The sequence below is a fragment of the Ensifer sp. MJa1 genome (genome assembly GCF_037026475.1).
Classification (GTDB): Bacteria; Pseudomonadota; Alphaproteobacteria; order Rhizobiales; family Rhizobiaceae; genus Ensifer.
Genome location: NZ_JAKUMO010000024.1, coordinates 1 through 99,258, shown reverse-complemented (window position 1 = coordinate 99,258; position 99,258 = coordinate 1). Strand labels below are relative to the sequence as shown.

At 62.0% G+C, this 99,258-nt stretch carries 84 protein-coding genes and 3 pseudogenes; 68 read left to right on the top strand and 19 right to left on the bottom strand.

The window, feature by feature from the left end:
- Positions 1 to 216, top strand: a pseudogene (locus tag MKZ91_RS26045) (S-(hydroxymethyl)glutathione dehydrogenase); the annotation flags it as partial.
- A gap of 116 nt (positions 217 to 332) precedes the next feature.
- Complete coding sequence (gfa, locus tag MKZ91_RS26040; RefSeq protein ID WP_336173936.1) at positions 333 to 905, top strand: S-(hydroxymethyl)glutathione synthase; 573 nt, start codon at positions 333 to 335, stop codon at positions 903 to 905.
- Between the two features lie 47 nt (positions 906 to 952).
- Here the strand turns inward: gfa and MKZ91_RS26035 are convergent, their stop codons facing one another.
- Both MKZ91_RS26035 and MKZ91_RS26030 read right to left on the bottom strand, forming a co-directional pair.
- Positions 953 to 2,038: an FAD-binding oxidoreductase gene (locus MKZ91_RS26035; protein ID WP_336173935.1), complete on the bottom strand. Its 1,086-nt coding sequence runs from the start codon at positions 2,036 to 2,038 to the stop codon at positions 953 to 955.
- A complete protein-coding gene (locus MKZ91_RS26030; RefSeq protein ID WP_336173934.1) occupies positions 2,028 to 3,281 on the bottom strand; it encodes an aromatic ring-hydroxylating oxygenase subunit alpha in 1,254 nt (417 codons plus the stop codon). The genes MKZ91_RS26035 and MKZ91_RS26030 overlap by 11 nt, the downstream gene beginning before the upstream one ends.
- A 121-nt stretch (positions 3,282 to 3,402) precedes the next feature.
- Here MKZ91_RS26030 and MKZ91_RS26025 point away from each other — a divergent pair, with 121 nt between their 5' ends.
- From MKZ91_RS26025 to MKZ91_RS26015, 3 genes are all read left to right on the top strand, one after another.
- The gene (locus tag MKZ91_RS26025) at positions 3,403 to 4,314 is read left to right on the top strand and encodes a LysR substrate-binding domain-containing protein (RefSeq protein WP_336173933.1); all 912 of its coding nucleotides are present in this window, start codon (positions 3,403 to 3,405) and stop codon (positions 4,312 to 4,314) included.
- 463 nt (positions 4,315 to 4,777) lie between these two features.
- Positions 4,778 to 5,692, top strand: a complete 915-nt coding sequence (locus MKZ91_RS26020) for a DUF6929 family protein (RefSeq protein ID WP_336173932.1) — start codon at positions 4,778 to 4,780, stop codon at positions 5,690 to 5,692.
- Between the two features lie 481 nt (positions 5,693 to 6,173).
- Positions 6,174 to 7,568, top strand: coding sequence for a sulfite oxidase (locus MKZ91_RS26015; protein WP_336173931.1), 1,395 nt, complete (start codon positions 6,174 to 6,176; stop codon positions 7,566 to 7,568).
- An 85-nt stretch (positions 7,569 to 7,653) separates the two neighbouring features.
- On the opposite strand, the gene MKZ91_RS26010 is transcribed toward MKZ91_RS26015, so the two are convergent.
- Positions 7,654 to 8,373 (bottom strand): GntR family transcriptional regulator, encoded by a 720-nt coding sequence (locus tag MKZ91_RS26010; RefSeq protein WP_336173930.1) that lies wholly within the window; start codon positions 8,371 to 8,373, stop codon positions 7,654 to 7,656.
- 199 nt (positions 8,374 to 8,572) lie between these two features.
- On the opposite strand from MKZ91_RS26010, the gene MKZ91_RS26005 reads away from it, so the two are divergent.
- The 10 genes from MKZ91_RS26005 (at position 8,573) to MKZ91_RS25960 (ending at position 17,855) form a co-directional block, all read left to right on the top strand.
- Positions 8,573 to 9,403, top strand: coding sequence for a substrate-binding periplasmic protein (locus MKZ91_RS26005; RefSeq protein WP_336173929.1), 831 nt, complete (start codon positions 8,573 to 8,575; stop codon positions 9,401 to 9,403).
- A 74-nt stretch (positions 9,404 to 9,477) separates the two neighbouring features.
- Positions 9,478 to 10,248: an amino acid ABC transporter ATP-binding protein gene (locus tag MKZ91_RS26000; protein ID WP_336173928.1), complete on the top strand. Its 771-nt coding sequence runs from the start codon at positions 9,478 to 9,480 to the stop codon at positions 10,246 to 10,248.
- Positions 10,249 to 10,259: 11 nt separating this feature from the next.
- Positions 10,260 to 10,928, top strand: coding sequence for an amino acid ABC transporter permease (locus tag MKZ91_RS25995; protein WP_336173927.1), 669 nt, complete (start codon positions 10,260 to 10,262; stop codon positions 10,926 to 10,928).
- A gap of 10 nt (positions 10,929 to 10,938) precedes the next feature.
- The gene (locus tag MKZ91_RS25990; RefSeq protein ID WP_336173926.1) at positions 10,939 to 11,604 is read left to right on the top strand and encodes an amino acid ABC transporter permease; all 666 of its coding nucleotides are present in this window, start codon (positions 10,939 to 10,941) and stop codon (positions 11,602 to 11,604) included.
- A gap of 35 nt (positions 11,605 to 11,639) precedes the next feature.
- On the top strand, positions 11,640 to 12,518 hold the full coding sequence (locus MKZ91_RS25985; protein ID WP_336173925.1) for a dihydrodipicolinate synthase family protein: 879 nt from the start codon (positions 11,640 to 11,642) through the stop codon (positions 12,516 to 12,518).
- Positions 12,519 to 12,581: 63 nt separating this feature from the next.
- Positions 12,582 to 13,814 carry an NAD(P)/FAD-dependent oxidoreductase gene (locus MKZ91_RS25980; RefSeq protein WP_336173924.1) on the top strand — a complete coding sequence of 411 codons (1,233 nt, stop codon included), beginning with the start codon at positions 12,582 to 12,584 and terminating at the stop codon, positions 13,812 to 13,814.
- Between the two features lie 36 nt (positions 13,815 to 13,850).
- Positions 13,851 to 15,320 (top strand): aldehyde dehydrogenase family protein, encoded by a 1,470-nt coding sequence (locus MKZ91_RS25975; protein WP_336173923.1) that lies wholly within the window; start codon positions 13,851 to 13,853, stop codon positions 15,318 to 15,320.
- Complete coding sequence (locus MKZ91_RS25970) at positions 15,317 to 16,348, top strand: proline racemase family protein (protein ID WP_336173922.1); 1,032 nt, start codon at positions 15,317 to 15,319, stop codon at positions 16,346 to 16,348. Before MKZ91_RS25975 ends, MKZ91_RS25970 begins: the two co-directional genes overlap by 4 nt.
- Positions 16,345 to 17,097 (top strand): SDR family NAD(P)-dependent oxidoreductase, encoded by a 753-nt coding sequence (locus MKZ91_RS25965; protein ID WP_336173921.1) that lies wholly within the window; start codon positions 16,345 to 16,347, stop codon positions 17,095 to 17,097. Before MKZ91_RS25970 ends, MKZ91_RS25965 begins: the two co-directional genes overlap by 4 nt.
- A 5-nt stretch (positions 17,098 to 17,102) precedes the next feature.
- Complete coding sequence (locus MKZ91_RS25960) at positions 17,103 to 17,855, top strand: SDR family NAD(P)-dependent oxidoreductase (RefSeq protein ID WP_336173920.1); 753 nt, start codon at positions 17,103 to 17,105, stop codon at positions 17,853 to 17,855.
- Between the two features lie 155 nt (positions 17,856 to 18,010).
- Here the strand turns inward: MKZ91_RS25960 and MKZ91_RS25955 are convergent, their stop codons facing one another.
- The gene (locus MKZ91_RS25955) at positions 18,011 to 18,814 is read right to left on the bottom strand and encodes a L,D-transpeptidase (RefSeq protein ID WP_336173919.1); all 804 of its coding nucleotides are present in this window, start codon (positions 18,812 to 18,814) and stop codon (positions 18,011 to 18,013) included.
- A 570-nt stretch (positions 18,815 to 19,384) separates the two neighbouring features.
- Here MKZ91_RS25955 and MKZ91_RS25950 point away from each other — a divergent pair.
- From MKZ91_RS25950 to MKZ91_RS25875, 16 genes are all read left to right on the top strand, one after another.
- Positions 19,385 to 19,972 carry a helix-turn-helix domain-containing protein gene (locus MKZ91_RS25950; protein ID WP_336173918.1) on the top strand — a complete coding sequence of 196 codons (588 nt, stop codon included), beginning with the start codon at positions 19,385 to 19,387 and terminating at the stop codon, positions 19,970 to 19,972.
- A 184-nt stretch (positions 19,973 to 20,156) separates the two neighbouring features.
- Positions 20,157 to 20,495: an antibiotic biosynthesis monooxygenase family protein gene (locus MKZ91_RS25945; protein ID WP_336173917.1), complete on the top strand. Its 339-nt coding sequence runs from the start codon at positions 20,157 to 20,159 to the stop codon at positions 20,493 to 20,495.
- 58 nt (positions 20,496 to 20,553) lie between these two features.
- A complete protein-coding gene (locus tag MKZ91_RS25940) occupies positions 20,554 to 22,566 on the top strand; it encodes a hydantoinase/oxoprolinase family protein (RefSeq protein WP_336173916.1) in 2,013 nt (670 codons plus the stop codon).
- Positions 22,563 to 24,143 carry a hydantoinase B/oxoprolinase family protein gene (locus MKZ91_RS25935; protein WP_336173915.1) on the top strand — a complete coding sequence of 527 codons (1,581 nt, stop codon included), beginning with the start codon at positions 22,563 to 22,565 and terminating at the stop codon, positions 24,141 to 24,143. The genes MKZ91_RS25940 and MKZ91_RS25935 overlap by 4 nt, the downstream gene beginning before the upstream one ends.
- A gap of 48 nt (positions 24,144 to 24,191) precedes the next feature.
- On the top strand, positions 24,192 to 25,673 hold the full coding sequence (locus tag MKZ91_RS25930; protein WP_336173914.1) for an APC family permease: 1,482 nt from the start codon (positions 24,192 to 24,194) through the stop codon (positions 25,671 to 25,673).
- Positions 25,674 to 26,028: 355 nt separating this feature from the next.
- Positions 26,029 to 28,404, top strand: a complete 2,376-nt coding sequence (locus MKZ91_RS25925; protein WP_336173913.1) for a penicillin acylase family protein — start codon at positions 26,029 to 26,031, stop codon at positions 28,402 to 28,404.
- Between the two features lie 186 nt (positions 28,405 to 28,590).
- Positions 28,591 to 29,481: a phenylacetic acid degradation operon negative regulatory protein PaaX gene (gene paaX / locus MKZ91_RS25920; RefSeq protein ID WP_336173912.1), complete on the top strand. Its 891-nt coding sequence runs from the start codon at positions 28,591 to 28,593 to the stop codon at positions 29,479 to 29,481.
- 181 nt (positions 29,482 to 29,662) lie between these two features.
- A complete protein-coding gene (gene pcaF / locus MKZ91_RS25915; protein ID WP_336173911.1) occupies positions 29,663 to 30,868 on the top strand; it encodes a 3-oxoadipyl-CoA thiolase in 1,206 nt (401 codons plus the stop codon).
- Positions 30,869 to 30,891: 23 nt separating this feature from the next.
- Complete coding sequence (paaA, locus tag MKZ91_RS25910) at positions 30,892 to 31,890, top strand: 1,2-phenylacetyl-CoA epoxidase subunit PaaA (protein ID WP_336173910.1); 999 nt, start codon at positions 30,892 to 30,894, stop codon at positions 31,888 to 31,890.
- Between the two features lie 106 nt (positions 31,891 to 31,996).
- Positions 31,997 to 32,281 carry a 1,2-phenylacetyl-CoA epoxidase subunit PaaB gene (paaB, locus tag MKZ91_RS25905; RefSeq protein WP_327513036.1) on the top strand — a complete coding sequence of 95 codons (285 nt, stop codon included), beginning with the start codon at positions 31,997 to 31,999 and terminating at the stop codon, positions 32,279 to 32,281.
- Positions 32,281 to 33,063 carry a 1,2-phenylacetyl-CoA epoxidase subunit PaaC gene (gene paaC, locus MKZ91_RS25900; RefSeq protein WP_336173909.1) on the top strand — a complete coding sequence of 261 codons (783 nt, stop codon included), beginning with the start codon at positions 32,281 to 32,283 and terminating at the stop codon, positions 33,061 to 33,063. Before paaB ends, paaC begins: the two co-directional genes overlap by 1 nt.
- Positions 33,064 to 33,072: 9 nt before the next feature.
- Positions 33,073 to 33,597, top strand: a complete 525-nt coding sequence (gene paaD, locus MKZ91_RS25895) for a 1,2-phenylacetyl-CoA epoxidase subunit PaaD (protein ID WP_336173908.1) — start codon at positions 33,073 to 33,075, stop codon at positions 33,595 to 33,597.
- A gap of 25 nt (positions 33,598 to 33,622) precedes the next feature.
- Complete coding sequence (paaE, locus tag MKZ91_RS25890) at positions 33,623 to 34,699, top strand: 1,2-phenylacetyl-CoA epoxidase subunit PaaE (protein WP_336173907.1); 1,077 nt, start codon at positions 33,623 to 33,625, stop codon at positions 34,697 to 34,699.
- Between the two features lie 120 nt (positions 34,700 to 34,819).
- Positions 34,820 to 35,581, top strand: coding sequence for a Phenylacetic acid catabolic protein (locus tag MKZ91_RS25885; protein ID WP_336173906.1), 762 nt, complete (start codon positions 34,820 to 34,822; stop codon positions 35,579 to 35,581).
- A gap of 12 nt (positions 35,582 to 35,593) precedes the next feature.
- A complete protein-coding gene (gene paaZ, locus MKZ91_RS25880) occupies positions 35,594 to 37,651 on the top strand; it encodes a phenylacetic acid degradation bifunctional protein PaaZ (RefSeq protein ID WP_336173905.1) in 2,058 nt (685 codons plus the stop codon).
- A gap of 13 nt (positions 37,652 to 37,664) precedes the next feature.
- Positions 37,665 to 38,279: a phenylacetic acid degradation protein PaaY gene (locus tag MKZ91_RS25875; RefSeq protein ID WP_336173904.1), complete on the top strand. Its 615-nt coding sequence runs from the start codon at positions 37,665 to 37,667 to the stop codon at positions 38,277 to 38,279.
- A gap of 9 nt (positions 38,280 to 38,288) precedes the next feature.
- Here MKZ91_RS25875 and MKZ91_RS25870 read toward each other — a convergent pair whose 3' ends face one another.
- From MKZ91_RS25870 to paaG, 4 genes are all read right to left on the bottom strand, one after another.
- The gene (locus MKZ91_RS25870; protein ID WP_336173902.1) at positions 38,289 to 38,885 is read right to left on the bottom strand and encodes a TetR/AcrR family transcriptional regulator; all 597 of its coding nucleotides are present in this window, start codon (positions 38,883 to 38,885) and stop codon (positions 38,289 to 38,291) included.
- A gap of 119 nt (positions 38,886 to 39,004) precedes the next feature.
- On the bottom strand, positions 39,005 to 40,315 hold the full coding sequence (gene paaK, locus MKZ91_RS25865) for a phenylacetate--CoA ligase PaaK (protein WP_336173901.1): 1,311 nt from the start codon (positions 40,313 to 40,315) through the stop codon (positions 39,005 to 39,007).
- Positions 40,316 to 40,349: 34 nt separating this feature from the next.
- Positions 40,350 to 40,790: a hydroxyphenylacetyl-CoA thioesterase PaaI gene (gene paaI, locus MKZ91_RS25860; RefSeq protein WP_336173900.1), complete on the bottom strand. Its 441-nt coding sequence runs from the start codon at positions 40,788 to 40,790 to the stop codon at positions 40,350 to 40,352.
- Positions 40,787 to 41,575 carry a 2-(1,2-epoxy-1,2-dihydrophenyl)acetyl-CoA isomerase PaaG gene (gene paaG, locus MKZ91_RS25855; RefSeq protein WP_336173899.1) on the bottom strand — a complete coding sequence of 263 codons (789 nt, stop codon included), beginning with the start codon at positions 41,573 to 41,575 and terminating at the stop codon, positions 40,787 to 40,789. The genes paaI and paaG overlap by 4 nt, the downstream gene beginning before the upstream one ends.
- 103 nt (positions 41,576 to 41,678) lie before the next feature.
- On the opposite strand from paaG, the gene paaN reads away from it, so the two are divergent.
- From paaN to MKZ91_RS25805, 10 genes are all read left to right on the top strand, one after another.
- Positions 41,679 to 43,340, top strand: coding sequence for a phenylacetic acid degradation protein PaaN (gene paaN / locus MKZ91_RS25850; RefSeq protein WP_336173898.1), 1,662 nt, complete (start codon positions 41,679 to 41,681; stop codon positions 43,338 to 43,340).
- Positions 43,341 to 43,387: 47 nt separating this feature from the next.
- The gene (locus MKZ91_RS25845; protein ID WP_336173897.1) at positions 43,388 to 44,527 is read left to right on the top strand and encodes an ABC transporter substrate-binding protein; all 1,140 of its coding nucleotides are present in this window, start codon (positions 43,388 to 43,390) and stop codon (positions 44,525 to 44,527) included.
- Positions 44,528 to 44,598: 71 nt separating this feature from the next.
- Positions 44,599 to 45,471: a branched-chain amino acid ABC transporter permease gene (locus tag MKZ91_RS25840; protein ID WP_336173896.1), complete on the top strand. Its 873-nt coding sequence runs from the start codon at positions 44,599 to 44,601 to the stop codon at positions 45,469 to 45,471.
- A 2-nt stretch (positions 45,472 to 45,473) separates the two neighbouring features.
- Positions 45,474 to 46,430: a branched-chain amino acid ABC transporter permease gene (locus tag MKZ91_RS25835; protein WP_336173895.1), complete on the top strand. Its 957-nt coding sequence runs from the start codon at positions 45,474 to 45,476 to the stop codon at positions 46,428 to 46,430.
- Positions 46,427 to 47,212: an ABC transporter ATP-binding protein gene (locus tag MKZ91_RS25830; protein ID WP_336173894.1), complete on the top strand. Its 786-nt coding sequence runs from the start codon at positions 46,427 to 46,429 to the stop codon at positions 47,210 to 47,212. The genes MKZ91_RS25835 and MKZ91_RS25830 overlap by 4 nt, the downstream gene beginning before the upstream one ends.
- Positions 47,199 to 47,900, top strand: a complete 702-nt coding sequence (locus MKZ91_RS25825) for an ABC transporter ATP-binding protein (RefSeq protein WP_336173893.1) — start codon at positions 47,199 to 47,201, stop codon at positions 47,898 to 47,900. The genes MKZ91_RS25830 and MKZ91_RS25825 overlap by 14 nt, the downstream gene beginning before the upstream one ends.
- 5 nt (positions 47,901 to 47,905) lie before the next feature.
- On the top strand, positions 47,906 to 49,966 hold the full coding sequence (locus MKZ91_RS25820) for a 3-hydroxyacyl-CoA dehydrogenase NAD-binding domain-containing protein (RefSeq protein ID WP_336173892.1): 2,061 nt from the start codon (positions 47,906 to 47,908) through the stop codon (positions 49,964 to 49,966).
- A 78-nt stretch (positions 49,967 to 50,044) separates the two neighbouring features.
- Positions 50,045 to 50,965, top strand: a complete 921-nt coding sequence (locus MKZ91_RS25815) for a helix-turn-helix domain-containing protein (RefSeq protein WP_336173891.1) — start codon at positions 50,045 to 50,047, stop codon at positions 50,963 to 50,965.
- Between the two features lie 116 nt (positions 50,966 to 51,081).
- Entirely contained in the window at positions 51,082 to 52,488 is a 1,407-nt protein-coding gene (locus MKZ91_RS25810; RefSeq protein WP_336173890.1) for an aldehyde dehydrogenase family protein, read from the top strand.
- Between the two features lie 26 nt (positions 52,489 to 52,514).
- Positions 52,515 to 54,494 (top strand): copper amine oxidase, encoded by a 1,980-nt coding sequence (locus MKZ91_RS25805; RefSeq protein ID WP_336173889.1) that lies wholly within the window; start codon positions 52,515 to 52,517, stop codon positions 54,492 to 54,494.
- A gap of 155 nt (positions 54,495 to 54,649) precedes the next feature.
- On the opposite strand, the gene MKZ91_RS25800 is transcribed toward MKZ91_RS25805, so the two are convergent.
- Positions 54,650 to 55,540 (bottom strand): alpha/beta hydrolase, encoded by an 891-nt coding sequence (locus tag MKZ91_RS25800; protein WP_336173888.1) that lies wholly within the window; start codon positions 55,538 to 55,540, stop codon positions 54,650 to 54,652.
- A gap of 413 nt (positions 55,541 to 55,953) precedes the next feature.
- Between MKZ91_RS25800 and MKZ91_RS25795 the strand changes: the two genes are divergently transcribed.
- Positions 55,954 to 57,072, top strand: coding sequence for an MFS transporter (locus MKZ91_RS25795; protein ID WP_442892352.1), 1,119 nt, complete (start codon positions 55,954 to 55,956; stop codon positions 57,070 to 57,072).
- Between the two features lie 40 nt (positions 57,073 to 57,112).
- Here the strand turns inward: MKZ91_RS25795 and MKZ91_RS25790 are convergent, their stop codons facing one another.
- Both MKZ91_RS25790 and MKZ91_RS25785 read right to left on the bottom strand, forming a co-directional pair.
- Positions 57,113 to 57,994, bottom strand: a complete 882-nt coding sequence (locus MKZ91_RS25790) for a sugar phosphate isomerase/epimerase family protein (RefSeq protein ID WP_336173886.1) — start codon at positions 57,992 to 57,994, stop codon at positions 57,113 to 57,115.
- Positions 57,995 to 58,025: 31 nt separating this feature from the next.
- A complete protein-coding gene (locus MKZ91_RS25785; RefSeq protein WP_336173885.1) occupies positions 58,026 to 58,991 on the bottom strand; it encodes a Gfo/Idh/MocA family protein in 966 nt (321 codons plus the stop codon).
- 168 nt (positions 58,992 to 59,159) lie between these two features.
- Here MKZ91_RS25785 and MKZ91_RS25780 point away from each other — a divergent pair, with 168 nt between their 5' ends.
- Entirely contained in the window at positions 59,160 to 59,984 is an 825-nt protein-coding gene (locus tag MKZ91_RS25780) for a helix-turn-helix domain-containing protein (protein WP_110880022.1), read from the top strand.
- A gap of 36 nt (positions 59,985 to 60,020) precedes the next feature.
- Here the strand turns inward: MKZ91_RS25780 and MKZ91_RS25775 are convergent, their stop codons facing one another.
- The gene (locus MKZ91_RS25775; protein ID WP_336173884.1) at positions 60,021 to 60,710 is read right to left on the bottom strand and encodes a hypothetical protein; all 690 of its coding nucleotides are present in this window, start codon (positions 60,708 to 60,710) and stop codon (positions 60,021 to 60,023) included.
- Positions 60,711 to 61,107: 397 nt separating this feature from the next.
- Here MKZ91_RS25775 and MKZ91_RS25770 point away from each other — a divergent pair, with 397 nt between their 5' ends.
- From MKZ91_RS25770 to MKZ91_RS25715, 12 genes are all read left to right on the top strand, one after another.
- Positions 61,108 to 62,910, top strand: coding sequence for a thiamine pyrophosphate-binding protein (locus tag MKZ91_RS25770; RefSeq protein ID WP_336173883.1), 1,803 nt, complete (start codon positions 61,108 to 61,110; stop codon positions 62,908 to 62,910).
- Positions 62,911 to 63,014: 104 nt separating this feature from the next.
- A complete protein-coding gene (gene hisD / locus MKZ91_RS25765; RefSeq protein WP_336173882.1) occupies positions 63,015 to 64,325 on the top strand; it encodes a histidinol dehydrogenase in 1,311 nt (436 codons plus the stop codon).
- 63 nt (positions 64,326 to 64,388) lie between these two features.
- Positions 64,389 to 65,636: an ABC transporter substrate-binding protein gene (locus tag MKZ91_RS25760; protein ID WP_336173881.1), complete on the top strand. Its 1,248-nt coding sequence runs from the start codon at positions 64,389 to 64,391 to the stop codon at positions 65,634 to 65,636.
- Positions 65,637 to 65,711: 75 nt separating this feature from the next.
- Positions 65,712 to 66,605 (top strand): carbohydrate ABC transporter permease, encoded by an 894-nt coding sequence (locus MKZ91_RS25755; RefSeq protein ID WP_442892351.1) that lies wholly within the window; start codon positions 65,712 to 65,714, stop codon positions 66,603 to 66,605.
- Positions 66,598 to 67,473 (top strand): carbohydrate ABC transporter permease, encoded by an 876-nt coding sequence (locus tag MKZ91_RS25750; protein ID WP_336173880.1) that lies wholly within the window; start codon positions 66,598 to 66,600, stop codon positions 67,471 to 67,473. Before MKZ91_RS25755 ends, MKZ91_RS25750 begins: the two co-directional genes overlap by 8 nt.
- 4 nt (positions 67,474 to 67,477) lie before the next feature.
- Positions 67,478 to 68,578, top strand: coding sequence for an ABC transporter ATP-binding protein (locus tag MKZ91_RS25745; RefSeq protein WP_336173879.1), 1,101 nt, complete (start codon positions 67,478 to 67,480; stop codon positions 68,576 to 68,578).
- A 9-nt stretch (positions 68,579 to 68,587) separates the two neighbouring features.
- Complete coding sequence (locus tag MKZ91_RS25740) at positions 68,588 to 70,084, top strand: GMC family oxidoreductase (RefSeq protein WP_336173878.1); 1,497 nt, start codon at positions 68,588 to 68,590, stop codon at positions 70,082 to 70,084.
- 5 nt (positions 70,085 to 70,089) lie between these two features.
- Positions 70,090 to 71,736 (top strand): GMC family oxidoreductase, encoded by a 1,647-nt coding sequence (locus MKZ91_RS25735; RefSeq protein ID WP_336173877.1) that lies wholly within the window; start codon positions 70,090 to 70,092, stop codon positions 71,734 to 71,736.
- A gap of 339 nt (positions 71,737 to 72,075) precedes the next feature.
- On the top strand, positions 72,076 to 72,792 hold the full coding sequence (locus MKZ91_RS25730; RefSeq protein ID WP_336173876.1) for an HAD family hydrolase: 717 nt from the start codon (positions 72,076 to 72,078) through the stop codon (positions 72,790 to 72,792).
- A complete protein-coding gene (locus MKZ91_RS25725) occupies positions 72,789 to 73,571 on the top strand; it encodes a DeoR/GlpR family DNA-binding transcription regulator (protein WP_336173875.1) in 783 nt (260 codons plus the stop codon). Before MKZ91_RS25730 ends, MKZ91_RS25725 begins: the two co-directional genes overlap by 4 nt.
- A 26-nt stretch (positions 73,572 to 73,597) precedes the next feature.
- Positions 73,598 to 74,602 carry a glycoside hydrolase family 3 N-terminal domain-containing protein gene (locus MKZ91_RS25720; protein WP_336173874.1) on the top strand — a complete coding sequence of 335 codons (1,005 nt, stop codon included), beginning with the start codon at positions 73,598 to 73,600 and terminating at the stop codon, positions 74,600 to 74,602.
- A gap of 276 nt (positions 74,603 to 74,878) precedes the next feature.
- Positions 74,879 to 76,318, top strand: a complete 1,440-nt coding sequence (locus MKZ91_RS25715) for an aspartate ammonia-lyase (RefSeq protein ID WP_336173939.1) — start codon at positions 74,879 to 74,881, stop codon at positions 76,316 to 76,318.
- A gap of 496 nt (positions 76,319 to 76,814) precedes the next feature.
- Here the strand turns inward: MKZ91_RS25715 and MKZ91_RS25710 are convergent.
- Positions 76,815 to 76,913: pseudogene (locus MKZ91_RS25710) on the bottom strand (IS6 family transposase); the annotation flags it as partial.
- A 257-nt stretch (positions 76,914 to 77,170) separates the two neighbouring features.
- Here MKZ91_RS25710 and MKZ91_RS25705 point away from each other — a divergent pair.
- Together MKZ91_RS25705 and MKZ91_RS25700 are read left to right on the top strand one after the other, a co-directional pair.
- Positions 77,171 to 78,757 carry a Re/Si-specific NAD(P)(+) transhydrogenase subunit alpha gene (locus tag MKZ91_RS25705; RefSeq protein ID WP_336173938.1) on the top strand — a complete coding sequence of 529 codons (1,587 nt, stop codon included), beginning with the start codon at positions 77,171 to 77,173 and terminating at the stop codon, positions 78,755 to 78,757.
- Positions 78,758 to 78,776: 19 nt separating this feature from the next.
- Complete coding sequence (locus tag MKZ91_RS25700) at positions 78,777 to 80,210, top strand: NAD(P)(+) transhydrogenase (Re/Si-specific) subunit beta (protein ID WP_336173873.1); 1,434 nt, start codon at positions 78,777 to 78,779, stop codon at positions 80,208 to 80,210.
- Between the two features lie 103 nt (positions 80,211 to 80,313).
- On the opposite strand, the gene MKZ91_RS25695 is transcribed toward MKZ91_RS25700, so the two are convergent.
- The 4 genes from MKZ91_RS25695 to MKZ91_RS25680 form a co-directional block, all read right to left on the bottom strand.
- Positions 80,314 to 81,096: a FadR/GntR family transcriptional regulator gene (locus MKZ91_RS25695; protein WP_336173937.1), complete on the bottom strand. Its 783-nt coding sequence runs from the start codon at positions 81,094 to 81,096 to the stop codon at positions 80,314 to 80,316.
- Between the two features lie 40 nt (positions 81,097 to 81,136).
- Positions 81,137 to 82,033 (bottom strand): NAD-dependent epimerase/dehydratase family protein, encoded by an 897-nt coding sequence (locus MKZ91_RS25690; protein ID WP_336173872.1) that lies wholly within the window; start codon positions 82,031 to 82,033, stop codon positions 81,137 to 81,139.
- 182 nt (positions 82,034 to 82,215) lie between these two features.
- Positions 82,216 to 83,208 (bottom strand): sugar-binding protein, encoded by a 993-nt coding sequence (locus tag MKZ91_RS25685; protein ID WP_336173871.1) that lies wholly within the window; start codon positions 83,206 to 83,208, stop codon positions 82,216 to 82,218.
- 47 nt (positions 83,209 to 83,255) lie between these two features.
- On the bottom strand, positions 83,256 to 84,236 hold the full coding sequence (locus MKZ91_RS25680; RefSeq protein ID WP_336173870.1) for an NAD-dependent epimerase/dehydratase family protein: 981 nt from the start codon (positions 84,234 to 84,236) through the stop codon (positions 83,256 to 83,258).
- A gap of 136 nt (positions 84,237 to 84,372) precedes the next feature.
- Here MKZ91_RS25680 and MKZ91_RS25675 point away from each other — a divergent pair, with 136 nt between their 5' ends.
- The 8 genes from MKZ91_RS25675 to MKZ91_RS25640 all read left to right on the top strand — a co-directional run bounded on the left by MKZ91_RS25675 (position 84,373) and on the right by MKZ91_RS25640 (position 94,198).
- Positions 84,373 to 85,173, top strand: coding sequence for an ATP-binding cassette domain-containing protein (locus tag MKZ91_RS25675; protein ID WP_336173869.1), 801 nt, complete (start codon positions 84,373 to 84,375; stop codon positions 85,171 to 85,173).
- Positions 85,174 to 85,219: 46 nt separating this feature from the next.
- On the top strand, positions 85,220 to 86,215 hold the full coding sequence (locus MKZ91_RS25670) for an ABC transporter permease (RefSeq protein ID WP_336173868.1): 996 nt from the start codon (positions 85,220 to 85,222) through the stop codon (positions 86,213 to 86,215).
- 729 nt (positions 86,216 to 86,944) lie between these two features.
- Entirely contained in the window at positions 86,945 to 87,886 is a 942-nt protein-coding gene (locus tag MKZ91_RS25665) for an ABC transporter permease (RefSeq protein WP_336173867.1), read from the top strand.
- Positions 87,886 to 88,758 (top strand): ABC transporter permease, encoded by an 873-nt coding sequence (locus MKZ91_RS25660; RefSeq protein WP_336173866.1) that lies wholly within the window; start codon positions 87,886 to 87,888, stop codon positions 88,756 to 88,758. Before MKZ91_RS25665 ends, MKZ91_RS25660 begins: the two co-directional genes overlap by 1 nt.
- 5 nt (positions 88,759 to 88,763) lie before the next feature.
- Entirely contained in the window at positions 88,764 to 90,365 is a 1,602-nt protein-coding gene (locus MKZ91_RS25655) for an ABC transporter ATP-binding protein (protein ID WP_336173865.1), read from the top strand.
- Positions 90,366 to 90,394: 29 nt separating this feature from the next.
- Positions 90,395 to 91,984: an ABC transporter substrate-binding protein gene (locus MKZ91_RS25650; protein WP_336173864.1), complete on the top strand. Its 1,590-nt coding sequence runs from the start codon at positions 90,395 to 90,397 to the stop codon at positions 91,982 to 91,984.
- A 67-nt stretch (positions 91,985 to 92,051) separates the two neighbouring features.
- Positions 92,052 to 93,206, top strand: a complete 1,155-nt coding sequence (locus tag MKZ91_RS25645; RefSeq protein WP_336173863.1) for a M24 family metallopeptidase — start codon at positions 92,052 to 92,054, stop codon at positions 93,204 to 93,206.
- 275 nt (positions 93,207 to 93,481) lie between these two features.
- Positions 93,482 to 94,198 (top strand): GntR family transcriptional regulator, encoded by a 717-nt coding sequence (locus tag MKZ91_RS25640; RefSeq protein ID WP_336173862.1) that lies wholly within the window; start codon positions 93,482 to 93,484, stop codon positions 94,196 to 94,198.
- A 153-nt stretch (positions 94,199 to 94,351) separates the two neighbouring features.
- Here the strand turns inward: MKZ91_RS25640 and MKZ91_RS25635 are convergent, their stop codons facing one another.
- Positions 94,352 to 95,251 carry a LysR family transcriptional regulator gene (locus MKZ91_RS25635; RefSeq protein WP_336173861.1) on the bottom strand — a complete coding sequence of 300 codons (900 nt, stop codon included), beginning with the start codon at positions 95,249 to 95,251 and terminating at the stop codon, positions 94,352 to 94,354.
- Between the two features lie 117 nt (positions 95,252 to 95,368).
- Between MKZ91_RS25635 and MKZ91_RS25630 the strand changes: the two genes are divergently transcribed.
- From MKZ91_RS25630 to MKZ91_RS25620, 3 genes are all read left to right on the top strand, one after another.
- On the top strand, positions 95,369 to 96,301 hold the full coding sequence (locus MKZ91_RS25630) for a VOC family protein (protein WP_336173860.1): 933 nt from the start codon (positions 95,369 to 95,371) through the stop codon (positions 96,299 to 96,301).
- Positions 96,302 to 96,437: 136 nt separating this feature from the next.
- The gene (locus tag MKZ91_RS25625) at positions 96,438 to 96,725 is read left to right on the top strand and encodes a XapX domain-containing protein (RefSeq protein ID WP_336173859.1); all 288 of its coding nucleotides are present in this window, start codon (positions 96,438 to 96,440) and stop codon (positions 96,723 to 96,725) included.
- Between the two features lie 525 nt (positions 96,726 to 97,250).
- Positions 97,251 to 98,354: an NADH:flavin oxidoreductase/NADH oxidase gene (locus MKZ91_RS25620; protein ID WP_336173858.1), complete on the top strand. Its 1,104-nt coding sequence runs from the start codon at positions 97,251 to 97,253 to the stop codon at positions 98,352 to 98,354.
- Positions 98,355 to 98,656: 302 nt separating this feature from the next.
- Here MKZ91_RS25620 and MKZ91_RS25615 read toward each other — a convergent pair.
- A pseudogene (locus MKZ91_RS25615) lies at positions 98,657 to 99,047 on the bottom strand (DoxX family protein).
- Positions 99,048 to 99,258 lie beyond the last annotated feature (211 nt).

The window sequence follows — 99,258 nt, the reverse complement described above, 5'->3', positions numbered from 1 at the left end:
CGTCCGTTCCAGCTCGTCACCGGCCGCACCTGGATGGGAACGGCCTTTGGCGGCGCGCGCGGCCGCACCGACGTGCCTGACATCGTCGACTGGTACATGGAGGGCAAGATCGAGATCGATCCGATGATCACCCACACGATGCCGCTCGAGGACATCAACAAGGGCTTCGAACTGATGCATTCCGGCGAAAGCATCCGCTCGGTCGTGTTATACTGAGCGCGGGTTCAAGACCGCATCACGAATGCAATCCGTCCATCGCGTCGTCGGCCGCCTGCCGACGGCGCCAAAGATCGGCCGCGCATCAAGCTCCGGCCACGAAGGAGGAGAAGCCCATGCCAAGCATTGCCATCCATCCATCCCTCGACAATGGGTTCAAGGCTACGAATGCCGCCTTTTCGGGCGGCACACTCGTCTGCAACTGTGCGAGCAACCCCGTAAAGGTCCGCATCAAGGGCGATATCGCTCACAACCACGCCTGCGGCTGCACCAAATGCTGGAAGCCCGAGGGGGCCGTGTTCTCCGTCGTTGCCGTCGCACCGACCGCCAATGTCGAGGTGCTGGAGAACGGCGACAAGCTTGCAGTCGTGGATCCGAACGCGCTGATCCAGCGCCATGCCTGCAAGGACTGCGGCGTCCACATGTACGGCCCGGTCGAACGCGATCATGCGTTCAAGGGACTTTCCTTCCTGCACCCCGAACGGTTCCAGGAAAGCGGCTGGGCAAAGCCGGGCTTTGCCGCCTTCGTCTCCTCGATCATCGAGAGCGGCTACGATCCGGCAAAAATGGATGGCGTGCGCGCTCGGCTGCGCGAGCTGGGAGTTGAACCCTATGATTGCCTCAACCCCGTCCTGATGGACGTGATCGCCACATGGACGGCGAAGAAGAGCGGCGCTCTTCCCGCATGACATATGCCTGCCCAGCCTTGGCGGGCAGGGACCACGCGATTGGCGACCTAGCGGTCGATGACGAGATCGCTCAACGGCTTCGAGCAGCAGGGCAGGAAAAGCCCGGCATCGATCTCGCGTTGCCGTATGCCGCCATTGTGGCTCATCTCGACCGAGCCGGATACGAGCTTGGACTTGCATGTGCCGCAAACACCGTTCGAACAGGATGATGGCAGCTTCACTCCGGCCTTCTTTGCGCAGGACAGAACGGTCTGCTCTCCGGCAACTTCGATCCTTCGGGCCTGCTTGGAGAACTCGACCTGGAATGTTCGGGTGGCAGGCTCTTCGACAACGGCAACATCAGCGTCGTCGATCGCGGCCGCATCAAAGCTTTCCTCGATGTAGTTCGGCGGGGGAACGCCCAGTTCGCCAGTGATCGCGCGCGCTGCCGTCATGAACGGCGCGGGCCCGCAACACATCACGACGCGCTCGGCAATATCGGGCACCGCAAGTTTCATGTAGGCCGGCGATATGCGTCCGGTCAGTCCGGGCCAATTGGCCTCGCCGGCTACGAGTTCCGGCAGAAACTGAAGCCGGAGGCCCTTCACCCGATTGGCGAGCGTGGCGAGTTCATCGCGGAAGATGAGGTCTTTCGGCGTTCGCGCCGCATGCATGAAGACGACGTCGACAGGCTCGCATGTGTCGGCAAGCTCGCGGACCATCGCCATGACAGGCGTAATCCCTGATCCTGCGGATAGAAGCAGATACTTCCTTGCGTTCGGGCGCGTGAATTGGCCGAGGGGCCCGTTCGCCTTGATCTTGGCATTGACCGTCAGCTTGTCGTGAAACCAGTTTGAGATCTTGCCACCGGCCACACGCTTGACCGTAACCGAGAATGCATTGCTGCGCTTCGGCGACGACGAGATGCTGTAGCAACGGCTTTCCGGTTCGCCGCCGACATCGAGGTCGAACAGGAAGTATTGACCGGCCTCGAAGGCAAAGCGCTTGCCCTGCGTCGACGCGAAGGTGAACGTCTTCACGTCGTGCGTTTCCTGATGGACATCGACGCAAACCAGATCTTCATCCGTGTCGCGGCTCCACAAATCGCCAAGCTCAAGATGCTCGGCTGTAGAAAAGCTGCTCTTAGTATCCATGGGCGCGCATCCGGTCGATGTACCACGACGCGAACTTGTCGAGGTTGGTTTCGGAGAAGGGAGAATAGGGGCCTGGCACGTAGGCGGGATCCTCGACGCCGGCATGGGAGCGGGCGACGAGTTCAGCGTCCTGATCGGTCGTGGCGATCCAGACGTTGGTCAGCTTCTCAAGGTCGTAGTCGACGCCTTCGACAGCGTCCTTGTGCACGAGCCATTTCGTGCGCACCAGCGTCCTGTCCGCGGAGAGCGGAATGACGATCGAAACGACGGCATGATCGCCCATGAAATGGTTCCAGCTGTTGTGTCCCCAGAGATGCATGTCGCCGAGATCCTTGCGCGACATGGTGCCAAGCAGCTTTGCCGAGGCGGCGGTTGCATCGGGGGTCTGGGATTCGCCGGCGCCCGAAATGATCAGCCGCTGCGTGCGGAAATTCGTCGTGCAGTCGACCAGTTGCTCGACCGCTGCCGACGGATAGCCGTCGGCCTCCCATTGCCTGGTACGCTCCTCATAGAGCGAAAAATGCTCTTCGGCCTGGGCGCGATCTTCCGGACTCAGCGCGTCCGGGTCGAACCCAAAATCAAGGTCGACGAAGGAGACGCAGAGTTCGGGATGATTGGCGGAGCAGTGGTAGCATTCACGATTGTTCTCGATGGTGAGTTTCCAGTTGCCCCGCTCGATCACGTCGGTTTCATATGCGACCTTCGCGTTTCTGATGTCGTAGGGCGCAAGGCGTTCGGCCATGACCTCGACGAGACTGTCGATGTCCTCTGGCGGATTGTCTGACAGGCAAACATAAATCAGGCCGCCGACGGATTTGAATCTCACTGGCTTGAGGCTGCGACATTCCTTGTCGAAGCCCTTGCCCATGTGGGGCGCGTAGCTCAGCTCGCCGGTCAGCTCATAGGTCCAGGTGTGATAGGGACAGACGAGCTTGGAAACGATGGTCTTTCCGGCATCGAGCAGCCGAGCGCCGCGGTGGCGGCAGACATTGTGCATGACGCGAATCTCGCCGTCGTCGTCGCGTAGCAGGATGAGGCCCGTCTTGCCGATATCGACAACCGTTGCATCGCCCGGCTCCGGCACGTCGCATTCAAGGCCGATACAGATCCAATGGCGGCGGAAAAAGACGTCGAGATCTGCCTCGAACACGTCCTCCCGCGTATAGAGACCGGCCGGAAGGGAATGGCCTTCGGCTCTTGCGTCGAGCAGGGCCGATATGGGAGAAGCAAATGTCTGCAGCATAATTCCACCTTATGTTCCGATCGAATGGCCGACGGGCTGAAAGGAAGGATCGCTCAGTATTTTTAGTCGCTCAACGGCACAAATATACGCGCATGACATTACCAGATGTAATGGAAGGACGATGGTGAACCTGAGGAAGAAACTGCCGCCGCTCACCGCCTTGACAGCGTTTGAGGCGGCGGCTCGTTTGTCCAGTTTTACCCGCGCGGCGACGGAGCTCGGCGTGACGCAGGCGGCCATCAGCCGGCAGATCCACTTGCTGGAAGAGGATTTTGGTTTCCCCCTGTTTCGGCGCCTCCACCGCAAGATCGAGCTGACGGAGAAGGGCAGGCTGCTATCAGCAGCGGCGGGCGACGCATTCAACCTTATTGCCGATACAGTGGCCGACCTCCGGTCGGAGGGGCCGGACGACGAATTGGCGATTTCGGCGACCATCTCCTTCTCGCACTTCTGGCTGCTGCCAAGGATCGCTGCGTTTTCGCGCGCCTACCCTGAAATTAAACTCCGCATTATCACGCAGGATGCCCGGACGAGCTTCGAGGCCAGCGATGTGGATCTGGCAATCCGCTACGGAACCGGCACTTGGTCGGACGGTCAGGCGGAACTCTTGTTCGAGGATGAAGTCTTTCCGATCTGCAGCGCAGACTATTTGCGCACGGCCGACCCGATCCGCACACCGCAAGATCTTGTCGGTCATCCGCTGATATCGAGTGATATTGAGGACCCGACCTGGACTGGCTGGGATGAGTGGCTGGCGGCCTTTTCCGTGAAGGCACCGAAGAAGTCCCGTGGTCTGCGATGCAGCTTCTACACCGAGGCGATTTATGCGGCGATGAATGGCCAAGGCATTGCGCTCGGTTGGAGCCGCCTGGTCTCCGATTTTGTTCAACAAGCCCGTTTGGTCCGCCTGACCGAAGCATCCATCCGCACCAGGGCCGCATATTTTGTTGTGGTGCCGACGAGGAGGCCAAGAAAGGAAAGCGGGCGGCTGTTCATTGAGTGGTTGCGCGAGGTTTCTGCCCTAGCGGGCTGAGCGTCTGAGGCCTTTCAACTGGCTTGTCACCCCGACACTGTGGTTTGCAAGCAGGCCCGATGTTGAAAGGCCCGGCGTTATTGTGAAGCATCCAGTTGTATGCGGACAAGGAGCTTGCAAGGTCGGGGCTGCCCCAGTGCGGGAGATTGGACGCCGGAATGTCGGGCCTATCTATGGCGCCGACAACGGCCGTTCGCTCCAAGCTTTTGGTCCCCAGAGTTCAGTTTCCGGGCACAAACGCTCAGAATTCGTCTTATCCGAGGATGGGGGCTCGAAGGGAAACGAAGTGCCCAAGGATGCAATAGTCGGGATTACGTGCGAAAGACCTGCATAACGCATTCTTCGTCCTAATAGACGCCGGGAAAATCGAGGTTTGCATGAGTGACCATTTCACGGCGGCCCGTTCAAGCACCCGAGAGATAGGATCCTTGAACTTCGTCGCTTCAGCGGAGCAAAACCAGCCATGATCAAGCTTGAGAAGTTGCGTGACCTGGACGTTCGCTCGAATTCATCTTCACGTACCGTGCACCTGAGTGCAGCAAGCGGGCTCGAATGCCTTGGTTCGATGCTCTATGTGATCGCGGACGATGAACTCCATCTTGGAGTCTTTCCGGTTCGCGGCTCAGGACCGGGTCACTTGGTCCGCTTGTTTGACGGCGAACTACCGGAGGCCAGGGCCGACCGCAAGAAGCGGAAGCCTGATTTGGAAGCGCTGACCTTCATCCCGCCGTGCAGCGGATTTTCGTCTGGTGCCCTCCTTGCGATTGGTTCAGGATCGCGGCCCACGCGCAAGCGAGGTGTCTTGCTTGGTGTCGACGCGCACGGGGCCATAGTCACCGCTCCGAAAGCCGTTGATCTCTCATTCATTCTCGATCCGATCTCGAGCGAATTTGGCGAGCTCAACATCGAAGGCGCGGTGGTCGCCGGTGACGAACTGCGGCTGTTTCAGCGCGGCAATCGGCGCCAAAATGACAACGCCATCGTTCGTTATCCGCTGTCCGCCGTACTGAACGCGCTTGAGAATGACCGATCCGTGCCGATGGCACCGACCGCGGTTGATCGCCTTGATCTCGGCGCTATCCGAGGAACACCGTTCGGCTTCACAGATGCGGCCCCCCTTCCCAATGGAGACATGATATTCAGTGCCGTGGCCGAGAACTCAAAAGATGTCTACCTCGACGGTCCGTGTCTCGGGGGCGGCGTTGGTATTATCGATGAGCGGGGAAAGCTCATTGCCTTTGATCACCTCGAGTACCCCCACAAGATAGAAGGCATACACGCGACCCAGAAGGATGAGGTTCTGGACCTCCTGCTGGTTACCGATGCCGACAACCCCGAAATCCCAGCGGGGTTGTTTTCGACACGTATTGTTCGCTAGGTCGCTGATGGCGTCTGCTCATTTTGGGCGAGCGACGACCAAAGCAAAGCGTCGGAGCCGGGAGGATCCCTGTACTATGTTTGGGCCGGAACTCATGTCCCGGCATTCGTTGAAACCCCATTCGAGGCCCGTCGCTTGACTGAAGCGCCAGGCCTCTGACCGCCTCCTCCCCGTTCGAGAACGGCTGACGCGCGCTAGCACAATGCGCGTGTCATCGCCATTGCCCTTACGGGCTATACCCTGTGGCTTTCGTGGATATCGTGGCGAGCCGCGATCAGTAGCGCATAGTTGGTTCACAGGCTGATTGGATGCAGACTTCAGCAGGGCTCGTCACGTGGCGAAATGGAAACTGGCGCCGAATAACAGCGGCAGGTCCTATGCGCCTTGCACGGGGTTGGGGTAGTCTTGGGCTGCGCCGTCAGTTCGACGCGACCGCTTTCGGACCGAGCGGGGCCCGACGCAGCGTAGCACGGAGTTCTCTATGCCCCTGTTTATTGTGCGTCATCAGCACTCGCCTGGCACGTGCCCAGCGCGCGATCCGGCCAAGGGGGTGAATCTGCTGAACCATTTGAGCCGGGCAAGCGCCGCGCGCCACGGTGTGCTGATCAAGGCGGAGGCAGTTGCGCGGGGCTCACATTCATTGCTCGTGATCGCGGAAGCGGCGGATGAGAGGGTTCTAGGCGCGTATTTGGCCCCATTCCGCGAGGCAGGCCAGGTCGAAGTGACCATGGCGACGTCGTGGGCAGCCGTGGTTTCAGGCGGCGGCTGCGATGCCAGCGCGATGGACGTTTGTGCCGCGTTGCTCGACCCCGCCGACGCCTGCCAGGATGCCATCGAGGCCGGACTTCTCATTCACCGCGTCCATCCGCTGAACGGTGAGACGTCGGTGCCGGATCTTGCAGGTGGGGCGGTGATGCCCAACGGTCGGTTTTACCTGCGCAACCACTTCGATATCCCGAGCCTCGACGGTGACGCCTACCGGCTTTCGGTCGGCGGTCTGGTCGAAAGGCCTTTGAGCCTGTGCGTGAGGGAGCTTCACAACCTTCATGCCGAAAGCCTCGTGGTGACGCTGGAATGCGCCGGCAATGGCCGCAGCTTTTTCGATCCGGCCGTGCCTGGTGAACCCTGGGGGCTGGGCGCCGTCAGCACCGCCGAATGGACCGGCGTTCCGTTGATGGAAGTGCTTGAGCGAGCGGGCCTGCAATCTGGGGCGACGGAACTCACGTTCCGCGGCGCGGATAGCGGCCTCGACGACGGGCACGGCACGCCGGTTCGTTTCGAACGTGGTCTGAGCCTGGACCAGGTTCGTGAAACGGGCGCACTTCTTGCCTACGAGATGAACGGCGAGCCGCTGTCATCGCCGCATGGCTATCCGTTGCGGCTGATCGTGCCCGGTTGGTATGCGGTGGCCTCCGTCAAATGGTTGACCGAGATCGTCGTGACCGATCAGCCCTGCAAGGCCCACTATCAAACGGAGAAATACTGGTTTCATTGGGTCCGGAACGGGCACGATGAGCGCGCGCCCGTGGAACTCATGAACGTGCGAGCGCTGATATCTTCGCCTGATGAGGGGGAGAACCTGCCGCTTGGCGAGACCGCGATCCGTGGTGTCGCGTGGTCGGGCGCAGGCAGCATATCCAGGGTCGACGTCAGCCTGAACGGCGGTCCGTGGCGCGAGGCGCGGCTCCTTGGTGAGCGGCGGCCCTCTTCCTGGCAATGGTGGGAGCTGATCACGCGGCTTGAACAGACGGGGCCGCTCATCGTGCGGGCGCGCGCCACGGACATGGCGGGCCGGACTCAGCCTGAGCGCGCTGAGTGGAACCGGCTGGGGTACGGCAACAACTCGATCCACTCGGTTGCAGCGCACGTAACCTGAAGGCGGTAAGTTGGCCAGAAGGCCGCGCACCAGCGCAACCGTGATGGCGCCGGTGCCGATAAGCCGTGTTCGGAAAGAGGCATGCCTATTCCGCTGCCACCAGCTGACCGAAGGATACCTCGGTGGTGTAGTTTTCGCGCAGGAAGGCGATGAAGTTGTCCTGAAACTGGCGGGTATGGGCATGCGCCAGTTCATCGGCGCGCTCGACATCCTTGGCGCGGATCGCCTCCAGCATCAACTCGTGCTCGTCGGTCAGAAGATAACCGTCTCCGGTGCGTTCGAGATACTCGAAATGCAGATGGAGCATGCGCTGGCCCTGGTTGAGCAGCCGCTCGTAGAAAGCCGCGAGATAAGCGTTCTTGCCGGCATAGGCGACGGCCATATGGAACTGCTTGTTGGCCTCCGACATCTTCAGGTGAATGCCGGTTTTGACCGCCACTTCGAATTCCTTCTGACGCTTCGCGATGATCTTGAGGTCCGCTTCGGTGCGCAATGTTGCAGCGAGCCGCGTGTTCATGCGCTGGGCGACGTCGAGCGCCTCGACATATTTTGGAAAGCTCGCCACCTCGATGGGGGCGACGATGGTGCTGCGGTTGGAGAGCGTCACCACCAGATCTTCGCCGGCAAGTCGTATCAGGGCCTCGCGCACAGGCGACCGTGACATGTCGAAGCGTTCGGCGAGCGTCATCTCGTCGAGCAACTGGCCCGGCGGCAGGGTCAGGGCAAGGATCTCATTGCGCAGCGTATCGTAGACGCTTTTCCAGCCGGTGCCGCGCACGCGTTTCATTTCAATTTCGTCAGACACTTACGCCCCTTTCCGTCTCTCCCGGTCATTGGGCCAGAAAAATCGGCACGCAGCAATCGTAAACTTTCCGCTTGACTTTGTCGACACGGAGACGACATAACTTGTCCAGTCGACACGGAGCCGACAAGAAGACACTAAGAACGGCCAAAGCCGACGGGTGGAACCGCGCATCTCACGCGCTCAAAAATGGGGAATGCACATGCTTAGAAATGTGATGACGTCCGCTCTGCGGGCGACGGCCGCGCTCGCCCTGACGGTCGGGCTTTCGACCACGGCAATGGCCGAGACGGCTGATGGATACTGGCAGGGTGTCCAGAAGAGCGGCACGCTGCGCTGCGGCGCCGCTGTTGCGCCGCCCTATGTGATGCGCGATCCGGCAAGCGGTGAATACTCCGGCTTCTTTGCCGACCTTTGCCGCGAATTCGCCGAAGTGCTGCAGGTGAAGCCCGAATTTGTCGACACGACTTGGGACAACATCGTTGCGGGCCTTCAGGCCGGCAAATGGGATGTTTCGCTGGCGCTGAACCGCACGCCGGCCCGTGCCATGGCTGTCCAGTTCTCGGTCCCGGCGATGGAGTACCAGATCTCGCTCGCCTACAACAAGGACAACCCGAAGATCCCAGCGAGTGCAGCTTCCGTTGCCGACATCGACAAGGCGGACGTCACGCTTGCGGTCATGTCCGGCACCGCCCAGGACAAGGCGATCTCCGCAGCCGTCAAGACGGCCACGATCCTGCGCCTGCCGACCAACGACGAAACGCGCCTGGCGGTGGTTTCTCGACGTGCCGACATCCTGGTCGATGCATCCGATACCAACCAGCTTTTCACCCAGTCGAACCCGGATTGGGCGGTTGCGCTCAACCCGGCGCCGGCGCTCGCCAAACAAGGCGTCGCCTTCGGCTTGCCGCATCAGCTCTCCGCGTCGGATGTCGAAGTGGTCAACATCTTCCTCGAGGAGCGGGTCGCGACTGGCCACGTGGATGCCCTGATTAAGAAGGCCGTGGATGACGTCCTCAAGACCGGAAACTGAGCCCGGTCACCGAGCCCCAAGGAGCCGCCGATGGCGGCTCCTCTTCCAGGTCCCTGAGGTGGAGAGTTTGCACGATGTCGGATAGCGCTGCGCTGGTTAAGATCGAAGGACTGCACAAGAGCTACGGCGGCGTCGTAAAGGTGCTGCAGGGCTTGGACATCGAGATGAAAGCGGGCGACCGCGTCGTCGTCATCGGTCCGTCCGGCGGTGGCAAATCCACGCTCCTGCGCGTGCTGATGGGGCTCGAACAGATCGACAGCGGCTCCATCGTCTTCGGCGGCAAGCCCTACATTTCCGCCAATGGCAACGGCAAGACGGCCATCGACGCCAAGGTCCGCCGCTCGATCGGCATGGTGTTCCAGCACTACACCCTGTTTCCGCATCTCGACGTGATCGGCAACCTGATCCTCGCGCCGATGAAGGTGAGGGGAGAGAAGAAGGCCGAGGCCGAGGCAAGAGCGATGGCCCTGCTGACGCGTTTCGGTCTTGCGCAGAAGGCCAGTTTCTACCCGGCTCAGCTGTCCGGCGGCCAGAAGCAGCGTGTCGCCATTGCCCGCGCCCTCATGCTTGATCCGAAGCTCATGCTGTTCGACGAGGTCACATCCGCGCTTGATCCCGAGCTCGTCGCCGAAGTCGAGCAAGTGATCCTGCAACTGGCCAACCAGCAGATGCCGATGGTGATCGTGACCCACGACATGTGGTTCGCCAAGAACATCGCATCGCGCGTCATCTTTTGCGCCGGCGGCGTGGTTGTCGAGGACGGACCTCCAGAACAGGTGCTCGGCTCGCCGAAGGAAGAGCGGACACGCGAATTCATCGAGCGGGTCTTCCACATCAAGCACTAAAGGGACGAACGATGAACTACAGTTTCGACTTCGCGTCCGTCTTTCGAAATTTCGGACCGCTGTGGGATGGCCTCTTCGTCACCATCGAGTTGACGATCGCCGCCAATGCCATCGGACTGACCTTCGGCTTCGCGCTGGCATTGCTCGTGATGAGCCGCTCGCCGCTGGTCCGGCTACCGGTCACGCTTTTCATCGAGTTCTTCCGCTGCACGCCGGCGATCATCCAGATCGTGTGGTTCTTCTACTGTGTACCCATGCTCTTCAACGTGTTCCTCGGATCGGTGACGATGGGCATCATGGCGCTTGGGCTCAATCTCGCGGCATTCAACGCTGAGGCCTATCGTGCGGCAATCCAGGCGGTGCCAAGGGAGCAGCTCGACGCCGGCGTGGCACTCGGCCTCACTCCGTTCCAGCGGGTGCTCTACATCGTGCTTCCGACGGCGGTCCGCAATTCGATACCGGTTCTCCTGACCAACGGGATCAGCATCTTCCAACAAAGTGCACTGGTCGCAATCGTTGCCGTCCAGGACCTGATGTATCAGGGCAAGACCTTGGCCACGCAGACCTACCGTCCGATCGAGACCTTCACCATCGTCGCACTCTTCTATTTCGCCGTGTCGTTCCCGGTCTCCCAGATCGTTGGCTACCTGGAACGGCGCCGCGAAGCCCTGGCAAGCTGAGGAGACAACGATGACCTTCAACTTTGCCGTCGTCTTCAAGTTCCAGGAGGCTCTTCTTGTCGGCCTCTGGATGACGCTCAAGCTGACCCTGATCTGCATCGTGCTCGGCTGTGCTCTTGGCTTCGTCCTCGCACTTGCAAGAACATCGAAGAGTGCCATCCTGCGCGGCGTCTCAAGCGTCTATGTCGAGTTTTTCCGCGGCACGCCGGTGCTCGTGCAACTCTTCTGGATCTTCTTCTGTCTGCCGCTGATCCTCGGCGTCGAGTTGTCCAACATGACGTCCGGCGTGATTGCGCTGACGCTTTATATGGGTGCAATCAGCAGCGAGACGTTCCGGGCTTCGCTCAAATCCGTGGGTCGCGAGCAGCTCGATGCCTGCGTGGCGCTCGGGCTTTCCTCCTTTGCGCGCACCACCAGCGTCATCCTTCCGCAGGCGGTGCTGCGCGCCGTGCCGACGCTCCTGTCGAACTGCGTCAGTCTTTTCAAGGAAAGCGCGCTCGTTTCGGCGGTCGGCATGGCCGATCTCATGTTTGTCGGCCAGAACATCTCCAACAACACCGCCCGGCCGATCGAAGTACTGACGATCGTCGCCCTCATCTATTTCGCCATCGCCTTTCCGTTGACGCGCGCCGTCACGATCATCGAGCGACGCATCCTCAAACGGCTGGCCGTCTGATGCCACGCTTCAATCCCACGAACGGAGACACTCCCATGAAACTTTCAGGCGTCATGCCCGCCCTCGTCACCCCCTTCGATCGCCAAGGCAAGATCGACTTTGGGGCGTTCGCAAAGCACCTCAGCAATCTGCGGGCGGCGGGCGTCACGGGTTGGGTACCCTGCGGCTCCTCGGGCGAATACAGCTTCATGTCCGATGAAGAGCGCGATGAGGTGCTGAAGTTCGTCAAGGAATTCGCCAAGCCCGGCGAAATCCTGATCGCCGGCACCAATGCGCCATCGACTGCCGGCGTCATTGCCAACACGCTTCGCGCCAAGGCGATGGGCTACGACGCCGTGCTTCTCGCAACGCCCTTCTATACGAAGCCCACCCAAGCCGAGCTGGTGGCGCACTTCAAGGCCGTCCTTGAGGCGACCGACATGAATATCGTGCTCTACAGCTATCCGGACAAGGACGGCGTGGAGCTTGGCTGGGAGGTTCTCGACGCGCTCGCCGACGACCCGCGTATCATCGGCATCAAGGAAAGCTCCGGCTCGCTTCAGCGCGCCATCGGCATTGCGACCCGGTACGAGGGACGCATCCAGCTGGTTTCCGGGTCGGACGACATCGCGCTCGATTTCATGATCTGGGGCGCCGAGAGCTGGATTTGTGGTCCGGCCAACTGCATGGCCAAGGCCGTCTGCGACCTCGACCGGACCTTCAAATCCGGTGATCTCGCCAAGGCCAAAAAGCAGATGGCGACGCTCTACAAGGCGATGAACATCCTGGAATCCGGCAAGTTTGTGCAGAAGCTCAAATACGGTTGCGAAGTGCAGGGCACCCCGGTCGGCGAATGCCGCGCACCGCTCGGGGCGCTGACCGACGAGGAGAAGGCTGAATTCCGGGCCGCCATGGAGCCGATCCTCAATTGGTGAGCGAGTGCGGTCGGGCGGACGTCCAGCCGCCATCCAAGGAAAACGAGCAGGAGCAAGGCTAGCATGACCACCGTCGTTGTCGGCGCAGGCATCATCGGTACAACCATCGCCTACGAACTGCAAAAGCGGGGGCGGCGGGTGATCTTGCTCGACAAGGGCGAGGTCGGGCGCGGCGCATCCTATGGCAACATGGCGTCGATCGCCGTGACGGAGTTCATGCCGGCATCGCGCCCGTCGATCTGGAAGCAGATCCCCGGGTGGATGCTCGATCCGGAGGGCCCTGTGCGTGTCCGCCCGGGCTACATGCCCAGATTGCTGCCCTGGTTCGCGCGCTTTGTCGCCGCCTCGCGACCGGCCAAGCTTCGGCAGTTGGAAGCCGATGGTGCAGCTCTCTGCAGGCGCGTCTACGACGATCTCCTGCCTCTCTTGCGTGAGACCGGGCTGGGAGGCGAATTGACGGAAGAGGGCTGCCTGTCGCTCTACAGCAACGAAGCGGAGTTCCGCGCCGACCGCGAACATATCGAAATCCTCGAACGTTTCGACTTTCCGCATCGGCGTCTGACAGGTGCCGAGGCACGGGAATTGGAGCCGGAGCTGTCGGACGGGATCGGCATCGCCGTACTCTTTCCGCAGAACCGGAGCCTGCGCGACCCGTTCCGCCTGGTCACGAGCCTTGAGCAAAGGTTCACCACGCTCGGTGGCGAATTCCGTCGCGGCGCCGTCGCCGGTTTCGAACGGTCAGACCGCATCACGGCCGTCCGGCTCATCGGCGGAGACCCGATCGCCGCCGATGAGGTCGTGATTTGCGCTGGCGCCCATAGCGGACTGCTGTCGAAAATGCTGGGCGAACCAATGCCGCTCGAAACCGAGCGTGGCTATCACACCCAGATCATGGCCCCCGGCGTTTCCATGCGCCACTCGATCATCTGGCCAGCCCGCGCCTTCATGGTGACGCCGACGGCAGGCGGTATCCGTGTCGGCGGCACGGTCGAGATGGCAGGCCTTGATGCCGCACCCGACTATCGCCGCTCGAAGATCACCGTGCGGCGGGCGCAAACGGCATTGCCGAACCTGCGCTGCGAGAATTTTACCGAGTGGATGGGCCATCGTCCGGCGTTTCCGGACACCGTGCCTGTCATGTCGGCCTCGGCCAAAACACCCGGCGTCTTTTACGCCACCGGCCACGGTCATCTGGGGGTCACCTACGCGGCAACGACCGCACGCCTGACGGGCGACCTCATCGCCGGCCGCACGCCGCCCATCGACATGCGCCCCTATCGTGTCGACCGTTTCTGACGCGCGGCCCGCACAAACGCATCCAGTGAGGACACCATGCAGAACAAGCTTTTCATCGACGGACAATGGATCGCACCAGCCGACGGAAGCATGCTTCCCGTCATCGATCCAGCGACCGAAGAGGTCTTTCACCATATCGCCGCCGCCGGCGCTGCAGAGGCTGAAGCGGCCGTGCGGGCGGCCCGCGAAGCCTTCGACAACGGGCCTTGGCCGCGCCTTTCGGGCAAGGAGCGGGCAAGATATCTGCGCGCGATGGCGCGGGGCATCCGTGATCGCCTGCCGGAGCTGGCGCGTCTGGAAACCCGCGACAACGGGAAGCCGTTGCCTGAGTCGGAGTGGGACCTGGCGGACGCCGCCGGCTGCTTCGAGTTCTACGCTGACCTCGCCGAGGAACTGGATGGCGAGGTCGAAGAGGTGAAGCTTGCGGATCAGCGCTTCGTCTCCAAGGCCGTGCGCGAGCCGCTCGGCGTCGCGGTCGCCATCGTTCCCTGGAACTACCCGCTTCTCATGGCCTCGTGGAAGGTGGCGCCGGCGCTTGCGGCCGGCTGCACCATGATCCTGAAACCCGCTGAAACCACTTCGCTGACGGCGCTGGAACTCGGCGCGATCGCGCAAGCTGCAGGTCTTCCCAAAGGGGTGCTGAACATCCTCTCCGGCAAGGGGTCGGTCGTCGGCCAGGCGCTGGTCGAGCATCCGCAGGTGGACAAGGTGGCTTTCACCGGATCGGGCCCGGTCGGCTCCCGCATCATGGCCGCCGGTGCCAAGGACATCAAACGCATCAGCCTCGAACTCGGCGGCAAGTCTCCCTTCGTTGTCTTTGCTGACAGCGATATCGAGAAAGCCGTCGAATGGATCATGTTCGGGATCTTCTGGAACCAGGGGCAGGTGTGTTCGGCGACCTCCCGGGTTCTGGTGGAGGCACCCCTCTACCCGAAGCTCCTGGAGCGGCTGGTCGAGGAAGCCAGAAAAATCAAGATCGGCAACGGCCTCGACGAGGGAACGCTGCTCGGGCCGCTCGTCAACAAGGGACAGTACGAGGATGTCCTAGGCCACATCGAGCGCGCCGTCGAACAGGGCGCAAAAGTTGCCTGCGGTGGCCGATACGACGGCTTCGGCAAGGGCTTCTGGGTCGCGCCGACGATCCTCACCGACATGACGCTAGAAAGCGATGCCTGGGTCGAGGAGATCTTCGGTCCCGTCGTCTGTGTCCGTCCGTTCGTGACCGAGGAGGAAGCAATCCGCCTCGCAAACGACTCGCGCTTCGGCCTTGCGGCAGCAGTCATGTCGGCCGATGACGAACGCTGCGAGCGTGTGGCCGCGGCCTTCCAGGCGGGCATCGTCTGGATCAATTGCTCGCAGCCGACCTTCACCGAGGCGCCGTGGGGTGGCTACAAGCAATCGGGCATCGGGCGCGAGCTTGGCCGCTGGGGCCTCGACAACTATCTCGAGACCAAACAGATCACCCGCCTCGTCAGCGACGAGCCCTGGGGGTGGTACCTGAAATGACCTTCGACAAGGCCCTCGATATCCTGCTTGTCCATTGCCAGGGGGAAAGCGGCAATGTCCTGATCGGTGGTGCGCCCGAGATTCCGGGCGTCACCATTCTTGAAAAGATGAACCATCTGAACAACGTCGACCCGTCATTGCGCCTGTTCCTGACGCGCGAACCGCGGGCACAAGTTGTCCATACGACAAACCTGCTGCTCGATCCGACCCGGCCGGACGCGGATGCTGCCTTCATCGTCTTACAGCCGGACCGCGCCCATCCGATGTCGGGGTCCAACTGCATCTGCGTGGTGACCGCGCTCTTGGAAAGCGGCCGGGTGGAAATGATCGAACCGGAAACCATCGTGCGGCTCGACACGGCCGCCGGGCTGATCGTCGCGCGGGCGCGGTGCGAAAACGGCCGGTGCCTTTCGGTCAGCCTCGACAATGTACCAGCATTCGTTCAGCAACTCGATGTCGCCATCGACACGCCGAGATGGGGGCGGATCAAGGGCGACGTCGCCTTTGGCGGCGTCTTCTATGCGCAGATCGATGTGGATCAGGTCGGGCTTCGCATCGTGCCGGGGGCTGCCCGCGCACTTGCCGAGGCGGGGACCGAGATCAAGTCGCTGCTTACCGATCAGGTCGCCGTGAGCCATCCTGAAATCCCCGGCCTTAACGAGATTGCCTACGTGATGTTCCGGCAGTATCAGCACGACGGCTCCGTGGTGACGTGCACAACGCTGAAGCCGGGTCGTGTCGATCGTTCGCCTTGCGGCACCGGATCCTCCGCCAACCTTGCCGTCCTCCATGCGCGGGGCGAGGCGCGGATCGGCGACAAGCGTGCTTCGCACAGCATCATCGGTGGCACGTTCACCGCCGAGATCCTGGGCGAGACCACGGTCGGCGACCGGCCGGCGGTTCTGCCGCGTATCACGGGTCAGGGCTACGTCTTCGGCCGCCAGCAGTTGCGGCTGGATCCGCATGACCCATTCGCTCAAGGGTTTGCCATGTCGGACACTTGGGGACCGCAGGTGGGGGAACTATGAAACTTTCTGGACAAACCATTCTTGTAACGGGTGCGACCGGTGCCATCGGGCAGGCGATCTGCCGTGCGTTGGTGGCTGACGGAGCAAATGTCGTCGTCCATTACGGCCGTAATCGCGATGCTGCCGAGGCGCTTGTGAACGCGCTCGACGGCAGAGGCTCGTGCGTGCCGGCTGATCTGGCGGATCCGGCCGGCCCTCAAGCCCTGTGGGATCAGGCCGTCTCCGTTGCCGGCAGGCTTACTGGTCTGGTCAACAATGCCGGCATCCGCTCGGAGGTTGCGGTCGATGCGCCCATGGATGAGTGGCAGCGGGCCTGGGCGCGAGAAATGCGGGTCAATTTCCTCTCGGCGGTCGATCTGTCCAAACTCGCCATACTGCATTTCCGCGCCCATGGCGGTGGGCGGATCGTCAACATGGCAAGCCGCGCCGGACAGCGCGGCTACACCTCCAGCGCCATGGCTTACGGCGCCTCGAAGGCGGCGCTGATCAACCTCACCAAGTCCATCGCGCTAAGCCACGGCCATGAGGGCGTGACGGCGGTGGCACTGGCGCCCGGATGGGTGCGCACTGAAATGGCCGAAGTCTATATCGCCGAGCACGGCGAGGCTGCGGCATTGGCCGGCATCCCCATCGCCAGGATGGCTGCGCCTGAAGAGATCGGCGAGATCACTGCATTTGCCTTCCGTCCGTCGCAGGCCTCCCTCAATGGCGCTGTGCTCGACGTGAACGGCGGCAGCTATTTGAGGTAAATTCCATGCGTTTCAAGGACAAGATCGTAGTCGTCACCGGTGCCGCAGGCGGCATCGGCGCGGCCATCAGCGCCCGTTTTGCGGCCGAGGGCGCCAGGGTCGTCGTCACCGATATGGACGGGGAGGGCGCCGAGGCCGCTGTCGCGGAGATCGTCGGCAAGGGCGGCAACGCGCGAGCGCTCGAAAGCGATATCTCCGTCGCTGACGGCTGCCGCGCCATCATCGAAAATGTCATCTCGACCGAAGGGCGCGTCGATGTGCTCTGCAACAATGCCGGTCTCAACCGCCGCGGCAATCTTCTCGCGCTGGCGCCGGAGGATTGGCGGCTGAGCTTTGCGGTCAATGTCGATGCCATGTTCCATCTGTGCCAGGCAGCACTGCCTCATATGATCGAGGCGGGCGGCGGCGCCATCGTCAACACGGCGTCCCAATGGGGGCTTTATCCGGCGCCCAACCACATTGCCTATAACGTGACGAAGGCAGCTGTCGCGAGTTTCACCCAGAACCTTGCCCGCGACTACGCGCCGAACAAGATCCGCGTCAACGCCGTCTGCCCGGGCGAAATTCACACGCCCATGCTGGAAGCCGGCGTAAAGCGCTCGGGAAGAACGATCGCTGATCTCGACAAGCTCGTACCTTTTGGCCGCATCGGCAAGCCGGAGGAAGTCGCCGCTTTGGTCGCCTTCCTGGCGTCCGATGAGGCAGCCTTCATGTGCGGATCGCTGGTCGAAATCACCGGCGCGCAGGCGGTCGCCTGACACAAGGCTGAAGCCAATCGGCATCTTCCCGAATGCCTAGCAAACGCCGGGCCGCCGGCTGCCCGCCACGACATCATCGATATCGCTTAGTCGCTGGTCGGGGTGGGCGGATGGCAGATGGTCCTGCGATTACTGCGCACTGGGCGCGGAAGGCTTCACGCCACCACAATCGGGACTTTGGTCGGCGACGCCTTGACCCGGTTGTAGAGATCGATGACGTCCTGATTGATCATGCGCACGCAGCCGGAAGATGCTTGAGTGCCAATGGTCCACCATTCCGGTGAGCCGTGCACGCGATAGCCAGTGTCGTGGCCGTCCTTAAAGATGTAGTGCGCGCGGGCGCCGAGCGGGTTGTCGAGCCCTCCCGGCTGGCCGCCCGACCATTTCACCAGTTCCGGCTTGCGCGCGATCATCTCTTTGGGCGGCGTCCAGGTCGGCCACTGCTTCGTGTACTGGATCTCGGCGCGGCCGTTCCATTCGAAGCCGGCCTTGCCGATGCCGACGCCGTAGCGGATCGCTTCGCCGCCTTCCTGCACCCAATAGAGATGCCGCTCGTTGAGCCTTACCACGATCGTGCCCGGCGCCTCGCCGGTCGGATCGATAACGATCTGACGCCGGAATTCCGGCCTGACCTTCTGGTACGGGATTGCCGGGATCACGAAACCATTGTCGATCATCGAAGCATACATCGTGCCATTGTCGGTGATGTTGCTGTCGACGCTGATCGGTGGGATCGGGCGGATGGACCCGGTCGGCATGTGGTCAACGCCGGCAGGCGGCATACCACCAGACGGCTCGATCGGTCCCCGCGACGGGAGTTCGAGCGCCTGCGAGCAGCCGGAAGCGCCAAGCAGGGTCATCATACCGAGGCCGGAAAGCACGGTGCGGCGGGAGACGATATAGCCGGTCTGCTCGATGGGGGCGCCAGAGGATAGCTTCTGATCTTGCGGCTTACGCATGCACCATTTTCCCCATAGGAACGGTCGGCATCATGCCAACCGGATGGGCACATCTTCACAATTCATGGTTAACAAGCCATGAAGCCAGCCTCGTCGATGATCTCCAAGGCGCAGCCTTCGCGCTGGCGATAGCAAAAGCGCCAGTCGCAGATCCTTGCCAAACTCTTCCCATCCCGCCTGACCGAGCGTGTTCGGCTTCAACTATCGATTTCGACTTGCCTTTCGCGTCCTTCTTGAGTGAGCGCGTCAGCGTCGCCCTGTGAGTTGCTCGTCGCCCGACGCGCTTGTTGGACGCGGCCAGCAATTCTCCGACGACGCGCTTGAGGTGTTCACACGGCAGCCGATGAAACATCGTCAGGTCAGCCCGAAGGAAATTTCGATCCGACGGAAAATGCGCCTTTCGAAGGCGATCGAACGGTTCAAGGGCTCCGTGATCCGGCGGTTTTCTTCAGTGAACGTTGCTTGGATTGCCAACGGCAACAAAATTGTACCCACATCACAATTTCTCTTGACGGCGGCGCCGGTTTGCATGAAATTGTAGCCACAGCACAATTCTGGGAGGGATTTACTGTGGACCAGACGATCGGCTCCGGCGCTACGCCGCTAACGGAACGGTTGCGCCGTCGGCGAAAGGAGCTGAAGCTTACCCTGAAGGAGGTTGCCGAGAAGTCGGGACTCTCCTTTAGCTTCATTTCCCAGATCGAGCGCGGCCAGACGATGCCGTCGCTCACTTCACTGGTCGCGTTGTCGCGTGCGCTCGACAGTTCCATCAATCTGTTTTTGGATCAGCCGGCCGGGGACAGTGCCGAAACCCGCCACAACAAGCGGGTCCCATACGCGATCGGCCCGAACTCCGCGACCTACGAGCGCCTCTCCACCAAGTTTCCCGGAAGTGTCTTGAGCAGCGCCCTCATTACCGAGCCGCCGGGGCGCCGCACCGAGCCGATGCACCACGAGGGAGAGGAGTTCATCTTCATGGTCGAGGGCGCGCTGACCGTCGAGGTGGAGGGTACGGTTTATGTGCTGGAGCAGGGCGATTCCCTGCACTTCGCATCGACCCGAACGCACACGACCTGGAACCATACAGACCGCATCGCGGTGATGCTCCACACGTGCACGATGGAGTACTTCGGAGACGTGGCGGAAACCAACGCCTAATCGCCGGCAAGCACCGGGCGCTCACTGAGTAAGAGCGCGCAACGACGACATTCAGATCCAGCGCAGTCGCACTTTCCGCCGGTGTCCGCCGACGGAAGACGACCCTTCGTTGGCTCAAGAAAGTGATCCGAACAGGCTCAACGGGTTTGCGCCAGCGCCAACCCAAACTGACAGCGAGAAGCTCATGATTAGAAGTGTGCTGAGTTTGAAGCCAAAAGCGGGGCAGAGCCAGGAGTTGGTCCGGTTCTTCGAGGCCCGAAAGATCCCGGAGCGGGCCCTGGCATCTCCGGGGTGCCTCGGCGTCGAGATTCAGAACCTTTTGCCTGATGGCGAAGAAGTCCTTGTGACGGCGCTCTGGGCGTCGGTCGAGAGCTACCGGACTTGGCTTTGCTCTGCCGGGCGACACGAGGATGGCGTGCAGATGCTGCCGTTGCTTGCCGAAGAGGGTGGCGTGGTGGGGCCTGCGAGGCTCTACGAGGTTGCACGCCTCGCCACGCACCAGAACACATCCGTATCCCGCTAGCCGGCGGCTGCGCTCGAACGCGTAATCCACTGAATACATGATAGAATTGGAGGAAGAAATGAGTTCGCCCCATTTGCGTGTCGGGGTCGATATCGGAGGAACGTTCACTGATATCGTCATCATGGATACCCACGCGAACAGCACTCGAACATACAAGGTGCTGAGCACACCCCGTGAGCCTGCAAAGGGCATGCTGCGAGGCTTGGATGAACTTGGCATTGCCAGGGATATCGATTTTCTCGTCCATGGCACCACGGCGGGACTGAACGCCATTCTGTCCCGTACCGGCGAGCGGATCGCGCTCGTGACCACTGAAGGATTTCACGATGTGCTGTCGCTCGGGCGAGCAGGCAACAAGGACATCTGGAGCCTCAAGCCCAAAAAGCCCGATCCGCTTGTTGCCCCGCAGGACATTTATACGGTTCGCGAGCGCATTCGTCATGATGGCAACGTCGAGGCACGACTTGACGTGGCGGACGTCGACAAGTTTGCGGGGTGGCTGAGCGCCGAAGGCGTGCGCAGCGTCGCCGTATGCTTTTTACACGCCCACAAGAACCCTGCGCATGAGCTGGAATTCAGGGCCCTGCTGCAGAAGCGGCTACCGCAGGTCTCCGTGGTGCTTTCGCACGAAATCGCGCCGGAGCAAGGAGAGTTCGAGAGGACGTCGACGACAGTCGCAACGGGTTATGTTGCCCGCACGGTCGAAACCTATCTTGCCGCACTTGTAAGCGAACTTGGCGCGCGGGAATGTGTAGCACCCCTGCACGTGATGCGTTCGAGCGGCGGCATTTGTTCGGCCGAACTCGTTGCGCGTCAGCCCATTCAGACGATCCTGTCGGGTCCGGCCGGCGGAGTGGTTGCCGCCGAGACCATTTCGAAGTCGTTGAACCGGCCGAACATCATCGCGATCGATATGGGCGGCACCTCGTCGGACGTGAGCCTGGTGATCGGCGGGCGAATGACCCTGTCTGCGGAAGGCGATATCGCCGACAACGTGATGAAGATGCCGGTGGTGGAATTGCACACGATCGGTGCTGGCGGCGGATCGATCGCACGGGCGGAGGCTGGCGGATTGCGCGTCGGGCCGTTGAGCGCCGGCGCCAATCCGGGTCCAGCCTGCTACGGGCTCGGCGGAACGCAGCCGACCGTTACGGATGCGCAGCTTCTCTTGGGGCGGATTGATCCAGACTGGTTCCTTGGCGGTCGTATGAACCTTGATGTTCACGCCGCCCGGGAGGCGATGGGGTCGCTTGCCCACGACCTCGGTATCGACGTTGACGCGGCCGCGGCCGGTGTGCTCGCGGTAGCAAACGCGATGATGGCCAATGCCATCCGCACATTGACGATGCGCCGCGGCATCGATCCCCGCGACTTCTCGCTCCTTGCCTTTGGTGGGGCAGGTCCGTTGCACGGCGCGGCCCTGGCTGACGAACTCGGCATCTCCGAGGTCATTGTTCCCTTCGGCACGGGCGTCCTGTCCGCCTGGGGCATGCTGCATGCCGATATTCGCCATGACGTCTCGGCGCCGCTCAGCGGTCTCGCCCATGACCCGAATGCCAGTTCGCTGTTGCAGCGGACACATGATCTGCTTCGTGAGCAGGGCGCCCGCCTTCTGAAGGAGGAACGTGTCGAGGAAGCGGCATCCAGCTACATCGCGACAGTGGAGATGCGCTATGCCGGCCAGGCCCATCCGGTCTCCGTAGAGATGGTCGATCCGGAAAGTCTGCTGCAGGCGTTCCACGACACCTATCGTCAGCGCTTCGGGCACGCGATGCCGGGTGCCCCGGTCGAACTCGTCCAGATGCGGCTTGCCGCGACCGGGAGGATCGGTGCCGATTTCATCGACCGTCAAACGCCGGCTGAAGGGCGAGGCGAAACGAAGCGGACCGTGACGATCGACGGCAAGCGCCATGAGGCGCGCATCGTCCATCGCGAAGCCCTCGAGCGTCAGGACGTCATCACCGGCCCAGCGATCATTTTGGAAGATGGTTCGACCACGCTGGTGCCGCCCGGATGGGCCGCGCGTCAACAACAGTTCGGTACTCTTATCCTCAGGAAGATCAACTCATGACCGTCGACGTCGTTACAACCGAGATCGTTCGAAACCTGTTCCTGTCCGCGGCAGACGACATGCTGGCGACCTTGCTGCGATCTGCCTTTCAGCCGCTGATCTATGAAAATGGCGATGCCGCCGTCGCGCTGCTCGACCGCAATGCCGACGTTCTTGGCCAGTCGAGCGGCCTGCCTCTCTTCCTCGGCAGTCTCGATCAGGCGGTCAAGGAAGCAGTACGGCTGCGTGGCGGGAAAGCCTGGCTTCAGGAAGGCGATATCGTCTTCTTCAACGACCCCTATATTCAGGGAACGCATCTTACCGACGTGACGATGTTCGCGCCGCTGTTTCTCGAAGGCGAGTTGGTTGGCTATGTTGCGGCACGTGCCGACGTCACCGATGTCGGTGGGCGTGATCCTGGCGGCGGAACCGAGACCACCGAGGTCTATCAGGAAGGGACACGCTTCGGGCCGGTGAAGATCGGCAACAAGTATGGCCCGGTCGAAGACATCATCGACATCATTCGCCGGAACAGCCGCAGCAAGGATCTGATCGTTGGTGACATCAACGCGATGATCGCCGCCTGCCGCACGGGTCAGCGGCGCATGCTGGAGATCATCAATCGCTTCGGCCTTGCCACCGTCGAGGCCTGCCGCGACGAGATCTTCCGTCAAAGCGAGATGGCCGATCGCCAATCGGTCGCGGCAATTCCTGACGGAACCTACGAAGGCAAGGGTTATCTGGACAATGATGGCATCGTGATAGGCCAGCCGGTTCCGATCGCAATCAAGGTCCATGTCAAGGGTGAGCGGCTGGTCGTCGACCTCAGCGAAAGTCCCGACGCCACGCGAGGACCGATCAACTGCGGTCGCGCCCAGACGGTTGCCGCACTCAGGGTCGCCTACAAGATGCTCCTGGCGCCGGAGCGCTCGTTTGATGGCGGTTGTTTCCGCAACATCGAGATCATCACCCGGCCGGGATCGCTGCATGACGCGCTCGAGCCGTCGGCCTGTGCCTGGTACTACTCGTCGTTCGGTCTCTTGATCGACCTCTTCATCAGCGCGTTTTCCGCCGTCTTGCCCGATCGCGTCACCGCTGCGCAGTTCGGTGACTCGATGATCACCTACTTCGCCGGTCAGGACCCACGGGATCCGAACCAGTCTTACATGTGCGTTGAGGCGCATGCCGGCGGATGGGGGGCATCGGCCAAGGCCGACGGTGCCGATGGCGTCATCAATGTGCTCAACGGCAGCTTCCGGAACACACCGGTAGAGGCGTTGGAAGCGCGCTATCCGGTGACCGTCACCGAATATGCCATTCGCGACGGTTCCGGTGGGGCCGGTCAGCATCGCGGCGGTTGCGGTATCGTGCGGCGCTACCGTTTCGACGCGCCGACCCAGATCTATCTCTGGCTGGATCGGTCGGTAACGCCTGCCTGGGGGCTGATGGGCGGCGAGCCCGGCCTGCCGCCGCGTGTGGAAATCTCAGGCAGCTTCAACCGGGACGATCTTCTGAAAGCCAACGGAATCTCGCTCGCTGTGGGCGATCGGCTGTCGATCATGACCGGCGGCGGAGGCGGCTTCGGCAGGGCGGCCTGACGAAAACGCGCAAGGCAAGCTCCAAATAGCAACAAAAAGGGGAATGTGATGACCAATATATATTCGTCGGATGAACCCGGGCCAGGGGCGCAAGGCTTGGCCGATGCGCCGACAGGCGCCAGGGGAGGGCGGCTCGGTGCGAAAGACGTGGTGTTCTTTGTCGTGGCGGCGGCCGCCCCTCTCGGCTTTGCAGTCGGCTCAACGCCGCTGGCGATCGGGCGGGGCGGCATCGGAACCGCGGGCATGTTCCTGGTGGTCGGCGCATTCCTCGCGATCTTCGCGGTCGGCTACACCGCGATGACGCGCTTCGTGCCCAACGCAGGTGCGCTTTTTTCCTATATTGCCGCTGGCCTCGGTCGCCCGCTCGGCCTTGGTACCGCCTTCGTCGCCGTCCTTGCCTATGCGATTGCGGCGACGGGAGCGATCGGCCCCTTCGCCGTGTTTGCAAGCCAGGCGATGGCCTCGATGACGGGTGTGCAAACTTCCTGGGAGCCATGGGCGTTTGGGGCATTGGCGGCGATGGGTATCCTTGGCGTCCTGAATGTCGAACTGAACATCCGTGTTCTCGGCATCATCATGCTGGTCGAAGTCGCGGTCTTGCTCGTGCTTTCAACCGGCATCGTCGCCGCGGGAGGTGCCGAGGGACTATCGCTCCAGCCGTTTCGGCCGGACACCATAGCCGGCGGAGAGATTGGCGTTGTCCTGCTGGTCGTCTTTGCTGCCTTTGCCGGCTTCGAGGCCACCGCGCTTTTTCGAGAGGATGTGCGCGATCCCGTGGCGACGGTGCGCAAGGCGACCTTCGCCTCCATCGGCCTGATCGCCTTGTTTCAGGCGATCGTTACCTGGGCCATCGTGCAAGGCTTCGGCAGCACGGCTGTCGCTGTTGCAAACGAGAAGCCGACCGAGATGTTCACCATGGCCGCGAGCCAGTATGTCGGGGCCGGTTTTGCCGAGGTCATTACGCTGCTTGTCGTCGGGAGTTGGTTTGCGTCCATTCTTGCCTTCCACAACGCCACCGCGCGCTATCTTTATGCGCTCGGGCGCGACCGCGCCATCAACCCCGTATTTGCGCGGAAGTCGAAGGCAAGTGGCTCGGCCTGGGTCGCAAGCCTGAGCCATACTGCCTTCAGTGCCATCGTGCTGTTGTTCTGCGCCCGGCAAGGGCTTGATCCATACCTCGACCTCTTCGTCGTCGGAAGCGTGCCGGTCGCAGTCAGTATTCCGGCAATGGAACTGCTGACAGCGTTGTCTATTCTCGCGTTCTTCTGGCGCGACAGCCGGGGCGTTTCGTTGTGGGAAGGCAAAGTCGCTCCTGCGATTTCGGTCATCTCGCTCGCCGTGGTCGTATTCTATGTGCTCAGCAACATACCGATGTTCACCGGACGGGAGGGAGCGATCAACTGGATCCTTCCGAGCATCAATCTCGTCGTCCTGGCGGTCGGTATCAGCCGCGCCCTCTGGATGCGCCGCAACCGCCCAGCCGAATATCAATTGATCGGCCATTGGGGCGAGAAGCAGCGTCCGGATTAGCAATCGCGCCGGCTCTCGTGCGCCACCTCCGCGCAACCGAGGTGGCGCGGAGCTTCACAAACACTGGAGTCGAAAGATCGTGCCACCTTACTTGAAACATTGCTCCGTACTACTGATCGGCTGCGGGAACATGGGATCCGCAATCGCCCTTGCGCTCGACGGAGTCATGGAGAACCTCGCCCTGACCGTGATCGAGTCGGATGTAGGCAAGGCCCGGCACCGGAAATCAACAAACTCCTGAAGGCGCGGTGTCTCCGCTTTGCAAAAATAAATTGACCGTCCGTTCGGTCAATGTAATCTATCGTGGTGCCCCATGGAGGATGAGGGCGCTTCGAGAACATGTCAGGAGGAAAGAATGCTCCAAACCCGCCGGCCGGCACTTGCCGCTTTGCTATTTTCAGCTGCCCTTGCGCCAGTTGCTCCCGGTGCGGCTCATGCCGGGTCCAAGGTCGAGATCATCCGCGACAATTGGGGTGTGCCCCATGTCTATGCCGATGACACCTATGGGCTCTATGCCGGCTTCGGTTATGCGGTCGCGACCGACCGCCTCTTCCAGATGGAAATGTCGAAACACTCCGTTCTCGGCACGGTTTCTTCGGTGCTTGGCGCGGACCATCTCGGTTACGATATTGCGACGCGGGCCGATTTCGACCATGCCGATATCAGGGCGCAGATCGAAGCGCTGCCGAAGGAGGAGCGCGACATTCTTCGCGGCTATGCCGCCGGCTACAACAGGCGCGTCGCCGAAGTTCTGGCCGACCGTGGCCGCCTGCTGCCGAAGCAATTCGCCGATTTCGGGATCGAGCCGACGACCTGGAGCGATTTCGACGTCGCGATGATCTATGTCGTGACGATGGCCGGCCGCTTCTCGCACTACTCGACCGAGCTCGACAACGCCAAGGTGCTCGCGACACTCGAAAAGCAGCATGGCAGGCAAAAGGCGGCAGAACTCTTCGACCAGATGTTCTGGCTGGAAGACCCGCTTGCCCCGACGACCGTGCCGAAGGGTGGCCAGTTCCAGATCAAGGCGGAAAACAAGCCGCTTCGCGACAGCGGGCGTTTCGATGCCCTCATCGGCCGGCCTGTTCCAGGTGGCGACGAGGCCCGACCGCGCGCTTCGAACCTTTGGATCCTCGGGCCGAAGAAAACGACCGATGGCTCGACCATGCTGATGAACGGGCCGCAATTCGGCAACTTCAATCCGTCCTATGTCTATTCGATCGGCCTGCATGGTGCCGGCTTCGACCTCACCGGCTCGACGCCGTTTGCCGTGCCGAACGTGCTGTTCGGGACCAATGGCCAGATCGCATGGGGCGCCACGGCCGGGCCGCTCGACGTCAACGATTATTTCCAGCTCGAGCTCAATCCCGACAATGCGGCGCAGTATCGCAAGAACGACGTATGGCACGACATGCACGCCCGTCCGGAGACCTTCAAGGTGAAGGGCCAGCCAGACGTCACGACCGTGGTCTATGAGAGCGACTACGGCGTTGTCAGCCAGATCGATCCGCAAAACCATACGGCCTATGCCTTCAACCGGACCTGGAAGGGCAAGGAGATCCATACGCTGCTTGCCTGGGTCAACTCGACCAAGGCTCAGAGCTACGAGGACTGGCTGAAGCAGGCAAAGAACGTCGCCACCACGATCAACTGGTACTATGCCGACAGGCAGGGAAACATCGGCTACGTTTCGCCGGGTTACCTGCCGGTCCGCAACCCGGCGCAGGACCAGCGCGTTCCCGCCAAAGGCGATGGGTCGATGGACTGGCAGGGCTTTCGCGCCTTCGCCGACGCGCCAAAGACATACAACCCCGAACAGGGCTGGATTGCGAACTGGAACAACCGCTCGGCGCATGGCGAGGTCGCCAATTTCGAGGCGACGCCCTGGGGCGCTGCCGACCGCGTGGATGAGATCGTCGCGCTGATCAAGGCCAAGGACAAGCTGAGCCGTAAGGATGTCTGGGACATCAACAAGAACATCGCGTTCCTCGACATCAACGCGCGCGCATTGCTGCCGTTCCTCCTCGCTGCGGCATCAAAGCTTGCCGCCGACGACCCGCGCCAGGCGCTGGTGAGGGAGCTGAACGATTGGGACGGGCGCATGGTAAGGGGCGAGGATGGCCGTGCCACGGCTCCGGCCGTCGCGCTCTTCCAGCGCTGGGTCAAGATCATGGTCGAGGACGTGCTGATGGACGATCAGCCGGGCATCGACCCGACCGTCGCCCTGAACCGGATCTCGCGTCCGACACAGGTGCTGCGCAACGCGCTCCTCGGAGACAAGGCTGGGATCGCGCAGCGCCATGACTTCTTCAATGGCGCCGACAAGGACGAGGTGATCCTTGCGGCTTTGAGCAAGGCTGTTGCCGGGTTGACGAGAGATTATGGTACCGACCAGCTCGCCAACTGGCGCGCTACCCTGCCGCGCCATGTCTTTGCCACCAAGAACTATCTCGGCATCGCCCAGGCAGGCGAGGACGAAGGCACCGAGGTCGGCACGTCGATGAACCGCGGCACGCAGAGCGACCTCATCACCTTCAAGGACAACACCGCATCCGTCTGCATGGTCACGCCACCGGGCCAGAGCGGCTTCATCAGCCCCTCGGGCGAGAAGTCGCCGCATTACGACGATCAGCTGAAGCTGTACGAGAGTTTCACCTGCCGTCCGCAGCCCCTGACGCGCAGCGAGGTCGAGAAGGTGGCCGTAGACCGTCTTGAGCTGACGGTCGATTGATGGAATTGGCGGATTGGGCCGGTCAAAGCGGCCCAATCCGGATACCTTCGTGCTATTGGAACGGCGGAGGTTGCAGTCTTCTCGTCATGCGTCATGATCGAGATTGCTAAATCCAGGCCCCGGATGCCGGCATTTTGAGGCCATGCAGTCCGATGAACCATGGCACGATCATGAGTGGAGTCCCTTTTGCTGGGGAAGGACAAGACCGGAAAATCGTTTGCAACGCAGTTGCAAGCGATCCTTGATGAAAGCCCGCTGAAGGCGGCGGGCTTTATCGTCACCGTTTACGGCGACGTGGTCGAGCCGCGCGGCGGCGTGATCTGGACCGGCAATCTTGTTGAAATCTGTGCCGAGGTCGGCATCAGCGAAACCCTCGTGCGCACGGCTGTGTCTCGTCTTGTTGCGGCAGGCCAGTTGTCCGGCGAGCGTGAAGGTCGCCGTAGCTTCTATCGGCTGGCCGCGCCTGCCCGCGCGGAGTTCGCCGCCGCCGCCCGGCTGCTGTTCGGTCCGCCCGAGCCCACCGACTGGCATTTCGTGCAGCTGACAGGCGACAGGCCCGATGAGGCGATGCAGATTCTCGAGCGGGCGGGTCATTCCCGGCTCGGCCCGAGGCTCGCCGTCGGTGCGCGCGCCATGCCGCCTCTCAAGCAGCCGGCTGTCGTCTTTCGGGCAGAGGTGGTGAGCGGAGAAGCCGACCTTGGCGCCTTTGCTGCCGACCATTGGGATCTCGAATTTCATGCCGATGCCTATCGCGGCTTTCTTGGCCGCTTCGGTCGGATCGAGAGCCTTCTTTCAGGCGGAGCCCGGCTTACGGCCTTGGAAAGCCTGGTGACACGGCTGGTGCTTGTCCACCAGTTCCGTCTTGTCGTGCTGCGCGATCCGCGACTTCCGCAGACGGCACTCCCGGCGGGCTGGCCGGGCGATGACGCGCGGGCGCTGTTTGCGCGTCTTTATCTTCGTCTTTCGCCCGATGCGGACCTCTATGTGGCGCATCATTTCGTGACGGCTGACGGCGCGCTGCCAGTAGATAGCGAGGCCACCAGGCGCCGTTTGTCGCTTCTTGCGGGCGCGGCGTAGCACGCATTTCAAACGGAAAACCCTTGTTTCGTGGTATGTTGATGGCTCACGCGAGGATGTGTCACAAAAAATAGGAAATTCTGCATTGATTTGTGACATGTCGAGTGATAAATAAGTAACCGAACGGTCGGTCAATTCTTCGAGGAGAGGATGCGACCATGGATGCCAGGGAGGAGCTTGCGTGTCGGAAGCCTATATCTGCGACGCTGTTCGCACGCCTATCGGTCGTTACGGCGGCGCCTTGTCTTCGGTTCGCGCCGATGATCTTGCTGCCGTGCCCCTGAGCGCGCTGATGGTTCGCAATCCGAGCATGGATTGGACGAAGGTCGACGACCTCATCTATGGCTGCGCCAATCAGGCCGGCGAAGACAATCGCAATGTCGGCCGGATGGCGGTGTTGCTTTCCGGCATGCCCGTCAGCATTCCCGCAACGACCGTCAACCGCCTCTGTGGCTCCGGAATGGACGCGGTCGGCATGGCGGCACGCGCTATTCGCGCTGGCGACTGCGATATCGTGATTGCCGGTGGTGTCGAAAGCATGAGCCGCGCGCCCTTCGTCATGCCTAAGGCCGAGAGCGCCTTTTCCCGCTCCAGCGCGATCTATGATACGACCATCGGCTGGCGTTTCGTCAATCCGAAGCTGAAGGCTGCTTTTGGCGCCGATTCCATGCCGGAGACGGCCGACAATGTCGCTGGAGATTTCGGCGTCAGCCGCGCCGATCAGGATGCCTTTGCCGCGCGCAGCCAGGCGCGCTGGGCTGCCGCTCAGGAAGCGGGTGTCTTTGCCGACGAGATCGCGCCCGTGCATGTCGCCCAGAAAAAGGGCGACGCGCTCGTCGTCGATCGCGACGAGCATCCGCGCCCCGGCACGACCGTCGAGCAGCTTGCCAAGCTGAAGGGCGTCAATGGCCCGGATCGTACCGTTACCGCCGGCAATGCGTCTGGTGTCAACGATGGCGCAGCGGCCCTACTGGTCGCCGGTGAAAGGGCGATCAAGGAACAGGAGCTTTCCCCGAAGGCGCGCATCGTCGCCATGGCGGCCGCCGGCGTCGAGCCGCGCATCATGGGTATCGGCCCGGCGCCGGCTGCCCGCCGCGTGCTTGAGCGTGCCGGCCTTTCCATCGGCCAGATGGATGTCATCGAGCTCAACGAGGCCTTCTCTTCGCAGGCGCTCGCCGTGCTGCGCGATCTCGGCCTGCCTGACGATGCCGCCCATGTGAACCCGAATGGCGGCGCCATCGCCATCGGCCATCCGCTCGGCATGAGCGGCGCGCGTCTCGTGACGACGGCCGCTTATCAGCTTCATCGCCAGGGCGGTCGCTATGCGCTATGCACTATGTGCATCGGCGTTGGCCAGGGCATCGCACTCATTCTCGAACGTGTCTGAACCGGCAATCAGGAGAAGCTGTCATGTACGCACAGATGGTGAAGACCGACGCAGCCCGCGTCCGCAGCCTTGACGAGATGGACCCGGTCGAGCGCGCCTTCCAGGAGCGCATCGATGCCGGCCAGAAGATCGAACCGAAGGAATGGATGCCGGAAGGCTACCGCAAGACGCTGGTGCGCCAGATCAGCCAGCACGCCCATTCCGAAATCGTCGGTCAATTGCCGGAAGGCAACTGGATCACCCGCGCACCGACCCTGGAGCGCAAGGCGATCCTGCTCGCCAAGGTGCAGGACGAAGCCGGCCACGGTCTCTATCTCTACTGCGCCGCCGAAACGCTGGGCGTCAGCCGCGACGAGATGTACGAACAGCTGCATTCCGGCAAGGCGAAGTATTCCTCGATCTTCAACTATCCGACGCTGAGCTGGGCCGATATCGGCGCCATCGGCTGGCTGGTGGATGGCGCGGCCATCATGAACCAGGTGCCGCTGCAGCGCTGTTCCTACGGGCCTTACGCCCGCGCCATGGTCCGCATCTGCAAGGAAGAGAGTTTTCACCAGCGTCAGGGCTACGACATCCTGATGAAGATGGTGAAGGGAACGCCGGCACAGAAGGCCCTGGTGCAGGATGCGCTGAACCGCTGGTGGTGGCCGTCGCTGATGATGTTCGGCCCTTCCGACGACGCTTCCGTGCACTCGGCCCAGTCGATGGCCTGGAAGATCAAGCAGAACTCCAATGACGAGCTGCGTCAGAAATTCGTCGACCAGACCGTGCCGCAGGCGGAATACCTCGGTCTCACCATTCCCGATCCGGAGCTGAAGTGGAACGAGGCGAAGGGCGGCCATGACTTCGGCGAGCCGGACTGGAGCGAGTTCTTCGCCGTCATCGCCGGCAACGGCCCCTGCAATGCCGAACGCCTCAACGCCCGCAAGAAGGCCTGGGACGACGGCGCGTGGTTCCGCGACGGCCTCGTTGCCCATGCTGAGAAAGCCGAAGCCCGTCGCGTGCGGGTCGCAGCCGAGTAAAAGAGGCCTTTTGCCCGGGGCGTCGGGCGCCTTTCCGGCGTTTGCGAAGGGCAGGGCGTCGCCGTCGGCGCTCCAGAAGCAGTCATCGTTCCAAGGGAGAGTAATCATGTCCAGCGAATGGCCCCTCTGGGAGGTCTTCATCCGCGGCCAGCACGGCCTCAACCATCGCCACGTCGGCAGCCTGCATGCGCCGGACGCCGAAATGGCCGTCAACAATGCCCGTGACGTCTATACCCGTCGCAACGAAGGGGTGAGCATCTGGGTGGTTCGCTCGGCAGACATCACCGCAAGCGCCCCGTCCGACAAGGGCCCGTTGTTCGAGCCGTCGAACTCCAAGGTCTATCGTCATCCGACCTTCTTCGACGTTCCGGATGAAGTGGGGCATATGTGATGGGCGCGTCGGAAAAGACGGGTGCCGTTGAGAACGCCGCCCTTTTCGAGTTCCTGCAGCGCATGGGCGACAATGCGCTCATCCTCGGTCACCGCGTCTCGGAATGGTGCGGCCATTCGCCGGCGCTGGAAGAGGATATCGCGCTCTCCAACACCGCGCTTGACCTGATCGGCCAGACGCAGCTCTGGCTCGGCCTTGCCGGCGAAGTCGAAGGCAAGGGGCGTTCGGCGGACGATCTCGCCTATCTGCGCGATGCGCTCGATTTCCGCAACGTGCTGCTCGTCGAGCGACCGAACGGCGATTTCGGCAAGACGCTGATGCGGCAGTTCCTGTTCGATGCCTGGCACTATCTGCAGCTGAAAGCGCTGAAAGGCTCCAGCGATCAGCGCATCGCCGAGATCGCCGAGAAGGCGTTCAAGGAAGTCTCCTATCACCTGGAGCGCAGCGGCGATCTGGTGATCCGGCTTGGCGACGGAACGGCGGAAAGCCACCGCCGCATGCAGGAAGCGCTGGACGACCTCTGGCCCTATACCGGCGAGCTCTTCATGGGCGACGCCTTCGATGCGGCGGTTGCCGCCGACGGCATCGCGCCGGAGCCGGCATCGCTGAAATCCGCATGGGATGCGCTGGTGCGCGAGACGCTGGACGAGGCGACCCTCAGGATGCCAGCCGACGGCTACATGCAGAAGGGCGGCAAGCGCGGGGCGCATACCGAGCATCTCGGCTTCATCCTTGCGGAGCTGCAGTTTCTCCAGCGCGCCTATCCGGGCGCAACCTGGTAGGAGGTCGCGATGATCACGGCCGCACATCCGACGACGAAGGAAGTCTGGACGTGGCTTGCAGAGGTGCCGGATCCGGAAATCCCGGTCATCTCGCTGGTCGATCTCGGCATCATCCGCGATGTCGCCTGGGAGGACGAGGCGCTGGTGGTCACCGTCACGCCGACTTATTCCGGCTGTCCGGCGACGTCCGTGATCAATCTGGATATCGAGCGGGCGCTCACCGAACGCGGCATCGGCAAGGTGAAGCTCAAGCGTCAGCTTTCGCCCGCCTGGACCACCGACTGGATCAGCGCGGAAGGCCGCGAGAAGCTGCAAGCCTATGGCATCGCCCCGCCGGTCGACGGCACGGCTGCCGACGGGGTGCTGATGAAGCGCATCGACCGGCTCTCCGGCCGCTCGAACCTTGTGATCGCCTGTCCCCGCTGCGCATCGACCAGGACCGAGAAGATCAGCCAGTTCGGCTCGACGCCATGCAAGGCCAGCTATCGCTGCACCGACTGCCTGGAACCCTTCGATTACTTCAAGTGCATCTGACCCGAGACAAAGGATGAGGGCCGCCATGGCACGTTTCCATTCCCTGAATGTTACCGAAGTGCGCCGCGAAACTCGCGACGCCGTGGTCGTAACGCTGGCTCCGTCCGCGGAAGACCGCGATACCTTCGATTTCACCCAAGGCCAGTACCTGACCTTCCGCCGCAAGTTCGACGGCGAGGAGCTGCGCCGCTCCTATTCGATCTGTGCCGGCCGCGACGAGGGCGTGCTGCGCGTCGGCATCAAGAGGGTGGATGGCGGCTGCTTTTCCAGCTGGGCCAACGAAGAGCTGAAGGCTGGCGACACACTCGAAGCCATGCCGCCAATGGGGGCCTTCTTCACGGCCATCGAGCCGGAGGTTTCCAAGCACTATCTCGGCTTTGCCGGCGGCAGCGGTATCACGCCGGTTCTCTCGATCATCAAGACGACGCTTGCGCGCGAGCCGCGCTCCCGCTTCACGCTTGTTTATGCCAACCGGCAGATCTCCTCGATCATGTTCCGCGAGGAGCTGGAGGATTTGAAGAACAGCTATCTCGGCCGCTTCTCCGTCCTGCATGTGCTTGAAAGCGAGGCGCAGGACATCGATCTCTTCACCGGCCGCGTCAACGCGGAAAAATGCGCCGCCCTGTTCAAGAGCTGGATCGATCTGCGTTCGGTCACCACGGCCTTCATCTGCGGCCCCGAGCCGATGATGCTGGCGATCGCGGCAGCGCTTCGCGACCATGGCCTGCGCGACGACCAGGTCAAGTTCGAGCTGTTCGCCTCCTCGCAACCCGGTCGGGCGCGGGCCCGAGCCCAGAGTGCTGCGGGCGCCGACGCCAATGCCAGCTGCCAGGCAACCATCACGCTCGACGGCGCGACCCGCAGCTTCAACATGCCCAAGCACGGCCAGAGCCTGCTCGAGGCCGCGCTCGAAAACAACATCGACGCGCCATACGCCTGCAAGGCCGGCGTCTGCTCCACCTGTCGGGCCAAGGTCATCGAGGGCGAGACGGAGATGGAGGTCAACCACGCGCTCGAGGATTACGAAGTCCGTCAGGGCTACGTGCTCACCTGCCAGTGCTACCCGCTGAGCGACAAGGTCGTCGTCAGCTACGACCAGTGAGCTCGCCTGAGCAATTCCAGTCAAAGTGTGAAGCGGTTTTACGTCCGGAATTGCGCGAAAACAAACAGATAGCATTTTCGGCGATCTCCGATCGCTGGACATGCTCGGGAGGAGAAGGCCATGACCGATACGGAAACCATGCCGATCGAAGACTACCTCGCTAAGGGCGGCAGGCTGACCTCGCCGGACAATGTGCCGGCGCGCTATCGCGGCGAACTCTTGCGGCTGATGGCGAGCTTCGTCGATAGCGAGCTTGCGGGCTCCGCCGGCTTTGCCGGCGTGATCAACGATGCGCCGGGCATTCAGGAGCGCATTTCCGCGGCCCGAATCGTGCTTGAAAAGACCGACCATGCAGGCCAGGTGCTGGCGGTCATGGAGAGCTTCGGCGCCGATGGCGGCCGCTACGCCGTGCATCACCCCTGGGCCGATCGCCTGCCGCGGGATGCCGATATAGGTGCTGAACGACGCGAAGGCGACATGCGTCTCTCGGTCTTCCATTATCCGTTGCAGGGTTGGGTCGATGCCGTCGTCATGAACGTATTGATGGGCAAGGCGGGCGTCATCCAATTGCGTGAGCTGTCTCACGTTTCCTACCAGCCGCTAGCAGAGGTCTTCCACCGCATCCTGCCGCGCGAGACCCGCCACTTGGAACTCGGTCTTGCCGGACTGGAACGTATCGCTGCATCGCCTGAGGCGCGCGCAGTGGCGCTCGCCTCCATCGCCTACTGGACCCCACGGGTCGCCGCGAGCTTCGGCCATTCCGGCTCGGCGCGCTACGCGACGCTCGCGCGCTTCGGCCTGCGCCACACCCCCAATGAAACGCTTCTTGCCGAATGGCAGGCGGACGTCGATGCGCAGCTCGGCGCGCTGAAACTGCTCTGAAAGGAAACGACCATGAACGTTCAGGCGTCCCGGCCCCGCCGGCTCGAAAGCTATGTCTGTGGCAGCTGGATCGCCGGCGCGAAGGAGGGTGTGCCGCTTCTCGACGCCTCGACCGGCGCGCCCGTCGCCTTCATCGATTCCAGCGGCATCGATTTCGCCAGCACCCTTGCCTATGGCCGCGAGAAGGCCGGCCCGGCGCTGCGCCGCATGTCCTTCCATGAGCGCGCCGCCATGCTGAAGGCGCTCGGCCTGGCGCTGATGGAGCGCAAGGAAGAGTTCTACGCGCTTTCCGCTGCGACCGGCGCCACCCGCGCCGATAGCTGGGTCGATATCGACGGCGGCATCGGCACGCTGCTTTCCTATGCCTCCAAGGGCCGCCGCGAGCTTCCCAACACCCGCGTTCTGGTCGACGGCGATGTCGAGACGCTGGCACGCGACGGCACCTTTGCCGCCCGCCATATCCTGTCGCCGCTGCAGGGTGTCGCCGTCCACATCAACGCCTTCAACTTTCCCTGCTGGGGCATGCTGGAAAAACTCGCCCCGACGCTGCTTGCGGGCATGCCGGCGATCGTCAAGCCGGCGAGCCAGACGGCCTACCTTACGGAACTTGTCGTGCGCCGCATGGTCGAGACCGGTATCCTGCCGGAAGGGGCCGTGCAGCTGATATCCGGCTCGGTCGGCGACCTGCTCGATCATGTCGACGGCCAGGATGTGGTCACCTTCACGGGGTCGGCCTCAACCGGCCGCAAGCTGAAGAGCCATCCGGCCGTTATCGGTAATTCCGTGCGCTTCACCATGGAAGCCGACAGCCTCAATGCTTCGGTGCTCGGCCTCGACGCCGGGCCAGGCACGGAGGAGTTCGACCTGTTCGTCAAGGAAGTGGCTCGCGAGATGACCTCGAAGGCCGGGCAGAAATGCACCGCCATCCGCCGCGTGATCGCCCCGCGCGTCCATTGCGACGCGCTCGTGGCCGCACTCGGCGAGCGCCTCGGCAAGACTGTTCTCGGCAACCCCGCGGATGAGACTGTCCGCATGGGCCCGCTCGCCAGCCTCGACCAGCGCACCGAAGTGCGGGAGCGCATCCGCGACCTGCTCGCCGATGCCGAGATCGTCGCGGGCGACCCCGATACCCCGCGCATCGTCTCCGGCGATGCCGAGGCCGGGGCCTTCCTCAATCCGGTGCTTCTCTATTGCGATCGTCCCTGGGAGGCCAAGGCCGTACACGATGTCGAGGCCTTCGGCCCGGTCAGCACCGTCATGCCCTATGACACAGCCGGAGAGGCTGTCGATCTTACCCGCCGCGGCAAGGGCAGCCTTGTCGCCTCGGTCTTCACCAACGATCCGGCCTTTGCCGAAGAGGTCGTGCTCGGCATGGCGCCGTTCCATGGCCGCGTCCTGATCGGCAACCGCGCCAGCGCCAAGACCTCGACCGGTCACGGCTCGCCTCTTCCGGGCCTCGTCCATGGCGGCCCCGGTCGTGCCGGCGGTGGCGAAGAGCTCGGCGGCATGCGTGGTGTCAAGCATTACATGCAGCGCACCGCCGTCCAGGGTTCGCCGACCATGCTCTCGGCCGTCACCGGCCGCTGGGTTGCCGACTCCGAGGCCCGCAGCGGCGGCGAGCATCCGTTCCGCAAGTCGCTCGCCGAGCTTCGCATCGGCGACCAGCTCGTCACCGCATCCCGTACGGTGACGCTGGAGGATATCGAGCACTTCGCCAATTTCACCGGCGATACCTTCTACGCGCACATGGACGAAGAGGCCGCCAAGGCCAATCCGTTCTTCGACGGGCGCGTCGCCCACGGCTATCTCATCGTCTCCTTCGCTGCCGGCCTCTTTGTCGATCCGGCACCGGGTCCGGTGCTGGCGAATTATGGTGTCGACAACCTGCGCTTCCTGACTCCGGTCAACCCGGGCGACACGCTTAAGGTCCAACTGACCTGCAAGGAGATCAACCCGCGCGCGGACGCCGAACATGGGGAAGTGCGCTGGGATTGCCGGGTCACCAACCAGAATGGCGTTGCCGTCGCGCAGTACGACGTTCTGACCATGGTGGCAAAGACGAGAAGCTGAGGAGAAGGCGGCCATGACACAGATCTATGCCTATGACGGCGTGGTCCCGGTGATCGATCCCGCCGCCTTCGTGCATCCGGCCGCAATCGTCACCGGTGACGTGATCATAGGCCCTGCCTGCTATGTCGGGCCGGGCGCCGTGCTGCGCGGCGACTTCGGCCGCATCGTGCTTGAGCGAGGATCAAACGTGCAGGAGACCTGCGTCGTGCACAGTTTCCCGAATCTCGACGTGGTTGTCGGCGAAGAGGGCCATATCGGCCACGGGGCGGTGCTGCACGGTTGCCGGATCGGCCGCAACGCCATGGTCGGGATGAACGCCGTCGTCATGGACGAAGCCGTGATCGGCGAAAATGCCATCGTTGCCGCCATGGCCTTCGTCAAGGCAGGCACCGAGATCCCCGCAAACAGCCTTGCAATGGGTTCGCCGGCGCGCGTCACCCGGGAGCTTTCCGCCGATGAGATCGCCTGGAAACGCCAGGGCACGGCCATCTATCAGCGCCTCGCCCTCGAGGCGAAAGACAAGCTGGTTGCGACCGAACCGCTTTCTCAGCTCGAGCCGGACCGGCGGCGCATCCGCGCTCCGGAATATGACCCGCTCATTCTCGAGCGGCTGAAATTCGGCAAATGAACGGCTTGGTCAGCGAACGGCCTTGACGCCTTCGAGGATAAGCGTGGTCGCGATGTCGGCATACTCTTCGCGGCTGATCGGCCCGTTCGGCCGGAACCACATGTAGACCCAGTTCATCATGCCGAAGAGCGACATGGTGACCGGCATCAGCAGCGGCCGGCCCTGATTGAGCTCCGGGTTGATCAGGGCAATGACGCTGGAGAAGCGCTTGACGATCCGCCTTTCGATCGCCTGCAGCTCTGAAAGCTGTTCTGGCGACAGGGCGCTGGTGCCATTGAGCTGCACCTTGTGTTCATTGTCGCGGCCTTCGTAATTCTTCATCACAGCCTTGACGAGAAGACGCAACCGCTCCTGCGGCGCCACATCATCGCGATCCGCCGCTTCGATCGCGCCGTCGAGCTCCGTCAGGTGCGTGCGAACGATATCGAATATCAGGGCATCCTTGCCGGGGTAGTAGTGATAGAGCAGGGCCTTCGAGACATTGCTGTACGAGGCAATCATGGACATGGAAGCCTTTTCCATGCCCACTTCGGCGAACACCGCCGCCGCGTTCGTCAGAATGCCGCGCTGTTTTTCTTCAAAATCCACTGCGCGCGTGCGTGCCATGTTCTACCCTGCTCACTTCCTGTCTGTTTGCCGCCGCGCAAGCGGCGACTTTTGTTCGTATAAACGGTCAACCCGGTGCCGGGCTATCCTAGCGCCCCGTCATTCACTCATTCGAGCATTCACTCTTTCGGGCGGTTGTCGACCACCCGCTTTGCCTTGCCTTCCGAGCGGGCGATACCGCCCGGCTCGTGCACGGTAATCTTCGTCGAGACGCCGACCACGCTCTTGATGTGGTGGGCAAGCTCCTTCGCCGATCCGGCGCGCGCGCCCTCGTCGGTCGCTTCCAGCGTACATTCGACATGAACCGTCATGTTGTCCATACGGCCGGCGCGGGTCAGCTCGATCTGGAAATGCGGCGCCAGTCCACGGCATTTCAGGATCTGCTCCTCGATCTGTGTCGGGAAGACGTTGACGCCGCGCAGGATCATCATGTCGTCGGAGCGACCGGTGACCTTGTCCATGCGGCGCATGGAGCGCGCGGTGCCCGGCAGAAGCCGCGTCAGGTCGCGCGTGCGGTAACGGATGATCGGCAGGCCTTCCTTGGTCAGCGTGGTGAAGACCAGTTCGCCAACCTCGCCGTCGGGCAGCACGGCGCCCGTCACCGGGTCGATGATCTCGGGGTAGAAATGGTCTTCCCAGATGTGCAGGCCGTCCTTGGTCTCGACGCACTCGTTGGCGACGCCGGGGCCCATGACCTCCGACAGGCCGTAAATGTCGACGGCGTGCATGTCGAACGCCTGTTCGATTTCCTGGCGCATGGCGTTCGTCCACGGCTCCGCGCCAAAAATCCCGACGGCGAGCGAGCTTTCGCGCGGGTCGATGCCGTTCTTGCGGAATTCATCGAGGATCGAGAGCATGTAGGAGGGGGTGACCATGATGATGCGCGGCTTGAAATCCTGCATCAAGGTGACCTGACGCTCCGTCATGCCGCCCGAGATCGGCACGACGGTGCAACCGAGTTTTTCAGCGCCGTAGTGCGCACCGAGACCGCCGGTAAAGAGGCCGTAGCCATAGGCGACGTGCACGATATCGCCGGCCCGGCCGCCCGAGGCGCGGATCGAGCGGGCAACCACCGTCGCCCACGTGTCGATATCGTTCTTGGTGTAGCCGACGACGGTCGGCTTGCCGGTCGTGCCTGACGAGGCATGGATGCGGGCGAGCTTTTCGCGCGGCACGGCGAACATGCCGAAGGGATAGGTGTCGCGCAGGTCCTTCTTGGTGGTGAAGGGAAATTTCGCAAGGTCGGCGAGCGTCTTTAGGTCCGACGGGTGCACGCCCGCCTCGTCGAAACGCTGGCGGTAGAAGGGGGAGTTCTCATAGGCATGGGTCAGCGACCACTTCATGCGCTCAAGCTGAAGCGCGGAAAGCTCGTCGCGAGAGGCCGTCTCGATCGCTTCGAGGTCACCGGGGCGGGGGGACAGGTCTTCCATGAAATTCTCCTCCAAGAATGCGGTATGATCTGCCTCACTCCGGCAGATGGGTACCCTTTACGGTTCGCGAGTGGCCGCGGAATTCCGCGACATGCTCGCCCTCCTGATTGGTGATGCGGATATCGTAGATGCCGCCCCGGCCGCGGCGCGACACCTCCCGTGCCGTCGCCGTCAGCCGGTCGCCCTTGAAAGCCGGTGCGATATAGGTCACCGAACAGTGCTGGGCGACGGTGCGCTGGTTATAGGTGTTGCATGCAAACGCGAAGGCAGAATCGGCCAGCGTGAAGATGTAACCGCCATGGCAGGTGCCATGGCCGTTGGTCATCGTCGCCGCCACGGTCATGGTGATGGTCGCTTCGCCGGGCGCCACGGACACAAGCTCCATGCCGAGGTGGCGGGTGGCGTTGTCCTCGTCCCACATGGCCCTGGCGCAGGCATCGGCGAGCGCCTGAGGCGAAAGACTGGCGCTGCTCATTGGCCCTTGAACTCCGGCTTGCGCTTCTCGAGGAAGGCTGAAACGCCTTCCGCATAGTCGGCGCTGCGGCCGGCCTCGCGCTGAAGGTCGCGTTCGAGGTCGAGCTGCTCATCGAGCGAATTGGTGGCGGCGGCCTGGATGGCGCGCTTGGTCATGCCGAGGCCCTTGGTCGGACCGGCGGCAAGCCGAGCGGCGAGCGCGCTTGCCTCTTCCATCAGCTTGTCGTCGTCGACGGCGCGCCAGATGAGGCCCCAATCGGCGGCGGTCTCCGCGCCGAGCGGCTCGGCAGTGAGCGCCAGCGCCTTGGCGCGCGCCTCGCCGATCAGCCGCGGCAGGCTCCAGGTTCCGCCGGAATCCGGCACGAGGCCGATCTTGGCGAAGGCCTGGATGAAGCGGGCGGAGCGGGCGGCAAGGGTGATGTCGCAGGCAAAGGCGATGTTGGCACCGGCGCCGGCGGCAACGCCGTTCACCGCGCAAACAACCGGCTTTTCCAGGCTGCGGATCAGGCGGAGCAGGGGATTGTAGTAGGTCTCGATCGTGTGGCCGAGGTCCGGCACGCCCTTGCTCGGGTCGCGGTCGCCGAGATCCTGGCCGGCACAAAAGCCACGGCCCGCACCCGTCAAAAGCACGGCGCGCACGTCGGTATCCGCATGGGCGCGCTCGAAGCCGGCACGCAATGCAAGATGCATCTCTTCGTTAAAGGCGTTGAGCTTGTCAGGGCGATTGAGCGTCAGGCTAAGGACGCCATCGGCAAGTGCCGACTGGATCGTGCTGGATTCCGGCATGTTTTCCTCCCTGTCACCCTTCTTTCCAGGGCGACCGTGAAAAAATAGTTGCATAAACCGGCCGGCCGGTCAATTATAAAAGCACTGACTGGGAGGAGTAAGCATGACCGGACTATTCGATCGCCATCGCCCGACGCTCGATGCAGCCTTGCAAGCGGCGGCCAAGCGCGACTTCTGGTCGGCCTATCCGGAAGTGCCGTCCGGCAAGATCTATGGCGAAACCGCCAAGGACGACGGTCTTGCCGCATACCAGGCGCGTCTCGGAAGACCTTTCGCGCTTGCCGGTCATCCGGCGCAGAGCGCCGTCGGCGCGGAAGTCTCGCCCTATGGCCCCGCTCTCGGCGTCACCTATCCCGCCGCCGCCGTGGATACGCTTGTCGCGGCCTCGCGTGCTGCGGCTGCGCAATGGGCTTCCACCTCGCCTGAAGTGCGCACCGGCATCTGCCTCGAAATCCTTGCACGTCTCAACGCCCGCAGCTTCGAGATGGCGAATGCCGTCATGCACACGACCGGCCAGGCGTTCGCCATGGCCTTCCAGGCCGGTGGTCCGCATGCGCAGGATCGCGGTCTCGAAGCGGTCGCCTATGCCTATGCCGAAATGACCCGCACGCCAGCGAAGGCCACCTGGACGAAGCCGCAGGGCAAGGGCGAGCCGATCGTCATGGAAAAACACTGGCGCGTCGTTCCGCGTGGTGTTTCGCTCACCATCGGCTGCAACACCTTCCCGACCTGGAACAGCTATCCCGGCCTTTTCGCCAGCCTTGCCACCGGCAATACCGTCATCGTCAAGCCGCATCCGGCGGCGATCCTGCCGCTCGCCATCACTGTCGAGATCATCCGCGAGGTTCTGGTGGAGGAGGGCTTTGCCGCCGATATCGTGCTGCTCGCAACGGACGAACGCGGTTCTGAAATCACCAAGGATCTCGTCCAGCACCCGGCCGTCGCCATCGTCGACTACACCGGCTCCAACACGTTCGGCACCTGGGTGCGGGAAAATGCCGGCAGTGCCGATGTCTACACGGAAGAGGCCGGCGTCAATTCCATCGTCATCGGCTCGACCGACAATTTCGCCGGCATGTGCGGCAACATCGCCTTCTCGCTGTCGCTCTATTCCGGTCAGATGTGCACGGCCCCGCAGGACATTTTTGTGCCTCGCGGTGGCATCGAAACAGACGAGGGCCACAAGAGTTTCGACGAGGTCGCAACCGGGATCGCCACGGCGATCGACGGCCTGCTTGCTGATCCGGCGCGTGCAGCCGGCGTCTGCGGCGCCATTGCGAACCCGGCGACGCTCGCCCGCATCGAGACGGCCCGCGGGCTCGGCCGGGTGGTGCGCGATTCCGCAACGATCGAAGGCCTTGGCGAGGCGCGCACCGCGACCCCGCTGATCCTCGCGGTCGATGCGGCAGAAACGGAAAGCTACGCTGAGGAGCGCTTCGGCCCGATCGCCATTGTCGTCTCCGTCGATGGTATCGCGGACGGCGTGAACCGCGCGGCCGTGCTCGCGGAAGACAAGGGGGCGATCACCGCTGCCCTTTACACGACGGACGAGGCGCAGATCCTTGCCGCCGCCGACCGGTTCGCAGCAGCAGGCGTCAATCTTTCGGTCAACCTGACCGGCGGAATCTACGTCAACCAGAGTGCCGCCTTCAGCGATTTCCACGTCACCGGTGCAAACCCCGCAGGCAATGCCAGCCTGACGGATGCGGCCTTTGTCGCGAACCGGTTCCGCGTGGTGATGTGGCGCCGCCCTTTGGCGGCGTGAGAGGAGTTTCGTTTTTAACTTTGTCTTTGTTGGGAGGAGAAACCGACATGAAATTTGCACAGACTGCGACTGCACTTGCCCTCGTTCTCGGCTTTGCCGGGCCCGCCTTGGCTGACATCAAGATCGGCGCGACCATTTCTGAAACCGGCCCCGCTTCCTTTCTCGGAGATCCGGAAGCCAAGACGCTGAAGATGCTGGTCGAGGAGATCAATGCGGCCGGCGGCGTCAACGGCGAGAAGCTGGAACTCGTCATCTATGACGATGGCGGCGATCCGAACAAGGCGCGCACCTTTGCCACCCGTCTCATCGAGGACGACGAGGTCGTCGCCGTGATCGGCGGCACGACGACCGGCACTTCCATGGCCATCATCCCGGTCTTCGAGGATGCCGAAGTGCCGTTCATCTCGCTTGCCGGCGCGATCGAGATCATCGACCCGGTCAAACCCTATACCTTCAAGACGCCGCACACGGACCGCATGGCCTGCGCCAAGATCTTCGAGGACATGAAGAAGAACGGCATCACCAAGATCGGCATGATCTCCGGTTCCGACGGTTTCGGTGCCTCCATGCACAAGCAGTGCCTTTCGATCGTCGGTGACTACGGTATCGAGGTGCTGGCCGACGAGACCTACGGCCCTGCTGACGCCGACATGACGCCGCAGCTCACCAACATCAAGGGCAAGGAAGGCGTGCAGGCGGTGCTGAACCCCGGCTTCGGCCAGGGCCCGGCGATCGTTACGCGCAACTATGCGCAGCTCGCCGTCGGCCTGCCGCTCTACCAGTCGCACGGTGTCGCTTCGGATGGCTTCATCGAGCTTGCCGGCGCGCAAGCCGCAGAGGGCGTGCGCCTGCCGGGCACGGCGCTGCTCGTTGCGAAACTTCTGCCGGAGAGCGACCCGCAGCGCGCCGTCGTCACGGCCTACAAGGATGCCTATGAAAAGGCGACCGGCAAGCCGGTCTCGACCTTCGGCGGCTACGCCCATGATGCGCTGCGCATCCTCGTCGATGCGATCAGCCGGGCGGGCAGCACCGAGCCCTCCGATATCCGCAACGCCATCGAGGGAACGAAGGGGCTCGTCGGGACCACGGGCACCGTCACCATGACGGCCGAGGATCACCTCGGTCTCGACCTCTCGGCCTTCCGCATGCTGCAGATTGAAAAGGGCGGCTGGACGATCGTCGAGTAATCGAGCCCGCCGGCTCTGGCCCTTCTCGGCAGGGGCCGGCGGAAACCGTCGCGTGCCAAGCGGAGGCATCCATGCCCGAACTGCTGCAATTTTTTCTGTCCGGGATCACGGTCGGCGCGGTCTATGCGCTGGTCGCCCTCGGCTTCACGATCATCTACAACGCCTCCGACGTCGTGAATTTCGCCCAGGGCGAGTTCGTCATGCTCGGTGGCATGATCACCTTCTTTGCCCATGCTGCCGGCATGCCGCTGCCGCTGGCAGCACTCATCGCCATCATCGTGACCTCGGCGGTGGGCGTCGCGCTCAACAAGCTTGCCATCGAGCCCGCCCGCGGTGCGCCGGTCGTCTCGCTGATCATCATCACCATCGGTGCTTCGATCTTCATCCGCGGTGCAACGCAGCTCGTCTTCGACAAGCAGCTTCACCGCTTCCCCGCCTTTTCCGGCGACCAGCCGATCCTGATCGGCGGCGCGACCATCCTGCCGCAGAGCCTCTGGGTCATCGCCGGGGCGCTCGCCGTCTTCTTCTGTCTCTGGCTGTTCTTCACGCGCACGCTGATCGGCCGCGCGGTTCTGGCAACGGCCAACAACCGCATCGCCGCCCAGCTCGTCGGCATCAACACCAATTATGTGATGACGCTCTCCTTCGCCATGTCGGCCGCTATCGGCGCGCTGGCAGGCGTGCTGGTGACGCCGATCACGCTGACCGGCTACGACGTGGGCCTTGCGCTCGCGCTGAAGGGGTTCGCCGCCGCTATGCTTGGCGGCATGGGCAACCCCAAGGGCGCGCTGGCCGGCGGCCTCCTGCTCGGCATCCTCGAGGCGATGACGGCCGGCTATCTCAGTTCGCAATACAAGGATGCGGCCGCCTTCGTCGTCATTCTCGCCGTGCTCTTCGCCATGCCGCAGGGCCTGTTCGGCCGCAAATCGACGGATCGGGTGTGATCATGCGGTTCTCGGGCAAAGCAACCAGCCTTCTCATCCTCGCTGCGGTCATCGCCATCGCGCCGGTCTTCTTTCCGTCGTCCTATTACTTCCGCGTTGGCTCGCTGATCTTCGTCAATGGCTTGGCGGTCACGGGTCTCGTCATCCTGATCGGCTATGCCGGCCAGATCAGCCTCGGACATGCGGGGTTCGTCGGCATCGGCGCCTATGCCTGCGCGCTCGCGCCGGTACATCTCGGCCTGCATCCGGCGCTCGCGGCGCTCCTGGGCGCGGTACTCTCCGCCGGCATCGCCTTCCTCGTCGGCCGGCCGATCCTGCGGCTCAAGGGCTACTACCTCGCCGTCGCCAGCCTCGGTTTCGGTATCCTCGTCTCGATGGTGCTTTCCAACGAGGCGCAACTGACCGGCGGGCCGGATGGCATGGCGGTGCCGGATCTGGGTCTTCGCGGCGCCCTGAAGGCCATCGGGATCGACCTTTCCAACACCGAGTTCTGGTACGCCTTTTCCGGCCTCGTCCTGGTCATTGGCGCGTGGTTGGCGCTCAATCTCTATCACAGCCCGACGGGCCGTGCCCTTCGCGCGCTGCATGGTTCGGAGGTCGCCGCCCGCACGGTCGGCGTCGATGTTGCCCGTTATAAGCTCGTCGCCTTCGTGCTTTCGGCGGTTTACGCGTCGGTGTCCGGATCGCTGCTGGCGCTCCAGAACAAGTTCATCACGCCTGACGTCGCGGGTTTCATGCATTCCATCGAGATGGTCACCATGACGGTGCTCGGCGGGGCCGGTTCGGTGCTCGGCGCGATCCTCGGCGCGGCGATCCTCACCACCCTGCCGCAGGTGCTGACGATCTTTCAGGAATACGAGCAGCTCATGCTCGGCCTCGTCATGATGCTTGTCATGATCTTCATGCGCGAGGGCCTTTTGCCGTCCATCGCGCGTCGCGTTCGGGGGAGGGGAGAATGAGCCTGCTGCAGATCGAAGGCCTGGGGATCGATTTCGGCGGCTTGCGTGCCGTCAACGATGTCGGCTTCTCCTTGAAACCGGGTGAGATCGTCTCGGTCATCGGGCCGAACGGCGCCGGAAAGACGACGCTCTTCAACATGATATCAGGCGTCTACGCGCCGGGGCGCGGCCGCGTGGCGCTCGATGGCGAGGATGTCACGCGCATGCCGCCGCATCTTCTGGCGCGGCGCGGCTTGTCGCGCACCTTCCAGAATCTCCAGATCTTTCAATCGATGAGTGTTCTGGAAAACGCCGTCGCCGGCCATCACCTGCATGAGCGCGGCTCGGTCTTTTCCGATCTCTTCGCGCTGCCCGCCGCGCGCCGCCGCAGCAAGGCGTCGGAGACAAGCGCCCGCGTGTTGCTCGATCGCGTCGGTCTCGGCCGTGCCGCCGAACAGGAGGCGAGCTCGCTCTCCTATGGTGCGCTGAAGCGGCTGGAGATTGCCCGCGCCCTGGCGCTGAAGCCACGCGTGCTTTTGCTCGACGAGCCCGCCGCCGGCTGCAACGCGGTCGAGACGGAGGAGATCGATCACCTCATCGCCGCGGTTGCCGCCGAGGGCGTCTCGATCCTCCTGGTGGAGCATGACATGAAAATGGTGATGCGCATTTCCAATCATATTGTGGTGCTCGACCACGGCGAAAAGATCGCCGAAGGCGAGCCGGCAGCGATTGCGCGCAATCCGCGCGTCATCGAAGCCTATCTCGGAGCTCAGGCGACGGAGGCTGAAAATGCTGAACGTTGAGGGAGTGCGCTCACGCTACGGCCGTATCGAGGTGCTGCATGGCATCGACCTCGATGTCGCCTCCGGCGAGATCGTCACCGTGGTCGGCGCGAACGGCGCGGGCAAGACGACGCTGTTGAAATGCCTGTCAGGTATCCAGCCGGTTTCGGCGGGCTCCATCCTCTTTCGCGGCGAGGCGCTGACCACCGTACCGGCGCATCGTCGCGTCCAGCGCGGTCTTGCCCAATCGCCCGAGGGCCGGCAGATTTTCACCAACCTGACGGTGGAGGAAAACCTTCGGCTCGGGGCCTATCTCTTTTCCGACGACAAGGTGGAGCGCGACAGGGAGGATGCCTTCGCGCTTTTTCCGATCCTCAAGGAGAAGCGAAATCTCGCGGCGGGCGGCCTTTCCGGCGGGCAGCAGCAGATGCTGGCCATCGCCCGCGCACTGATGGCCCGGCCTAACTGCCTGCTGCTGGACGAGCCGAGCATGGGCCTCGCCCCGATCCTCGTCGCGCAGATCTTTGACGTGGTGAAGAGCATGAAGGCGCTCGGCGTCACCGTGCTTCTCGTCGAGCAGAACGCCTTCGGCGCGCTTTCCGTCGCCGACCGGGGTTATGTCATGGAGACAGGGCGCATCACCATGTCCGGCCCCGCCGCCGAATTGATTGCAGATGAGCGCATCCGCGCCGCTTACCTGGGAATTTGAACGCCATGACCGTCACCATCACCCGCGAAGATGCCGTCGCCGTCGTCACCGTCGACAATCCGCCCGTCAATGCGCTGTCTCAGGCCCTGCGCCAGGCCCTCGTCGATGCCGTGGCGGAACTCGACGCGGACGGTACGGTGAAGGCCGTGGTGTTGATCTGCGCCGGCCGTACCTTCATCGCCGGCGCCGATGTCAGCGAATTCGGCAAGCCGCCGCTGCCGCCGCATCTGCCTGACGTGGTGGCGAGCATCGAGAGTGCAAAAAAGCCGTGGGTCGCGGCAATCCATGGCAGCGCGCTCGGCGGCGGGCTGGAAGTTGCACTTGGCTGTGCCTATCGCGTGGCGGTCGCCTCCGCCAGCCTCGGCCTGCCGGAGGTCAAACTCGGCATCATCCCCGGCGCGGGCGGCACGGTCCGCCTGCCGCGCCTTGTCGGTCCCGCAGCCGCCGTCGACCTGGTGACGGGCGGCAACCCGGTCGGCGCGAGGAAGGTCGAGGAGCTCGGGCTTGTCGACGCCATCATTGAAGGCGACCTGCGCGCCGGCGCAATTGCTTTTGCAAGCGACGTGGCTGGAAAGCCCCTGCCGCAACCTCTCTCCAGCCGGGCCGTGCCCGCGGTCGAGGCCGGCTTCTGGGAGGCTGCCGAAAAGGCGGAGGCCGCCAAGGCGCGGCGCGAAGTCGCGCCGCTCAGGGCGCTCGCATCGGTGCGCAAGGCGAGCGAGGCGGATTTTTCGACCGCCATGGCCTTCGAGCGCGAGACGTTTCTCGAGTTGCGCGGCTCCGAACAGGCGGCGGCGCTGCGCCATGTCTTTTTCGCCGAGCGCGCCGCACCACGCCCGCCGGAGCTTGCCGGGGTCACGCCCCGCGATATCCGCTCGGCGGCCGTCATCGGTGGCGGCACGATGGGTGCTGGCATCGCTGCGGCGCTTCGCGACGCCGGCCTGCCGGTGGTTCTCATCGAGCGCGATCAGGCGGCCGTCGAGCGCGGGATCGCCAACGTGCGGGCCATCTACGACGGTTCTGTGAAGCGCGGGCGTATGACGCAGGCGCTCGCCGACGAGCGCATGGCTGGTGTGGCCGGCGGTGACGATTACGGTCTGATCGCCGATACGGACCTCGTGATCGAGGCGGTGTTCGAGGATCTCGCCGTCAAGCGCACCGTCTTCGAAATGCTCTCATCGGTCTGTCGGCCGGACGCGGTGCTGGCCACCAACACCTCCTACCTCGATCCGGACGCAATCAGCCGGGGCGTGAGCCATCCGGAGCGCTTCCTCGGGCTGCATTTCTTCAGTCCTGCGCATGTGATGAAGCTGCTGGAGATCGTGCCGACAGAGACGACTACGCCGGAGGTGCTTGCGACCGGTTTTGCTCTTGCCCGCCTGCTTGCGAAAATCCCCGTGCGCGCTGGTATCTGCGATGGCTTCATTGGCAACCGCATCCTGAAGGTCACGCGCGCGCAGGCCGAAAGGCTGCTGCTGTCGGGCGCGACGCCATCGGCTGTCGATGCCGCCATGCGCGCCTTCGGCCTGCCGATGGGACCGTTCGAAGCACAGGATCTTGGCGGTCTCGACATAGCCGCCTTCCAGCGCAAGGCAGCGCGCGAGCGCGGCGAGACGCCGTTCGCGCCGGTCGCCGAGCGTCTTTGCGCCCTCGGGCGTTTCGGCCAGAAGACCGGCGGCGGCTGGCACGACTACCAGCCGGGCGACCGCGCGCCAAGACCGTCGGAAACCGTGGCGGCAATCATCGTCGAGCTGGCGGCTGGGCGACCGCAGCGGGCATGGAGCGAGGCCGAAATTGCCGATGCGATCCTGCTGCCGATGGTCAACGAGGCCACGCGCATCCTGGAAGAGCGCGTCGCGCTGCGTGCCGCCGATATCGATCTCGTCAAGATCCACGGCTACGGATTTCCGCGCTGGCGCGGTGGGCCGATGCACTATGCCGAGACGCGGGGCCTTGCCGAGGTCGTGGCGGTTCTTGACGGGCTTGTGGCGGACGGTCTTGCCGAGCCGCCGTGCGACGGTCTGCGTCGGGCGGCGCAAGCGGGGCGTTTTTCCGTGCTCTCCGATTGAGGGCATAGGCAAGCGCTGCGGACTGTGATGGGATAGTTTTGGGAGAACAGGCTTTCTGCTAGAGCCGGGGAGGGCGCGATGCAGTCGCTGATGACGCCAGGGCACAAGCCGGTGCCGGTGGAAATTCTCGAGGCGGAGATCCGGAGGGTCTGCGGTTCGTTCAACTTGGAGCCGATGCGGCGGACGGGTGTCGTCAATGGCGACGTCACCACGCGACGGATCGGGCCTTTTGACACGGCGATCGTCGCGCTCGACGCGTCCGAGGTCGCGCGCAGCCCGCGCGCCATCCGGCAGGATCCGGGCGAATACTTCTTCCTCCTGGTGCAGGACGCCGGCCAGTGCCGTGTCGAGCAGGGCGATCATGTCGCAGAACTTTCGCCGGGCGATATGTTCCTTGTCGATTCCGTCAAACCCTCCAGCTTCCTCTATCGCGGCGAGCGCTCGAACCAGGTCTCGCTGCATATTCCGCGCGACGAGGTGGTGCATCGCTTCGGCAATGCCTGCGCCGGCGGACTTGCGATTTCGCGCGACGATCCGCTCTGGGTCGCCATGCGCGCCGTCATTGCCAAAATGCTGCTGGAAGAGGGCGCGCAGGCGCAGCTCGGCGAGGCTTTTCTCTGCCTGATGGGTGCCTATCTGCATTCGACCCGTATCACCGGCGCGCCGGCGGAAACCCTGCTGTCCCGGGCGCTCTCGATGATCGACCGGCACCGGGCGGACCCGACATTCGGACCGCGCGAGCTTGCCGTCAGGCTCAATGTCTCGGAGCGCATGTTGCAGCGGCATTTTCGTCCGCTCGGGGAAACACCCGGCCATCGGCTGCTCACCCGCCGGCTGGAACTGGCCCATGCGCGGCTTTCCGGCCGCAAGGACGAACAATTGTCCGAAGGCGTCACCGTGGTCGCCTTTGATTGCGGCTTCAACGACCTTTCCTATTTCTACCGCGAGTTCCGCAAGAAATACGGCACGACGCCGGGTGCAGTCGCACGCTGCCATTGACGCTTTTATCCAAAAGGCGAGACGGCGTCGTCCAAGTCTGACGCCACGTCCGTCTTTATCCTCTGCCGCCAAATGGCCCCACCGGAGGAGGTGGGGCCTTCATGGAGGAGGCGGAAATGATGGAATTCAAGGCAACCATCGGCGGCAAGCAGGCGGCAGCCGGCTCGGACTTCGCCGTGCTCAACCCGGCAACGGGCACGGAGGTCGGCCGTGCGCCGAACATGGGCGGTGCGGAACTGGATGCGGCCGTGGCCGTGGCCAGGGCGGCGTTCGTCTCCTGGTCGGCACAGAGCGATGCGGCATTGCAGGCGGCCTGCGCCGCCGTCACGGCGAAGATCGAGGAACACGCAGGCGAACTTGCCGAAATCATCACGCTTGAACAAGGCAAGCCGCTGAACGGTCTCGGCTCGCGCTGGGAAGTCGGTGGCGCCGTCGCCTGGGCGGGATACACAACCGGGCTTTCATTGCCAGTCAAGGTGTTGCAGGACAACGAGCAGGGGCGCGTGGAGCTGCACCGCAAGCCGCTCGGCGTCGTCGGTTCGATCACGCCCTGGAATTTCCCGGTCATGATCGCCGTCTGGCATATCCTGCCGGCGCTGCGCACCGGCAATACGGTGGTTGTGAAGCCTTCGCCCTATACGCCGTTGTCGACGCTGCGGCTCGTTGAGATCATGAACGAGGTGCTGCCGCCGGGCGTCGTCAATGTTGTGACGGGCGACGACAGGGCGTTCAATCTCGGCGGCGCGATGTCGGCGCATCCGGATATCGCGAAAATCGTCTTCACCGGCTCCTGCGCCACCGGCCAGAAGGTTATGCAATCCGCCGCCGCGACGATGAAGCGGCTGACGCTGGAACTGGGCGGCAATGATGCCGGCATCGTGCTGCCGGACGCCGATCCGCTAGAGATCGCCGAGGGCCTGTTCTGGGGCGCCTTCATCAACAACGGGCAGACCTGCGCGGCGATGAAACGGCTCTATGTGCATGACACGATCCACGATGCCGTCTGTGACGCGCTCGTCGCCTATGCGAAGAACATTCCAGTTGGCAACGGCATGGACGAGGCGAGCATCCTGGGCCCGGTTCAAAACCGCATGCAGTTCGACAAGGTGTCGCGCCTCGTGGCGGACGCGAAAGAGCGCGGCAATGTGCTGCTCGGCGGTGCGCCGGGTGAGGGCCTGTTCTTTCCGCCGACCATCGTTTCCGGTCTTCGCAACGGGGACCCGCTTGTTGACGAGGAACAGTTCGGGCCGGCACTGCCGATCATCCGCTATTCCGACGTCGAGGAGGCGATCCGGCTTGCCAATGACAGCCCGAACGGGCTCGGCGGCTCCGTCTGGTCGTCCGACATCAAGGCCGCAAAGACGGTCGCAAGCCGCCTGGCCTGTGGCTCCGTCTGGATCAACAAACACGGTGCGATCCAGCCGAATGCGCCTTTCGGCGGGGTGAAGGCTTCCGGTGTGGGTGTCGAGTTCGCTGAAGAGGGGCTTGCCGAATACACCGACATCCAGGTGGTTTTCGCCTGAAAAATCAACGAAAAGAGGGAACGATCATGAGACTGATGAAATATCTGGCCGCGACCGCGCTGGGCTTCGGCCTTGCCGGCGGTGCGGCTTTCGCCCACCCGCTCGACGGATTGACGGCCGAGGAATACCAGAAGATCAACCAGATCCTGCGCGAAAAGAAGGTTGCCGACGACAAGACGCTCTATCCGCTGATCGAGCTCAAGGAGCCGGCCAAGGCCGATGTGCTTGCCTGGAAGGAAGGCGATCACCTCGATCGCAAGGCGACGGTGCATTTCACCAGTTCGGACGGGTTCGGCGAGGCGGTCGTCAACATCTCCAAGGGCACGGTCGAAAGCAACGCCAAGGCAGCCGGCCAGCCGATGGTGCTGTTCACCGAATTCATGGGTGCGCTGGAAGGCGCGCTGGGTCATCCCGAAATGGTGGCGGGCCTTGCCAAGCGCGGGCTGAAGCCCGAGCAAGCCTTTTGCCTGCCACTGACGGGCGGCAACTTCTTCACCGAGGAGTATCAGAACTCCCGCCTGATGAAGGTGCCCTGCTACCAGGTGCCGGATGGCTCAAATTTCTACGCAAAACCCATCGAGAACCTTTTTGCCGTCTACGACATCGGCAAGAAGGAAGTGGTGCGCGTTGTCGATCTCGGCGTAATCGACCTGCCGAAGGACGGTTGGGGCTATACGGAGGAGGAAGTCGCCAAGCGCCTGCCGCTGCGGGCGACCTCCAACCCCGTCAAGCTCGTGCAGGAAGGCGGCCCGAACTACAAGGTCAACGGCAGCCATATCGAATGGGACATGTGGCGCTTCAATTTCCGCGTCGACAAGCGCCCTGGCCTCGTTGTTTCCAATCTCGACGTCAACGATGCGGGCATCTGGCGCTCGGTCATCTATCAGGCGCATCTTTCCGAAGTCTTCGTGCCCTATATGGATCCGTCGGAAGGCTGGTACTGGCGCACCTACATGGACAGTGGGGAATACGGTTTCGGCCTGTTCCTGACGCCGCTTCGGGCCGGCATCGACTGCCCGTCCCACGCCACGTTCCTGCCGGCGACCATCGCCGACGACAAGGGTTCGCCGCTCGTCATTCCCGATGCGATCTGCGTCTTCGAGCGCAGTATCGGCGATCCGGCCTGGCGCCACTTCGAGGTCTTCGCGCAGACGCCGGAAAAGCCGGTGCCGGCGGAAGGTCGCCCGGCAACGGAACTGGTGGTGCGCACGGCATCCGAAGTCGGCAACTACGATTATCTCATCGACTATCGCCTGCAGCAGAACGGCCAGGTCAACATCTATGTCGGCGCGACCGGCCTCGATGCGGTGAAGGGCGTGGCCGCGACGTCGATGAAGGACCCGACGGCCAAGGCCGATACGGCGCACGGTACGTTGATTGCGCCGAACCTCGTCGCCGCCAATCACGACCACTACTTCAACTTCCGTATCGACTTCGACGTCGATCAGCCGATCAACCATTTCTCGACGATGGACATCGTGCCGGCCAAGCTCGACGCATCGAGCCGGCGCAAGTCGATGTGGACGGTCGAGCACAAGATGCCGATGACCGAAATGGAGGCGCGCTACAAGCTCTCCTCGTCGCAGCCGCGCTATTTCCACATCTCGGACCCGTCGCGTGAAGGCTATCTCGGCCATGAACCGGGCTACATGATCCACCACGGCGACGTCTCCTACGGCCCGTTCGACTTTGAGAACGACCCGCCGATGAAGCGCAACGCCTATATCGAATATTCGGTCTGGAACACGGTCTACGATCCGGAACAGCGCTATGCCGGCGGCAAGTTCGCGATGCAGAGCGATGGTTCCGATACGCTCGCCGAATGGGTGAAGAAGGACCAGAGCCTGATGGGCAAGGACATCGTCACCTGGTTCTCCGCCGGCTTCCATCATATTCCGCGCATGGAGGACTGGCCGGTCATGTCGACGGAGTGGAAGACCGTGCACATCATGCCGCACAACTTCTTCGCCCATAACCCGGCGTTGACGATCCGCAATCCCAAGTGATGCCAAAGCGCCGCCAGAGATGGGGGCGCTTCTTATATCGGTTGCGGGCTTGTGTCACTACAATGAAGGATTTGACGCCGGTGGCAGCATTGCTGCCACCGGCTGGCCAGCCGCTAGGGAGGTAACGTTACCGGCGGCCGGATTGCGAGGTAGGCTCATTCAGCCGACAGGTGTCGTTGGAACCATTCCGTGCTCCTGGGGATCAACACGCCGTCGACGGTTTGGGTCGCAGTGCTGGCATTCCAATCGTGGTCGGAGTCAACTTCGACCAGGTCCTCGACCCCCTCATGATAGTCGAGGAGAATTTGACCGGCCGCCGGCTGAGGCGTCACAATCGTCTCACGCTTTCCGACGATCACGCGCAGTGGACCGGGGTATCTGCCGATGGCGCCGACCGGCGTGACAGTCGGCAAGTCCTTGAAGAAGGCTGCTTTCAATTTGGTCTCGCCGCCCCAGGAGAGTTTTGCCGTGACGATTGTGTCCGGCGATTGCGCGAGCGCGCTTTGCACAGTTTCACGACCCATGATCGTGCCGTATGTCGAGACCGGGTTCGTCACGGGAGCCCAGAGCACGACCGCGGACGCCTCGGGACGTTTCGCCGCCAGATGGCCGCCCACGAGTCCGCCCTGGCTGTATCCCAGGATGCCGATCTTGCTGCCATCGACTGAGGCCAGAGCTTGCAGGTAGTCGAATGCAAGAACAGCATCCTGGATCTGCCCGGAGAATGTAGTCTCTTCCCACTTTCCGTCGCTTTCGCCGGAGCCATGGAAATCGATGCGCAAGCTGGCGATGCCGACCTCGGCCAGTCGCTCTGCGGTATACGCAAACAAGCCGGTTTGAGACGATGCCATCGGGAATTCGTCCTTCTGGCCAGTAAAACCGTGGAGCATCAAGACCACCGGTGGGTTTGTAGCACCATCGGGCAAATTGAGCACTCCGACTATTCCGCGTCCGCCATTCTCGATGCGAACTTTGCTCTCCGCTGCAAGAGCGCAGGTCGCCGCAAGCGTGGCGGTGACCGATGCAACCAAGGACAACCAATTCATTCCCGCTGCTCCTCCCAGAGTGATGCATTGCTTCGTCGCGCACCAAACTGAACGGGTGGCGAGACTTCGACAATTTCGCACAGGACGGCTTGGTGACGCTGATAGACGCAACTCGCGCGCACAAGGATGCGCGCTTGCGCCCCGATCAGTTTGCGTCAGCTTGCGCCACGTATTCGCGGAGTGCGAAGTTGCTCCCCTTTCCTCGATCGCTAGAAGATCTCCTGCCGCAGAGGCTTTAGATCGCCGGGCACCCCGTCGTTGTCGAGCACCCTGGCATTTCGTTTAACTGGGACCCCAAAATGATCGGCAGCAGATTCTCCCTACGCGCGCTTGCGAGATCGAGGCGAGTTCGCTGCGGTCTCTTCTTTTTTGCGGGCGGTATCGGCATCGGTGCCTGGGCCGCGAGCCTGCCGTTGCTTTCCACCAAGCTGAACAACGACAAGGGGCAGCTCGGCGCGCTCCTGCTGTGCTTTGCTCTCGGCGCGATCGCAATGATGGTAAACATAGGGCGGATCAGTGACCGGCTCGGCAGCAGCCGGCTATTGAGTCTCGGCGGCAGCCTTGTCTTCGGCGTCTCGATCCTCGCGGTCCCCTTGGTCGACGGGCTGCTCTACGTCGGTGCTCTTATCGTTGTCGCCGGCGCGGGTTTCGGGACGCTCGATGTTTCGATGAACATCGAGGCCTCAGAAATCGAGCGCGGATCGGGTCGCCACCTGATGTCGTCGTTTCATGCGATGTTCAGCATTGGCAACATCGTCGGCGCCTTCCTGGTTGGCGTCGTCGTGTCCTTCGGCGGCCAGCTCCAGGCGTGTTTGGGAGGGGCTGGGCTCCTTGTCGTCGCCGCCGCGCTCATCTCCCGTCTCATCCGCTACGGGGCGAACGGTACAGCGATGCCGGCCGCCACAGACGCAAGCTCTGCGGGCACGTCTTCGCTCAGCCGACAGCAAAGGGTGCTTGTCCTGACGTTTGGTGCCATCGGCTTTCTGGCCTTTCTTGCGGAAGGAGGCATTATCGACTGGTCCGCGGTCTACATGGTGGGCACCTTGGGTGCCTCCGAAAGCGTCGGTGCCTATGCTTTTGCGGTTTTCTCGGCCTCAATGGCACTTGGCCGGCTGCTCGGGGATGTCGTCACGCAGCGGGTGGGGCACGTGAACATTCTCAGAATTGGTGGGGTTGTCTGCGGAGTGTCGCTTCTTGCCATGCTCATCGCTCAAAGCGTGGTGATCGGCATAGCGGGGCTCGCCATTTGCGGCTTCGGTGTCGCCAACATGATACCGGCCGTGTTCGCATCCGCGGGCAAGATTGGCTCGCAGGCTGCCGGACGGGCGATGTCGATCGTGACCACTCTTGGATACAGTGGCCTGCTGATTGGGCCTGCCTTGCTTGGGTTTGTTGCCCAGATTTCCAGCCTCACCATCAGTCTCGTGCTTGTGGCTCTTTCATTTGGTGTCATCTCCGTCGGCACCATCTACCTGAAGCGCCTGGCTGCGGAGTTTCAGCCGGGGATGACGAGCACGACGCACTACGCCTGATGGCTCCTCGAGAGCAGTCTCAGGATCGCCACCCGGAGGATCAATCCAGGATCATGCGCTCCATCAGCGTCTTCAGGTCCCGCGCCACGTCGTAGCTGTTGTCTTGATGCTGCCGATTGCAGAAGAGTTCGCAGCTCCACCAGCCGCGATAGCCCGTTGCCTTTACGGCGTCGACCCAACTTTGCAGGTCGAGGACCCCTTTTCCCGTTGGCACGTCGCGGAGCACGGCTTCATTCGGTAGGCCGCCGTGGTACTGCAGGGAGTCGCACACGTGCACGCCGTAGATGAGGTCCTTGTCGAGACGCGCAATTTTCTCCGGGGTGTCCCCAGAGGTATATGCGTGCCAGAAATCGATGACCAGGCGGACGTTGTCTCGCCGGCAAGCATCGATGATCTGAAGTTGAGCGTCCATTGTGTTGAGCGGCGTCCAGGAGAGAGATTCCAGATAGACGATCAGCCCGTGCTCCGCCGCAACATCTGCGACGGCGCGCAGGTTCTCCGCGGTCAACGTGATCTGGGTATCCCTCGGCGCATCGATCAGCCCGCGATAAAGTGCCGGATATCGCTGAGCGGAGCCAGGTTCGAAGGCCCGCAGATCGAGCGGCCCAGTAATTGCTTCGATGCCCTTCGCTCCGATCGCCACCGCAAGCCTGCAGAGTTCTTCCGCCTTCCGCAGCATCTCTTCCCGGCCCGCTCCCTGGCGCTCAAGGTCGATGAGAAAGCCAATGCCGGGAACGTCAAGCGCCTTGAGGCGCGCCTTGAGATCGTCCTCTGTGAAACCGGAATTGAGAAATGCTGCGACTTTCGATCCCGACGTTTCGAGGCCGTCGAAGCCGACGGTTTGCGCGATATCGATATCGATCGAGAGCGTGTTGAACTTCGAAGCCATGGAGTGAAATATCAGCTTGTCTCGGGTGGCCATTGCTCTCATTCCTGTGTTTGAATTGAACGGGCTATTCGGATTGGACGGCGACGGTCCGCTGGCGCCTGTTCGAGGCTTTGATCGCCTCGGCCGCCTTCAGCGCAATGACGTTGTCGTCGCCTCGACACAGCCAGTCGGAAGCGGTTCGCGTCGAGGCGAGAAACCCTTCGATCGTGGTTGCAGGCAGGTCCCTTTCCCTGACTGGAACCAGTTCGTTGCGCGCGTTTGCGCGCCGCGTCAGCGTGCCCGCCTTGCCGTTCAATGTGCCCTGGGCGATCAGGGTCCCTTGATCGCCGGCCAGCATGACCACACTTTCGATTTCTGCGGTCGTATAGCTTTCGAACGCCTGGAACATCGCGCCCCCAGACATGCGCATCGCGTAGGAGATTTGCTGCTCGCTCGCGCCGTTCGGTGCCGCCGACAGCGCAGAAACTTCGACGGGCTCCTGTCCCGTCAGGAAGCGCGCCAGGTCGACGTCTTCGACAGAGACGTCAAGCAGCAGCTCCCCTTGAGCGGACATCTCCTCACTTCTTCGGTTTGGCGGGGAGTGATAAGGAGCGCCGCGGACGATCAAGAGCGATTGAAGTGACCCAATATGCCCCTCCATCGAGAGGCGCCTCATTGTCTGATGGACGATTGAGGCCCGAGAAGGCTGGTTTACCGCCAGCGCCACGCCTGCCGCCCTGCACAGTTCAACCAGTCCGCCTGCAGTTCGGCTGCTATGGGAAATGGGGGCGTCGCAAAGGATGTGTTTTCGTGCTTCTGCCGCCGCCGATATGTAGTGCTTCCGACGCTCTCTGACGGCGCTCACATAGGCGAAATCCACGAGCGGGTCGTTGAGCGCCTGGCTCGCTTCGGTCGACGTCTGCGGGATCTTCAGGTCCTCAGAAAAGAATTTGGCGTATTCCTTGTTCCGGCTGACCACCCAACGAGCGTCGTGTCCGATGGATCGGATCGCCGCCACCATGTGCTCCGTGGCGATGGTGCCAGTCCCCATCACCGACCATCCTGGCTTTCTCGAAGAGTTCACCGCCGTATCCTTTCCACTCGATGTGCAGAGATTGGCTGGAAGAGCGTTCGTTCACAACTTCGCAAGTTGTTGAAGTGATTCGCAATATGAAGTATAGTCCGCGTCATATTGCTTCACACGCAAGGACGAGTCCGGATGGAACATTTGGGGAAAGACGGTTCTGCGCTGGCAGCAAACCTCCGCACGCTCTGCGAGCGTCACGGGTCTGTCGCCGCGGTGTGCCGGAAGATCAACGTCAACCGGCAACAGTTTAATAAGTACCTGTCAGGAGCCCACATCCCCTCGGCCGCCAATCTCAGGATTATCGCCAACTACTTCGGTCTCAGCGTACCGATCTTGTTTTCAGATCCGGATGAGTTCCGCACGCTTGTTGACGGCAACTTTTTCCATGCGATGCAGACCGCGCGACAACTGCCGGAGTTCTCGCGGTTTGTTTCCAACATGATCGTCGAGAACAAATCGGACCACAACGATATTGTCGGTATCTACGATCGCTACCAGTATTCTTCCATCTACAAGGGATTTGTGCTGCGGTCGGCCCTCTGCATCTATCAGAACAAAGAATTCCTGCAGCATTACTATGTGGAGAGATTTCCAAGCTTCGACGATCCGAGAAAGACGGAATACGTCTTCAAGTACTACGGCTTCTGCTTTCCGGTGGCCGATCGATTGTTCACGGCTGATTTCGAGGGAATTCAGTCGAACGAGTTGACGTTTGGCGTCTACGCCCAGGTCAAGCGCAACGCGAAGAAGTTCATGTTCGGGATTTCGAGCGGGATCGCCGCAAATGTCTTCCGCCAGCCGTACTCAACCAAGGTCGCCCTCCATTACCGCGGCCCCGGTCTGCTGCGCCGCGAACACCTGAAGAGCCTCACGGTCATGGACCGCAATGATCCCGCAATTCCGCGAGAAGCGCTCCAGTACCTGGGGGATGGTTCTGACATGATCCAGATGAACTGACGCGCCGGCGCGCCAGTCCATCCTCGTGAATGGTGACTATGGGTGAAGCTCGACGGCGAGCCACACGCTGTCGGTGTCGGCGTAGTAGCGATGCCAGGGATAGGTCCACTCGTTGTGGCCAGTTACACGGCAGAAGGGATCGTGCGAGTATCCGATCGGCATCAGCACGTCCTCATAAATGGTCGCCTGGTCGCGATGCTTGAATTTCTGCATCCGGCCAATGCCATGGATCTGCGTATGGGTCTCAAGGAACGGGTGCTCGTTGTGAATGAAGCAGTCCGTATCGCCGGGCGACCACCACAGATTTAGCTTCAGGGTGAACTCCTGGGGTTCCCTGGAGGTCGCGCGTTCGTTGGTGAAGACGCGGGGGTCCAGCGACACCTTGCCGATCTCATCCTGCGCAGAGATGTAGAGCGGGGTATCGCGCGGAAAGCTGCGGATGCGATTTCCAAGCCAGTCCCAACCGCGGAACATGCAGCCGCCGAGATTTGTAGGCTTTACGACCTTGATGAGGGCGGCACGTTCGGCGGACTTGATCTTTCCGTCTTTCAGCCAGGTCGATTTCCAGGCGGGCACGATCGCAGGGTGTTCATCGCCAGTGACCATGACCGACGGGCTCAAGTTGACGACCACCGCGTCTTCCACGTCGTAGTCAACCGCATTCTCGACGAGCTTCGCGACGATGAACTCGTCCGCGAAGGCAAGGTTTCTGGTCGCGTTCTGCACGTCGGATGTCCTTCCAAGCATTTACTTTTTTACAGGAAGCCACATCGCATTTCGTTACAAAAGTGCGCGCCTTGATGAATCTGTATGCGTATTGAAGTGAACTCCGCTTCATATTGCGAAGTGCTTGGTTCCTTCGCGAGGGTGCGCTCGCCTGGACAATGCTCTTTCTTTGTGCTGGCGGCGGTGCAGATCGGCGATCACCGTATCAGGGGTAGCTCTTTCTCCATTGGGTATTTGATGCACTTGGAAACCAAGTGTGCGTCACCCTGCGTCGGTGTTTCAATTCCTGCGAACTTGAAGCTTCCGCCGTCTTGCCGAGAATAGTGCCATCGTTGGGCGGGTGCTTACTTCAGAATGCCCTCCCGTTGAGAAGCATAACAATCAGAGGGTCGATCAGATGAAGCTCACAGGTGGCCAGGTAGTCGCGAAAGCGCTGAAGGAATATGGTGTTGAATATGTCGCCGGCGTGCCTGGACATGGCATTTGGTCGCTTTTCGATGCCTTTTTGCAGGAAGGTTCCGAGATCCCGTTCATCCAGGTGATGCATGAACAGAGCGCGGTGCACATGGCTGACGGCTACTATCGTGCATCGGGCAAGCCCATGGCCTGCTCGACCTCGGTTGGACCGGGGGCCGCCAACACCATCATTGGCCTGGCAACCGCCTATTGTGACTCGACGTCGCTGTTTTATGTCTCGGGCTCGCCGCAGACCTATATGCATGGCCACGGCACCATGCAGGAACTCGAACGCCAGCAGGACAACGCCTTCCCGCGCATCACCGAACAGGTGACCAAGCGCGCTTGGCAGGCCAATTCCGTCGAAGTGCTCCCAAGCATCATGCACCGCGCTTTCAGCGAGATGCTGACCGGCCGCCCGGGACCGGTTCACGTCGAAGTCCCGATGAACGTCCAGGTCGAAACGGCCGACGTCGCCATCCATCCCCTTCAGAAGCGCTTGCCGATCGGCGTTGCCTACCCGGATCCGAAGGCGATCGAGGCAGCTGTAAAGGTCCTGCTTGCCGCCGAGCGCCCTGTTATCGTGGCCGGCGGCGGTGCGATCACTTCGGGTGCGTCCAAGGAACTGACGAGCCTTGCCGAAAAGCTCGGGGCGGCCGTCTCCATTACCTGGAACGGCAAAGGCGCCATTTCCGAGGACCATCAGTTGTTCATCGGTGCGGTCGGCCAGACGGGAACCACATGCGGCAACAAGGTGACCGCCGCTGCAGACGTCGTGGTCTCGGTTGGTTGCCGGTTTACCGACTGGTCCGCATCGTCCTACGCGAAGGGCGTGTCCTTCTCGATCCCCTCGGCGAAGCTGATCCACATCGACCTCGATCCGCGCGAGATCGGCAAGAACTATGAAACCGAGGTTGGCATCGTCGCGGATGCGAGGGTCGCTCTTGAAGCCATTCTCGCGCTGATTTCCGACGCCGATAGCAAGAAGATGATTTCACGCCGTGAGACGTTCCTCGCCGACGTGCAGAAGGCAAAGGCGGAGTGGCGCGCACAGGTCGAGCCGCGCGAGAACAGCCGCGAAACGCCCTTCACCTCCCAGCGGCCGCTGATGGCACTTCGCAAGGTCCTCGACAGGGACGGCATCGTCGTTGTCGGCTCCGGCAATACCCAGGGGTCTGTCAAACAAAGCTTCCCGGTCTACGAGCCGCGCACGCACCTCACTTCCGGCTCGTACTCGCCGATGGGCTGGGCCGTGCCCGCAGCGCTTGGCGCCAAACTCGCCTGCCCGGATCGCCAGGTCGTCGCCATCGTCGGCGACGGGGATTTCATGATGTCGCTGCCGGAAATGGGTACAGCAGTCATGAACGGCATCAACGCGGTCTTCCTTGTGCTCAACAACCAGGGATACATGTCGATCCGTGGCGGTCAGCGGAAGTTCATGGGCCGCCACATCGCCTCGGAATTCAATCACCACGCTGGAAACGGCGCGCCGTACTCGGCCGATATCACGGCTTCGGCCCGCGCATTTGGACTGGCTGCCTGGAAGGTTGAAAGGGACGAGGATCTCGAAAGCAGCCTCAAGGCAGCGCTCGAGTGCGGCGGCCCGGCGCTGGTGGAGGTGATCGTCTCTCGCGATGCAGCCGGACCGTTCGCCACCGGTTGGTGGGACTTTCCGTCGCCTGCCTACTACGAAAAGGAACAGGCTGCGTATGCCGAGATGCGTGCACGTGAGCAGCATCTGTAAGTAACTGCGAAAGGGGTGCGCGCGCTCGCCCGCACCCTGCCCATTCCATCCACATCCCCTCGGATCGCGGAGCGTCGTGCTTCCGCAAACGAAGAGCTATTGTCATGATACGACAGATTAAAACCGCCCAAGCTTCGGTCACCGGCAGCACCGATGGCTCCGTCACCAAGACCGTGGAGGCCCTGCTTGCAAAGGTGGAGGCCGGTGGCGACAAGGCGGTGCGCGAACTCTCCGTGCAATTCGACAAGCTCGACCGCGAATCCTACCGCCTGACAAGAGATGAAATTGCCAACTGCATCAACTCGCTGACAAGCCGGGAGCGCGAGGATCTCGATTTCGCGCAGGATCAGGTTCGCAAATTCGCCGAGGCGCAGAAGGCGGCGCTGCTGGATATTGAAATTGAGTCGCTGCCAGGCGTGATCCTTGGCCACAAGAACGTACCGATCCAGAACGTCGGTTGTTACGTTCCAGGCGGCAAGTATCCGTTGCTGGCATCTGCGCACATGACCGTTCTTACGGCTCGCGTCGCCGGGTGCGAGCGGGTGATCACCTGCGCGCCTCCATTCCAGGGGAAGGTCGCCGAGAAAATTGTCGCTGCCCAGGCGCTCGCCGGGGCCGACGAGATCTATTGCCTGGGTGGTGTCCAGGCGATTGCCGCAATGGCCTATGGCACCGAGACCATTGCCCCTGTCGATATGCTCGCGGGTCCTGGAAACGCCTACGTCGCTGAAGCCAAGCGGCTGCTGTTCGGTAAGGTTGGCATCGACCTTTTCGCCGGCCCGACGGAGACGCTCGTCATTGCCGACGACAGTGTCGATGGCGAGATCGTCGCGACCGACCTTCTCGGTCAGGCCGAACACGGCGCCAACTCCCCGGCCGTTCTCATAACCAATTCGGAAAAGCTGGCGCGCGAAACGTTGTCCGAGATCGACCGTCTGCTCAAGATCCTGCCGACCGCGGCAGTCGCGGCCAAGGCCTGGGAAGACCACGGCGAGATCATTGTCTGCGACACCCTCGAGGAGATGGTCGCAGAAGGCGACCGGGTTGCATCCGAGCATGTCCAGGTCATGACGCGGGATCCCGACTACTTCCTGAACAACATGAAGAACTACGGCGCGTTCTTCCTCGGCGCGCGCACGAATGTTGCTTTCGGAGACAAGGTGATCGGCACCAACCACACGCTGCCGACCAACAAGGCCGCCCGCTACACCGGCGGCCTCTGGGTCGGGAAGTTCCTCAAGACCTGCACCTACCAGAAGATTCTCACCGATGAGGCCTCCGCCATGATCGGTGCATACGGCTCCAGGCTCTGCCTCATGGAAGGCTTCGCCGGGCATGCCGAACAGGCAAACATCCGCGTCCGCCGCTACGGCGGAAAGAACGTCGGATACGCGATGCCTGCTGACCCCAGCTAATGCGTTCGCCCAAGAGCCTGTGAAGGGCCGGCGATTTAAAACCAACCAGAGAGGACTATCCGTATGTCAAAGTTTTTCTCCGCCCTTGTCGCAGCGACGATGCTCGTTCCGGTGGGAGCACGTGCCGAAGGGTCGATCGAGGTTCTTCATCACTGGGTCTCGCAAAGTGAAGTTGACGCCTTGAACGTGATCCGCAAGGACCTCGAAGCCAAGGGCTTCGAATGGAAGGATTCCGCTGTCGGCGGCGCCAGCGGCGCAAACGCGCAGCAAGCTCTGCGCGCGCGGCTTACCGCCGGCAATCCGCCGGGCGCGATGCAGTTCCTCGGCTGGGAGGGCGCGCAATGGGCAGAACAGGGCGTCGTGCGCGACCTGAACGATCTTGCAGCGGCAGGCGGCTGGCGCGAGGCGCTCGCTCCGCAGCTTCTGCCTTTCGTGACGTCGGGCGACGCGTTCATCGCCGCGCCGATCAACATGCACCGGCAGAACTGGGTCTGGGCCAACAAGAAGCTCTTTGACGATGCCGGTGTTTCGGTTCCCAAGCACTGGGCGGAACTCATCGACGCGGGCAAGAAGCTCAAGGAGAAGGGTGTCGTCCCGATCGCGATGGGTGACGAGCCCTGGCAGATCGGCATCATTTTCGACGCCCTCCTGTCGGACGTCAACGGTCCGGAGTTTTACCAGAAGGCAGCCATCGATCTGGACCCGCAGACGCTCGCCAGCCCGGAAATGGCGAAGGTGTTCGACACGTTGCGCGAAGTGCGCGGCCTTGTCGACGACAACTTCGTCGGCCGGGACTGGGCCGTCGCCACGGGCATGGTCATCAATGGCGAAGCCGCCATGCAGTTCATGGGCGACTGGGCCAAGGGCGAGTTCCTTGCAAAGGGCCTGAAGCCGAACAAGGATTTCTACTGCTTTGCGACGCCCGGCCAAGTCACCGCCTTCCAGTACGTCATCGATACCTTCGGCATGTTCACGGTGAAGGACGAGAACCTGCAAAAGGCCCAAGTGGCCCTTGCCGAGACGATCATGGACCCGAAGGTTCAGAAGGGCTTCAACCTGATCAAGGGCTCCATTCCTGCTCGCATCGATGTGTCGGTCGACGAATTCGATGATTGCGCGAAGCTCGGCTACAGCGAGCGGACGGCGGCGATCGAGAAGGGCAGCATGCAAGGCGCTATGACCCATGGCTTCGCCGCGAAGCCGGAGTTCGCCTCGGTCTTCAGCGACGTCGCCGCGCAGTTCTTCGTTGGCAATATGAACTCCGAAGACGCGGTCAAGATGCTGGTCGACGGCATCGACAACGCCCGCTAACCCGAACTCGCCTTGAGAGCGGGCCGGGATGTGACAACCCGGCCCGACCATTGAATTCGCCATCGGAGCAGATCCATGAGCGCCTCTAAGCGCATGTCCTCACGATTGGCCAGCTGGCTTCCGCGTCTTGTCGTTGCTCCCAGCCTGCTGATCGTCGTCATAACAGTCTACTTGTTCATTCTTTGGACCGGGCTGATTTCCGTCACGTCGTCGAAGTTCGTGCCTGTCTACGACTTCGTCGGTCTGGAACAGTACGCGCGCCTGTGGGCGACGCCGCGATGGCACACTGCGGTGGCCAATCTGTTCATCTTCTCCGCGCTGTTTCTGGCGCTATCGACGGCCCTTGGTCTTCTGCTGGCCATCCTGCTCGATCAGAACATCCGCGCCGAAGGGGCATTGCGGGCGGTCTATCTCTATCCAATGGCGCTCTCGTTCATCGTGACCGGCACGGCCTGGAAATGGATCATGAACCCGGGTCTCGGCATACAGAAGGTCGTCAATGACCTCGGCTGGGAGACGTTTCGCTTCGACTGGATCACCAATCCCCAGATGGCGATCTACACGGTTGTTATCGCCGGCGTCTGGCAATCCTCGGGTTTTGCGATGGCCATCTTCCTGGCGGGACTGCGCGGTGTCGACAACTCGGTCATCAAGGCAGCACAGATCGAAGGCGCGAGCCTTCCGCTTATCTATCGCCAGATCATCATTCCGATGCTGCGTCCGGCGATGCTCAGCGTGATCGTGCTGTTGAGCTACATCGCCATCAAGAGCTTCGACCTGGTGTTGGCGCTGACGAATGCCGGGCCGGGCGCTGCCACCGAGTTGCCGTCAACCTTCATGTTCGCTGCCACCTTCCGCCGCAACCAGATGGGAGTGGGGGCTGCCAGCGCCGTGATGATGCTGATGACGGTCGCGGCCATCATCGTTCCGTACCTCTATTCCGAACTTCGGGAGCGCGACAATGGCTGAAGCACTTTCACAATCCGGAAAGGCGCGCCTGGGACGGTTGGCGATCTATGGCTGCCTTCTCGCTGTAGCCTTGATCTACCTGATGCCCTTGTGGGTCATGGTCGTGACGTCTCTGAAGTCGCTCGACGAGATCTACGGAGGCTCCTTCATCGGCGTTCCGCAGACCGTGAACCTGGACGCCTGGCGTGCCGCCTGGTCGCAGGCATGCATCGGAACCGAGTGCACAGGACTTAAGCCCTACTTCGTGAACTCACTGCTGATGGTCATACCCTCGGTTATCCTTTCAACGGGCATCGGCGCCATCAACGGCTACATCCTGACGAAGTGGAAGTTTCCCGGCGCAAACTTCGTGTTTGGCCTGCTCCTGTTCGGCTGCTTTCTGCCGTACCAGGCAGTCCTGATCCCGATGGCACGCACCCTTGGCATTTTTGGGCTGGCCGGCAGCATACCGGGCCTGATCTGCGTGCACGTCGCCTATGGCATCTGCTTTACCACCCTGTTCTTCCGGAACTACTTCGTGTCGCTTCCGGACGAATTGACCAAGGCAGCGATGGTGGACGGCGCGGGCTTTTTCCGGATTTTCTGGAGCGTCATCCTCCCGACGTCGATCCCCATCATCGTGGTTTCCTGCATCTGGCAGTTTACCCAGATCTGGAACGACTTCCTCTTTGGTGTCTCGTTCACGTCGGGGGCAAGCAGCCCAATAACGGTTGCGCTCAACAACATCGTCAACGTGACGACCGGGCGCAAACAATACAACGTCGACATGGCCGCTGCCATGATCGCCGCGATCCCCACCCTCTTCGTCTACGTCGTCGCTGGACGCTACTTCGTCCGCGGGTTGACCGCTGGCGCCGTGAAAGGCTGATCCCATGTCTACTCTTGAAATCGATCGCGTTCGCAAGGCCTACGGGAGCCTCGAGGTTCTCAAGGAAGTCTCGATATCGATAGGCACCGGTGATTTTCTGGTGCTGCTCGGCCCTTCCGGCTGCGGAAAGTCGACGCTTCTCAACATGATTGCCGGACTTGAAACCATCAGTGGCGGCGACATTCGCATAGCGGGAAGGGTCGTTAACCACCTGTCTCCGAAAGACCGGGACATCGCCATGGTATTCCAGTCCTACGCACTCTACCCCACCATGACAGTGCGCCAGAACATCGAGTTCGGCATGAAGATCCGGGGGCTGTCGCAGGCCGAGCGGGATAAATCGGTGAAGACGGCCGCCGACCTGCTGCAGATCACGCATCTTCTTGACCGGAAACCGTCGCAGCTTTCGGGCGGTCAACGGCAGCGCGTGGCGATGGGGCGGGCCATCGTGCGGCAACCGAAGCTGTTTCTGTTCGATGAGCCGCTGTCGAACCTCGATGCGAAGCTTCGCGTCGACATGCGGACCGAGATCAAGCGCCTGCATCAACGTCTCGGCACGACCATCGTTTACGTGACGCATGACCAGATCGAGGCGATGACCTTGGCAACGCGCGTCGCCGTCATGAAGGACGGTGTGGTTCAGCATCTGGATGAGCCGCAATCGGTCTATGACCGCCCGGCGAATGTCTATGTGGCGCGTTTCGTCGGCTCGCCGGCCATGAACATCGTGCCCGGCGTTCTGGAGGTCCAGGGCGACAATGTGACGGCGAAAGTCGACATCGCGGGCAAACCGGCAGGCAGGATTATCGGCATTCCGCTGTCGGCCGAAGCGGCCCGCAAATATGCCGGAAAGAAGGTTCTCGTTGGTATCCGACCGGAGAACTTCTCGGTCGCGGGCGGAGGATCGGGTGCGATGCTTGCCGTCAATGTCGACGTTGTCGAGCCCACGGGTCCGGACACACTTGTCGTCTTTCACCTTGGCGGGGTCGAAGTGACGGCCCGCTTGCCGCCGAAGCAAGTCGATGCTGGTCGTGAGGCTGCATTGTCGATCGACACGTCCAAGATCGTTCTTTTTGACGCTGACACCGAAGCGCGCATCGATTGAGTACAAGCAATGACACAGACCGCTGACATCGTCATCATAGGGTCCGGCATCGGCGGAGCATCGCTTGCCTCAAGCCTCGCACCGTCCGGCCGGCGCATCGTTATCCTCGAGAGAGGTGACTTCTTGCGGGATGCCCCGCAAGCGAGAGACGACATCGAGATCTTCCAGAAAGGATACTATCGCAACACCGAGGAGTGGTTCGGAACGGACGGACAGAGCTTCCTACCCGGGAACTACTATTATGTGGGCGGAAACTCGAAGTTCTTCGGCGCGGTGATGTTTCGCTATCGCAAGGAGGATTTTTGTCCGCGAAGCCACATGGACGGGGCATCGCCGGGGTGGCCGATCTCCTACGACGAATTGTCACCGTGGTACGATGTGGCAGAAGCGGTCTTCCAGGTGCGCGGAAGTACAAGAGACGATCCGACGGAGCCTCCTCACTCGGAACCCTATGGCTATCCGCCGGTTCCTGACGAACCGGCAATTGCTGCGGTGCGCAAGCGGCTTGAAAAAGCGGGCATTCGTCCCTCGCCCCTGCCGCTCGCGATCGACATCGAAACCTGGCTGCGGCGCGCGAAGACCGGATGGGATGCGTTCCCCAACACGGGAAAAGGCAAGATCGACGCAGAAGTCGGTCCGCTCTCGCAAGCCCTGGCGCATGCAAACGTCACCTTGATAACGGGCGCCAACGTATCCCGGTTGGAAACGGACAGCAGCGGTGGAAGGGTCGTCGCGGCAATCTTCACGAAAGATGGTGTGGAACATCGGATTTCGGCGGACACTTTCGCGGTGGCCGCCGGCGCGGTGCAGTCCGCGGCTCTGTTGCTCCGATCGGCCAACAGTGCTCACCCGACCGGCCTCGGCAACAGTTCCGACCAACTCGGCCGCAACTTCATGAACCACAATACAAGCGCCATGCTGACGATCGATCCGCTAGCGCCCAACACAAGCGTCTACCAAAAGACGATCACCTTCAACGACTTCTATAACGAAGACAATGAATTAGGATTTCCCCTCGGCAACGTTCAACTGCTTGGGCACATCACCGGCAACATCCTGAAGGCCAATTTCCCGGTTCCGGCTCCCGCCTGGTTTACCAGGGTGCTTGCACGCTACGCCTACGGCTGGTTCCTGACGAGCGAGGATCTGCCAAACCCGGAAAGCCGGGTCATGGTCCGCGACGGCCGAATTGTCATGAACTGGGTTCGCTCGAACATGCGGGCGCACGAGGCATTGATCAAGAAGACACGGACTGCCATGCGCAAGGCGGGCTTTCCAATCGTGCTGACACATACGTTCGGTCGGAAAACGACGTCTCATCAATGCGGCACGGCACGTTTAGGCAATGATCCGAAAACGTCGGTCGTCAATCTGGATTGCCGCAGCCACGATGTCGAGAACCTCTACGTCACGGATGCCTCCGTCCTGCCGACATCGGCTGCGGTCAATCCGGCTCTTACGGTAGCAGCCCTGGCCATCAAGGCCGGCTTTTCCATTGCGAGGTAACCCTGATGTCGTTTTCTGATTGGGTATCAGCGCGATTGGGAATTTTGCCGCCCGAGCCAGATGAGCTCTTCACCTACGACTACATCGTGGTTGGAGGGGGATCGACAGGATGCGTCATCGCCTCGCGCTTGTCCGAGGATCCGAGCGTCAACGTCTTGCTCCTCGAGGAAGGCCCAAGAGACCTCAATCCGTACATCCATATTCCCGGCGCCTACTACAAGACGGCTCAGGGCTCGCTTCTGAAGCGGATCCCATGGGAGCCGATGCCCGAGCAAGGGCGAACTGCCAATGCGACCATGGTGCAGGCAAGGGTGCTCGGCGGCGGAAGCTCCGTCAACGCCATGATCTACATCAGGGGTGTACCGTCTGATTACGACCAATGGGCCCGCATGGGAGCGGATGGCTGGGCATATTCCGACGTTCTTCCCTATTTCAAGCGTGCAGAAAACAACAACCGGTTCTGCAACGAGGCGCACGGCGTCGGCGGTCCGCTTGGCGTTTCCGATGTCGACTACATCCATCCGTTGACGCGCGCCTGGCTGCAGGCCTGTCAACAGGCTGGCCTCCCTTACAATCCGGACTTCAACTCTGGGGACCAGACAGGCTGCGGCCTGTACCAAATCACCGCTCAGGATGGCCGCCGGAGTTCGGCGGCGGTCGCCTATCTGAAGCCTGCCCGCAACCGCCGCAACTTGCGTGTCGAAACAGGCACGACTGTCACGCGCGTCATTATCGAGAAGGGAAGGGCGGTCGGCGTCGAGTGCATGCGCGGCAAGCACATGGTCACGCACAAGGCGAAGCACGAGATCATCCTCTCGGCCGGTGCGATTGCCACGCCGAAACTGCTCATGCTGTCGGGCATCGGGCCAGCCGATCAGATCCTGCGCCAGGGCATTGACGTGCACGCGAACCTGCCTGGTGTCGGGCAGAACCTGCAGGACCATATCGAGATTTCGCTCGTCTATCAGCTCAACGGGCCGCACAGCTACGACAAGTACAAGAAGCTGCATTGGAAGGCGGCGGCTGGCTTGAACTATGCGCTGTTTCGAAACGGTCCAGCTTCCTCCAACCTCATCGAGGGTGGGGCGTTCTGGTGGGGAAACAGGAACGAAGTGGTTCCTGATATCCAGTACTTCATGGTCGTCGGTGCAGGTATCGAAGAAGGTGTTGACGCTGTTCCGGGCGGCAACGGCTGTACCGTGAACCTCGGACAGATAAGACCGAGGTCGAGAGGCGAAGTAACGCTCGTCAGCGCTGACCCTTTGGCAAACCCACGCGTCGCGCCACGCTATTTCTCGGATCCATATGATCTGGAGGCGATTACTGACGGGACGATGGCCGCGATCGATATCATGTCGCAGCCATCGATCGCGAAGTACGTGGCCGCACGGCATACGCCGTTGGCGCGAATGAAGACGCGAGAAGAGATCAGGATCTTTTGCCAGCAGGATGCACATGCGGCGCTGCATCCATCGGGAACGTGCCGGATGGGCAAGGACGAGATGGCCGTCGTCGACCCGGAGCTCAAGGTCCATGGCGTGGAAGGTCTGCGCGTCGCAGACGCATCCGTCATGCCAACGCTGATCTCCGGGAACCCGAACTCGGTTTGCATCATGATCGGTGAGCGGGCGGCAGACTTCTTGCGCTCCTGAATTCGGGCGGCCTCGGGCGCCCGCGAAGTCTGGGTGCTTCAGCGGCGGTCCGGCCGCTGAAGCCATGATGCATTGCCGTGTTGGCGTCGCCCTTCCCGGTGGACTTGGGTCGACGCATGGAAGCCTCGCCCCCGTTGTGCACGCAAATCACGGGGCAGTGGTAGGCGTACTCATCCCGCATCCCCTGTGCGTGCACCAGATGGTGCCATGCAAAACGGACTTGTTCTTCAGTCGCATCTGCCGTTGTGCCGCCCTGACAGATCGAGCGCTGTGCGCGTTACTCGAGGCATCGGTGGAGGTCGCCGGTACCGATACTCGCGGATCTTCAGGGATGCTTAAATGCGCAAACGCAAGTGCGTTATCTTGCGTAATTATGCGCATTCATGCATATTGATTGTCGTGTTCATGCAGAGAGGCAAGGAAGTGACCCCAACCAACGTGGTGTTCGACATAGGTGGCGTGTTGATCGACTGGAATCCCGCCTACCTCTATCGCAAGCTCCTCCCAGACGACGAAAGCGTTGACAGATTCCTTGCCGAAGTCTGCACTTCCTCCTGGAACGAGCAGTTCGACGCGGGGACGCCTTTTGCCGAAGGAATTGCCGAACGCTCCGTGCGCTTTCCGGAACATGCCGCGTTGATCGAGGCGTACTGGAGCAGGTGGCACGAGATGCTCGGCGGGGAGGTGGAAGGAACCTCGCAGGTTCTTGCGCGGCTCAAGTCCGCGGGCGTGCCTGTTCACGCAATTTCCAATTGGTCGGCTGAGACTTTTCCCCGGGCCCAGGCGATTTTCCCGTTTCTAGGCGATTTCGACGTGCTCGTGGTTTCCGGACGGGAGCGGCTCATCAAGCCAGATGCGGCAATTTTCGACTTGTTTTTGCAACGCGCCGACTTACGCGCGCAGGATTGCATTTTCATTGATGACAACCTGGCCAACATCGCCGCAGCCTCGAGGCTCGGATTCCAGGTCGAGCATTTCCAGACGGCCGCCGCGCTTGAGCGCAGATTGTCGAGCCTTGGCATTCTTGCGCCGCTTGAGGAGGAGATTGCGGAATGAGTACCGGCAAGGAGGAAGCGACAACCCTTTCGCCAGTGGAGCGTCAGGCTATCATCCTGGAAAAGATCAATGCCGCCGGCCGCGTGACTGCGGTCGACCTTGCTCAGGAATTCAACGTCTCGGAGGATTCGATCCGACGCGACCTGCGCGAGCTTGTCGACGCAGGAGTTGTGCAACGCTTCCACGGAGGAGCTGCGCGCCTCGTGACACCGGCCCTCGACTTTCATCGTCGTGAAACTCGGGGGACGGAAGAGAAGCAGCGGATTGGCCGTGCTGCTGCGGGGGCAATTCCTGAAGGCGCGACCTTGCTTGTCGATACAAGCACAACCGTTGTGCAGTTCATTCGCCAACTGCCGCCAACGCTCTCCGTGCGCATCTTCACGAGTTCTGTAGATGTCGCCGGTGCCGGGCTCGACCATCCGCTGGCGGAGGTCACTCTGCTCGGTGGAAGGCTGAGCAAATTCACACGTAGTGCCACCGGAGCCAGTGCGATCGATGCTGTGCGTGGGCTAAAGGTCGACTTCTGCGTGCTCGGAACCTGCGGCATCGACGATGATTTGACGCTTCGCGCCGACGACCTTGAGGACGCGTTCTTCAAGAAGGCGATGATCAAGGCATCGAACACGACCTTGGTTCTCGCACCATCTGACAAGCTCGGGCAGGTGGCGACCCACGAGGTAGCGCCGATCTCCGTTATCTCGCAGCTCTTCACCACGAGCCAGGACAGTTCGTTCTTACAGCGAATCCGCGAGACGGGAGTGAATGTGGAGACGGCCTGAAAAGGCTTCGTTCAAGGAGAAAATCAATGAACTACTCGCTGGATCAGGACGCCAGGGCAGTTTTGCTGCCTGCGTTCGACAGTCTCGATTTCGCCGACGTCATGGAACCGTTTCTGGATCAGGGCGGACATTCGCTTCTGATCGGGGAAACACGCGACGAATATGTGGCTCGCACCATGTCCGAGACGAGGATTTCCACCGAAACGGCGAGCATCTTTCGCTCGGCAATAGAAAGGCTACGCGCGAAATGCCCGAACCTCATCGTTGCTGTCGACGAGGAAATGGGAGGAATCCAGCGGCTGCAGCGCCTTGTTCCGCCTCTTCCGGCATTGGCAGAGGCCAACTCGCTTTCTCATGACGGCCTGGCGGATCGGTGTTTCCGAACGGCCAGTGCCGCTCGTGAACTCGGTGTAACGATGTTCCTCGCGCCGATTGCCGATGTCGCGGGGATGCAAAATCCCTGGCTGCGCAACCGGCAGATGGGGACCGACCCCGCGGCCGTGGCCAAGCTCGTCAAGGCGTTCGTGAGGGGTGTTCAAAAGGCAGGCGTTTCTGCTGTAACCAAGCACTTTCCCGGATACGACAATCTGGTTGCTGACCCCGCACTCGTCGATGTCGCGTCGCACACGCCACTGGAGCGCATTCTGCACAATGCGCTGCCGTTCCAGGCAGCCATCGAGGCCGGAACCAGGGCAATCATGACAGGCCCGGCGCCCGTTGTCGCGCTCGACGCCGAAAATGCGGCCAGCACGTCGCCTGCCGTCATTGCGCTCTTGCGGCAGCAGTTCGGATTTCAGGGTCTCGTCGTAAGTGATGATCTTGATGCCCCCGCCACCATGCGAGGCCGATCGTTGGTGGCGACAGCAGTCGCATCACTCAATGCCGGAGCCGATCTTTTGCTTGTCTCTGGCGGGCCGCATCTTGGCGATCTGTGTGAAGGAATCGCGGCCGCGGCACGGTCGGGCACAGTTTCGACCGAACGTTTGTCGGATGCCGCAAACCGTGTGAGACAGCACGCGGCATTGCTCTAGGTCTCATCGAAAGCCGTCCTTCCCACAAGCGCCATCTCGCTGGCGCAAGCTCGTTCGACGCGGCAGTCAGTAGATTGGGGTTCGCGACGTCGCAGCATCCATGCGGCGCGCCATTCGCGTCACCTCGCGTCACATGTTTTCGCCTAGCGAAGTCGAAAGCCCTGCTGTCAAAGCTTACCCTTCGGCTCGTTGATCGAAACGGACGGGCGAATGGGAACGTCCGAAGGCCATGGCGTTCAGACGCGGACGGCGATCACGGCACACGAGAGGATTAGCATGTCAGATACTCCGTCTCCGTCCCCTCATAAGACGCGCAGCGAACGAGACTCACTTGGCGAAGTCGACCTTCCCTCGGAGGCCTACTACGGTGCACAGACCGCTCGCGCGATGGCGAATTTTCAGATCTCGGGGATCCCACTCAGCCATTACCCGCAGTTCGTCCGAGCCCTTGCGTTGACAAAGAAGGCCGCCGCCTTCGCCAATCACAGGCTCGGCGACCTTTCGTCTGAAAAGACGTACGCGATAGAAAGGGCCTGTGACGATGTAGCAAGCGGTCAACTGCTGGACCAGTTTGCCGTGGACGTGTTTCAGGGTGGTGCCGGCACTTCGACGAACATGAACGTCAACGAGGTGATCGCAAATCGAGCACTCGAGCATCTTGGCCTCCCGCGGGGGCGCTTCGACGTCATTCATCCCAACAACGATGTCAATCTCGCGCAATCGACAAACGACGTCTACCCAACGGCGATAAGACTGGCGTTGCTCTTCAGCCATCGGGAGCTCTCGACCGCGATAGAGCGACTGGCCTCCGCCTTCGAAGCGAAGGCTAGAGAGTTCGGGGACATCGTCAAACTTGGAAGAACCCAGCTCCAGGACGCTGTCCCGATGACGCTCGGACAGGAATTCATGGCTTTTGCAGTGACCCTGCGAGAAGATATCCTTCGACTGGAGGAGGCCGCTCGGCTTCTCAAGGAAATCAATCTTGGTGGTACAGCGATTGGAACGGGTATCACGGCCGATCCCGCCTACTCGGCAATCGCAACAGAAGAGCTCTCGAGGATTACCGGGATCGAGCTAAAACCGGCGTCAGATCTTGTCGAGGCCTGCTGGGACACGGGCGCCTTCGTTCACTTCTCCGGAACCTTGAAACGGACAGCAATAAAACTGTCCAAGATCTCGAACGATCTACGGCTGCTTTCCAGCGGCCCGCGGGGCGGCCTTGGCGAGATCAATCTCCCACCGATGCAACCAGGTTCGTCAATCATGCCCGGAAAGGTGAACCCCGTCATTCCTGAGGTTGTGAACCAGGTCGCATACCAGGTCATCGGGGCGGATCTTGTTGTAACGTTGGCGGCCGAAGCCGGACAGTTGCAATTGAACGCGATGGAGCCGGTGATTGTTTTCAACCTGTTGCAGTCAATGAAGCTGTTGACCAATGCGAGCGAGACGCTCACCGCCAAATGCGTCGTTGGGATCACCGCCAACATCGAGCGTTGCCGGCAAAATCTTGAAGCTGGCACCGCATTGGCGACCGCACTTGTATCGCTTCTCGGGTATGAGCGATCCGCGCAGATCGCCAAGGAGGTTCTGGAAACCGGCCGTACGATAAGTGAGGTTCTTGAAACGACACAGGCGCTGCCGGCAAGCGTTAGGACCGACCTGCTAGATCCGCTCCATCTCACGAAGCCGTCGAGACTTCGGACGCCGAACCGCTAGCATCAGAGGGCGACCCAGACCCGTCACGAATGGATAGCGTGCGGTTCGCCTTCGCAGAGCTTGCGCGGCGGCGAACCGGGAACCTCAGCGCGAGTATTCGAGCGCGCGCCTGCCCTAGAAAGCAGAAGCGAGGGCCACCAACGAGTCGCGTTGAACCAACGCAGCGCCTTCGCGCGCCTGGCCAGCTTTTTCCAGGAACGAACAGATAGTGCCTGAGGAAAGGACGAGAAGGCCGACCAGGACCGCAGCAACGGCGACATGAAGATTGGCGGGTTTGGCACGTCGGATAAAAACCACTTTTTCCTCCAGGCTACCTTTGAGATTTAAGTGTTATTGAAACTGCTTTTGTTGTCCCTTTCTCACTCTTCATCTAAGTGACGCAAGTTGACGCAGCGCTTCGACATGGCGCGTGGCTCAGGCCGCTGTCCCAGTGGCGCCCTTCCCATGCGCGCTCGCCTTGAGGCGATGCAAGGGGGGCGTCTGGCTGCCTTGCTGTTTCGTCGAGCACGTCGCCGTCTTGGTCGAAGGCGCGCCGGAGCCAGTGCCCTTTCCCGCCGATCATCACGACCACTTCGTCCAGCTGCCATATGGGCTTCATCTGTAGGGCTCCCGGCAGCGTCGTTCATGGAGGCGGCGCAGTCTCCTTTGCGGCCACCGCGCGCGCTACCGCCCGGTCGGATGTCGTGCTCAGCGGATAAAATCGTTTAGGGAAAACTAAAAAGCGACAAGAATGGACGGATTCGCGGCAAGCCGTACTGGACAGTACTCTCTAAGTCTGCATGTTCTGCTGTCGCATTTGTTGAGGGACATTAGCGTTGCGCAGTCGGCGGGAGAGGACAGACAAGCATGGCGATTAAAATTGGTGCGCCGCGGGAGGTAACCGCAGGTGAGGCGCGCGTGGCACTGACACCTGACAGCGCCGTACAGCTTTCTAAACTTGGCTATGCCAGCATCATCGAAATGGGTGCTGGCCTTTCGGCCGGTTTTTCCGATGATGCCTACCGGGCCGCGGGCGTTGAGGTGGTCCCGTCTGCTGAAGCGCTTTGGGCTTCGGCTGACGTGATCGTCAAGGTGCGCCCACCGCAGCCGTCCGAGATTGCGTTCTTGTCTGCAAACAAGACGCTGATCTCGTTCTTTTATCCCGGCCAGAATGGTGAGTTGCTGGAGCTTGCGCGCTCAAAGGACGCCAACGTCATCGCCATGGACATGGTGCCGCGCATTTCGCGCGCCCAGAAGATGGACGCATTGTCGTCGATGGCCAATATTGCCGGCTACCGGGCGGTGATCGAGGCCGGCAACAATTTCGGTCGCTTCTTCACCGGCCAGGTGACGGCCGCCGGCAAGGTGCCGCCGGCCAAGGTGCTGGTGATCGGTGCGGGCGTCGCCGGCCTCGCGGCGATCGGCGTCGCCACCTCGCTTGGTGCCCAGACTTACGCCTTCGACGTGCGCCCTGAGGTCGCCGAACAGATCGAGAGCATGGGCGCGGAGTTCGTCTATCTCGATTTTGCCGATGGCGAGGGGGGCGCTCAGCAGGACGGTGCGGCAACCGGCGGCTATGCGGCCCCGTCCTCGCCTGAGTTCCGCGAGAAGCAGCTTGCCAAGTTCCGGGAGCTCGCGCCTCAGATCGACATCGTCATCACCACGGCGCTGATCCCCGGCCGCGATGCGCCGAAACTCTGGCTGGCCGACATGGTGGCGGCGATGAAGCCGGGATCGGTGGTGGTCGACCTTGCGGCCGAACGCGGCGGCAACTGTGATCTCACCGTTGCCGATCAGCGCATCGTCTCCGACAACGGCGTCATCGTCATCGGTTATACGGACTTCCCGAGCCGCATGGCCGCGCAAGCGTCGACGCTCTATGCAACCAACATCCGCCATATGCTGACCGATCTGACGCCGGGCAAGGATGGCAAGCTCGACCACAACATGGAGGACGACGTCATCCGTGGCGCGACGGTCGCGTTCGAGGGGGCGATCACCTATCCGCCGCCACCGCCGAAGATCGCTGCGATCGCGGCACAGAAGCCAAGGGAAAAGGTGAAGGAGCCGACGCCGGAGGAAAAGCGCGCCGGTGAAGCCGCAGCCTTCAAGGCGCAGACGAAGAACCAGCTCGCGCTGCTCGCCGTCGGCACGGCACTGCTGCTCCTCGTCGGTGCCTTCGCGCCGCCGGCTTTCATGGGCCACTTCGTCGTCTTCGTGCTTGCCTGCTTCGTCGGTTTCCAGGTCATCTGGAACGTCTCGCATTCGCTGCACACGCCACTGATGGCCGTTACCAATGCGGTCTCCGGCATCGTCATTCTCGGCGCTCTGCTGCAGATCGGGTCTGGCAACTGGCTGGTGGTGCTGCTTGCAGCGCTGTCGGTGCTGATCGCCACGATCAACATCGTCGGCGGCTTCCTCGTCACACGGCGCATGCTCGCCATGTTCCAGAAATCCTGATCGGGCAGGGGTAATCATCATGATGATCGGTATCGTATCGGCCGCCTATATTGCGGCAGCCGTTCTCTTCATCCTCTCGCTCGGCGGGCTTTCCGGCCAGGAAAGCGCCAAGCGCGCCGTCTGGTACGGTATGACGGGCATGGCACTCGCCATTGTCGCCACGGTCTGCGGGCCTGACGTCGGCAACTGGTTCATCATCGCGCTGATGATCGCCGGCGGCGCTGTGCTCGGCCACTTCGTCGCCTCCCGCGTCCAGATGACCGAGATGCCGCAGCTCGTTGCTGCACTCCATTCCTTCGTCGGTCTTGCCGCCGTGTTCATCGGCTTCAACGCCCATATCGAAGCGGCTGATGTCGCCGGTCTCGATGCGGCGGCCCGCTCTGCATTGACCGGCTTTGCCGCGATCCTTGCCCACAAGGAACCGGTCGAACTGTCGATCATGAAGGTCGAGGTCTTCCTCGGCGTCTTCATCGGCGCCGTCACCTTCACCGGCTCCGTCATCGCCTTCGGCAAGCTTGCCGGCAAGGTCGACGGCAAGGCGAAGAAGCTGCCCGGCGGTCACCTGCTCAACGCCGGTGCTGCCCTTCTCTCGCTCGTGTTGCTGGTGCTCTACGTCAATGGTGCCGGCACCTGGACGCTGCTCGTCATGACGCTCGCCGCCTTCTTCATCGGCTATCACCTGATCATGGGCATCGGCGGCGCCGACATGCCGGTGGTGGTGTCGATGCTGAACAGCTATTCCGGCTGGGCGGCCGCGGCCATCGGCTTCACGCTCGGCAACGATCTGTTGATCGTCACCGGCGCGCTCGTCGGCTCCTCGGGTGCGATCCTCTCCTACATCATGTGCAAGGCGATGAACCGCTCGTTCCTGTCGGTCATCCTCGGCGGCTTCGGCGCGACCACCGGCCCACAGATGGAAATCACCGGCGAGCAGATCGCCATCGATGCCGATGGCGTGGCCGCAGCCCTTAATGACGCCGACAGCGTCATCATCGTGCCGGGCTACGGCATGGCGGTGGCGCAGGCACAGCAATCCGTCTCCGAGCTCACCCGCAAGCTGCGGGCGGCCGGCAAGAACGTCCGCTTTGCCATTCATCCGGTCGCCGGCCGTCTGCCGGGCCACATGAACGTGCTTTTGGCCGAAGCGAAGGTTCCCTACGACATCGTGCTCGAGATGGACGAGATCAACGAGGACTTCCACGAAACCGATGTCGTCATCGTCATCGGCTCCAACGACATCGTCAATCCGGCCGCCCAGGAAGACCCGAACTCACCGATCGCCGGCATGCCGGTGCTCGAAGTCTGGAAGGCCAAGCAGGTGTTCGTCTCCAAGCGCGGCCAGGGCACTGGCTACTCCGGCATCGAGAACCCGCTGTTCTACAAGGACAACACCCGCATGTTCTACGGCGACGCCAAGAAGAGCATCGACCAGCTGCTGCCGGCGCTGGCCTGAGTTTAAAAGCCGATGGGGCCTGTTTGGCTCCATCGGCTTCTAAAAGAAGGCTCTCGTTAATTGCCTCTCGGACCGTACGACGGCCAGCCCGCATGATCGGCGATCAAGTACTGCGCTCCAGCTGTGCAATGAGCTCATCGGTGTTGGTCAAGAGGCGCCGCACAGCGTTGCGCGCGGCATTGGGGCGCCCGAAGCGAATACTCTTTTCGATGTCCGCGTGAAGCTTCAGCGCGTGAATGGAACTGCTGTCGTCGCGGGTCACGAGCACGAAAAGATGGTTGAGCGCAGAATCGATCATCGCCCCCAGGGGCACAATGAGGTCGTTTCCTGAAGCGCGCAGGATCGTAAGGTGAAACCGCGTGTCGGCTTCGGTGCGGGCCTGCAGCGTTGTCGCCTGTTCCATCTCTCTCAATGCCGCGCTGATTTCGGCCATCTGCGCGCCGCTTCGGCGGGCGGCTGCAAGCGCGGTCGCTTCCGGTTCGATGATGTGGCGAAACTCCTGCACGGTCTTGAGGAACTGGAGCCGGTCCGGTGAGACCGCGTACCAGCTTAAGACGTCGCGATCGAGCAGGTTCCAGCGCTCCTTCGGCTCAACCCAGCTGCCGATTTTCGGACGCGAGGCAAGCAGGCCCTTGGCCATCAGTATCTTGATCGCCTCCCTGACAGCTGTGCGGCTGACGTCGAAAATTTCCGTCCACTGAGCCTCGTTCGGCAGGATCGTTCCGGGCGGATAGTCGCCCCGCACGATTCTTAGCCCGATGTCGTCGGCAAGCGACATGTGGACGCTGGGCGCCGATATGCGCGGCGCATCGAGCCGCCGGCTCGCGCGCGCGGCCTCTGCCGGCTGCGATCCGGCGGAGCCTTTTTTTAGTCGTTGTTCAGTCATTTCGTCTGTTTTCTCGAATTTTGTCTGTACGCGCGGGGGGTCACTGGACGCCGACATACTTCCGCCAGCTGTGCTGCGGTTGGAAGCCGAGCAGCGCGCGGGCCTTGCGGTTCGAAAGCAGCGTTTCGTATTCCCCGAGCTCCCCATTGACGGGAACGCCAGGGTAGAAGCGGTCGATCAGTTCCTTCGTCGGAATATCGGCGGAGGTTTCGTCGTTTGCCGCGTTGAAGATCTGGAAGCCGAGACCGTCGGTCTCCACCGCCTTCAGCGTGATCTGCCCGAGATCGCGCGCGTCGATATAGCTCCAGGCAATGCGCTTGCGAAAACCCGGGTCGGCGAACCAGCCGGGGAAGAGGTGGTACTCGCTCGGCTCGATGACATTGCCGATGCGCAGGGCATAGATGTCGGCGCCGCTTCTGAGCGCAAAGGCGCGTGCCGTCTTCTCATTGACGACTTTGGACAGTGCGTAGCTATCCATCGGGTCGACGTCGTAATCCTCGTCGAGCGGGAAGTACTGCGGGCTTTTAGGCTCGTTGGCAAAGACGAGGCCGTAGGTCGTCTCGCTTGAAGCGATGACGATCTTGCGGATGCCGAGCTTCACCGCTGCCTCGATGACATTGTAGGTGCCCATAGCGTTGATGCGAAAGAGCTCGTTGTCGGGCGCAATAAGGATGCGCGGGATGGCCGCGAAGTGAACGACGGCATCGACTGGCTGCGGCGCAAGCGACGGGTCGAACTCATGCAGGCCGGTGTAGCTCGACAGAGCGTTGAACACCTGGCCGCTGTCGGTGATGTCGGTGATCAGTGTGCGCACCTTCGGATTGTCGAGCGGCTTCGTGTCGAGGTTGAGCACCTGATGGCCCTTATCGACGAGATGCTGCACGACATGGCGACCAGCCTTGCCGCTGCCACCGGTGAAGATGATCCGCTTGGTCATTGTGCTCTCCATGCCATGCATTATGGGTGGATGATCCCCCCTTGATGATTTCTGTCGGGGGGACCTCCCAGATGGCGCCGCGGCGCCTGTCGCCGTCAGCCGGCGCGTCGCGCGGCAACTGCGATTGTTGCGGATATGGCAAAGTTTGCGGCACCCGTCAAAGGGGTGCCGCAGCTATTGATTTACTTCTGGATGCAGGTGTCCGCCGTGTCCTTCGTGCATTCGTCAAGACCGGTGAAGACGGGATCATCCACCGGCTTGCCGGCGATCAGGTCCAGCATGACCGAAGGTGCCTTGTAGCCCATTTCGAAGGGGCGCTGGCCGACGAGCGCAGTGACCAGACCTTCCTTGGCAATCGCCACCTCTTCACCGATCGTGTCTGCCGCACCGATGACGAATTCATTCTTGGCAATCTTGTCCGCCATCGGCTTGAACAGGTCGCGATAGGGCTGCGGCGCGCCGAAGAGCGGCCAGCCACCCATGATGCCGAAGGCATCGAGGTCGGGATTGGCCGCGAGGATATCGGTCATCGCCTGTACGCCTTTGGCGCCGTCGTCATTGGTAAAGACCGGGCAGCCTGCAACCTCCGTCCAGCCGCCTTCACCCTTTAGCTCTGCCAGTCCCTCCTTGCCCGTGAGCACGTCACGCATGCCCTGGGCGCGCCTGAGGATGTTGTCGGCCCCAGGGTTGCCCTCGATGGTGCAGATCTTGCCGCCATTCGGCTTGGCCTTCTTGATGTAGTCGGCGATCCGCGCCCCCATCGTGTAGTTGTCGGTACCGAGATAGGTCTTGCGCAGGCCCGCATCCTCCTTGGCGAGGTCGGCATCAAGCGTCATGACCGGGACCGACGGGTTGGCGGTCTTCAGGGTCTGTGCAATCAACTTGGCGTTGGATGGCGAAATGGCGATCGCCGCCGTGCTGGGTTTGCCGAGCATGTCCTGGACGATCTGCGCCTCGCCGGCTTCGTCCGAAGTCGACGCCGGGCCGGTATAGAAGCACTCATATTCCGAGCTTGCGTTTTCCTTGTTCCACTTCTGGCAGCCCTGGTTGATGGCTTCGAAGAACGGATTGTCGAGGCCTTTGACCACAATGACGAGCTGCTTCTTCTCCTGGGCGTCGGCGGGGCCGGTGGCCAGCGCGAGCGCTGCGACTGCAAGCACCAATGCTTTCCTCATTTTATCCTCCCGTTAGACAAGCGGACACCCTCTGTCCGCGGCACAAATCAACCGGGATACCAGACAATGCGGGGGTCACTTGGTGGACGCTCGTATTGCCAGGCCTGGTCGATGAGTTGTTCGAGATCGTATTCTGGCTGCCAATCCAGCAGGAACTTCGCCTTGCTGTTGTCCATCCAGTTCGAGTGGAAATGGCTTGGAACGTCGACGGATGGCAGACCGCGCGTGCGCTTGAGATAGCTCGCGACCTCGCCATAGTCGACCGGGCGGTCCATGGAGATGTTGAAACGTTGGCGCTCCGCGCGTGGATTGTCGATCGCGCTCAGAATTGCCGACACGAGGTCGCTGACATGAACGAAGTTGCGTTTGATCGGCCGGCCGTCGCCATCGCGCAGCAGAGGCACGGCTTGAGCTTCTGCATGACGCCTGGCTTGGTCAGGTGCAAAGAACGTCTTCCAGTCGGGCCCGCCAAAGACGTCGTCGCCGAAGGAGAGTGAGTGCTTGAAGTCGTCCTTTTCCATGATCCACGGCGCGCGCAGGCAGCAGACGTTCATCCCGTATTGAATGGCATATTGCTCGACCATCACCTCCTCGAGCACTTTCGACAGCGCGTAACAGCCGGGATAGGCGCTATGCGGTGTTGCTTCGGTAATCGGGCCGTCATGGGGATAGAAGAAATGGCCGACGGCGGCGTCGCCGCCGATCAGAATGAACTGCCGGGCGGTCGGGCTCTCCCTGAACGCTTCGAGCAGCCAGAAGAGACCCTTGACGGTCACATCCATAACGTCGGCGGGCGTTTCCTTGCAGGTCGCGAGATGCACGACGTGGCTCACGCCGGCAATCGCGCGTTCCGCCACGGCGCGATCGGCGATAGAGCCGCTGATGATGGTGAGCCGTTCGGTCGGATCGAGCACACGATTGTGGCAGAGCGCGCGAATGCGCGCTTGTGAAAAACGTGGCCGGTCAAGCAGCGCTGTTATGAGGTGCCGCCCGACCTTGCCCGTTGCCCCGGTGACAAGGATAAGCATGCCTATCTCCCAGCATTAGCTAATATATGATCGCTTCGTCCGTCAATCTATTTGTCATACAAAACTAGTTTACCGATATCGGCGTCATTGACGCGTTCAGGACGATTTGCATAAATAAGTAGTCGCTAACGCGCGCGTGGCGGACACGCGGCGACGCGCATCTCGCGGGGCGCGTCTTGGGGAGGCTGGAAGGCTGGTCGTGCTGCTAGAGCTCAGCAATATTTCCAAGCACTTCGGGGCCATACAGGCAGTCAACGACATTTCGCTGTCGCTAGAGGCAGGGCAGGTCGTGGGCCTGATGGGCGACAACGGCGCTGGCAAGTCGACGCTCGTCAAAATGATTGCGGGCAACTACCGCCCGAGCCACGGCACAATGCGCCTCAATGGTCGCGATATCGTGCTGCATCGCCCCGTCGAGGCGAGACAGTTCGGCATCGAAATCGTGCATCAGGATCTGGCTCTGTGTGACAACCTGTCGGCAGCGGCGAATGTCTTCCTCGGTCGCGAACTGCGTCGCGGCATCGGGCCATTGCGCGTGCTGGACTACAAGGCAATGTACCGGCGCGCTGGCGAGATCTTCAAGGAACTGCGTTCGGAGACCAGGGCACGCGACCTCGTGAAGCAAATGTCCGGCGGGCAGCGGCAGGCGGTGGCAATCGCGCGCACGATGATCTCGGAGGCGAAAATCGTCCTAATGGACGAGCCGACGGCTGCAATTTCCGTCCGCCAGGTGGCCGAAGTGCTGCATCTGATTCGGCAGTTGCGCGACCGTGGTATCCTGGTTGTGCTCATCAGCCACCGCATGCCCGACGTCTTTGATGTCGCCGATCGCGTCGTCGTCATGCGTCGGGGCCGGAAGGTGGCGGACAAACCGATCGCCGAGACTTCGCCGGAGGAGGTGACGGGGCTGATCACCGGCGCCATCGAGGGTGGATGAAGTCTAAGGGAGCCTACATTTCTGCATCGGAGGAAATGCGAAAACAATGGCAACGATCCTGGATCAGACGATCGCGCGCAGGCAGCGCACACTCGGAGGCGCTGTTCTGGCCAGCCAGACCTTCTGGGTTCTGGTCGCCGTCATCCTCGCCTGCATCTTCCTGTCGTTTGCCACCGACAGTTTCGCCACGGCAAAGAACCTTTACAACATCACCCGCAACGTCACCTTCGTGGCCATCATCGCCCTCGGCATGACGCTCGTCATCATCACCGGCGGGATCGACCTCTCGGTAGGCTCGGTGCTCTGCCTGTGCAGCATGGTACTTGCGGTGACGATGCATGCCGGATACGGCATCGAGACGGGCATTGCCGTCTCGATCGCGACGGCGCTGGCGATTGGCGCATTCAACGGCATCCTCATCGCCTATCTCGGCTTCCCACCCTTCGTGGTGACGCTCGGCATGCTCTCGGTTGCCCGAAGCCTGGCGATGGTCGCGTCCAACAACACCGTGGTCTTCGAATTCGGCCCCGACCACGACAAGCTTCTCGCCCTCGGCGGCGGATCCGTCTTCGGTATCGCCAACCCGGTGATCTACATGATCGTGCTGGCGCTTCTGACCGGTTTCATGCTGCGCTGGACGCGGATTGGCCGCTATATCTACGCCATCGGCGGCAACGAGAAGGCGGCCATTGCCACGGGCCTGCCCGTGCGGCCCATCAAGGTCTGCGTCTACATGATCTCGGCGCTCTCGGCCGGCATCGCCGGCATCATCCAGACGGGTTGGCTCGGTGCGGTGACAACCAATATCGGTGCCGGTATGGAGTTGCAGGTCATCGCCGCGGCGGTGATCGGCGGGGGCAATCTCGCCGGTGGTGCCGGCACGGCTTTCGGTGCTTTGGTCGGTGCAGCACTGATCGAGGTGATCCGCAACAGCCTCGGGCTTCTCGGCATCAACGCCTTCTGGCAGGGAACCTTCATTGGCAGTGCGACCATCCTCGCTGTCCTGTTCGATCGCCTGCGCAATTTCCGCCAGAGCGAGTAGCCCGCCTTTCCGTCCGGCCCTGCGCGAAGTGCAGGATCCAGCCGCCACGGCCGCGCTCGTACAGGAGACTGTGGCATCCCTCTCCGTTGCGTCCGGACACCGATGCGACCAACAAAGCTATCGGAGCTGGGCATTGGTTGGTAGACCGCGCCTATCAGCCGGAGACCCTGCCGGTCACGAGGACCGGCGTTTGCGGGTAACTTGAAGCTCGGCGAGGAAGGACGTTGGAAGATCGGTCGGTGCCGACCGATCTCGATACCCGCCTATCGGCGCCTGGGTCTGACCGTTCGATGCCGAACCCCGGCGACATCTCTGGTAAAATATACCGCTGGACGTTGCGGCGGGCTCGCCGCATCTCGGTCGAAGCGAGCCAGCTGGCAAGTGTACCGGCGTTGCGTCTCTGGTCAGGTGAGCATCGTCCGCGGCGCTGGGCGCACCCTTTGTGAGCAAGGCGTGGGGCCCCCGGGTTTGTCGGGGCCATTCTGCATTCCGCGTAGGCCGGCAGGGTCGTGCCGCCTGTTCGATACCGGTAGCCTTCGAAAATGCATACAAAATTATGATAAATTGAATGCCGTTTGTCGACTTGGTTTCGCGTGCATTGATCCTTTCCTGATCCGTAAAGTGCGGATTGCGGCACCGCGAAACGAAAAGTTCTTTACTTTTGTGTCGATGTATGCAAATTGTATACAAAAATACAAAAAGAATGCATTCAATCTAGGAGGAATTGCAATGCTGAGCTTCGTCGCAAGAAGGGTGCTTGGTCTTGTGCCGGTCATCCTCGTCGTTTCCATCGTTGTCTTCCTGCTCTTGCGGCTCAGTCCCGGTGATCCGGCGGTTGTGATTGCCGGCGACAACGCCGATGCGGCAACCATCGAGAAGATCCGTTCGTCTCTCGGTCTGGACCAGCCACTGGTCACCCAGTTCTTCATCTGGGCCGGCTCGCTGCTGCAAGGCGATCTCGGCATTTCGATCTTTTCGAACATCCCCGTTGCAGACCTCATCTTGCAGCGCCTGGAGCCGACAGCCTCGCTGGCGGTCACAACACTCGTCTTCGCCATCGTGATTGCCGTGCCGCTCGGCACCATCGCCGGCGCCACGGCCGGAAGCTGGCTCGACCGGGCGCTCATGCTCGTCTCCGTGCTTGGCTTTTCGGTTCCCGTTTTCGTGCTCGGCTACTGCCTGATCTATGTGTTTTCGTTGCAGCTGCGTGTTCTGCCGGTGCAGGGGTTTACGAGTATCAGCAACGGCATTGGTCCGTTTCTCTCCTCGATCGCTTTGCCGACGGTGACGCTCGGGCTCGCCTATCTGGTGCTGATCGCGCGTATCACACGCGCGAGCGTGCTGGAGATGATGGGCGAGGATTTCATCCGAACAGCGCGCGCCAAGGGCGTCAAAGAGCGCCTCGTGGTGACCCGTCACGCCTTGCGCAATGCGGCGATCCCCATTCTCACCGTGATCGGCATCGGTGTGGCGCTTCTGATCAGCGGCGTTGTGGTCATAGAGACGGTGTTCAACCTACCCGGCGTCGGCCGCCTCGTGGTCGATGCGATCCTCAAGCGTGACTATCCGGTCATCCAGGGCGTCATCCTCATGTTTTCCGGCGTCTATGTCCTCGTCAATCTGGCGATCGACATCGGCTATGCCTTCCTCGATCCAAGGGTGCGCTACTGATGAACAGTCTTGCTTCCCCCTCTGCCGCACCGGCGCCCGCGAGACGTCACCTTCCGGCATTCCTTTCGCATCCGTCCGTTCTTGTGGGCGGGTTCCTGGTCCTGGCGATTGTCCTCATGGCGATGGCGGCGCCACTGCTTGGAACCGTCGATCCGACCCGCATCGATCCCGGCATGCGGCTGAAGCCGCCATCCGAGCTTGCCTGGTTCGGCACCGATCTCTTCGGCCGCGATGTCTACAGCCGGGCGGTCTATGGCGCACGCAGTTCCATACTGATCGGCCTTTGTGTCGCGACGGCGGCCCTTCTCGTCGGCGTGACCATCGGCCTGGTGACGGGATACTTCCGCTGGGTCGATGCCATCGTCATGCGCGTTATGGACGGGCTGATGGCGATACCGACCTTCCTGCTCGCCATTGCGCTCGTCTCGCTCACGCGCGCCAGCATCGCAACGGTTGTCGTGGCGCTCACGATCCCGGAGATCCCACGCGTGGTGCGGCTGGTGCGCAGCGTGGTGCTGACGGTGCGCGAGGAGCCTTTCGTCGAGGCTGCCATTTCCGTCGGTACCTCGACGCCGAAGATCCTCCTGCGTCACATCCTGCCGACCACCTACGCGCCGCTGATGGTGCTCGGCACCTACATCTGCGCCTCGGCCATTCTGATCGAGGCAGGCCTTAGCTTCCTCGGCACGGGCCTGCCGCCGGAAATCCCGAGCTGGGGCAACATGATCTCCGAAGGGCGCACCTTCTTCCAGGTGGCACCGCGGCTGGTTTTCCTGCCGAGCCTTTTCCTGGCGCTCACGGTGCTTGGCATCAACCTGCTCGGGGACGGTCTGCGTGACACGCTCGACCCGCGCATTGCAAAACGGATGTGAGAGTGATGCTGATGAAGACCCCTCCCGTCATCGAGGTCCAGGATCTCGCCATTTTGCTACCGGGCGGTGGCGACCGTGGTTTTGCGGTCGATCACGTGTCCCTTTCTGTTGCCGCCGGCGAGATCGTCTGCGTCGTTGGCGAATCCGGTTCCGGAAAGTCCGTGACCGCCCAGTCGATCATGGGATTGCTGCCGAAGGTGTTTCCCAAGCCTGAGGGCCGTATTCTCTTTGAGGGCAGGGACATTACCAGGGCCGCGCCCGCAGAGATGCGGGACCTGCGCGGCCGTGGCATCGGTATGATCTTCCAGGAGCCAATGACGGCCCTGAACCCGGTACAAACCGTTGGCAAGCAGATCGACGAGGTCCTGCGCACCCATCTCAGGCTTTCTGGCAAGGATCGCTTCGCGCGGGTCATCGCTGCGATGAAGGAGGTCAATCTGCCGGATCCGGAGCGGATGTATCATGCCTTCCCGCACCAGCTTTCGGGCGGGCAGCGCCAGCGCGTGCTGATCGCCGCCGCCCTCATCCTGGGACCGAAGCTGCTGATCGCCGACGAACCGACGACGGCGCTCGATGTGACGACCCAGGCGCAGATCCTGAAGCAGATCCGCGATCTGCAGCGCGAGCGCGATATGGGGGTGTTGTTCATCACCCACGATATCGGCGTCGTCAGGGAGATCGCCGACCGCGTGGTCGTGATGAGAGCAGGCAAGGTGGTGGAGCAAGGGCCGGTGGAGCGGGTGCTCGATCAGCCAACCTCCGGCTACACCCGCATGTTGATTGCCGCCGTGCCGACCTTGGAGCCGAAGCGCAAGGATCATGTCGTTACCGGCGAGGTCGCGATCAATGTGAACGAGCTCGCAAAGACTTACCACAGCGGGGGGCTCTTTCGCGACCGGCGGACGGTGCACGCGCTTCAAGGCGCTTCGCTGAGCGTGCGACGCGGCGAAACGCTCGGCATCATCGGTGAATCCGGTTCGGGAAAATCGACGCTCGCCCGCTGCATTGCCCAGCTGCTCGAACCCTCTTCGGGCAAGGTCACGCTTTCCGGCGGCAGGGATGGTAGGGCCTTCCGCCAGCGTTTGCAGATGGTGTTCCAGGATCCCTATCGCTCGCTCAACCCGAGACGCACCGTTGGCCAGTCGATCATCGAAGGGCCTATGAACTTCGGCCAAAGTAAAACGCAGGCTCTGGAGCGGGCACGCGAGCTGATGCAGCTCGTCGGGCTGGAGCCGCATGCGGTCGATCGCTTTCCGCACCAGTTCTCCGGTGGTCAGCGCCAGCGGATCTCCATTGCCAGGGCGCTCGCCATGGAGCCCGATATTCTGGTTGCGGACGAGGCCGTCTCGGCGCTGGATGTCTCGGTCCAGGCGCAGGTGCTGCGCCTCATCGATGATATCCAGAAGCGTCTCGACTTGGCGATCCTCTTCATCACCCATGACCTGCGCGTTGCCGCGCAGATTTGCGACCGGCTGATCGTCATGCACCGCGGCCAGGTCGTCGAGGAGGGCACGGTCGCTTCCGTCTTCGCCGCACCCGCCCATCCCTACACCCGCGAGCTTCTCGCTTCGATACCGGGCCGAGCCGAAGAGACCGTCGCGGCCTGACGTCACGAACAACGAAAAGGGGAATGACCATGTTCAATCATATCAAAGCGTCCTGGCGGACCCTGCTCGCTTCGGCTGTGCTTTTGTCTGGAATGGGCACCGCCCTTGCGGAAATCACTCTGAAAGTCGTGCCGAGCGCCGACCTTCAGGTGCTCGATCCGATGGGGTCGACCGCCGATATCGTGAAGATGCATGGCTTCATGATCTACGACACGCTCTATGCACTTGATGAGCATTTCGTGCCCAAGCCGCAAATGGTCGAGGACATGACGTTGTCGGATGACAAGAAGACGTACCGGTTCACGCTTCGCGAGGGCCTGAAATGGCATGACGGCCAGCCGGTCAAGGCGGACGACTGCGTGGCATCCTTGAAGCGCTGGCAGGCGCGCGACGCGGCCGGTCAACTGATGGCGCGCCAGCTTAAGGAGATGCGCGTCGTCGACGACCGCACTTTCGAACTGGAGTTCAACCAGCCCTACGGCATCGTGCTTGAATCCCTGAGCAAGGTGGCATCCAACATCCCCTTCATGATGCCCAAGCGCATAGCCGAGACCGACCCCTTCAAGGAGATCAGCGAATATGTCGGCTCGGGCCCCTACAAGTTTGCCAGGGACAAGTGGGTGCCCGGCAGCAAGGTCGTCTACGAGAAATTCTCGGACTACGTGCCGCGACCGGAGCCGGCGAGCGGCCTTGCCGGTGGCAAGGTGGCCCAGTTCGATGCCGTGGAATGGGACATCATCAAGGACCAGCAGACGGCGCTTTCGGCGCTGATGAGCGGCGAGATCGATTTCTGGCAGAACCCCTCGCTCGACCTGCTTCCCGTCATCGAGGCGGCCGGCAACCTGAAGACCAAGGTCATCAACGAGACCGGCACGCAAGGCACGCTGTTCTTCAACCACACACAGCCGCCTTTCGACAACGCCAAGGCCCGCCAGGCCATGTTCTACCTGACGAACCAGGAGGCCTATCTCCAGGCGGTCAACGGCAATCCGGACTACTACCGCACCTGCGCCTCCTTCTTCATCTGCGGCAGCCCTATGGAAACCGCAGCCGGGCTCGACGCGCTGAAAGCTCCCGATCCGGCAAAGGCCAAGGCCCTTTTCGAGGAAGCGGGATGGGATTTTTCCAAGCCGATCGTCATTCTCGATCCGACCGACGAGAGCATCGTTCACCCAGAGACGGTCGTGACTGTGCAGGCGCTGCGTGATATCGGCCTGAATGTTGATGTCCAGGCCATGGACTGGGCCACCGTGCTGAAGCGCCGCAATTCCAAGGAACCGGCCGACAAGGGCGGCTGGAACCTGCTGCATTCCTATGTGGGCGGCCAAGTAGTTTCGAACCCGGTCTGGAGCATCACCTTCTCCGGTGCTTGCGAGAAGGGCATCTTCGGCTGGCCCTGCGATCAGGCGCTTGAGGATCTGCGTCTGAAGTTTGCGCTTGCCGATGGGCAGGACGCCCGCAAGGCGGTGGCTTCAGAGTACTCCACCCGCGCCTTCGAAACCGGCCATCACATTCCGCTTGGCCAGTGGCGAACCTTCGTCGCCTTCTCCGACAAGGTTTCCGACGTATTGGTGACGCAGGATGTGCCGGTCTTCTGGAACCTCAAGAAGAGCGATTGACGCGATGATGGGGAGCGGCCCGTCGCCGCTCCCCACACGATCTCCAGTTAAAACACGAGCAGAAACCATGTCGACTGACTTCGATCGTTTGCCCTTCCAGCCTGAAGAATACCTCGCCCGCCGCGATGCCTTGCGAACGCTCATGGCAGAGCGCGGCATCGACGCCTGCGTGCTGAACTCGACCGAGAACATGTACTACCTCACCGGCTTCGGTTCGCTTGCCTATGGTGCTACGTCCCTCATCGTGCGCCAGGACGGCAAGGCAATCTGGGTGATGCGCCTGACGGAACTCAGCAACATCCGTGCGCTGAAGGGCAAGATCTGGGCCGATGAGGGGATTGGCGTGCCCGACGGGCACGACTATGCCACGGTGCTTGCGCGCACGATCGCCGATTTTGCACCCGGCAAGGCAGTGATCGCCGCGGAGTACGGAACGATCCAGACCGCAGTAAGCGCCTTCGTTCGACCGAAGGACGATGCGATCGTCAACGCGTCGGGCCTGGTCGAGCATCTGCGCCGCGTCAAGAGCGCCGCCGAAATCGACCTTCTTCGCAAGGCCGGCCATATTGCCGCAAAATCCTGTCAGGATGGTTTTGCAGCACTCAGGGAAGGGATGACCGACACCGAGCTTGCCATGGTTGTCAGCGACAGCATGCTTGCAAACGGTAGCCATCGCCCGGCGAAAATGCCGAATGTATGCGCTGGCCCGCGCACTGCCCGTGCGCACGTGACCTGGTGCGGCGCACCGATTTCCCGCGGCGAACTCGTCAACATCGAGCCGGCTGCGTCCGTCTTCGATTATCATACGCCGATCTTCCGCTTCTATTCGATCGGCAAGCCGTCCGACCGCGTGCTGCGGCTCTTCGAGGTCTGCAAGGAAGCGCTCGACGAAGGCTTTGCGCGGGTCCGACCCGGCATGACGTCGCATGAGGCTGCGCGGATCTTCGAGAGTGTCATCGAACGGCGCGGTTTCGCCGAGTGGATGGTCACCCGGCCAGCCTACAGCATCGGCGGATCGTTCCCGCCCGGATGGGGTGAAGACAACGTCATGGCGATCCGCCGCGATCACCATGCCATCCTTGAAGAGGGTATGTGCTTCCACGTCACCCCCTGCCTGTACGAGGACGGGGTGGGTTGTGTCGGCGCCAGCATGCCATCTGTCCTGACGGCGAACGGTTTCCAGTCTCTCAGCGGCGACGAAGTGGTGTTCGGCGTGAAGTGATGTCGGAGAGGGGAACTGTCATCCGGCGTCGGCGCGTCATCGTCGACAGCGTAAAACTGGTTGGTGATCCGCCTGGAATAGAGTGAAGCCGTTTCCTCAAGCCGCGAAGATCGCGGATCAGGAGCGGTGAGCCGCGATCGAGTGAGGGACAAGCGGCCGAATTTGCGGCGCGTCGTCCTCCGCTTTGCGGGTCGGCCGACCTGATGTTAGTTGTTTGCGATCCACAGCTGGGCGGGCTGCGTTTACGGCGCGCCCGGCAACTCTCAAGGACGGTCATGACCCCCAAACCTAGCGACAGCAGTCAAAAATCCGCGGTCCCGAAGTCGGAGGCTGTCTATCGCATCTTGAAGCGGGCAATCCTTGATCAGGCGTTTGCAGCCGGCACGAAGCTCCCTGAAGATTCGATCGGCGAGCGGCTTGGCGTCAGCCGCACGATCGTGCGCCAGGTGCTGGCGCGGTTGAATGGGGAGGGCCTCGTCGAACTGCGACCGAACAAAGGGGCGTGCGTCAGCCATCCCAGTCTGGAAGACGGGCACAACATCTTCGCCGTACGTCGCTCACTGGAGATACTGGTCGTCGACAGCCTGATCGGCAACATGACGGCGCCGATGATCCGCGAGCTTGAAGCGCACGTCGATGCCGAGGACAAGGCCAGGCTCACCAATTCCTCTGCCTCGATCCAACTCGCTGGCGAGTTCCACGTGCTGCTCGCACAATTGACCGGAAATGCGATCCTGTCGCGATATGTCACGGAGCTCGTATCGCGCTCGTCGATGATCCTGTCGCTCTATGGTCGCCCGCATTCGTCCGATTGTGCCGTATCTGAGCATCGCGAACTGATCGCCGCGCTCGCGGGCAATGACCGCAACAAGGCCTGCGAACTGATGGACCACCACATTGGAGCGATCACATCCCGAGCCCTGCTCACAAGCAGTTCGGAGAAGGACTTGTCGACCCTTCTTGCGGCCTACGCAAGGGAAGAGGGTCTTTGAGCAAATGCCCCGTCGCATTGGACGGGCGGCTCGTTCCTGCATTGGCGACAGGCTGGCGTTTGCCTTGGTGCGCAAGAAGCGAACGTCGTCCGGTCTGTCGACGGGTTTTCCTGGCCGCCCGGCATTCCTGGAGCAGCGCTTCAGGCTTTCCAGCTACTCGAGCATGACCATGTGGACGGGCAGTTGCTCCTCGAAGAATTTCGAGAACGTCGCGATGCGGGGCGGCAGGGCCTGGTAGGGTGGATAGTAGAGCGTCAACCAGAGGTCTGGCGGCGACCAGTTGGGCAGGACATGAACGAGCCGGCCGCTGCGAATATGCTCGGCGATGTGAAAGCCCGGCAGCATCGCCACGCCCGAACCGTCTGCGGCCATGTCGGCCAGCACCTCGCCATTGTTCGCGCTGAATGCCCTTCCGGCGACGATGGTGACGCTCGAGCCTCCGTCCGAAAGCAGCCAGTTCTCCCGTCGGCTTTCGCCACTGTAGGCGAGGCAGTCGTCCGGGCTCAGTTCGCTTGGATGCTGCATCTCCGCGAACCTGCTGCCGGGCGCAGCCACCAGAATCCGTGGGACCACCTTGATCTTGCGCCAGATCGTGAACTTGTCGGATGGGGCCGAGGAAATGCGAATGGCGAGGTCATAGTCGTCATCAACGATGTCGACCAAGCCGTCCGAGAGCGAAATCTCGAAGCAGATTTTCGGATAGAGCTCCCGGAAGCCCGAAAGGATCGGCGGCAGCACTGTCTTGCCGAGCCAGGTCGGCGCGCTGATCCTCAAGCGTCCCTGGTCAGCCTTGTGGGCGTTCTTGACGTCGCGCCGTGCGCTTTCTAGCGCTTCGACCGCCGGCTGGATCTGGGCTGCGAAAACGGCGCCGTCCGTCGTCAGTGACACCTGGCGGGTCGTGCGGACAAACAGCTGGACGCCGAGGTCATCTTCAAGCGCGGCGATGGCTCGCGTGACCGCGGCGGGGGTCATATCCAGCTCGCGGGCAACCTGAGCGAAATTGCGCTTTTCGGCGGCCATCAGGAAGATCTTCAGTGCTTTATGGTCGTTCATCTTATTGTTTCAAAAATCGCAATTCATTCGAGAAAAATATTGCAATTCCGAGCTCCAATCAACCCGGCTACATCTGTAGCCATCGACGGGTAACGTCAACAAAGGAAGGCTCGGACCATGATCAAGGACATCACGGGACTGCATCACGTCACCTCCATGGCGTCGGACGCGCAGCAGAACAACAGGTTTTTCACGGACACACTCGGGCTTCGCCGCGTGAAAAAGACGGTCAACTTCGATGAGCCGAGTGTCTACCATCTCTATTACGGCGATGAGAAGGGCACGCCCGGCACCGTCATGACTTACTTTCCGTTCCCGCACATGATGGTCGGGCGGCCGGGCGTCGGCGAAGTCGGCGAGACCCAGTTTTCCATTCCAAAGGGCGCGCTGGCCTTCTGGAAAGACCGACTTGTTGCTCAGGGCGTAGGTGGTCTTCAGGCCGACACGGTTTTTGGCGCCAGCCGCCTGCGTTTCACGGGCCCCGATGGCGACGGCCTTGCTCTGGTCGAAACGGCCGACGACGCCCGCGCTCCCTGGCTTGCGGAGGGCATTTCCGAAGCCAACGCCATCCGCGGCTTCAGCGGCGCGCGCTTCAATCTGCACGATACGGCCGCGACCGAGGAACTGCTCCGCTTCATGGGGTATGAGCGTCTAGGCGCCGAAGGAGACGTCACGCGGTTCATCATTCCCGGCGGCAACGGTGCAGACACGATCGATCTTGCGGCGCTCCCGAAGACACCGTTTGCCCGACAGGGCGCCGGTTCGGTTCATCACATCGCCTTTGCGGTTGAAAACCGTGAGAAGCAGCTCGAAGTGCGCAAGGCACTGATGGACACCGGCTACCAGGTAACGCCGGTCATCGATCGGGACTACTTCTGGGCGATCTACTTCCGGACACCGGGCGGGATCCTGTTCGAGATCGCGACCAACGAACCCGGCTTTGATCGCGACGAGGATACGGCCCATCTCGGCGAGGCGCTGAAGCTACCGAGCCGATACGAGCCCTTCCGCAACAAGATCGAGGCGAGTCTCGTTCCGCTAGCTGCGTAGTGCCGGAGCGGCGCGCCCCGCAGATGCACGTCTACCATGGAAAGCGCATCGGCCCGAACCGGGCCGAGTGACGCGAGCCACTCTGATCGGGCCGAACCGCTCGGGGTGGCCGCCCGCAACGATCTAGGACACGATTATGAAACTCTACCTCATGTCGCTTGGCGCCGGACTTCTGGTCGGCATCGTCTATAGCCTGCTCAACGTTCGCTCCCCGGCACCGCCGGTGATCGCGCTCGTCGGTCTTCTTGGCATTCTCGTCGGTGAACAGATTGTTCCTTTTGCCAAAACACTGTGGGGCAAGGAGCCGGCGGTGATTTCCTGGATCAGCCAGATCAAGCCTCACATGTTTGGTCACCTGCCGAAGGGCGAAGGTCGAAGCAACGTCGCGGCAGCGCATCAAGTTCAGACCAAGTCTGATAGCTGAGCCGGCGAGGGCTGGCGGAATTGCGCGACGTGATGCCAACGGCATCTTCCATGGCCCAACCCTCGTCCCGGCGCTGGTGGCCGGCGCGCTCTTGCCGCGCCGCATGGCTTGAAAGGCCAGCGGCGCGCGCCATCTTCCCGGTCAACGTCCTGTTGGTGGCCCGGAAGAACTTGACGACGCGGGGCGCTGGTGCCCGCTCCGCCAGGGCCTGATCGCGGCCGGGTGTTTGGGCCACGGCTGATTCTCGGACCGGCGCCGTTTCCCAACGACAATCCAGCGCTTCCTCTCCGCTCGTTTTTGCCGTGATGACAATTGTGTCGCTGGCAGACCCGAGCCAAGGCGCGCGACGCTCTTGATGAGCAGTATGTGACTTGAGGTTGAGGCCGTCACCTCGAACGAACCGGCGCGGGGTTCGCTGGAGCATCCTATCTCCTTTTCGGCGGTGAAAGATTGTAACCTTGCTGCCGAACGGCGAAACCCTGACAGGACCGATACGATCTCCCTGTCGATCTCTGGAGAACGATCATGAGCGGAACCAGGCTTTTCTCACCCTTTGAACTGGGGTCGCTCCGGCTGCCGAACCGCATCGTGATCGCACCGATGTGCCAATATTCGGCGGTCGACGGGCAGATGAACGACTGGCATCTCATCCACCTCGGCAATCTTGCCTTGTCGGGAGCGGCGGTTCTTACCATCGAGGCGACAGCAGTCCTGCCCGAGGGCCGCATTTCCTATGGCGATGTCGGGCTTTATTCGGACGCCTGCGAGCATGCGATGGGCCGGGTTCTGGATGGCGTGCGACGCTGGTCCGACATGCCGATCGCCATCCAGCTGGGCCACGCCGGACGGAAAGCGTCGAGTGAAGTGCCATGGAAGGGAGGACGCCAGATCGGTCCGAAGGATGAGCATGGCTGGAAGACCGTCGCGCCGAGCCCAGTCCCTTTCCACGATGACTACGACCATCCGGCAGCGCTCGATCGCAGCGGCCTTGCGCAAGTTCGTGCGGCCTTCGCCGACGCCGCCAGGCGCGCCGCCGCCTTGGGGCTAGACGCTGTCCAGATTCATGGGGCCCACGGCTATCTCCTGCATCAATTCCTGTCGCCCCTCTCCAATCACCGCACGGACGAGTACGGCGGAACGCTGGAAAACCGCATGCGCTTTCCCCTTGAGGTCTTCGAGGCCGTTCGGGCTGCATTTCCCGTGGACCGGCCGGTGACGATGCGGGTCTCGGCGACCGACTGGGCGCAGAACGGCTGGGATGTCGAGCAAACCGTCACCTTCTGCCAGGCGCTGGCGGCGCGTGGCTGCTCGGCCATCCATGTCTCTTCGGGCGGCCTTGCGTCCAACCAGCAAATCGCGATCGGGCCAAGCTATCAGGTGCCCTTTGCGCGCGCCATGAAGGAGAATGTCGCGATACCGGTCATTGCGGTCGGCCTGATTACCGAATTCGAGCAGGCTGAGGCCATCCTGACGATGGGCGATGCCGATCTGATCGCGATTGCCCGCGCGATCCTCTACGATCCCCGGTGGCCCTGGCATGCCGCCGCGCATTTCGGCGAGCGGGTGCGGGCGCCTGATCAGTATCTGAGATCGCAGCCCCGACAACTCCGCCATCTCTTCGACCTCTAGACAGAGGGAGCGGCGCGTCCGCGATCGCACACCGGTTCATGTTCGTTGCGGCCGCCCTGACAAAAGAAGACCGCCTCCTGCGGCGGGAGACGGTCTTAGCGGGCCGGGAGGCCCGGGGCTTCGGAGAGGGGATGCCGAAGCCGGGACTGGAGGATCCTGACCGCCTTCTGGAAGGCAAGGCGACGATTGAACGGTAGATCTGTTCGGCGCGGCGCGTAACTACACTTAGGTATCGGTCCGTCCGGACAAGCGGTCATTGTTTTCGGCAAGATCGGCGTTTTCCCGCCGGAACCCGCTGTCCATCAAGCTTTCGCGTCACCGCGCGCCGCATCAAGGCTCAGCGGTCCGCCACCTGCGGCAGAGAGGTAGAGGAACACGAAACAGAAGATGATGGCGGCCGTGCCGCCGTTCTGTGCCGGATAGAGGCCCTGTGGCGCATGGCGCAGAAAATAGGCAAAGGCCATGACACCGGAGAGAACGAAGGCGGAGGCGCGGCTTCAAGCCGACCAGCAGCGTGAAGCCGAGGATGAGTTCGAATAGTCCGGCAATCCATGGCAGGGAGCCGACCGGTGGTCTGTCGCTTGCGGGAAAGCCGAGGACCTTCTGCGTTCCGTAGCTGAAGAGTACGAGGGCGGAGACGATGCGCAAAAGGCTGAGCAGGTAAGGGGCCAGTCGGTTGGGTAAAGCGTGCATGGGTGTTTCCTTCGCAAGCGACCGGGCAGGTCAATCTGGACGTGATCTGAAACATTCAAAATATTGACCGGCTTCATGCGAAGCCGGTCATGTCGCAATAGGTCTACGATGCTGTGCGACGGGCAGACCGCCTGTCACTTTGCCGGGTTTGGTCCGATGGTCTTGCCATGGATGACGCGTTCGTCGGCCTTGTGGACCATGGTGTAGGCGT

Bases quoted from the DNA above. Each gene is read 5' to 3' on its own strand.
- gfa (WP_336173936.1), top strand. From the start codon at position 333: ATGCCAAGCATTGCCATCCATCCATCCCTCGACAATGGGTTCAAGGCT.
- MKZ91_RS26035 (WP_336173935.1), bottom strand. From the start codon at position 2,038: ATGGATACTAAGAGCAGCTTTTCTACAGCCGAGCATCTTGAGCTTGGC.
- MKZ91_RS26030 (WP_336173934.1), bottom strand. From the start codon at position 3,281: ATGCTGCAGACATTTGCTTCTCCCATATCGGCCCTGCTCGACGCAAGA.
- MKZ91_RS26025 (WP_336173933.1), top strand. From the start codon at position 3,403: ATGGTGAACCTGAGGAAGAAACTGCCGCCGCTCACCGCCTTGACAGCG.
- MKZ91_RS26020 (WP_336173932.1), top strand. From the start codon at position 4,778: ATGATCAAGCTTGAGAAGTTGCGTGACCTGGACGTTCGCTCGAATTCA.
- MKZ91_RS26015 (WP_336173931.1), top strand. From the start codon at position 6,174: ATGCCCCTGTTTATTGTGCGTCATCAGCACTCGCCTGGCACGTGCCCA.
- MKZ91_RS26005 (WP_336173929.1), top strand. From the start codon at position 8,573: ATGCTTAGAAATGTGATGACGTCCGCTCTGCGGGCGACGGCCGCGCTC.
- MKZ91_RS26000 (WP_336173928.1), top strand. From the start codon at position 9,478: ATGTCGGATAGCGCTGCGCTGGTTAAGATCGAAGGACTGCACAAGAGC.
- MKZ91_RS25995 (WP_336173927.1), top strand. From the start codon at position 10,260: ATGAACTACAGTTTCGACTTCGCGTCCGTCTTTCGAAATTTCGGACCG.
- MKZ91_RS25990 (WP_336173926.1), top strand. From the start codon at position 10,939: ATGACCTTCAACTTTGCCGTCGTCTTCAAGTTCCAGGAGGCTCTTCTT.
- MKZ91_RS25985 (WP_336173925.1), top strand. From the start codon at position 11,640: ATGAAACTTTCAGGCGTCATGCCCGCCCTCGTCACCCCCTTCGATCGC.
- MKZ91_RS25980 (WP_336173924.1), top strand. From the start codon at position 12,582: ATGACCACCGTCGTTGTCGGCGCAGGCATCATCGGTACAACCATCGCC.
- MKZ91_RS25975 (WP_336173923.1), top strand. From the start codon at position 13,851: ATGCAGAACAAGCTTTTCATCGACGGACAATGGATCGCACCAGCCGAC.
- MKZ91_RS25970 (WP_336173922.1), top strand. From the start codon at position 15,317: ATGACCTTCGACAAGGCCCTCGATATCCTGCTTGTCCATTGCCAGGGG.
- MKZ91_RS25965 (WP_336173921.1), top strand. From the start codon at position 16,345: ATGAAACTTTCTGGACAAACCATTCTTGTAACGGGTGCGACCGGTGCC.
- MKZ91_RS25960 (WP_336173920.1), top strand. From the start codon at position 17,103: ATGCGTTTCAAGGACAAGATCGTAGTCGTCACCGGTGCCGCAGGCGGC.
- MKZ91_RS25955 (WP_336173919.1), bottom strand. From the start codon at position 18,814: ATGCGTAAGCCGCAAGATCAGAAGCTATCCTCTGGCGCCCCCATCGAG.
- MKZ91_RS25945 (WP_336173917.1), top strand. From the start codon at position 20,157: ATGATTAGAAGTGTGCTGAGTTTGAAGCCAAAAGCGGGGCAGAGCCAG.
- MKZ91_RS25940 (WP_336173916.1), top strand. From the start codon at position 20,554: ATGAGTTCGCCCCATTTGCGTGTCGGGGTCGATATCGGAGGAACGTTC.
- MKZ91_RS25935 (WP_336173915.1), top strand. From the start codon at position 22,563: ATGACCGTCGACGTCGTTACAACCGAGATCGTTCGAAACCTGTTCCTG.
- MKZ91_RS25930 (WP_336173914.1), top strand. From the start codon at position 24,192: ATGACCAATATATATTCGTCGGATGAACCCGGGCCAGGGGCGCAAGGC.
- MKZ91_RS25925 (WP_336173913.1), top strand. From the start codon at position 26,029: ATGCTCCAAACCCGCCGGCCGGCACTTGCCGCTTTGCTATTTTCAGCT.
- paaA (WP_336173910.1), top strand. From the start codon at position 30,892: ATGTACGCACAGATGGTGAAGACCGACGCAGCCCGCGTCCGCAGCCTT.
- paaB (WP_327513036.1), top strand. From the start codon at position 31,997: ATGTCCAGCGAATGGCCCCTCTGGGAGGTCTTCATCCGCGGCCAGCAC.
- paaC (WP_336173909.1), top strand. From the start codon at position 32,281: ATGGGCGCGTCGGAAAAGACGGGTGCCGTTGAGAACGCCGCCCTTTTC.
- paaD (WP_336173908.1), top strand. From the start codon at position 33,073: ATGATCACGGCCGCACATCCGACGACGAAGGAAGTCTGGACGTGGCTT.
- paaE (WP_336173907.1), top strand. From the start codon at position 33,623: ATGGCACGTTTCCATTCCCTGAATGTTACCGAAGTGCGCCGCGAAACT.
- MKZ91_RS25885 (WP_336173906.1), top strand. From the start codon at position 34,820: ATGACCGATACGGAAACCATGCCGATCGAAGACTACCTCGCTAAGGGC.
- paaZ (WP_336173905.1), top strand. From the start codon at position 35,594: ATGAACGTTCAGGCGTCCCGGCCCCGCCGGCTCGAAAGCTATGTCTGT.
- MKZ91_RS25875 (WP_336173904.1), top strand. From the start codon at position 37,665: ATGACACAGATCTATGCCTATGACGGCGTGGTCCCGGTGATCGATCCC.
- MKZ91_RS25870 (WP_336173902.1), bottom strand. From the start codon at position 38,885: ATGGCACGCACGCGCGCAGTGGATTTTGAAGAAAAACAGCGCGGCATT.
- paaK (WP_336173901.1), bottom strand. From the start codon at position 40,315: ATGGAAGACCTGTCCCCCCGCCCCGGTGACCTCGAAGCGATCGAGACG.
- paaI (WP_336173900.1), bottom strand. From the start codon at position 40,790: ATGAGCAGCGCCAGTCTTTCGCCTCAGGCGCTCGCCGATGCCTGCGCC.
- paaG (WP_336173899.1), bottom strand. From the start codon at position 41,575: ATGCCGGAATCCAGCACGATCCAGTCGGCACTTGCCGATGGCGTCCTT.
- paaN (WP_336173898.1), top strand. From the start codon at position 41,679: ATGACCGGACTATTCGATCGCCATCGCCCGACGCTCGATGCAGCCTTG.
- MKZ91_RS25845 (WP_336173897.1), top strand. From the start codon at position 43,388: ATGAAATTTGCACAGACTGCGACTGCACTTGCCCTCGTTCTCGGCTTT.
- MKZ91_RS25840 (WP_336173896.1), top strand. From the start codon at position 44,599: ATGCCCGAACTGCTGCAATTTTTTCTGTCCGGGATCACGGTCGGCGCG.
- MKZ91_RS25835 (WP_336173895.1), top strand. From the start codon at position 45,474: ATGCGGTTCTCGGGCAAAGCAACCAGCCTTCTCATCCTCGCTGCGGTC.
- MKZ91_RS25830 (WP_336173894.1), top strand. From the start codon at position 46,427: ATGAGCCTGCTGCAGATCGAAGGCCTGGGGATCGATTTCGGCGGCTTG.
- MKZ91_RS25825 (WP_336173893.1), top strand. From the start codon at position 47,199: ATGCTGAACGTTGAGGGAGTGCGCTCACGCTACGGCCGTATCGAGGTG.
- MKZ91_RS25820 (WP_336173892.1), top strand. From the start codon at position 47,906: ATGACCGTCACCATCACCCGCGAAGATGCCGTCGCCGTCGTCACCGTC.
- MKZ91_RS25815 (WP_336173891.1), top strand. From the start codon at position 50,045: ATGCAGTCGCTGATGACGCCAGGGCACAAGCCGGTGCCGGTGGAAATT.
- MKZ91_RS25810 (WP_336173890.1), top strand. From the start codon at position 51,082: ATGATGGAATTCAAGGCAACCATCGGCGGCAAGCAGGCGGCAGCCGGC.
- MKZ91_RS25805 (WP_336173889.1), top strand. From the start codon at position 52,515: ATGAGACTGATGAAATATCTGGCCGCGACCGCGCTGGGCTTCGGCCTT.
- MKZ91_RS25800 (WP_336173888.1), bottom strand. From the start codon at position 55,540: ATGAATTGGTTGTCCTTGGTTGCATCGGTCACCGCCACGCTTGCGGCG.
- MKZ91_RS25790 (WP_336173886.1), bottom strand. From the start codon at position 57,994: ATGGCCACCCGAGACAAGCTGATATTTCACTCCATGGCTTCGAAGTTC.
- MKZ91_RS25785 (WP_336173885.1), bottom strand. From the start codon at position 58,991: ATGGGGACTGGCACCATCGCCACGGAGCACATGGTGGCGGCGATCCGA.
- MKZ91_RS25780 (WP_110880022.1), top strand. From the start codon at position 59,160: ATGGAACATTTGGGGAAAGACGGTTCTGCGCTGGCAGCAAACCTCCGC.
- MKZ91_RS25770 (WP_336173883.1), top strand. From the start codon at position 61,108: ATGAAGCTCACAGGTGGCCAGGTAGTCGCGAAAGCGCTGAAGGAATAT.
- hisD (WP_336173882.1), top strand. From the start codon at position 63,015: ATGATACGACAGATTAAAACCGCCCAAGCTTCGGTCACCGGCAGCACC.
- MKZ91_RS25760 (WP_336173881.1), top strand. From the start codon at position 64,389: ATGTCAAAGTTTTTCTCCGCCCTTGTCGCAGCGACGATGCTCGTTCCG.
- MKZ91_RS25755 (WP_442892351.1), top strand. From the start codon at position 65,712: ATGAGCGCCTCTAAGCGCATGTCCTCACGATTGGCCAGCTGGCTTCCG.
- MKZ91_RS25750 (WP_336173880.1), top strand. From the start codon at position 66,598: ATGGCTGAAGCACTTTCACAATCCGGAAAGGCGCGCCTGGGACGGTTG.
- MKZ91_RS25745 (WP_336173879.1), top strand. From the start codon at position 67,478: ATGTCTACTCTTGAAATCGATCGCGTTCGCAAGGCCTACGGGAGCCTC.
- MKZ91_RS25740 (WP_336173878.1), top strand. From the start codon at position 68,588: ATGACACAGACCGCTGACATCGTCATCATAGGGTCCGGCATCGGCGGA.
- MKZ91_RS25735 (WP_336173877.1), top strand. From the start codon at position 70,090: ATGTCGTTTTCTGATTGGGTATCAGCGCGATTGGGAATTTTGCCGCCC.
- MKZ91_RS25730 (WP_336173876.1), top strand. From the start codon at position 72,076: ATGCGCAAACGCAAGTGCGTTATCTTGCGTAATTATGCGCATTCATGC.
- MKZ91_RS25725 (WP_336173875.1), top strand. From the start codon at position 72,789: ATGAGTACCGGCAAGGAGGAAGCGACAACCCTTTCGCCAGTGGAGCGT.
- MKZ91_RS25720 (WP_336173874.1), top strand. From the start codon at position 73,598: ATGAACTACTCGCTGGATCAGGACGCCAGGGCAGTTTTGCTGCCTGCG.
- MKZ91_RS25715 (WP_336173939.1), top strand. From the start codon at position 74,879: ATGTCAGATACTCCGTCTCCGTCCCCTCATAAGACGCGCAGCGAACGA.
- MKZ91_RS25700 (WP_336173873.1), top strand. From the start codon at position 78,777: ATGATGATCGGTATCGTATCGGCCGCCTATATTGCGGCAGCCGTTCTC.
- MKZ91_RS25695 (WP_336173937.1), bottom strand. From the start codon at position 81,096: ATGACTGAACAACGACTAAAAAAAGGCTCCGCCGGATCGCAGCCGGCA.
- MKZ91_RS25690 (WP_336173872.1), bottom strand. From the start codon at position 82,033: ATGACCAAGCGGATCATCTTCACCGGTGGCAGCGGCAAGGCTGGTCGC.
- MKZ91_RS25685 (WP_336173871.1), bottom strand. From the start codon at position 83,208: ATGAGGAAAGCATTGGTGCTTGCAGTCGCAGCGCTCGCGCTGGCCACC.
- MKZ91_RS25680 (WP_336173870.1), bottom strand. From the start codon at position 84,236: ATGCTTATCCTTGTCACCGGGGCAACGGGCAAGGTCGGGCGGCACCTC.
- MKZ91_RS25670 (WP_336173868.1), top strand. From the start codon at position 85,220: ATGGCAACGATCCTGGATCAGACGATCGCGCGCAGGCAGCGCACACTC.
- MKZ91_RS25665 (WP_336173867.1), top strand. From the start codon at position 86,945: ATGCTGAGCTTCGTCGCAAGAAGGGTGCTTGGTCTTGTGCCGGTCATC.
- MKZ91_RS25660 (WP_336173866.1), top strand. From the start codon at position 87,886: ATGAACAGTCTTGCTTCCCCCTCTGCCGCACCGGCGCCCGCGAGACGT.
- MKZ91_RS25655 (WP_336173865.1), top strand. From the start codon at position 88,764: ATGCTGATGAAGACCCCTCCCGTCATCGAGGTCCAGGATCTCGCCATT.
- MKZ91_RS25650 (WP_336173864.1), top strand. From the start codon at position 90,395: ATGTTCAATCATATCAAAGCGTCCTGGCGGACCCTGCTCGCTTCGGCT.
- MKZ91_RS25645 (WP_336173863.1), top strand. From the start codon at position 92,052: ATGTCGACTGACTTCGATCGTTTGCCCTTCCAGCCTGAAGAATACCTC.
- MKZ91_RS25640 (WP_336173862.1), top strand. From the start codon at position 93,482: ATGACCCCCAAACCTAGCGACAGCAGTCAAAAATCCGCGGTCCCGAAG.
- MKZ91_RS25635 (WP_336173861.1), bottom strand. From the start codon at position 95,251: ATGAACGACCATAAAGCACTGAAGATCTTCCTGATGGCCGCCGAAAAG.
- MKZ91_RS25630 (WP_336173860.1), top strand. From the start codon at position 95,369: ATGATCAAGGACATCACGGGACTGCATCACGTCACCTCCATGGCGTCG.
- MKZ91_RS25625 (WP_336173859.1), top strand. From the start codon at position 96,438: ATGAAACTCTACCTCATGTCGCTTGGCGCCGGACTTCTGGTCGGCATC.
- MKZ91_RS25620 (WP_336173858.1), top strand. From the start codon at position 97,251: ATGAGCGGAACCAGGCTTTTCTCACCCTTTGAACTGGGGTCGCTCCGG.